General features: G+C 48.4%; 96 protein-coding genes and 1 tRNA gene (2 of these 97 running past the window's edge). 65 read left to right on the forward strand and 32 right to left on the reverse strand.

The window, feature by feature from the left end; translation table 11 throughout:
- The 4 genes from ACFVQB_RS11455 to ACFVQB_RS11470 form a co-directional block, all read left to right on the forward strand.
- Positions 1-545, forward strand: the 3' portion of a protein-coding gene (locus ACFVQB_RS11455; protein ID WP_379438487.1) for a class II aldolase/adducin family protein. 211 nt of this gene lie to the left of the window's left edge; 545 of the gene's 756 nt are visible here — the last part of the coding sequence; its start codon lies beyond the left edge, outside the window; it ends in the stop codon at positions 543-545.
- A 73-nt stretch (positions 546-618) separates the two neighbouring features.
- Positions 619-1,545: a cysteine synthase A gene (gene cysK, locus ACFVQB_RS11460; protein WP_379438489.1), complete on the forward strand. Its 927-nt coding sequence runs from the start codon at positions 619-621 to the stop codon at positions 1,543-1,545.
- A gap of 37 nt (positions 1,546-1,582) precedes the next feature.
- Positions 1,583-3,202 (forward strand): gamma-glutamyltransferase family protein, encoded by a 1,620-nt coding sequence (locus ACFVQB_RS11465; RefSeq protein WP_379438492.1) that lies wholly within the window; start codon positions 1,583-1,585, stop codon positions 3,200-3,202.
- A 217-nt stretch (positions 3,203-3,419) separates the two neighbouring features.
- Positions 3,420-5,399, forward strand: coding sequence for a CotH kinase family protein (locus ACFVQB_RS11470; protein WP_379438495.1), 1,980 nt, complete (start codon positions 3,420-3,422; stop codon positions 5,397-5,399).
- A 110-nt stretch (positions 5,400-5,509) separates the two neighbouring features.
- Here the strand turns inward: ACFVQB_RS11470 and ACFVQB_RS11475 are convergent, their stop codons facing one another.
- From ACFVQB_RS11475 to ACFVQB_RS11485, 3 genes are all read right to left on the reverse strand, one after another.
- A complete protein-coding gene (locus ACFVQB_RS11475; RefSeq protein WP_379438497.1) occupies positions 5,510-6,466 on the reverse strand; it encodes an ABC transporter permease subunit in 957 nt (318 codons plus the stop codon).
- Positions 6,438-7,112, reverse strand: coding sequence for an ATP-binding cassette domain-containing protein (locus ACFVQB_RS11480; protein ID WP_379438500.1), 675 nt, complete (start codon positions 7,110-7,112; stop codon positions 6,438-6,440). Before ACFVQB_RS11480 ends, ACFVQB_RS11475 begins: the two co-directional genes overlap by 29 nt.
- Before the next feature lie 71 nt (positions 7,113-7,183).
- Positions 7,184-7,705: a hypothetical protein gene (locus tag ACFVQB_RS11485; RefSeq protein WP_379438503.1), complete on the reverse strand. Its 522-nt coding sequence runs from the start codon at positions 7,703-7,705 to the stop codon at positions 7,184-7,186.
- 216 nt (positions 7,706-7,921) lie between these two features.
- Here ACFVQB_RS11485 and ACFVQB_RS11490 point away from each other — a divergent pair, with 216 nt between their 5' ends.
- The 15 genes from ACFVQB_RS11490 to ACFVQB_RS11560 all read left to right on the forward strand — a co-directional run bounded on the left by ACFVQB_RS11490 (position 7,922) and on the right by ACFVQB_RS11560 (position 31,346).
- Complete coding sequence (locus ACFVQB_RS11490) at positions 7,922-8,566, forward strand: Vat family streptogramin A O-acetyltransferase (RefSeq protein ID WP_379438506.1); 645 nt, start codon at positions 7,922-7,924, stop codon at positions 8,564-8,566.
- Between the two features lie 245 nt (positions 8,567-8,811).
- Positions 8,812-9,780, forward strand: coding sequence for a LacI family DNA-binding transcriptional regulator (locus tag ACFVQB_RS11495; RefSeq protein WP_379438509.1), 969 nt, complete (start codon positions 8,812-8,814; stop codon positions 9,778-9,780).
- 198 nt (positions 9,781-9,978) lie between these two features.
- A complete protein-coding gene (locus tag ACFVQB_RS11500; RefSeq protein ID WP_379438512.1) occupies positions 9,979-10,935 on the forward strand; it encodes an ABC transporter permease in 957 nt (318 codons plus the stop codon).
- Between the two features lie 12 nt (positions 10,936-10,947).
- Positions 10,948-11,844, forward strand: a complete 897-nt coding sequence (locus ACFVQB_RS11505; protein WP_379438514.1) for a carbohydrate ABC transporter permease — start codon at positions 10,948-10,950, stop codon at positions 11,842-11,844.
- Between the two features lie 125 nt (positions 11,845-11,969).
- Positions 11,970-13,580, forward strand: a complete 1,611-nt coding sequence (locus ACFVQB_RS11510; RefSeq protein ID WP_379438516.1) for an ABC transporter substrate-binding protein — start codon at positions 11,970-11,972, stop codon at positions 13,578-13,580.
- A gap of 105 nt (positions 13,581-13,685) precedes the next feature.
- On the forward strand, positions 13,686-15,188 hold the full coding sequence (locus ACFVQB_RS11515; RefSeq protein ID WP_379439675.1) for a glycoside hydrolase family 32 protein: 1,503 nt from the start codon (positions 13,686-13,688) through the stop codon (positions 15,186-15,188).
- 26 nt (positions 15,189-15,214) lie between these two features.
- Positions 15,215-17,464 carry a GH32 C-terminal domain-containing protein gene (locus ACFVQB_RS11520; RefSeq protein WP_379439702.1) on the forward strand — a complete coding sequence of 750 codons (2,250 nt, stop codon included), beginning with the start codon at positions 15,215-15,217 and terminating at the stop codon, positions 17,462-17,464.
- 201 nt (positions 17,465-17,665) lie between these two features.
- A complete protein-coding gene (locus ACFVQB_RS11525) occupies positions 17,666-22,147 on the forward strand; it encodes a GH32 C-terminal domain-containing protein (RefSeq protein WP_379438519.1) in 4,482 nt (1,493 codons plus the stop codon).
- A 37-nt stretch (positions 22,148-22,184) separates the two neighbouring features.
- Positions 22,185-23,849: a glycoside hydrolase family 172 protein gene (locus ACFVQB_RS11530; protein ID WP_379438522.1), complete on the forward strand. Its 1,665-nt coding sequence runs from the start codon at positions 22,185-22,187 to the stop codon at positions 23,847-23,849.
- A complete protein-coding gene (locus ACFVQB_RS11535; protein ID WP_379438525.1) occupies positions 23,846-25,270 on the forward strand; it encodes a GH32 C-terminal domain-containing protein in 1,425 nt (474 codons plus the stop codon). The genes ACFVQB_RS11530 and ACFVQB_RS11535 overlap by 4 nt, the downstream gene beginning before the upstream one ends.
- A gap of 319 nt (positions 25,271-25,589) precedes the next feature.
- Positions 25,590-27,401 carry an ABC transporter substrate-binding protein gene (locus ACFVQB_RS11540; protein ID WP_379438528.1) on the forward strand — a complete coding sequence of 604 codons (1,812 nt, stop codon included), beginning with the start codon at positions 25,590-25,592 and terminating at the stop codon, positions 27,399-27,401.
- Between the two features lie 89 nt (positions 27,402-27,490).
- Positions 27,491-28,501 (forward strand): ABC transporter permease, encoded by a 1,011-nt coding sequence (locus ACFVQB_RS11545; protein ID WP_379438531.1) that lies wholly within the window; start codon positions 27,491-27,493, stop codon positions 28,499-28,501.
- Between the two features lies 1 nt (position 28,502).
- Positions 28,503-29,339: an ABC transporter permease gene (locus ACFVQB_RS11550; protein ID WP_379438534.1), complete on the forward strand. Its 837-nt coding sequence runs from the start codon at positions 28,503-28,505 to the stop codon at positions 29,337-29,339.
- A gap of 4 nt (positions 29,340-29,343) precedes the next feature.
- Positions 29,344-30,486: an ABC transporter ATP-binding protein gene (locus tag ACFVQB_RS11555; RefSeq protein ID WP_379438537.1), complete on the forward strand. Its 1,143-nt coding sequence runs from the start codon at positions 29,344-29,346 to the stop codon at positions 30,484-30,486.
- A 59-nt stretch (positions 30,487-30,545) separates the two neighbouring features.
- Positions 30,546-31,346, forward strand: a complete 801-nt coding sequence (locus ACFVQB_RS11560) for an ABC transporter ATP-binding protein (protein ID WP_062320810.1) — start codon at positions 30,546-30,548, stop codon at positions 31,344-31,346.
- A gap of 271 nt (positions 31,347-31,617) precedes the next feature.
- Here the strand turns inward: ACFVQB_RS11560 and ACFVQB_RS11565 are convergent, their stop codons facing one another.
- Both ACFVQB_RS11565 and ACFVQB_RS11570 read right to left on the reverse strand, forming a co-directional pair.
- Positions 31,618-31,890, reverse strand: a complete 273-nt coding sequence (locus tag ACFVQB_RS11565) for an HU family DNA-binding protein (RefSeq protein ID WP_053783990.1) — start codon at positions 31,888-31,890, stop codon at positions 31,618-31,620.
- Between the two features lie 109 nt (positions 31,891-31,999).
- Positions 32,000-32,200 (reverse strand): cold-shock protein, encoded by a 201-nt coding sequence (locus ACFVQB_RS11570; protein ID WP_062320808.1) that lies wholly within the window; start codon positions 32,198-32,200, stop codon positions 32,000-32,002.
- Positions 32,201-32,370: 170 nt separating this feature from the next.
- On the opposite strand from ACFVQB_RS11570, the gene ACFVQB_RS11575 reads away from it, so the two are divergent.
- Positions 32,371-33,297: a tyrosine-type recombinase/integrase gene (locus ACFVQB_RS11575; protein ID WP_379438541.1), complete on the forward strand. Its 927-nt coding sequence runs from the start codon at positions 32,371-32,373 to the stop codon at positions 33,295-33,297.
- A 63-nt stretch (positions 33,298-33,360) separates the two neighbouring features.
- Here the strand turns inward: ACFVQB_RS11575 and ACFVQB_RS11580 are convergent, their stop codons facing one another.
- Complete coding sequence (locus ACFVQB_RS11580) at positions 33,361-33,882, reverse strand: hypothetical protein (RefSeq protein ID WP_379438544.1); 522 nt, start codon at positions 33,880-33,882, stop codon at positions 33,361-33,363.
- 217 nt (positions 33,883-34,099) lie between these two features.
- On the opposite strand from ACFVQB_RS11580, the gene ACFVQB_RS11585 reads away from it, so the two are divergent.
- The 6 genes from ACFVQB_RS11585 to mglC all read left to right on the forward strand — a co-directional run bounded on the left by ACFVQB_RS11585 (position 34,100) and on the right by mglC (position 42,492).
- The gene (locus tag ACFVQB_RS11585; RefSeq protein ID WP_379438546.1) at positions 34,100-35,719 is read left to right on the forward strand and encodes a response regulator; all 1,620 of its coding nucleotides are present in this window, start codon (positions 34,100-34,102) and stop codon (positions 35,717-35,719) included.
- Entirely contained in the window at positions 35,716-37,533 is a 1,818-nt protein-coding gene (locus ACFVQB_RS11590; protein WP_379438549.1) for a cache domain-containing sensor histidine kinase, read from the forward strand. Before ACFVQB_RS11585 ends, ACFVQB_RS11590 begins: the two co-directional genes overlap by 4 nt.
- Positions 37,520-38,698: a sugar ABC transporter substrate-binding protein gene (locus ACFVQB_RS11595; protein WP_379438552.1), complete on the forward strand. Its 1,179-nt coding sequence runs from the start codon at positions 37,520-37,522 to the stop codon at positions 38,696-38,698. The genes ACFVQB_RS11590 and ACFVQB_RS11595 overlap by 14 nt, the downstream gene beginning before the upstream one ends.
- Positions 38,699-38,819: 121 nt before the next feature.
- Positions 38,820-39,878 (forward strand): galactose ABC transporter substrate-binding protein, encoded by a 1,059-nt coding sequence (locus tag ACFVQB_RS11600; protein ID WP_379438555.1) that lies wholly within the window; start codon positions 38,820-38,822, stop codon positions 39,876-39,878.
- A 74-nt stretch (positions 39,879-39,952) separates the two neighbouring features.
- Complete coding sequence (locus ACFVQB_RS11605; protein ID WP_379438558.1) at positions 39,953-41,458, forward strand: sugar ABC transporter ATP-binding protein; 1,506 nt, start codon at positions 39,953-39,955, stop codon at positions 41,456-41,458.
- 14 nt (positions 41,459-41,472) lie between these two features.
- A complete protein-coding gene (mglC, locus tag ACFVQB_RS11610) occupies positions 41,473-42,492 on the forward strand; it encodes a galactose/methyl galactoside ABC transporter permease MglC (RefSeq protein ID WP_379438561.1) in 1,020 nt (339 codons plus the stop codon).
- A gap of 71 nt (positions 42,493-42,563) precedes the next feature.
- Here the strand turns inward: mglC and ACFVQB_RS11615 are convergent, their stop codons facing one another.
- Positions 42,564-42,899, reverse strand: a complete 336-nt coding sequence (locus ACFVQB_RS11615; protein WP_379438564.1) for a hypothetical protein — start codon at positions 42,897-42,899, stop codon at positions 42,564-42,566.
- Positions 42,900-43,158: 259 nt separating this feature from the next.
- Here ACFVQB_RS11615 and ACFVQB_RS11620 point away from each other — a divergent pair, with 259 nt between their 5' ends.
- A complete protein-coding gene (locus ACFVQB_RS11620) occupies positions 43,159-44,730 on the forward strand; it encodes an ATP-binding protein (RefSeq protein WP_379438567.1) in 1,572 nt (523 codons plus the stop codon).
- Between the two features lie 110 nt (positions 44,731-44,840).
- Here the strand turns inward: ACFVQB_RS11620 and ACFVQB_RS11625 are convergent, their stop codons facing one another.
- From ACFVQB_RS11625 to ACFVQB_RS11635, 3 genes are all read right to left on the reverse strand, one after another.
- Positions 44,841-46,673: an ABC transporter ATP-binding protein gene (locus tag ACFVQB_RS11625; RefSeq protein ID WP_379439704.1), complete on the reverse strand. Its 1,833-nt coding sequence runs from the start codon at positions 46,671-46,673 to the stop codon at positions 44,841-44,843.
- Positions 46,657-48,378, reverse strand: coding sequence for an ABC transporter ATP-binding protein (locus ACFVQB_RS11630; RefSeq protein WP_379438569.1), 1,722 nt, complete (start codon positions 48,376-48,378; stop codon positions 46,657-46,659). The genes ACFVQB_RS11625 and ACFVQB_RS11630 overlap by 17 nt, the downstream gene beginning before the upstream one ends.
- A 70-nt stretch (positions 48,379-48,448) precedes the next feature.
- Positions 48,449-48,883 carry a MarR family winged helix-turn-helix transcriptional regulator gene (locus ACFVQB_RS11635; protein ID WP_379438572.1) on the reverse strand — a complete coding sequence of 145 codons (435 nt, stop codon included), beginning with the start codon at positions 48,881-48,883 and terminating at the stop codon, positions 48,449-48,451.
- Positions 48,884-49,104: 221 nt separating this feature from the next.
- Here ACFVQB_RS11635 and ACFVQB_RS11640 point away from each other — a divergent pair, with 221 nt between their 5' ends.
- From ACFVQB_RS11640 to ACFVQB_RS11650, 3 genes are read left to right on the forward strand one after another with little or no spacing between them, the layout of a single operon-like run.
- On the forward strand, positions 49,105-50,034 hold the full coding sequence (locus ACFVQB_RS11640; protein ID WP_379438575.1) for an NUDIX hydrolase: 930 nt from the start codon (positions 49,105-49,107) through the stop codon (positions 50,032-50,034).
- Between the two features lie 18 nt (positions 50,035-50,052).
- Positions 50,053-50,550: a riboflavin biosynthesis intermediates N-glycosidase gene (locus ACFVQB_RS11645; RefSeq protein WP_379438578.1), complete on the forward strand. Its 498-nt coding sequence runs from the start codon at positions 50,053-50,055 to the stop codon at positions 50,548-50,550.
- Positions 50,531-51,469 carry a TIGR02452 family protein gene (locus tag ACFVQB_RS11650; protein ID WP_379438580.1) on the forward strand — a complete coding sequence of 313 codons (939 nt, stop codon included), beginning with the start codon at positions 50,531-50,533 and terminating at the stop codon, positions 51,467-51,469. The genes ACFVQB_RS11645 and ACFVQB_RS11650 overlap by 20 nt, the downstream gene beginning before the upstream one ends.
- 151 nt (positions 51,470-51,620) lie before the next feature.
- On the opposite strand, the gene ACFVQB_RS11655 is transcribed toward ACFVQB_RS11650, so the two are convergent.
- The 6 genes from ACFVQB_RS11655 to ACFVQB_RS11680 all read right to left on the reverse strand — a co-directional run bounded on the left by ACFVQB_RS11655 (position 51,621) and on the right by ACFVQB_RS11680 (position 58,103).
- On the reverse strand, positions 51,621-52,568 hold the full coding sequence (locus tag ACFVQB_RS11655) for an iron-hydroxamate ABC transporter substrate-binding protein (protein ID WP_379438583.1): 948 nt from the start codon (positions 52,566-52,568) through the stop codon (positions 51,621-51,623).
- A gap of 90 nt (positions 52,569-52,658) precedes the next feature.
- A complete protein-coding gene (locus tag ACFVQB_RS11660) occupies positions 52,659-53,675 on the reverse strand; it encodes a FecCD family ABC transporter permease (protein WP_379438586.1) in 1,017 nt (338 codons plus the stop codon).
- 2 nt (positions 53,676-53,677) lie between these two features.
- Positions 53,678-54,649 (reverse strand): FecCD family ABC transporter permease, encoded by a 972-nt coding sequence (locus tag ACFVQB_RS11665; RefSeq protein ID WP_379439707.1) that lies wholly within the window; start codon positions 54,647-54,649, stop codon positions 53,678-53,680.
- Positions 54,650-54,851: 202 nt separating this feature from the next.
- Positions 54,852-56,570, reverse strand: a complete 1,719-nt coding sequence (locus ACFVQB_RS11670) for a helix-turn-helix domain-containing protein (RefSeq protein WP_379438589.1) — start codon at positions 56,568-56,570, stop codon at positions 54,852-54,854.
- A gap of 33 nt (positions 56,571-56,603) precedes the next feature.
- On the reverse strand, positions 56,604-57,353 hold the full coding sequence (locus ACFVQB_RS11675; RefSeq protein WP_379438592.1) for an ABC transporter permease: 750 nt from the start codon (positions 57,351-57,353) through the stop codon (positions 56,604-56,606).
- Positions 57,354-57,362: 9 nt separating this feature from the next.
- A complete protein-coding gene (locus ACFVQB_RS11680) occupies positions 57,363-58,103 on the reverse strand; it encodes an ABC transporter ATP-binding protein (RefSeq protein WP_379438595.1) in 741 nt (246 codons plus the stop codon).
- Positions 58,104-58,374: 271 nt separating this feature from the next.
- On the opposite strand from ACFVQB_RS11680, the gene ACFVQB_RS11685 reads away from it, so the two are divergent.
- Together ACFVQB_RS11685 and ACFVQB_RS11690 are read left to right on the forward strand one after the other, a co-directional pair.
- Entirely contained in the window at positions 58,375-59,376 is a 1,002-nt protein-coding gene (locus tag ACFVQB_RS11685) for a Gfo/Idh/MocA family protein (protein ID WP_379438598.1), read from the forward strand.
- A 21-nt stretch (positions 59,377-59,397) separates the two neighbouring features.
- Positions 59,398-60,018 carry a pyroglutamyl-peptidase I gene (locus ACFVQB_RS11690; protein ID WP_379438601.1) on the forward strand — a complete coding sequence of 207 codons (621 nt, stop codon included), beginning with the start codon at positions 59,398-59,400 and terminating at the stop codon, positions 60,016-60,018.
- Positions 60,019-60,450: 432 nt separating this feature from the next.
- Here the strand turns inward: ACFVQB_RS11690 and ACFVQB_RS11695 are convergent, their stop codons facing one another.
- Together ACFVQB_RS11695 and ACFVQB_RS11700 are read right to left on the reverse strand one after the other, a co-directional pair.
- On the reverse strand, positions 60,451-61,293 hold the full coding sequence (locus tag ACFVQB_RS11695; protein WP_379438604.1) for a 1,4-dihydroxy-6-naphtoate synthase: 843 nt from the start codon (positions 61,291-61,293) through the stop codon (positions 60,451-60,453).
- The gene (locus tag ACFVQB_RS11700; RefSeq protein WP_379438606.1) at positions 61,290-62,162 is read right to left on the reverse strand and encodes a futalosine hydrolase; all 873 of its coding nucleotides are present in this window, start codon (positions 62,160-62,162) and stop codon (positions 61,290-61,292) included. Before ACFVQB_RS11700 ends, ACFVQB_RS11695 begins: the two co-directional genes overlap by 4 nt.
- 475 nt (positions 62,163-62,637) lie before the next feature.
- On the opposite strand from ACFVQB_RS11700, the gene ACFVQB_RS11705 reads away from it, so the two are divergent.
- From ACFVQB_RS11705 to ACFVQB_RS11750, 10 genes are all read left to right on the forward strand, one after another.
- Positions 62,638-63,027, forward strand: coding sequence for a GntR family transcriptional regulator (locus tag ACFVQB_RS11705; RefSeq protein WP_053783970.1), 390 nt, complete (start codon positions 62,638-62,640; stop codon positions 63,025-63,027).
- Positions 63,020-63,922, forward strand: coding sequence for an ABC transporter ATP-binding protein (locus ACFVQB_RS11710; RefSeq protein ID WP_379438609.1), 903 nt, complete (start codon positions 63,020-63,022; stop codon positions 63,920-63,922). The genes ACFVQB_RS11705 and ACFVQB_RS11710 overlap by 8 nt, the downstream gene beginning before the upstream one ends.
- Positions 63,897-65,924, forward strand: a complete 2,028-nt coding sequence (locus tag ACFVQB_RS11715; RefSeq protein WP_379438612.1) for a hypothetical protein — start codon at positions 63,897-63,899, stop codon at positions 65,922-65,924. Before ACFVQB_RS11710 ends, ACFVQB_RS11715 begins: the two co-directional genes overlap by 26 nt.
- Positions 65,925-66,369: 445 nt before the next feature.
- Positions 66,370-67,254, forward strand: coding sequence for a hypothetical protein (locus ACFVQB_RS11720; protein ID WP_379438614.1), 885 nt, complete (start codon positions 66,370-66,372; stop codon positions 67,252-67,254).
- A gap of 108 nt (positions 67,255-67,362) precedes the next feature.
- The gene (gene nikR / locus ACFVQB_RS11725) at positions 67,363-67,836 is read left to right on the forward strand and encodes a nickel-responsive transcriptional regulator NikR (protein ID WP_379438616.1); all 474 of its coding nucleotides are present in this window, start codon (positions 67,363-67,365) and stop codon (positions 67,834-67,836) included.
- A 345-nt stretch (positions 67,837-68,181) separates the two neighbouring features.
- Positions 68,182-69,825, forward strand: a complete 1,644-nt coding sequence (locus ACFVQB_RS11730) for an ABC transporter substrate-binding protein (RefSeq protein WP_379438618.1) — start codon at positions 68,182-68,184, stop codon at positions 69,823-69,825.
- A gap of 41 nt (positions 69,826-69,866) precedes the next feature.
- Positions 69,867-70,859, forward strand: coding sequence for an ABC transporter permease (locus ACFVQB_RS11735; protein ID WP_379438620.1), 993 nt, complete (start codon positions 69,867-69,869; stop codon positions 70,857-70,859).
- A complete protein-coding gene (locus tag ACFVQB_RS11740) occupies positions 70,856-71,854 on the forward strand; it encodes an ABC transporter permease (RefSeq protein WP_379438622.1) in 999 nt (332 codons plus the stop codon). Before ACFVQB_RS11735 ends, ACFVQB_RS11740 begins: the two co-directional genes overlap by 4 nt.
- Position 71,855: 1 nt before the next feature.
- Positions 71,856-72,812, forward strand: a complete 957-nt coding sequence (locus tag ACFVQB_RS11745; RefSeq protein ID WP_379438624.1) for an oligopeptide/dipeptide ABC transporter ATP-binding protein — start codon at positions 71,856-71,858, stop codon at positions 72,810-72,812.
- Positions 72,802-73,404 carry an ABC transporter ATP-binding protein gene (locus ACFVQB_RS11750; RefSeq protein WP_379438626.1) on the forward strand — a complete coding sequence of 201 codons (603 nt, stop codon included), beginning with the start codon at positions 72,802-72,804 and terminating at the stop codon, positions 73,402-73,404. Before ACFVQB_RS11745 ends, ACFVQB_RS11750 begins: the two co-directional genes overlap by 11 nt.
- Positions 73,405-73,747: 343 nt before the next feature.
- On the opposite strand, the gene ACFVQB_RS11755 is transcribed toward ACFVQB_RS11750, so the two are convergent.
- The gene (locus ACFVQB_RS11755) at positions 73,748-74,938 is read right to left on the reverse strand and encodes a MalY/PatB family protein (RefSeq protein WP_379438629.1); all 1,191 of its coding nucleotides are present in this window, start codon (positions 74,936-74,938) and stop codon (positions 73,748-73,750) included.
- A 331-nt stretch (positions 74,939-75,269) separates the two neighbouring features.
- Here ACFVQB_RS11755 and ACFVQB_RS11760 point away from each other — a divergent pair, with 331 nt between their 5' ends.
- Complete coding sequence (locus ACFVQB_RS11760; protein WP_379438632.1) at positions 75,270-75,965, forward strand: stalk domain-containing protein; 696 nt, start codon at positions 75,270-75,272, stop codon at positions 75,963-75,965.
- Between the two features lie 231 nt (positions 75,966-76,196).
- Here ACFVQB_RS11760 and ACFVQB_RS11765 read toward each other — a convergent pair whose 3' ends face one another.
- The gene (locus tag ACFVQB_RS11765; RefSeq protein ID WP_379438634.1) at positions 76,197-78,197 is read right to left on the reverse strand and encodes a S9 family peptidase; all 2,001 of its coding nucleotides are present in this window, start codon (positions 78,195-78,197) and stop codon (positions 76,197-76,199) included.
- Between the two features lie 345 nt (positions 78,198-78,542).
- On the opposite strand from ACFVQB_RS11765, the gene ACFVQB_RS11770 reads away from it, so the two are divergent.
- The 6 genes from ACFVQB_RS11770 (at position 78,543) to ACFVQB_RS11795 (ending at position 82,633) form a co-directional block, all read left to right on the forward strand.
- Positions 78,543-79,082, forward strand: coding sequence for an STM3941 family protein (locus ACFVQB_RS11770; RefSeq protein ID WP_379438637.1), 540 nt, complete (start codon positions 78,543-78,545; stop codon positions 79,080-79,082).
- A gap of 31 nt (positions 79,083-79,113) precedes the next feature.
- Positions 79,114-79,980, forward strand: coding sequence for an aldo/keto reductase (locus tag ACFVQB_RS11775; protein ID WP_379438639.1), 867 nt, complete (start codon positions 79,114-79,116; stop codon positions 79,978-79,980).
- 181 nt (positions 79,981-80,161) lie between these two features.
- The gene (locus ACFVQB_RS11780) at positions 80,162-80,572 is read left to right on the forward strand and encodes a GntR family transcriptional regulator (RefSeq protein WP_113054124.1); all 411 of its coding nucleotides are present in this window, start codon (positions 80,162-80,164) and stop codon (positions 80,570-80,572) included.
- Complete coding sequence (locus ACFVQB_RS11785; RefSeq protein WP_379438643.1) at positions 80,565-81,263, forward strand: ABC transporter ATP-binding protein; 699 nt, start codon at positions 80,565-80,567, stop codon at positions 81,261-81,263. Before ACFVQB_RS11780 ends, ACFVQB_RS11785 begins: the two co-directional genes overlap by 8 nt.
- On the forward strand, positions 81,260-82,000 hold the full coding sequence (locus ACFVQB_RS11790; RefSeq protein ID WP_379438646.1) for a hypothetical protein: 741 nt from the start codon (positions 81,260-81,262) through the stop codon (positions 81,998-82,000). Before ACFVQB_RS11785 ends, ACFVQB_RS11790 begins: the two co-directional genes overlap by 4 nt.
- A 135-nt stretch (positions 82,001-82,135) precedes the next feature.
- Positions 82,136-82,633: an LURP-one-related/scramblase family protein gene (locus tag ACFVQB_RS11795; protein WP_379438649.1), complete on the forward strand. Its 498-nt coding sequence runs from the start codon at positions 82,136-82,138 to the stop codon at positions 82,631-82,633.
- A 151-nt stretch (positions 82,634-82,784) separates the two neighbouring features.
- On the opposite strand, the gene ACFVQB_RS11800 is transcribed toward ACFVQB_RS11795, so the two are convergent.
- Positions 82,785-83,678, reverse strand: a complete 894-nt coding sequence (locus ACFVQB_RS11800) for a WYL domain-containing protein (protein WP_379438651.1) — start codon at positions 83,676-83,678, stop codon at positions 82,785-82,787.
- Positions 83,626-84,981 carry a helix-turn-helix transcriptional regulator gene (locus tag ACFVQB_RS11805; protein WP_379438653.1) on the reverse strand — a complete coding sequence of 452 codons (1,356 nt, stop codon included), beginning with the start codon at positions 84,979-84,981 and terminating at the stop codon, positions 83,626-83,628. Before ACFVQB_RS11805 ends, ACFVQB_RS11800 begins: the two co-directional genes overlap by 53 nt.
- 315 nt (positions 84,982-85,296) lie before the next feature.
- On the opposite strand from ACFVQB_RS11805, the gene ACFVQB_RS11810 reads away from it, so the two are divergent.
- The 4 genes from ACFVQB_RS11810 (at position 85,297) to ACFVQB_RS11825 (ending at position 88,379) form a co-directional block, all read left to right on the forward strand.
- Positions 85,297-85,380: transfer RNA gene (locus ACFVQB_RS11810), tRNA-Asn, on the forward strand.
- 114 nt (positions 85,381-85,494) lie between these two features.
- On the forward strand, positions 85,495-86,988 hold the full coding sequence (locus ACFVQB_RS11815) for a TROVE domain-containing protein (RefSeq protein ID WP_379438656.1): 1,494 nt from the start codon (positions 85,495-85,497) through the stop codon (positions 86,986-86,988).
- A 25-nt stretch (positions 86,989-87,013) separates the two neighbouring features.
- Positions 87,014-87,814 carry a nucleotidyltransferase domain-containing protein gene (locus tag ACFVQB_RS11820; RefSeq protein ID WP_379438658.1) on the forward strand — a complete coding sequence of 267 codons (801 nt, stop codon included), beginning with the start codon at positions 87,014-87,016 and terminating at the stop codon, positions 87,812-87,814.
- Between the two features lie 313 nt (positions 87,815-88,127).
- Complete coding sequence (locus ACFVQB_RS11825; RefSeq protein WP_063567677.1) at positions 88,128-88,379, forward strand: RNA-binding protein; 252 nt, start codon at positions 88,128-88,130, stop codon at positions 88,377-88,379.
- A 197-nt stretch (positions 88,380-88,576) separates the two neighbouring features.
- Here ACFVQB_RS11825 and ACFVQB_RS11830 read toward each other — a convergent pair whose 3' ends face one another.
- Positions 88,577-89,497, reverse strand: coding sequence for an AEC family transporter (locus tag ACFVQB_RS11830; protein ID WP_379439710.1), 921 nt, complete (start codon positions 89,495-89,497; stop codon positions 88,577-88,579).
- A gap of 121 nt (positions 89,498-89,618) precedes the next feature.
- Between ACFVQB_RS11830 and ACFVQB_RS11835 the strand changes: the two genes are divergently transcribed.
- The 3 genes from ACFVQB_RS11835 to ACFVQB_RS11845 all read left to right on the forward strand — a co-directional run bounded on the left by ACFVQB_RS11835 (position 89,619) and on the right by ACFVQB_RS11845 (position 92,529).
- Complete coding sequence (locus ACFVQB_RS11835) at positions 89,619-90,134, forward strand: mismatch-specific DNA-glycosylase (protein WP_379438661.1); 516 nt, start codon at positions 89,619-89,621, stop codon at positions 90,132-90,134.
- 231 nt (positions 90,135-90,365) lie between these two features.
- Positions 90,366-90,938 (forward strand): RNA polymerase sigma factor, encoded by a 573-nt coding sequence (locus ACFVQB_RS11840; protein ID WP_379438663.1) that lies wholly within the window; start codon positions 90,366-90,368, stop codon positions 90,936-90,938.
- Positions 90,919-92,529 carry a DUF4179 domain-containing protein gene (locus ACFVQB_RS11845; protein WP_379438666.1) on the forward strand — a complete coding sequence of 537 codons (1,611 nt, stop codon included), beginning with the start codon at positions 90,919-90,921 and terminating at the stop codon, positions 92,527-92,529. The genes ACFVQB_RS11840 and ACFVQB_RS11845 overlap by 20 nt, the downstream gene beginning before the upstream one ends.
- A 150-nt stretch (positions 92,530-92,679) precedes the next feature.
- On the opposite strand, the gene ACFVQB_RS11850 is transcribed toward ACFVQB_RS11845, so the two are convergent.
- Entirely contained in the window at positions 92,680-93,738 is a 1,059-nt protein-coding gene (locus ACFVQB_RS11850) for a LacI family DNA-binding transcriptional regulator (protein WP_379438669.1), read from the reverse strand.
- 253 nt (positions 93,739-93,991) lie between these two features.
- Between ACFVQB_RS11850 and ACFVQB_RS11855 the strand changes: the two genes are divergently transcribed.
- From ACFVQB_RS11855 to ACFVQB_RS11865, 3 genes are all read left to right on the forward strand, one after another.
- Positions 93,992-95,311: a glycoside hydrolase family 125 protein gene (locus tag ACFVQB_RS11855; RefSeq protein WP_379438672.1), complete on the forward strand. Its 1,320-nt coding sequence runs from the start codon at positions 93,992-93,994 to the stop codon at positions 95,309-95,311.
- Positions 95,312-95,428: 117 nt separating this feature from the next.
- Entirely contained in the window at positions 95,429-96,139 is a 711-nt protein-coding gene (locus ACFVQB_RS11860; RefSeq protein WP_375522226.1) for a TetR/AcrR family transcriptional regulator, read from the forward strand.
- A 24-nt stretch (positions 96,140-96,163) separates the two neighbouring features.
- Complete coding sequence (locus ACFVQB_RS11865; protein WP_379438675.1) at positions 96,164-96,451, forward strand: Dabb family protein; 288 nt, start codon at positions 96,164-96,166, stop codon at positions 96,449-96,451.
- A 267-nt stretch (positions 96,452-96,718) separates the two neighbouring features.
- Here the strand turns inward: ACFVQB_RS11865 and ACFVQB_RS11870 are convergent, their stop codons facing one another.
- Positions 96,719-97,774, reverse strand: coding sequence for a Gfo/Idh/MocA family protein (locus ACFVQB_RS11870; RefSeq protein ID WP_379438678.1), 1,056 nt, complete (start codon positions 97,772-97,774; stop codon positions 96,719-96,721).
- Positions 97,775-97,849: 75 nt separating this feature from the next.
- A complete protein-coding gene (locus ACFVQB_RS11875) occupies positions 97,850-98,737 on the reverse strand; it encodes a sugar phosphate isomerase/epimerase family protein (RefSeq protein WP_379438681.1) in 888 nt (295 codons plus the stop codon).
- A gap of 130 nt (positions 98,738-98,867) precedes the next feature.
- Between ACFVQB_RS11875 and ACFVQB_RS11880 the strand changes: the two genes are divergently transcribed.
- Positions 98,868-99,755, forward strand: coding sequence for a helix-turn-helix transcriptional regulator (locus ACFVQB_RS11880; RefSeq protein WP_379438683.1), 888 nt, complete (start codon positions 98,868-98,870; stop codon positions 99,753-99,755).
- Between the two features lie 122 nt (positions 99,756-99,877).
- Here the strand turns inward: ACFVQB_RS11880 and ACFVQB_RS11885 are convergent, their stop codons facing one another.
- A complete protein-coding gene (locus tag ACFVQB_RS11885) occupies positions 99,878-100,561 on the reverse strand; it encodes a serine/threonine protein kinase (RefSeq protein ID WP_379438685.1) in 684 nt (227 codons plus the stop codon).
- 264 nt (positions 100,562-100,825) lie between these two features.
- Here ACFVQB_RS11885 and ACFVQB_RS11890 point away from each other — a divergent pair, with 264 nt between their 5' ends.
- Positions 100,826-101,743, forward strand: a complete 918-nt coding sequence (locus ACFVQB_RS11890; protein ID WP_379438688.1) for a PD-(D/E)XK nuclease family protein — start codon at positions 100,826-100,828, stop codon at positions 101,741-101,743.
- 151 nt (positions 101,744-101,894) lie between these two features.
- On the opposite strand, the gene ald is transcribed toward ACFVQB_RS11890, so the two are convergent.
- Complete coding sequence (gene ald / locus ACFVQB_RS11895) at positions 101,895-103,028, reverse strand: alanine dehydrogenase (RefSeq protein WP_379438691.1); 1,134 nt, start codon at positions 103,026-103,028, stop codon at positions 101,895-101,897.
- A 190-nt stretch (positions 103,029-103,218) separates the two neighbouring features.
- Here ald and ACFVQB_RS11900 point away from each other — a divergent pair, with 190 nt between their 5' ends.
- Positions 103,219-104,889 carry a PucR family transcriptional regulator gene (locus ACFVQB_RS11900; RefSeq protein WP_379438694.1) on the forward strand — a complete coding sequence of 557 codons (1,671 nt, stop codon included), beginning with the start codon at positions 103,219-103,221 and terminating at the stop codon, positions 104,887-104,889.
- A gap of 53 nt (positions 104,890-104,942) precedes the next feature.
- Here ACFVQB_RS11900 and ACFVQB_RS11905 read toward each other — a convergent pair whose 3' ends face one another.
- Complete coding sequence (locus ACFVQB_RS11905; RefSeq protein ID WP_379438695.1) at positions 104,943-105,227, reverse strand: hypothetical protein; 285 nt, start codon at positions 105,225-105,227, stop codon at positions 104,943-104,945.
- A gap of 309 nt (positions 105,228-105,536) precedes the next feature.
- On the opposite strand from ACFVQB_RS11905, the gene ACFVQB_RS11910 reads away from it, so the two are divergent.
- The gene (locus ACFVQB_RS11910; protein WP_379438696.1) at positions 105,537-107,609 is read left to right on the forward strand and encodes an nSTAND1 domain-containing NTPase; all 2,073 of its coding nucleotides are present in this window, start codon (positions 105,537-105,539) and stop codon (positions 107,607-107,609) included.
- A 130-nt stretch (positions 107,610-107,739) separates the two neighbouring features.
- Here ACFVQB_RS11910 and ACFVQB_RS11915 read toward each other — a convergent pair whose 3' ends face one another.
- From ACFVQB_RS11915 to ACFVQB_RS11925, 3 genes are all read right to left on the reverse strand, one after another.
- A complete protein-coding gene (locus ACFVQB_RS11915; RefSeq protein WP_379438697.1) occupies positions 107,740-109,689 on the reverse strand; it encodes an AraC family transcriptional regulator in 1,950 nt (649 codons plus the stop codon).
- Between the two features lie 93 nt (positions 109,690-109,782).
- Positions 109,783-111,471, reverse strand: coding sequence for a sigma-54 interaction domain-containing protein (locus ACFVQB_RS11920; RefSeq protein WP_379438698.1), 1,689 nt, complete (start codon positions 111,469-111,471; stop codon positions 109,783-109,785).
- A 568-nt stretch (positions 111,472-112,039) separates the two neighbouring features.
- Entirely contained in the window at positions 112,040-112,963 is a 924-nt protein-coding gene (locus ACFVQB_RS11925) for a proline dehydrogenase family protein (RefSeq protein WP_379438699.1), read from the reverse strand.
- A gap of 239 nt (positions 112,964-113,202) precedes the next feature.
- On the opposite strand from ACFVQB_RS11925, the gene pruA reads away from it, so the two are divergent.
- Together pruA and rpoN are read left to right on the forward strand one after the other, a co-directional pair.
- Positions 113,203-114,750, forward strand: coding sequence for an L-glutamate gamma-semialdehyde dehydrogenase (gene pruA, locus ACFVQB_RS11930; RefSeq protein ID WP_379438700.1), 1,548 nt, complete (start codon positions 113,203-113,205; stop codon positions 114,748-114,750).
- Between the two features lie 121 nt (positions 114,751-114,871).
- A protein-coding gene (gene rpoN / locus ACFVQB_RS11935) for an RNA polymerase factor sigma-54 (protein WP_379438701.1) crosses the window boundary here: on the forward strand, positions 114,872-115,343 show its beginning. The gene runs 836 nt beyond the window's last position; only the first 472 of its 1,308 coding nucleotides appear in the window; the start codon lies at positions 114,872-114,874; the stop codon falls past the right edge of the window.

Raw genomic sequence — 115,343 nt, forward strand, 5'->3', positions numbered from 1 at the left:
GCCTGATCAAAGCGAGCGATCTTGTGCTGATGAACTACGAAGGCAAAATCGTGGAGGGGCACGGGCTCGTGCATCCTGGCGGGATTTTGCTTCACTTGCCGATTCTGCGGGATAATCCGCATATTGTATCGGCTGCGCATACGCATTCCATATACGGGCGAACTTGGTCCTCGTTCGGCCGGTTGCTTGATCCGCTTACGGCGGAAGCGGCCGTCTTCCATAACCGGCATGCGATATACGATAGCTTCGAGCATGGGGAAGGGGACAATCTGGCCCAAGCGGTGGGCAATAACAAGGTCCTTCTGCTCAAAAACCATGGCATTCTTTCGCTGGGCCAAACGGTAGACGAGGCAGCTTACTGGTTCATTTCCTTCGAAAAGGCGAGCCAAGGCCAACTGTTGGCCGAAGCGGCGGGCAAGCCGTTGCTGATCTCCGAATCCCACGCCGAAGCGATTGCTTTGCGTACGGATGCGCAATTCGGATGGCTGAATTTCCAGCCTTATTACCAGTCTATCATCACGGAGCAGCCGTATTTGTTGAAGTGAGCCGGCGAACGTAAGCACGGATTTCAAGATTTTATGAACCGGTCCGGACATCCCGGACGGGAACGGGGGAACCATGGTAGCCAAAAAAGTGAATCTGATTACAGACTTAATCGGCGAGACGCCAGCAGTACGTTTGAACAGGCTGGTAAGCGAGGGTGATGCCGAAGTATACGTTAAACTTGAATATTTCAATCCCAGCGGCAGTCTGAAGGACCGTGCCGCCTACAATCTGATTGCCGAAGCCGAACGAAACGGAAGGCTCAAGCCTGGGGCAACCATTATTGAGCCGACAAGCGGCAATACCGGCATCGGCCTGGCCATGAATGCGGCTGCCAAGGGATATCAGTTGATTATCACCATGCCCAGCAATGCGAACAAGGAGCGTATCCATATTCTGAAAGCTTACGGGGCGGAGGTTGTGCTAACGCCGACCAACGAACGGATGTCGGGAGCCATCCGCAAGGCACTGGAGCTGCAACGGCAGATTCCGGGCAGCTTCGTGCCGCAGCAGTTTGAGAATCCAGCCAATCCCGAAATTCATCGCACGACGACGGCGATCGAAATCATCGAACAGATGGACGGGGAACTGGACAGCTTCATTGCCACGGCCGGAACGGGAGGGACCATTACCGGTACGGGAGAGGTGCTGCGGGAGAGACTGCCGGGCATACGGATTATGGTGATCGAGCCGAAGGGCTCCCCCGTGCTGTCGGGCGGAGAGCCGGGATCGCACAAGCTGATCGGAGCCGGTCCAGGCTTCATCCCGCCAGTCATCAATCAGCAGGTGTATGACGAAATCGTCCAGGTATCCGATGAGGATGCCCTGAACATGTCCCGGCAGCTTGCCCGCTTCGAGGGCATTCTGGTCGGTCCTTCGTCGGGAGCGGCCGTATGGGCGGCTCTGCGGGAGGCACGCCGGCTGGGGGCGGGCAAAAAGGTATTGTGCATCGCGCCCGATAATGGCGAACGCTACCTCAGCTCGTTCATTTTCGGGGAATGATCCATGCTGAAGATTACAGGTAAAGGAGTGGCTGTCGGTGAATTTTGATCCCCATTATCATCCATACCCCGCCTATCGAGCGCCCGCTTATGCCAATCGGGGCATGGTGGCTACTTCCCAGCCCTTGGCCGCGCAAGCGGGACTGGATATCTTGAAGCGGGGAGGCAACGCGATCGATGCCGCCATTGCAACGGCGGCTGCGCTCACCGTGGTGGAGCCTTGCTCCAACGGGATTGGCGGCGACGCTTTTGCCATCGTGTGGAGTGATGGAAACCTCTATGGGCTGAATGCCAGCGGTCCTGCGCCTCGCGACATATCCATCGACAAGGTGAAGGAAGCGGGGCATGAACGGATGCCGACGTACGGTCCACTTACGGTAACCGTACCCGGGGCACCGGCGGCCTGGGCGGAGCTTTTGTCCCGCTTTGGTCGGTTGTCCCTGGAGGACGTGCTGGCGCCCGCGATTGGCTACGCCGAGGAGGGCTTCCCCGTATCACCGACCGCGGCGCTACATTGGGGACGTGCCTGCGAGCTGTATAACACCGCGTTCAAGGATGAAATGTATGCTGCATGGTTCGACACGTTCGCCCCGTCGGGAGGGCGGGCGCCAAGAGCAGGCGAATTGTGGCGCTCGCCGGACCATGCACGCACGCTTCGGCAGATTGCCTCGTCCGGAAGCAAAGAGTTCTACTGCGGGGAATTGGCCGGGCGCATTGCGAATTTCGTGCGGGGCAATGGAGGTTACCTGAGCACGGAGGATTTGGCCGCGTTTGCGCCGGAATGGGTACAGCCCATTCAAGTCAGTTACCGAGGGTACGAAATATGGGAGCTTCCTCCCAATGGCCAGGGGCTGGTGGCGCTTCTCGCCCTCAATATTCTGAAAGGCTTTGAAGGATTGGGTTCGGGCGAGGTGGACACGTACCACAAGCAGATCGAGGCGCTCAAGCTTGCCTTTGCTGACGGAAAGCACTGCATCACTGATCCGTCGCACATGCGGGCGAACATGGAGACTTTGTTATCGGACCGGTATGCCGTCGAGCGGAGAGCGCTGATCGGCAAGGAAGCGGGCTTGCCGGAGACTGGCGAGCCCGCGCGGGGCGGAACGGTGTATCTGGCGGCAGCCGATGGCGAGGGGAACATGGTTTCGTTCATTCAGAGCAATTTCATGCAGTTCGGTTCGGGATTGGTTGTCCCGGGCACGGGCATCGCGCTGCAAAACCGGGGGTGCGGATTTTCGCTTGATCCCGCAGCCGCCAACCGGTTGGAGCCGGGCAAACGGACCTACCATACGATCATTCCGGGCTTCGTCACTCGCGGCGGGGGACGTGAGGCGATCGGCCCGTTTGGCGTGATGGGCGGATTGATGCAGCCGCAGGGGCATGTGCAGGCGATCATGAACCTGATTAACTTCGACCTTCACCCGCAGGCAGCGTTGGACGCTCCGCGCTGGCAATGGATCGGAGGCAAGAACGTAGTCGTGGAGCCGGGCTTCCCGCCTTCAGCGGCGCAGGCGCTGGCCCGACTTGGTCATGACGTTCGCTTTGCCCTGGATAGCGGTTCGTTCGGCCGGGGACAGATCGTTTGGCGCAATCCCGAATCGGGAGTACTTTGCGGTGGCACCGATTCCCGCACGGACGGGATCGTGGCAACATGGTAAGCCTGCTGCGACAACCAGCCATGGTTCTTGCATGAAGAGGTCCCAGGCTGAATCTGTAAAATGAATAGCGATCTTGCATTTCGGGTCACGAGTCGTTGACGGAAAGTTTGGTTTTATTACGTTTTCGGAACATTTAAGATTCATTAAAGGTTTGTCCTCTACCATGGTTTCATAAGCCTAAGTTGCTTAACAGAAACCAAGAAGGAGGATTCATCATTTGAATAGTTTACTACGTAAAGTTGCAGTAACGGCCTTGTCCGTGACGATGGTAACATCATCTTTTGCCCTGGTAGGAAGCCCGAACGCAGCGTTTGCCGCAGAGGATACAAGCACCAGCACAGGCGTCACGCAAGCCTATGAATCGTTGTTCCAAACGGACAACGTCATTGATGTAAATGTTACGATTGATGATGCAGACTGGAAGAGCATGCTCGAAAGCCCGCTGGATAAGGATTATAAGAAGGTAAGTGTGGAGGTGGACGGGAACAAGCTGGATAACGTCGGTTTTTCTACCAAGGGGAACCTGACACTAAAGGCAGTAGCCTCCAATGAAGATTCCGACCGTTACAGTTTCAGACTGAAGTTTGACAAATATGACAAAACGCAGACGCTTCTCGGACTGGACAAAATGGTACTGAACAACAACTACGCGGACCCATCCTACATGCGTGAAGTTTTGCATTACGAAGCATTGCGCAGCATCGGCATGGATGCACCGATGACGAACTACGTCAATCTCTATGTCAACGGTGAATTGGTTGGTTTCTATACGGGTGTTGAAGCAGTGGATGACAGCTATCTGGAGCGCAACTATGGTGAGGATTACGAAGAAGGCGTCCTCTACGATACCGACGAGAAGAGCTACCTCCAGTATGAAGAAGGCAGTGACTACAGCACGATTACGAAGGACTTGGGTACGGACAAGGATAAAACTAAGCTCAAAAACTTCATCAAGACCCTGAATGACATGCCAGAAGGTGAAAAAGGCGATATCGAGAGCGTGTTGGACGTGGATTCCGCGCTTCAATATATCGCAGGTAACATGGTCTTCGGCAACTATGACAGCTATAACGGTGACAAAGGGCATAACTACATGCTCTACAGTGATGCCGATGGCAAGTTCACCGTTGTACCGTGGGACTTTAACATGTCCTTTAATGGATACTCGGGTGGAGGCGGACGTGGAACAACAGGAACAACCACGACCAACACCAACGCAACAAACGTATCCGTGGATGAGCCAGTACTGGGCATTAGCATGGAAAATGTACCGATGATCAACAATCTGCTGGCCGTGCCTGAGTATAAGGAAAAATACTTGAGCTACGTCAATGAGTTGACGGATTATCTGGAAGGTATCCAGGACCGCATCACAGGTCTGGCTGACATCATTCGTCCATATATAGAAGCAGATCCAACGAAGTTCTACACAACAGAGCAGTTTGAATCCAACATCGCATACTCTGCCAACGCTGATGCAACAGGCGGTATGGGTGGCATGGGTGGTACACCACCAGAAGGATTCGAAGGTATGACACCGCCGGAGGGCATGGAAGGCATGACGCCTCCGGAAGGCTTTGAAGGCATGACACCTCCCGATGGTACGACACCACTGGATGGCACAACGGGAACAGGAACAACAGACGGCACAGGCAATACCCAGACACGTCCAGGCGGCAACTTTGGCGGAGGCGGTGGCATGGGCTCTATGGCAGCAGGATCGCTGACGACGTTTGCCCTGAACCGACTTGCCAATCTGCAAGAGCAGCTTGGACGCGAAGTAACGCCTTTGCCAGAGACTTCAGAAGATACAGGCACGGATAACGGAACAGGAACAACAGACAAAGCGATCACTGTAACCCTGGATGGCAAATCAGTTACGTTCCCGGATCAAGATCCATTGCAACAAAGCGGACGAGTTATGGTACCCGTGAACGCCATCCTTGAAGCTTTGGGTGCAGAAGTAACTTGGGACAAAACAGCGAAAACCGTAACCGCCGTTCTGAATGACCAGACGCTTGTGCTCCAAATCGGAAGCAGCACGGCTACAGTGAATGGTGAAACGCTCGAAATCGATGCACCAGCCATCATCAAGAACAGTCGCACACTTGTGCCGGTACGCTTCATCTCTGAAGGACTGGGACTGACCGTGGATTGGGATCAAACGGCTGCACAAGTAACACTTACATCCAAATAAGAAATTTTCTCCGGTAGAGCAACGTTGTTCTACGAAGAACGAGAAAAGGGATTCGATGGTCAGATCGAATCCCTTTTTGCTCTGCTTTTCTACAGAAGGAATAATAAATTTTACATGTTGTACTTACTTTGCCGAGAAAAGCATACGTAGGATAACAGAATAGATAATACTAAGACAGCAATTAAAATACTAAAAGAGGTTATTTCAGAAACAGGGGTTGGTTTGAATAATTGGAATCTCCCTTTAAATTCGAAAATATCGTGAGCTACTACAGAAATAATGTTACGTATATCATATTTTCCAAGCACAGGAACTATAAAATCGTATACAAAAAATATAATGACAGGTAAAAGTGCTGATTTAAATAAAATCCCCAGTAGAAAACCGATTGATGCAAAGACAAGACTTATCATTAAACTGAATAAAAGTTGAACAATTAGGTTGTTATGATCCAGGCTAGTATTAAATCTTGCTGAAATGTCATTTGGAATTCCATTGATGATTTGTTGGTGGAACAAATATCCTGCCATGAATGAAACAAGTGTTGTCGTAACAAAAATAATTAAAACTCCTAAATATAAGGAGAGTAATTTTGAAGTGATTAATTTTGATGAAGGCATTTGAGTTGCTTTTATTCTAATCGTTTTATATTTATAATCATAAGAGGCCAGATAAATAGAATAGATTACAAAAATAATTGGAAAAAAAACAAATGTCATCCATTCTAATGTATTTGTGATAATTGACCTATTATTGAGTAATCCTATAGCATCACCTGCTTCAGCTAAACGAAAACGTACAGGATTATCCACAACTTGTTCGGAACCAGTTCCAGTGATATTTATTGGCATGTCCAGCATTTTATCAACATCCATACCTTCTTCTTTATACAAATTATAAGTTTTAACATATAGGTCATAGGAACTCGTAGCCTTTGATTTTAAGCCATATATATTGAGTAAAGAAATGAAGACAGAGATAATTACAGTGATCCATATTATGTGAGAATACCACTGATATTTCAGTTCTTTTTTTGTACTATTTAATGTAACGTTCGTAGATGTCATTCAATCCTTCCCCCTCTTGAAGTTTGAAATCTTTGATTTGGATCGCAGATTGATCATGAATTAAGATTAAATCATCAATGATGGATGTGTAATACTCGAAATGATGCCCTATTGCTACGATTGTGGTATCTATTGACAATTTTTCTAATATAATCTTGAGATCCATCAGAGTAGCATGATCTAATCCATTGGAAGCTTCATCAAGAAATAAGTATTTGGGCTTAGTTACCAAAGCTATCATTAGGCTTAATTTTTTTCTTTGTCCCAAAGAATAAGATTTAACTTTATTTTTGAGAATTTCTGGTTTAAGAAAATGTGGCATTAATATATTATGATTTTTTTCATTTATACTAGATGTTTGATTAGATAACAATTCTAAATTTTGAAGTCCTGTTAAATTGTGATAAAGGGGACTGTTATCATAAACAACCAATACCTTTTCTCTAACTTCTTCTAAAGGTTGATCATTATATTTGATTTCCCCATGGTAATTTTCGAGATTTAAAAGACATTTTAATAAAGTGCTTTTTCCAGAACCATTTGGCCCCGAAATAAATGTAATTTTATTTTCGGGAATTTGTAATTCGATATTATTGAAAACAACTTGTTTTTTATATTCTTTTGATAGTTTAGATATAGTTATCATAGTTGTCACCTCTCATAACTGAAAACAACGACCATTGTAAATGGCCGTTGTTTTCAGTTGTTATAAGTATTTTAGTAGTTAGTAGCTGTTCCATCTTTGAAAACTTTAATGTAATCAGAAAAGTCAGACTCGTAGACGTTTACATCTCCCCAAGGAGTGACTACTCCGGCTCCGATGGTTGTTTTAGAAAGATAGATATGGTAAGAAGCAGCAGAAGAACTTTGCTTAGTGATACCACCTTTTCTCACTGTATTCGGAAATACAAATCCTGAATCTTGGCTACCGCTACTCGTTGTAATCTGAGTTGCGTTTGCAGTCCAATCTACTACCGCATCGGACCAAGCTAGAAAACTACCTCTAGATAATTTTACTGAATAAGAGGAAGTAGCTGCCGCTAATGAGCTTACATTGTCTTCACTAATATTCTCCTTGTTCACCTGACTAAGTGTAGCATTGTTTGCTGCTTCAATTACTTTAAGTTGATCAGGAGTGAGGTCCTGAACACCCGAAGCGAAAATTGGAGAAACAGAGAATAATAAACTTAAAGCTAAAGCACCTGACGCAACTTTCGGTAAAATACGCGATAATTTCATTTAAAAACCTCCTATATAATTAGAATACTATTAAATATTACCAAAAAAAATTACAAAATTATACATTTATTTGTAAATAATATATTTGTTTTTACATATTTTGTTTTTTGTTGTGATGTCTTATTTTATTATATAGGGAGATAAAATTTAATTGTCTTTGCTAGCTCATATACAAGGTTGTACTTCTGGTACAATGAGGGAAAAGGAGGAACATATATGGCTCCCGATAAAACAAAACTTTTTCCTAACGATCATATTCGTACCGTTTGTTACATTCAAAATTTGCCGCCGCGCTCCAATGTGCTGATCGGTGACTATACGTATTATAGTGACAATAGTCGCCCACCCGAGCAATTTTATGACCGTATTCAGCATCATTATGATTTCCTGGGTGATCGTCTGGTGATCGGCAAGTTTTGTGCAATTGCCGAAGGTGTGACATTCATTATGAATGGTGCCAATCACCGGATGGAGGGCATGACGACGTATCCCTTTAATATTTTCGGTGGTGGTTGGGAGAGAGTAACCCCTACACTGGATCAACTGCCTTTTAAGGGAGACACTGTATTGGGGAACGACGTCTGGATTGGGCAAAATGTATCCATCATGCCGGGTGTCACCATTGGAGACGGTGCCATCGTTGCTTCCAATGCGACAGTCACCAAGGACATCGAGCCTTACACCATTGTGGGTGGCAATCCGGCCAGGCCAATTAAAAAGCGCTTCGACGACGAGATCATTACTTTGCTGCTGGAACTGAAATGGTGGGATCAGGATGAGGCGTGGCTGGACACGCATTTGGAACAACTGGTCTCTACATATGATCCGCATACATTGCGTGAGCTTCTGAAGAGCAAGTAGAGAACGCGTACGTGAATTGATTTGCAAAAAATGAGGCTATAGCTGGTTCCTGATGGAGCCAGCTTGTTTTATTTTGGACTCCATATGCTCATTGCACGCTAAGCCCCTGAACGCCATTCTAGAAGCTTTGGGTGCGAAAGTGTGTGAGGTATAAAATTGTTGATTTAATGTTTTCGAAAAATATTGAAACGTTTCCAATTAGGTGTTATTATGAATTCCATCAGAGAGATAGGCGGGGGGGTTAGATGTCAAGTATTAAAGATGTAGCCAGCTTAGCTGGTGTAGCTGTGGGAACCGTGTCCCGTGTTATTAACAATTCGGGCGCCGTTAAACCCGCAACACGCAGAAAAGTCGAGAAGGCCATACAAGAGTTGAATTATATCCCTAATGAGATTGCCCGAAACTTCAAAATGCGGAAGTCCAAGATGGTAGCCCTGCTGCTCCCGAGTATCTGGCATCCTTTTTTTTCCGAGCTGGCTTATTACATTGAAGATGAGCTGGATCGGGAAGGTTTCAAGCTCATGCTGTGCAATAGCGGTGGCAAACCTGAAAAGGAATTATATTATCTTGATATGCTCCAGCAAAACAAAGTGGCGGGTATTGTCGGCATTACGTACAACGATATCGAAAATTACGTCAGCAATGACATTCCGATTGTCAGTATCGACAGACACTTCAACAAGAAAATCACATGTGTTACGTCGGACAATTATGAAGGAGGGCGTCTGGCGTTAAGGGAACTTGTCAAAGCAGGAGCCAAAAAACCGGCTTTTATGGGGAGTGTCACTTCTGTTTTCAGTGAAACCATGAATCGGAGAGAAGGTTTCATTCAGGAAGCCAGAACCATGGGGGTTGACTACGTTGTATACGAGAAGCCAGACCCGGTTTTGGACGATGATGCCTATTATGGTGAGTTTCTAAAAGAGCATGGGGATGTGGATGGTATTTTTGCCATTACGGATATGTTCGCCGCCAAATATATAGAAAGAGCCGGCAGGCAGGGCATTAGCGTTCCGGAGGATGTAAAGGTCATCGGATATGATGGCATTCAGGATCATCCTTATTTCCATCCAATATTGTCAACGATCAGACAACCTGTAGAGGAGATGGCACGTACGACGATCAGGCTGCTCTACAAAAAGATCGATGGGGAAACATTGGACCGGGAAGTTTATCGTCTTCCAGTCATATTTAGACAAGGTGAAACGACTTGATGGTTCCTGAGAACAAAAGGCTTCACCCCTTTAATTAGTTTAGAAAAACATCAGAAGCACGGCCGCTTCACCAGTGGATTAGCCGTGTGACGTTTTTCTCATGTTAAATTGGAAACGTTTCAATTATTATGAGAGCGCTTCATATAAATTGGAAACGTTTCAATAACATAAAATAAAAATTTTACGAAGAAAGGGAGTATGACGGTGATTTCACGAGATTCCGGGGGAGAACAAACCCTGATCAAAGAAAATCGTAAAACTTGGAGTCGAATTAAACGCAACTATGAACTGTACCTGTTCCTGCTGCCGATCATTCTGGTTTACCTCCTGTTCAAGTACTACCCGATGTACGGAGTACAAATTGCATTTAAGGATTTTTCACCAAGCCAGGGAATTTGGGGCAGCGAATGGGTGGGTTTCCGGCATTTTATTGATTTTTTCAATTCTTATAACTTCTGGACGATCATGAAAAATACGCTAACACTCAGTTTTCTATCGCTTGTGTTCAGCTTCCCGGCTCCAATTATTATCGCGATCATGCTGAATCAGATGCTGGGCAAAGGATACAAGAAATTTATCCAGACCGTCATTTATGCGCCGCACTTTATTTCTACCGTTGTGCTCGTCGGTATGCTCCATGTTTTTTTATCGCCAAACAGCGGGATCGTGAACCACATCATTACCTGGTTCGGTGGAGAACCCATTCTATTCATGGCTGACGAAGGCTGGTTTCGTCCTTTGTACATTTTGTCAGGGGTATGGCAAGAGACCGGTTTCGCTACAATTATTTACCTGGCTGCCCTTGCCGGGGTTAATCCCGAACTGCATGAAGCCGCAATTGTGGATGGAGCAAGTAAATGGAAGCGTGTATGGTACGTTGACATTCCGTCCATCTTGCCGACCATTGTCATCCTGCTCATTCTCGCACTCGGGAACGTCATGAGCATTGGTTTCGAGAAAGCATTTCTAATGCAAAGTGACCTGAACTATGCCACCTCCAATATTATTCCAACCTATGTATATGAATTGGGGATTCAGAAGGCGCAGTACAGCTTTTCTACCGCGGTCGGACTGTTTAACTCTGTCATCAATATCATCCTGATTGTCATCGTCAATCGGATCGCCAAAAAATTAACGGAAACCAGTTTGTGGTAGGGGGGATTCACTGTGAACCAATTTTTGAAGAGAAAAACCAGAGGAGACGCATGGTTTGACGCTATCAACTATTTCTTCTTGACCGTAGTTATGCTGCTTGTTTTATTTCCGCTGTATTTTGTGTTGATTGCTTCATTCAGTGATCCCAATCTAATTTATTCTGGGGAAGTATGGTTATTACCAAAGGGATTCACGCTCGACGGCTATGAACGAATATTCAATGACTCCTCCATATGGATCGGGTATGCCAACTCCATATTATACGCTGGCGTAGGAACCTTGATCGGAGTAGCGGTTACCGTATTTGCAGCTTATCCGTTAGCACGGAAGGATCTGGTTGGAAGGTCGGTCATCATGTGGTTTTTGCTGATCACCATGTTTTTTAGCGGCGGGTTGATTCCGACGTATTTGTTAATCAAGGATCTTCACATGCTGAATACGATCTGGGCGCTTGTAATCCCGGGTGCTGGTGGCATAATGAACGTCATTATCGTAAGGACCTTCTTTCAGTCCTCCATCCCGGATGAAATGAGGGAAGCAGCGTCGATCGACGGTTGTTCCAACACCAGATTTTTCTGGAGTATTGTGTTGCCTTTATCCAAGTCCATTTTAGCTGTCATGGTGCTGTATCATGTCGTCGGCTTCTGGAATGGTTTCTTTGACGCTTTGATCTATTTGAACGACGAAAGCAAATATCCGCTTCAACTGGTGCTTCGCAATATTCTCGTCCAGAACCAAGTAAACTCCGGCATGATGGTGGATGTCGAATCCTACGCAGCGAAGATGCGCGTAACGGAACTGATTAAATATGGAGTCATCATGGTATCCAGTCTGCCGCTGCTGATTTTGTATCCTTTCCTGCAAAAGTACTTTGTCAAAGGCGTAATGATCGGCTCGATCAAGGGATGATGTTGTCATGGTACTTGAAAGGGGGGATGTGCAGCAGAATCGATATATCTGCATCCAGACCACTATAGAGTAAGACAAGGTAAGATATTCAACTTGTGGAATGATCTTGAGGGAGGTTATGCACGATGAAATCTGTATTCAAAAGAGCGGGAATTCTTATGATTGCTGGAGCTTTTGCGCTGAGTGGATGTTCAGGAGATTCCAAGAATCAGTCGGAAAATTCCGCTGCGAGTTTTAACAAAACGGGTCTTCCGATTGTGAATGAACCGGTATCGTTAAAGATGGTATCCCCGAAAGCTGCTTTGGCACCGGAGTATTCTCAAATGGAAATTTTCAAGAAGCTGGAAGAGCAAACCAACGTTAAGATCGAGTGGGAGAACATTCCGGATACCGACTTTACCGAGAAGAAAAATTTGTTGCTGGCCAGTGGAGATTTGCCTGACGCTTTTTATGGAGCCGGATTTTCGGATTACGAGCTGGTTAATTACGGCACAGACGGAACGATCCTTCCATTGGAGGATTTAATCGATCAATATGCGCCTAACCTGAAAGCGCTTTTAGAACGCAGGCCTGACATCAAATCCTCGATCACGGCACCGGATGGGCATATTTACGGACTGCCTTCTTGGGAAGAGAACAATCTTGGAACGAACCCCTTCTTTCACGTTATCAATAAAAAATGGCTCGACAAGCTGGGGCTGAAAATGCCACAGACACTGGATGAATATACGGAAGCATTAGTTGCCTTTAAAACACAGGATCCAAACGGTAACGGCAAGGCCGACGAAATTCCGCTGAGCTTTATGCATATGCAGTGGTGTATGGACATTGCTGGGATATTCGGAGCATTCGGACTTCCAGATAACATGGAACATCGGGTCGTCCGGGACGGAAAAGTGATCTTTACTGCTACGCAGCCTGAATATAAGGAAGCGTTGAAATATTTTAATGAAAAATGGTATAAGCAGGGCTTGATTGATCCTGAATCGTTCACCCAGGATGCTGCTCAGTATCTGGCCAAAGGGAAAACAACAATCGAAACGCTCGGCTCCTATATCTGGTGGGAAGTCGATGAGGTGGTCGGAACGGAGCGAAGCAAGGATTATGCTTTGCTGTCCCCGCTCAAAGGACCGGACGGGGATCAATCGATCGGTCGCGGCAACGGTGGCGGTCCAGGACGCGGTGCTTTCGTGATTACTAAAGAGAACCAGAATCCGGAAATCACAATCCGTTGGATCGACCAGCAGTATGAACCGTACATGGCTGCTCAAATCCACTGGGGTCCGCTGGATGTCGTATTCAAGAAGGACGAAAATGGGAAATTCGTGAACCTGCCGATTCCTGAGGGCACTTCCGCGGGCGAATTCCGTCAAAAAGTGGCTCCAGGCGCAGGCGGCCCTGGCGTCATTACCATCGAAGATTTGGGAAAAGTAGTTGATCTGGAGCCTAGAGCCCAGCAGCGCGTTAAAGACTTGGAGAAATATTACGATCCCTATATGGAAGAGGAAAACTACCCGAGTATCTTCTTTGAGCCGGAGGAGCTGGACAAAATCAATCGAATTGAGCCCGAATTGATTAAATATGTAAATACCCAGCGAGGAAAATTCATTGTTGATGGCGGCGTGGATGAGCAGTGGGACAGCTATGTGAAGAACCTGGATAAGATGGGATTGAACGAATTGATGGAGATCTATCAAAATGGGCTGGATCGTTATAACGCAAGTTTAAACAAATAATTAATCAAATCGATGATCATGGAATTAACAAGACGGGAAGGGGCTCTTCAATCTATGCCGAAGACTGAGGAAATTAATAAGATAATGGAGTCAAATAAACAGCTTATGGATGAGAGATTTAGACCGGGATATCATTTTTCGCCTCCATCCCATTGGATGAACGATCCGAACGGATTAGTCTATTACGAGGGAGAATATCATCTGTTTTATCAACATCATCCCTATAGTAATAAATGGGGGCCGATGCACTGGGGCCATGCCGTAAGCCATGATCTGATTCATTGGCAGCATGAACCTATCGCTCTGTTCCCAGACGAGCATGGAGCCATTTTTTCTGGTTGCTGTGTGGTTGACTTTAATAACAGCAGCGGATTGTTCGCGGGTACCCATGGATTGATTGCGATCTTTACCCATGCGGATACTTGTCCAGAGACCGGGCAGCCGCGTCAGCGGCAAAGCTTGGCTTACAGCAGCGATAAAGGAAGAACCTGGCATAAATATGAGGGGAATCCGGTTCTTGCCGAACCTGATCTGGTAGATTTCCGGGACCCGAAAGTGTTCTGGCATGCACAAAGTGAGCGGTGGGTTATGACCATTGTAGCGGGAGATCATGCTCGGTTTTATGGATCGGAAAATTTGCGTGAATGGACATTAACAGGGGAATTCGGGCAAGAAGAAGGCTCGCATGACGGCGTTTGGGAATGCCCGGATCTCTTTAAATTGCCAATCGATGAAAGTGGGCGTTCCAAATGGGTACTTATCATTAGCATTGGGGATAACCCTGCCTTTCCGGAAGGATCACGCACGCAATATTTTATCGGAGAGTTCGACGGAAATACATTCATCAACGACAATTCGGCTGATCATATCATGTGGTTGGATCACGGTCGGGACAACTATGCAGGGGTCACCTGGGCGGATATGCATGAACAAGACGGACGACGCGTGATCATCGGTTGGATGAGCAACTGGAAATATGCCAACGAGACTCCAACCGGAGACTGGAGAGGCGTAATGACTCTGCCTCGCGCCCTGTCACTGACCAGTCGTGACGAGGGCATCGTGCTAACCCAAATGCCTGTCCGGGAAATAGAACAGCTGCGGAAAGAGTCGATAAGCTGGTCTGATGTCACGGTTACGCAGGAGGTCCCGTTTATAATAAAGACAAAGGATGATCTACTGGAAATTGAAGCGGACATCGATATTCGAACTGCGGGCGAGGTTCATATCAAAATGCAATCGTCCGGGCAGAGTGAGACAATCATCGGCTATGACCCTGTGCGCCAATGGCTATTCATCGACCGTTTCAAATCGGGCATGACTGACTTTCATCCATCATTTGCATGCCAGCATGGGGTCATGCTGGTTCCGGAAAATGAGAAAATCAAGCTGCATATTTGGCTGGATCGCAATGCGGTTGAAGTGTATGCGAATCAGGGCCTGGTTGTTCTGACGGATCAAATTTTTCCGGATGCAACGATGAATAGGATTTCAATAGGAACGAATTCAGGGCAGGTTGTATTGAGCTCGCTTCATATCCATGCTCTTCAGTCCATTCATATCCCCAATGGCACCACAGAGCAGACATTAGGGAGGGATGAAGCGTGAGTCAAACATCAGACAGTCAGCGGCTGATGATGTATTGGGCCTTTGATGAGGGAACCGGAGCCAGCGCTGTGGAGAGCATATCTCAAGTACAGGATGATATTCAGTACGTATTTAATCAAGCCGAGTTTACGGAATCCTGCGATCCGCAGTGGAGACAGGGAGTTATGGGGGGCGGGCTCCTCTTCGATGGTTACTCGACTTATATTGCCCATTCGGTCAATGAGGGGGAACCGAACGGCAAGCAAAAGTATCGATCAGCGCTAAGTATTGGAGTATGGGTAGCACCGCGCTCTTATGAATGGGGCTCTGAAGGCAAGTTGTCTGCCATTGTGAACCACCACAACATGGATCGCAAGCAGGGGTATCTGCTTGGGATGTACCGTCATGGCTCCTGGTCCTTTCAAGTCGGGCTGGAAGGAGGGGACTGGAAGGAAGTTTGGTCGCCGGACGGTCAGGAACTGCCCAAGAATGAATGGTCTTACGTGAATGCAGTATTCGATGGGACCCAAGGAGAAATGAAGCTGTATTTAAACGGCAGGGAAATCGCTTCGGCTGATCTGCCCCCCGGTTCTCGCCTGGACGAGGCGGTGGACACGGAGTTGCTCATCGGCAAAAACAATCACAGCAGCCTGCTGGCGGAAGTATTCAGCCTTCACATGTTTAGCGGTATCCTCGATGAACTCAAGGTTTATAATCGAGCCCTGAGCGAGGAAGAGGTGGTCGCTTCCTATCGACACGTGTTGGAAACCGTCTATGGAGGAGCCCATCCGACATTAACGTATGATGAGATCAAGCTGGATCGGACGCCACTGCTGCCGGATCGGCATAGACCGCAGTATCATGTCAGCCCGCCGGCTCATTGGATGAACGAGCCTCATGCGCCGATCTATTTTGACGGGAATTATCATTTATTCTATCAGCATAACCCCCTTGGGCCGTTTTTTCATCAGATCCACTGGGGACATTGGGTAAGTAAGGATCTGGTGCATTGGCGTGATCTTCCTGTGGCATTAGCCCCTGAAAATGATCAGCTCGCACCGGACGGGATCTGGTCGGGAAGCGCGACATATGATGCAGACGGCCTGCCTGTCTTATTCTTTACGGCGGGCAATGACAATGCTTCGCCCAATCAGAGCGTGGCGCTTGCCCGAAGTAACTATTCCCGGGATGGAGATCCGGATTTGGTTCACTGGGTCAAACATGCGGAGCCGTTGATCGTGCAGAAGAAGGGCATGGGCGTATTCGGAGATTTCCGGGATCCATTCGTGTGGAAGGACGATGACGAATGGTTTGCCTTGGTCGGGTCCGGAATCGAAGGCGAAGGTGGAGCAGCGCTCGCATTTGCATCACAGGATATGCTGAATTGGACGTACAAAGGGTCATTGTTTAAAGCGGATATTCAGAAATTCCCTTATCTTGGACCCATCTGGGAGCTTCCTGTGCTTCTTCCCCTTGGTAGCGACAAGCAGGGAGTGAACAAGCATCTTCTATTGGTGAGTCCAGTGGGACAGGGAGCGGATGTCGAGGTATTCTATTGGACCGGGAAGCTTGACAAACAAAATCTATCATTCATTCCCGATCAAGAGGAGCCGCAATTGATTGACGTCGGTGATTTCCATTTTACCGGTCCGAGCGGAATGGTTGATCCGAAGACCGGCCGAAAGATTGTGTTTACGATAGCGCAAGGTGACAGGACGTCCGAGCTGGAATATCAATCGGGCTGGGCTCATAATGGCGGCTTGCCGTTAAGCGTGTATTTGAGGGATGACGGACGGCTGGGAATTGAGCCGATTGAAGAGCTCCAATCCTTGCGTGGCGCCAAGCGGTTATCGCTCCGGGACAAATCATTGGCTGAGGCTAATATGCTACTGAGGGATGTACAAGGAGACATGCTTGAGATTCAACTGGAGATGGAGCCTGGCAGTGCCAAACAACTCGGCATCAAGGTCCGGTGTACGCCGGATAACGAAGAAGAAACCCTGCTGTATTATGACTGGAATCAATCGATGCTCTTGGTCGATCGAACGAAAACGACGCTTCATCCGGGAGAAAAGTGCCGAGGGATCCAGGGTGGTAAGCTTGAGCTGTTAGGGGAGAATTTAAAGCTTCATATTTATTTGGACCGCTCCATGGTCGAAGCCTATGCAAACGGATTGAAAAGTCTGACGACCAGGGTGTATCCAAGCCGTAAAGATGCTTTGGGGATTGAGATCTGGGGAGATGGGGAATTGTTGGTTAAATCGCTGGATATATGGGAGATGAAATCCATTTGGTAAAAAGAGCGCTTAGGCGCTCCTTACCCTTTGGATAAAGGAGCAAAGCTCAAAAAATTTGTACTCTTCAGTTTGGAAGCGCTTCACATATACATTTATCTTTTCTCTCCTTCCTTCATGACTATTCATCCTTGTTACAGGGGGAGCATGTCGAAATGCGGTATCGATGTTTTCTAAATATGAAATCATGGAGGAGGATCTTGAATGAGGAATGTAATAACAAGGAAAACCTGGATCTCCAAAATGGTCATATGGGTAATGGTTCTCCAGCTTGTTGCTCCTGGAATATCGGCTGCAGCCGAAGTTGGAGTGAATGCTCGGGAGGCGTTAACTCCTAAGGCTGATGAGGGGTTGTCAGTTACGGATACAGTCTATCAAATCCAGAATCCAAGCTTCGAAACCGGGGATATGTCAGGCTGGACGGTTGTCAGAGGTCAAGCATTCGGTCAGGACAGCGTATCGGACGAAACCACTTGGTGGGCGGAACAAATCCCGTACAATCAGGAAGGGAACTATCATCTAAACGGCTGGAAGCATGACGAGGCTGCAACCGGCGTTCTCCGTTCCAGCACCTTCGAGCTGGGTGGCAGCGGCTGGATCAGCTTCAAGCTTGGCGGTGCGAAAAATCCAAACAAGGCATATGTAAATATCGTGGAAGCCAAGACGGGGCAAGTCATTGCCCGGTATGGCAATAGCGCCTTCGCTGACGTTGGCTTCCCAAATCCCGACCAGGGCTTGCGGCTTGCGAATATGGAGCAATATAAGGCGGATCTTTCCGAATATTTAGGCAAGGAGCTGTATGTGGAGATCGTTGATAATGCAACCTCGGATTGGGGCGTGATCTTTGCGGATGCCTTCTTCATGTACCATGAATCCGAGCCGGCTGAAGGCATTACCGCCACGGATATCAAGCCGGATTTCAAACGCTATCAAATCGAAAATCCCAGCTTTGAAACCGGGAATTTAACAGGCTGGACGGTTGTAGAAGGCGAGGCGTTTGGTCCGAACAGCGTATCGGACGAAACAACCTATTGGGTCGAACAAATCCCGTATAACCAGGAAGGCACTTATCATTTAAACGGATTGAAGTATAACGAGACTGCGACAGGTAAGCTTCGTTCCAGCACCTTCGAGCTGGGCGGAACAGGCTGGATTACCTTCAGACTGGGCGGAGGCAAGCATACGGATCAAGTGTACGTGAACATCATCAATGTGGATACGGGAGACTTAATTGCCAGGTACGGCAACACCGAATTTAGCGAGTCCGGGTTCCCGGATCCGGCACAGGGCTTGAGACTCGCGAATATGGAGCAGTATAAAGCCGATCTCTCCAAGTATATCGGCAAGAAGCTGTATGTGGAGATCGTCGATAATGGGTACGCGGATTGGGGAGTAATCTTTGCGGACGCCTTCCACACCTTCAATGAACTCGTACCGGAAGAAGGAGTTATGGCAGATAACATTATGCCGACTGAAATCCAGAATCCCAGCTTTGAAACCGGAAATTTAGAGAGCTGGACCGTTGAAGGCAACGCTTATCAAGTGAACAATGAAGCTCAAGCGGGTAAAGAAGGTAACTTTTTTGCCAAATCCTCCTTGGAAGGACAGGGCTCGATTACCTCTAGCACCTTCACGCTTCAGGGAACCGGGACCATTAACTTCATTGTTTTGGACATCGTCAATCCGCAGAATGCCTACGTCGCATTATATGATGCCAGTACTGATACGTTGCTTGAGAAGACCGGGGATGTCAGTGCGAATGAGAAGATTTCCTGGGAAATGCAGCAGTACTATAACAAGCGGCTTTATATCAAGGTTATCGATCAATCCAATCAAGCTCGTATTTCCGTTGATGCTTTTCAAGCTCATGGTACGGGTACCATTTTCCGCATGAGTCTTGATGAAGGCGCAGGAAAAAAGGTGCTTGAGGAAGTAAGCAATATTGAACACGATGTGAACTATGTTTTTAACAACGCCAGATACATGGACTCCAAGGAACCGAGATGGACTCCGCGCGGAGTAAAAGGCGGCGCCCTGCTGTTCGATGGATACTCAAATGATATCGAGGTCAATGCAAAGAATGCCGTTCCTGTAAGTGATGCGTTGACGCTTGAAGCTTGGGTCGCGCCGCGCAGCTACGAATGGGGAGATGGAAACAAGCTGTCTGCAATCGTGAACCAGTCCGATCAGGATAAGGCAGAAGGCTTCGCACTTGGCATGTACCGGCACGGCACATGGTCCCTACAGGTCGGGATTGGCGGCCAGTGGATTCAGGTATGGGTAAAAGATCATCCACTCGAAAAGTACAAATGGAATTACGTTGCGGCCACGTTCGACAAAAAGGACGGAATGATTAAGTTGTATCTGAACGGTCAGGAAGTGGCTTCTGAGGCGACCTCTGTCAACGTTCCGATCACACCCTCTACCGAAAACCTGATTATTGGTAAACATAATAAACCGGTAGAGTTGGCAGGGTTGTTTTCTTACAATATGTTCTCTGGACTCATTGATGAAGTGAAGCTGCAAAACAAAGCCCTCACTGATCAGGAGATCCTTGCTGAGTATGAGAATGTGAAGTCGCTTCACGGCGGTTCGGTCCCGGAAATTCCGAATGGCGATATTGATGAGGACCCCAGTGTGTTTGACGGTGATCAGCACCGTCCTCAGTATCATGCGATGCCACCGCAAAACTGGATGAATGAAGCGCATGCACCGATTTATTATAACGGCAAATACCATTTATTTTATCAACATAACCCGCAAGGTCCATACTGGCATCAAATCCACTGGGGACATTGGGTGAGTGACGATATGGTACATTGGGGAAATGTGAGGCCTGCTCTTGCCCCCGAAGCAGGCACCCTTGATCCGGACGGCGCATGGTCAGGCAGTGCAGCGTATGATCGAGACGGCAATCCTGTTCTGTTCTATACTGCCGGCAATGACTCCCTGTCGCCGAATCAAAGAACAGGGCTGGCGACTCCGGCAGATTTGTCCGACCCCAATCTGGAACAATGGGTGAAATATCCTGATCCGGTGACGGAGCAGAACGGGAACGGCATCCATAACGAGTTCCGCGATCCGTTCGTCTGGTACGACGAAGAGGTAGATAAGTGGTATCAGTTAGTGACCTCCGGTCTTGAAGACTTCAGCAGCGGCACAGCTTTGGTGTATGTGTCCGACGATATGTACAACTGGGAGTATAAGGGGCCTTTATACGTTAGTGACAGAAGCCTCTATCCGGAGCTCGGTACGGTATGGGAACTGCCAGTATTGCTGCCGTTAGGCAAGGATAGCACGGGCAAGCAAAAGTATATTTTCATGGTTAATCCGCATGAGAAACCGGAGCAAGTGCCTCCAGCAAACGATGTGCAAAGAGATGTTGAGGTCTTTTACTGGATAGGCACCTGGGACCGGGATCACTTCAAATTTATTCCCGACCAGGAGGCACCCTCCAAAATGGATGTGGGCGATGGCTATTTAACCGCAGAGAGCGGTATGGTCACACCTGACGGAAGAACGGTCGTTTACTCCATGGTGCAAAATGTAAGAACGCCGCAAGCCGAATACCAAGCCGGATGGGCGCATAATTTGGCATTGCCAGTTTCACTGAGCCTGGATGAGCATGATCAATTGCGTATTGAACCGATTCAAGAATTGCAGAGTCTCCGAGGAGATAAGGTGGTTGATTTCTCGGACAAAAATTTGGCTGCCGCCAATCAATTGATCCGGAATGTCAAAGGCGACATGCTGGAGGTTGTGATGGAAGTTGATCCGGGCGAAGCCCAGAAATTTGGGCTCAAGGTGCGGCGCTCCGATAATGGCCAGGAAGAAACGCTGATTTACTATGACAAGACAAACGGGACCTTTAATGTAGATCGGACAAAAAGCAGCATTGATCCGGATGTACGCGTGGATGGCATTCAAGGCGGATACGTGGATTTGGACGGAGAGAACCTGAAGCTCCATATTTTCCTTGACCGTTCGGTTGTTGAAGCCTTTGCCAATTACAAAAAAAAGCTGACAACCCGCGTCTATGTAGGCAGATATGACTCCTTGGGCATGCAGGTGTGGGCCGACAACGATATTACAGTCAAGTCGATGGAAGTATGGGAGATGAACGCTTTAACGGGTGAACCGGCTGCTCCGGTCGATGTGCCTGACAACTGGGACAACTCCGTGTATACCGATATTACGGAGCTGCCTAACCATGATTTTGCTACAGGAGATTTGACAGGCTGGATTACGGAAGGAGACGCTTTCCAGGATGTCCATGTAACCGATGCCCAGTTTTTCTGGGATACGATTTATTTCAATCCGTCGCATAAAATTCCGGGCGGCCATCACTTATGGGGCTTTAATGAAGAAGCCGGGGGTGACAGCTTGACGGGAACGCTAAAAACACAAAACTTCGTCCTTGGCGGGAATGGCAAAATCAACTTCCTTATCAGCGGCGGCCGTGATATAGATAAGCTCTATGTTGCGCTGGTTCGGGCGTCAGACGGCAAAACGTTATTTAAAGAGACAGCAACCAATTATGAGGAGTATCAACGGAAGATTTGGGATGCGTCGGAGTATATCGGCCAGGAGCTTTACATTAAGGTGGTTGATCAATCCACAGGCGGCTTTGGACATATTAACGTTGATGATTTTAATGTACCGGTTAAGGTGCAGAATCCGACTTGAAAAGATTAACAAATAACTGGTAAGAGGAGAGCCTGACATGAATCGAACGGAGCAGCAGTTCCATACCTATCAAGACCTCGTGAAGCGATTATATGATCTTGAATCGCTAGCGGTACCGCCGCAGGCTGGAGAAAAATCGGGGTGCTTCTCAAGTTTTGACCGAAACTCTATTTATAATGCCGAGACGGGCTTATACGAGAATTGGGGAGCCAATGATGATGGAGGAGGCTTCATTCGTAAGGAAGGAGAAAGCATCGTCGCCATGGAACTTGACGGTCCCGGCGTGATCTGGAGATTCTGGTCTGCACTTCCTGAGGACGGGCATATCCGGATTTATATTGATCACGCCGACACCCCCGTGATCGATCAGCCCTTCCGGGATTATTTCGATAAATTCAACCAGGAAGGACCCCCATCCAATTTTCCGAATCTGTTGCCTACATTATCCCGGGGAAGAAACAGTTTCATCCCAATTCCCTTCCAAAAACATTGCAAGGTGTTGCTGGATAAAGGTTGGGGAGCCTATTATCACATAACGTATACCTCGTTCCCTTCCGAAGTCCAACTGCCCTCTTTTGACGGCAGTATCGACAAGGAGAGTGCCATAGCACTGGCCGAAGCAGACCGGTTTTTACAGCAAAGGGGAACGTACTCTTTTATGAAAAAGGAAGGGTCCTCCGCCGAGAGCGTTACGGTATCCGTACCGGCAGGCGGCAAAGCGGTGCTTTTGGATAAACAGGGGGCTGGCGCTATCTCCATGTTCCGGATTAGGACAGACCTTGGACGAAAGAGCGAGGAACAGCAGCAGATCTTGACCAGGCAGTTGGTCATCTCGATGAGATGGGACAATGAAGAAGCTCCTTCCGTATGGGCTCCACTGGGTGATTTTTTTGGAAGCGCACCCGGGATCAAGCCGTACCGAGCCATGCCTCTGGGCATGAATGAACATGAAATGTACAGTTATTGGTACATGCCGTTCTCGGAAGGCGCCAGGATCGAAATTGAAAATGATGGAGTCGAACCGTGCGAGATAGCGGCTGATATCCGGTATACTCCCTTAACGACATCTCATACGGACGATCTCCTACGTTTTCATGCAAAATGGCACCGGGATGATTATCTGGATCTGGATACGGGCCGATTCAAGGAAGGCGGGGATCGTTGGCCGGATTGGCCTCTGCTGCTGACGAAAGGCCGGGGAAGGTTCTGCGGCGTTCATCTGCATGTGTATAATACCTGGGAGAAACCAGATGAGGTAGCCGAAACATGGTGGTACGGGCGATGGGATCGAAAAACGATTGATTGGTGGTGGGGAGAAGGAGACGAGAAATTTTTCGTGGATGGCGAATCCTTTCCGTCTACGTTCGGAACGGGTAGCGAGGACTATATTGGCTATGCCTGGGCGGCCGAGCCGCCATTCCCGATGTTTGACAGTGCTTTCGCCAGTCAGCCGTTTATCGAGTTGGATGCAAACGGACATACCTCGGTTAACCGATTTCATATTTGTGACAACGTTCCCTTCATGGACTCCTTCGAAGGATTTATTGAGAAATATAAAGGGAATCAATGGGGCCCAAATAATCAATGTTTGTATGCCGCCACTGTTTATTGGTATCAGGAACGAGGCACAAGCGATGCGTACATGCCTGTTCCGGTGAATGAGCGCTTAGCTACTTTAACCATTAGGAGGGATGAAGGATGAGGGAGTTTTTCTACCGGCCGGCTAACGCCTGGGTCGGAGACGTTATTCCATATTATGAAGACGGGGAGTTTAAGTTATTTTATCTTCACGGATGGAGGGATAACTATCGTGAGGGCCTTGACCACGGCTGGCATCTTGTCGGAACGAAGGATTTCGTGAATTATCGGGAAGAAGGAGCTTGCAAGATCGAAGGCGGCACCGGTCATATACTGAAAGTGGACGGTATCTATCATATGTTCTACTGCATATTTCCAGAAGGCAAGCAGCTGGTATGTCATGCGATCAGCAGAGACTTCAAGACTTGGGAAGCGATCCCTGAGGATAGCTTTGCGGCTGATGACCGCATCTATGAACTGTCTGATTGGCGTGACCCCTTCGTATTCTGGAATGAGGAGGAAGGTCAATACTGGATGCTGCTCGCAGCGATGGCGAAAGGGCCAACCAATCGAAAAGGATGTACCGCACTGCTGTCATCCAAGGATCTTCAAGCTTGGGAGTACCGCGAGCCCCTGTACGCGCCGAATCTGCACGTAGGGGCTCACGAATGCCCCGATTTGTTTCGGATCGGGGAGTGGTGGTATTTGATCTACTCCTCTTATACCGGGCGATTTGCGACCTTTTACCGGATGAGCCGTTCCCTGGATGGCCCATGGATTACCCCAAAGGAGGATACTTTCGACGGACGGGCTTTCTATGCGGCCAAATCCGTGGATGACGGGCAGAAACGCTACCTGTTCGGTTGGAATCCAACGAAAAATGACGATTTATTCGGCTGGAATCCGCCGAAATCCCTTGGCAAGGATTACGATACTTGGGACTGGGGCGGGAATCTGATCGTGCATGAAATCGTTCAGCGTCCCGATGGCAACCTCAGCGTAAAGGTACCTGAAACGGTCGATGCTGCATTTACGGATGGGTTTCCTATACATTTCAATGGAATTGCAGGAGATTGGATCCATTTGGATAGCTCGCTTTCCTGCGAGTCTCCGTATGGGTTTGCCGGCTGCACGAGCCAGGAGGATTTGCCTGATCAATGCAAGATATCTGCACACGTCTCATTTTCCGGGGAAACGCAAGGTGTTGGGTTCATGTTACGAACAGAAGACATTTTGGATGCAGCCTATTATCTCACATTGGAACCGCAACGAAACCGTATTACCTTCCGGGGGGCGATAATGCAGTCGGAAGAGGGCGGGAAAACGTTCCCTTATGAGGTTGAACTGGAACGTCCCGTTCAGCTTGTTCCCAATCATCCTTATGAAATCAAAGTGTTTATTGACGGAACGATCTGCGAAATGTATGTAGATGATCAAATTGCAATGAGCGCCAGAATGTATGATATTCATCGAGGGAAGCTTGGCTTGTTCGTTAGCCAAGGTAGTGCCCAATTCAACAGTGTAAAAATCACAATCAGAGAATAGGATTCCCGGTGGTATAGACCGATAAATTGGTCGACGAGATATTTCAAAGTCTAGCTGATGAACGTTCAATATAGAAAAACGGGGCTGTCCCAGCCATTTTTATGACTTATGGGACAGCCCTGTCTTGTATGCAGTATTTGGAAAATATCGATATTAGTAACCAGCTCACCCACGCGGTGCTGGTTATTTGGGATGTCCCCATAAATATTTGTCTCAACATTGAGAAAAGAGATGGAATGTTTGGTATGAGATAAGTCATAGAATAACTTTAAGTAAGCGCTTCCAATAACATCAATATGAATTCACGGAGGGGTTCAGAATGCGATTTAAGAGAGCTGCCACACCGCTCGTCGCTCTGTTCATGTCGGTCACATTGTTTGCCGGATGCCAAAGTGTTCAGCCACCATCAGTAAGTGAACCACAAGGGACGGTGGATACGCCGACCACGACAACTCAGAACGAACCTGCACCACAGACCAACAAGGAGACACCACGTAATGAGACCTTGTATATCAACGGGCTGCAATGGGGACCACCAACCAACTTCAATCTGTTGAGCGGAAATCCCGCATTTCCTGTGAATTACGGCAACTCCAGGGAACTGGTGTACGAGACGCTGTTCATGGTGAATCAGCTGGACGGCGGTCTTGAACCTCTCCTGGGCAAGTCGTATGAATGGACGGATGAAACCACCCTGCGCATCGAGTTGAATGCGGATGCGAAGTGGAGCGACGGAACGGCTTTTACGGCAGATGATGTTGTGTATACCTATGAACTGGGCAAAAAATACGATATCAACTGGAGCAGCTTCTGGACCTACATCAGTGAAGTGAAAGCGGATGGAGCGCAGGCCGTGGAAATTAAGCTGAACCCTGATAACCCTAACAAGCTGACCGTACTGGACAGCATTGAACTGATTCCGATGCTTCCGAAGCATATCTGGGAAGAGATCGAGAAGAAGAACAATAATGATCTGACCGCAATCCGCAAAGAGGTTAATGACAATCCGGTGGGCACCGGAGCATATAAACTTCACTTTTACAACGACCAGAAAATTACGATTGTCCGTGACGATAACTACTGGGGACAGAAATTGTTCGGCAAGCTGCCTTCACCGAAGTACATCACCCATGTGATCTACAAGGATAATGCCGCAGGTGATCTGGCGTTTAAGAGTGGGCAAGTGGACGTCTCCCAGCAGTTTATCCCTCAGGTATGGAAGATGTGGGAAGGCGGGGCGGCCGTCAAAACGTATCTGAAGGATGCGCCGTATTATCTGCCTGGTTCCATGCCAAGCATTTTCTTCAATCTGTCCAAAGCCGGACTTGATAATGCTGACGTTCGCCGTGCAATAGCCATGAGCATCAACTATGAAAAAATCTCGGAGCTGGCCATGAGCGGATATTCCGCACCAATGCAGCCGTCCCTGACCTTGAACTCGGACGCCGAGTCCAAATATATTGACCAAGATGCCATCAAGTCGTTGCAATGGACGATGGATATTGAAGGAGCCAACGCCCTGCTCGACAAGATTGGAGCGAAGAAAGGCAAAGATGGCATCCGTGTTCTTAACGGTACACGCCTTGGACCTTTCGAGGTTGAATGTCCTTACGGCTGGTCTGACTGGAACGCTGCCCTGGAGATCGTAGCGCAGAGCGCCAAGGCCATAGGGATTGAGATTCGCACCAAATTCCCGGAATCTCCGGTATGGACCAATGATCTGCAAACTGGCAAATTCGATATCATCATGAACACACCTGCGGGCGGGGTCAGCCCAAGTCAGCCGTGGAATCGTGCGATGACGATCATGTACTCCAAAGGGGTTGCCCCAATGGGTGAGATGGCGTTCTGGAACTGGGGACGTTACCAGAATGACCGCGCAGACGCCATTATTGAAGAGATTCCATCCGTGTCTGACGAGGCAAAGCTGAAGTCACTGTACACCGAACTGAATACCATCTGGCTGAAAGATATCCCTTCCATTCCGCTGATGTACAGACCATGGGTGTTTGACACCGTGAATGAATCGGTCTGGAAAGGCTTCCCGACCGAAGGAGATGGCACCAACATTCCGCCGCAAATCTCGATGGACGGAGCGGGTATCAAGGCATTGTATCAGATCCACAATTAAGGAACTCATATTGAATCAGGACACGATGAAGTGACACGCCACTTCAGACATAAGGCCCTTATCCGCTAAACTCGGGGGTGCTAAATCCTATGAATGCCTATTCCAGATATGTCGCCAAAAAAATATTCTGGTACGGCCTGACCCTGGTCATCGCCATCGGACTGAATTTTATTTTGCCAAGACTGATTGAAGGTAACCCGGTGAGCATGATCGCTTCCAAAATGACGTCAGGGATGACCGACTCGGATTCCATCAAGCGGGTGTATGAGACGTTTACGGTTGAATTCGGCATTGATCAGCCGCTATGGACCCAATTCGGCATCTATTTGAAAAATCTGTTCACAGGCAATCTGGGCACGTCCTTTGGACTGTATCCGAAGCCTGTGACGGACATTCTGGCCTCCGCCGTCCCATGGACGGTGGGGCTTCAACTTCCGGCCATCCTGGTCGGCTGGATCATTGGTAATTTGCTCGGCGCCATTGCGGCGTACCGGAAGGGTGTTTTTGATAAAGTGCTGTTTCCGGTAGCGTTGTTTATCAATTCCATTCCTTTTTTTACTCTGGCTATTATTATGCTGTATGTCTTTGCGTTATCACTGAAATGGTTCCCGCTATCGGGGGGATATGACTTCCAGATGGTACCGCAGCTGAGCTTCGACTTCATCATGTCCGTGGTTCGCCACCATACCTTGCCATTCCTCTCCATTGTGCTCGTGACCATTGGTGGTCAGGCCATTGGTATGCGGGAGATGTCCATCTATGAGCTCAATTCAGACTATGTGTTATACAGTAAACTGCTGGGTATTCGCGACGGCCGAATTGCGCGTTATGTGTTCCGTAACGCCATGCTGCCGCAAATTACGGGACTTGCGCTCTCCATCGGTACGATGGTTGGCGGATCACTCATCTGTGAGATTGTCTTCAGTTATCCGGGCATCGGCACATGGCTGTTCACGGCCATAAGGCAACTGGATTACCCACTAATCTCGGGGTGTACGCTGTTAATTGCCATTGCTGTATTGCTTGCGAACTTTACCATTGATGTCATCTACGGTTTCATTGACCCGCGCATCAAGGCCGCTCAAATGGAGGAACAGTGATATGAAGCATTCGATCTCTATTTTGCTGAAGTCACCCAAATTCATGATCGGTGCGGTGACTTTTGTCGGCATGCTGCTCTTGGTTACGATCTACCCGCTCATTAATCGCAGTGATCCCCTGGAGATGATTGCGATGGCATTCCAGCCACCTGGTGATGGATTGCTGTTAGGATCGGACAATTTTGGACGGGACATCTTTCTTGAATTGATGTATGGCATCCAGACATCCATACGTGTGGGGCTGATTGCAGGTGTGTTTGCGACCGCTATCGGTTTGGTTATGGGCCTGGTGTCGGGATATATCGGGGGAATGCTGGATAACTTTCTGACAGCAATCACCAACATATTCATCGTTATTCCTTCATTTATTATTCTGATCTTGATCTCCGTTAGCATTGATTCACGCAGTTCCCTGGTGACGGCGATCATTATTGGTATAACCAGCTGGCCCTGGACGGCCCGGGCTGTGCGAGCCCAGACGACATCTCTGCGCAGTCGGGACCATGTGCATATTGCGAAAATTTCGGGACACAGTACGCCGCGTATCATTATCCATGAGATTTTGCCGTATATCGCGTCTTATGTGGTGATGGCCTTTGTGCTCCAGACGGCATCGGGCATTCTGTCCGAAGCCTCCATCTCCATGCTGGGACTGGGGCCGTATAATACGATCTCGCTCGGCATTCTGATGAACTGGGCACTGGTGTTTGAAGCGCCAGTAGCAGGGGCGTGGTGGGCCTTCATTCCTGCGGCGCTGGCAATTGCCGTCATTACCTTCTCGCTTTATCTAATGAATACGGGCATGGACGAAATTTTCAATCCGAAAATAAGGAGCTAAGACCATGAACCAACCTATACTTCAGGTCAGCGGTCTCAAAACCTATTACCGTACCCGGCTCAAGGAGAACGTCTTTGCCGTCGATGGGGTGGAGTTCGGGCTGAAAGAGGGGCAGACGCTGGGCATTGCAGGTGAATCGGGCTGTGGCAAATCGACGCTGGCGCTCAGCCTGATGGGCTTTTATTTCCCGCCGCTTCATTATGGCAGTGGTTCGATCCGGATTAATGGCACCGATATTATGCAGCTGAACAAAGAGCAGCTTCGTTCCCGCATTCTGGGCAAAGAAATTGCTTATATTCCGCAGGCCGCCATGAATGCGCTGAACCCAACGCTGCGGATTATCAGGTTTATTGAAGACATCATGAAGGAGCATCGTCCCCAGATGAAACGGACGGAGGTGCGGAAAATGGCTGCGGAGCGCTTCCAATCCCTGAATCTGTCGCCGGATGTGCTGGATATGTATCCCAATGAATTGTCCGGCGGCATGAAGCAGCGAACGGTCATCGCCATCTCAACGATTCTGAATCCCAACGTGCTCATAGCGGATGAACCTACTTCAGCTCTGGACGTAACTTCTCAGAAGGCAGTCATCCGTCTGTTGAAGGATTTGTTGAAGCGCAAAGTAATCAAATCACTGGTGTTCATCACGCATGAGCTGCCGCTGTTGTACCATGTCACGGACGAAATTATGGTGATGTATGCCGGGGAGATCGTGGAACGAGGCACGGCAGAGCAGATGATTTTCAATCCGCTGCATCCGTACACCCGTAAACTGATGGGCTCCATCATTGTGCCGGAAGAGGGCATGAAGGAGCACAAACTGGCTGCCATTCCCGGTGCACCACCGAATCTGAAGAATGTGCCGGAAGGCTGCCGCTTTGCAGAGCGCTGTACACTGGTTACCGACGAGTGCCGCCAGGGCAAAATCGAGAACATTCATGTCGATGGGCGCATATATCGCTGTCTCCTGACACCGGAGATGCTGGAGCAGATCAGGGAGCAGGAACAGGAGCAGGACGGTCAAGTAGAGCAGGAGAGCATGAACGAAGAGTCCCTGGAGAGGGAACAAACTCAGGAGGAGAAAGGCTCAAATAAAGATGAAGTCCGGGATATTCGAACTGCCACAGACGATACTGCAGACCAATGAAATGATTCTTTCTGGGCGTAATGGGCTCGGATCAAGGCTCCCTGAAAGGAGTGAGGTGTATGGCGATGGGCAAGGTGCTGATCAGCGGCCGCCATCTGACCAAGGTGTACGGTACAGGCAATCGCAAAAAGGCAGCGGTGGACGATGTGAGCTTTGATTTTCATGAAGGGGAGATTATCTCCATTGTCGGAGAGAGTGGCAGTGGCAAGACGACGCTTGCGAAAATGATCATGGGCTTGCTCAAGGAAACGGGTGGAGCGATCGAATACGATGGCAAGCCCAGACAACTGAAGCGGTATCGTGAGCGTAAAGCCTATTGGAAGGATATCCAGGCCATTTTCCAGGACCCGTTCTCTTCGTTTAACGTATTTCACCGGGTGGAAAAGCTGCTGGTGGACTGTATCAAACTTCAGGGGCTGAAGCTGAACAAGGACGAGGAATATGCCAAAATGAAGGAAGCCTGTTCCTTCGTCAACCTGAAGTTCGAAGAGTTATACAACAAATATCCGTTTGAGCTGTCCGGTGGACAGATGCAACGGCTCATGATTGCCCGCATTTTCATGCTGCATCCTAAGGTGTTGATCGCCGATGAACCGACGTCCATGGTGGACGCGTGCTCGCGTTCAACGATTCTGGATATGCTGCTCAAGCTGCGCGACGAGAACCGAATGACCATTGTGTTTATTACGCACGACGTGGGTCTGGCTTATTATGTGAGCGACACGATCTGTATTATGGAGCATGGACGAATGGTGGAGGCAGGGAGAGCGGAGGAGGTCATTCACCATGCGGAGCATCCCTATACCAAGCAATTAATCAATGACGTACCCAAAATTCATTCTCCCTGGGTGCTCGATTGACACAAATCAAGCCCTGGACCGTGTTGAGCGGAACAGGGCTTCTTATTGTCCAAGATGAAAGGTTCGTTTTAGCGAGTGGGTGGTTGTGGCGTCTGTGCAGACTCTGTTGATGGGGGTGTTGAATGGGTGTGATCTTCCGCGTTATTCTGGTATGTCTGCTTGCCGGAATAAAAGTTAATGATGTCATCAACCGTAGAAAACACGACATTTACATCAAAATGTTCGTTGTGTGTTTGAATAAAAACCTCTTTTCCAATCCTGTTGTTGCTGTTTAGTTTAAAGCTTCTTTCATGGTTAATCCTGCTGTGAATACGGGAACCTTACCTGCTGGCAGTTGAATTTCCTTACCCGTTCTACGGCTTTTGCCCATACGTGCTTCACGATTACGCACTTCAAATTTGCCGAATCCGACCAGTTGAACCTCTTTGCCTTCTTTCAATGCTTCCAAAATCGAATCCAGCACAACCGTTACGGCCTTTTCAGCGTTCTTTTTGGAAAATCCGCCGTTTTTGGCTACTTCTGTGATCAATTGTTCTTTGTCCATTTGTCATACCTCGCTTTTCGTTTTTGGATGAAAGACGCTCTCTGAATTTATGCAAAATGCTCATGTAATAAAACAAAAAGCTGCCTTGTACAAGGCAGCTTTAATATAATTAAACTTTAGTAACGTTCTCAGCCTGTGGACCACGGTTACCTTGAGTTACTTCAAATTGGACGCGTTGTCCTTCATCCAATGTTTTGAAACCGTCGCCTTGAATTGCACTGAAATGAACGAATACGTCTGTTCCTTCTTCAGTTTCGATAAAGCCAAATCCTTTGTCCGCGTTAAACCATTTCACTGTACCTGTTTGCATGTAGTTCCTCCAAAAAATAAGTTTTTAAACGACCATTTTGAAAAGGCTAATTTAGAAATCAACGCTAATCAGGTATATTCAAACCCACAGACTTGATGTCCGCTAATGTATCGATTAATATGATAATACCATGTCCGCTAATATAAGTCAAGATTTGGAGGTTTTTTCTAATGGATAAGATATCTGGTACTTCCGTACAAGGGGAAATGGTTGTTCAGGAATTCATACATATGCTTACGATTCAGGGAGAATTGACTCCCAAAACCTTGAAAGAATATGCGAGTGATTTGAAGCATTTTACCGAATGGTGTAAGGGGAACGATTCTCGGAGTGAAGAGCTCACATTTCGTATCGAAGACGTGCATACATCGACATTGGTCCGTTACCGGGAGGATTCACAAAAGGTGATGCAATTGAAGCCATCTACCATTAATCGCAGACTGATTACATTGAAGCGTTTTTTCAAGTGGGCCGCATCGGAATCCAGGATCAACAGTGATCCTTCCAAACCTTTGAAATTCATTCCGGAAGACAAGGTTAGCCCACGCCGAATGACCACCGAGGAAGAACGATCATTCATATCTGCGGTCGAGAACGGCAACTCGCTTCGGGATCAGACCATTCTTACGCTCATGTTTCATACCGGTATGCGAACGATGGAGATATGCAATCTCGCTCCCGGTGATATTGAATTGGGCAAACGAAGCGGGCAGCTCACCGTACGGGCCGATAAACGAAACGGTCAACGGAAAATTCCACTGAACATGACATGTATTGCTTTGTTAAAAATGTACATGGCTGGCCTCGCGCCGGGTAGTCCTTACCTGTTTCCTTCCGAGAAAACCAGTGATCGCTTAACGGAGAGGGCGCTGCGCCATTTGATCAAAAAGGTGATGACTACAGCCGGTCTGGAGGGGCTAAGTTCCCATGATCTGCGTCATCGGTTCGGATACGCTATGGCCGAGCATACACCACTACATCGCTTGGCAGAAATGATGGGACATATCAATCCGGATACGACGATGATTTATGTGAAGGGGTTAAATGCCAATCTATCTTCATCAGCAGAAGAGAATGGAGAAACGGAACCGCATTAAAGTATATGAAGAACTCTTTATGAGGAATTAAGAATGGATATAGGATCAATGCCCTGACCCACTTCAAGTGGATGAGGGCTGTTTGGTTATCCAAGAATGACTGACATCCCATTCGGGTTTGTTGTTTGCATTGATTTGCGATTCTAATGTAATAATGGCATAGGTTCCATCATGCTTTTCCCAATAAAGTATTGCCTTTGTATGATCGGGATGTAAAAGCAAGGCAGGCATGATATCCCTGTTTTCCAGCATGGTTCTTCGTTCGTTACTATAATAGGCAGTGATGAAGGAAGAGTGCTCTTGATGGGGGAGGGTGTTTAATGAATCCTCCAAGCTGTAAAACAGTTTCCATTCAGTTATATTCTCATTTTCACTATTCGCATTCAGCGTGTTACGTATCGCCTCTATTCCTCTGCTCCATGATTTTGTTAACTTCTCCTGAAGTTCTTGAGGTTGCTTCTCCCAGCGTGAAGACTCGGTGGATGCTTCAAATCGATCGGTCCGAATCGTCTCCGTGATTGCACCGCTGCAGATTAATATTGCGGCAATACCGGTCGTTATCATTCCAGATTTCAAGTAATTCATCAGTTAATAGACTCCTATCCTATTTCATAATTAACCCCTTTCAATAATTTACCATATATTTGGTTTGTGAGCGCTCATTATATCAATCTTATCACCTTAAAAGTAAGCGGTTACATAATTAAATTTATATTGTATATTATGATGGCAACCTTGGATCATCTCGACATATACATTATTGCTTGGGCTTAAGGCCCGTTAAATAAAGGAGGAATCTGACGTGTACCGGGTATTGCTGGTGGATGATGAAGAGGATGTACGCGAAGGGTTGGTTGTAGAGGTAGATTGGGAAGCACTCGATCTGCGCATTGTCGGTCTGGCGGAGAATGGCCGGGAGGCACTGGAGATGGCAGAGCGTGTGGAGCCGGATATTGTGGTAACGGATATCAGCATGCCATTTATGGATGGACTTGAACTTGCCAAAAGGTTGCGGGAGCGAAATCCGCTTGTGAAAGTGGTGATTTTGACTGGATATGATGAATTCGACTACGCCCGGCAAGCGGTCTCGCTGAGTGTGGATGAATATTTACTGAAGCCTTTCTCGGCGGGACACCTGACAGAACTGCTTACAAGGTTGCGTGCGCAGATGGCAGATGAAGTGGCCGAGCGAGAGGATGTTCAACAGCTGCGCGACCATTATTATACAAGTCTGCCCCTGTTACAGGCGGATCTGATGGCAACTTTGCTGCATCGGCAAAAATCACCGGAATATATCCATGGCAAAGCAAAGCAATGCGGACTGGATCTGCACGGTGAACGCTATGGTGTATCCGTATTGACTCTGCACATGGACGGAGATCAATCCGAGGATGCGGAGTTGAAACAGTTCGCTGCGCTGAACATTGCTGCAGAGGTATGGACGGAACACGGGGCCGGACATGCTTTTATGCACCAGGAGACGATTGTACTGCTCTATGTAGATCGGTGGGGTGGAGAAGATGGGGAGAAACGACAGCAGCAGGCATTGGAAAATGTAATGCGCAGCATTAATCACTATCTGCGCATTCCTGCCACTGTTGGATCGGGCTCGATCGTGAACACACTGGCAGGTGTGAAGCATGCCTATGAGGATGCACTACTGGCACTGGATTATCGGCTTGTACCGGGGACCGATTCGCTCATTTATATTGCAGATGTGGAGCGGCAGACGGCGGGCAAACTGCGTTTTGACGAGTTGAAGCAGCAGACACTGACTCGTTGTCTAAAGGCGGGCACGCAGGCGGAGCTGGAGGACGCACTTGAGATCATTTTCCGGGAAATTACGGTGGAGCATGGGCGAAGTGACATTCAACTGTATCTGATTGAAGTTTTAACAAACGTTTGGAAGGCGGCGCAGGCATCGGGCGAGGCCATGGAGGACATTTTTGGGGCAGGGTTTCAGTTGTATGCCGATTTGTTTCGTTTGGCAGGATTGTCCGAAGCACAAGGTAAGGTGCGGGAGGTTTGTCTGCTCGTTCAACATCGCATTGCCAGCGGAAGGCAGCATGTATACAAGGATATTGTGGAACAGGCATTATCGTTTACCAAAGAACACTACGCCGATCCGGATCTGTCCATTCAGAAAGTATGCGGGCATCTGCATATCAGCCCGGGTTATTTTTGCGGCATTTTCAAAAAAGAAGTACAGCTTACCTTCCTGCAATATCTGATGCAGATGCGGATGGAGGCGGCCAAGGAGTTACTTCGATCCACGGAGATGAAGTCTTTTGAAATTGCAGGGCAGGTAGGCTTCGCGGAACCGAATTATTTCAGTTTTTGCTTCAAAAAACATATCGGCATCTCGCCCAAAGAATATCGCAAACAGACTGCACTAACAGCTAGTGAAGGCTCAAGCAGATGAGAACGTCTGCCGGATGGCTAAGATCCCTTTGGCTCAAGCTGCGGTCCAGGCTACGTTCATCCAGAGTCAGCAGTATCCGCTTTATTATTACGTGGTCCTTCTCTGTCTTCATTGTATTGGTGCTAACCATCATGGCGATGCTGCTGCATGACAAATTCACGCAGGCCGCGGAGCGAAGTGCGGAGCTGACGACGAGACAGATCGTGGATCAGGTCAGTTACAATCTGGAAGATTATGTACGCAGCATGTCGCATCTGTATCGAGCCATCGAAGAACATATGCTGCGTGATGGTACGTGGGAAGGGGATCAGGTAGATAAACAGCTCGACACGCTGCTCAGCAGCCGCGAAGATATCATCTCCATTACTTTGCTGGATTCTACAGGGCATTTGCTCAAGAATAGACCTTCAGCCGAATTAAAACCGAGTGCCCATGTGACACAGCAAGGGTGGTTTCAATCTGCTCTCCGAGTGCCGGATCACCTTAGTTTCTCACTGCCTCATATCCAAAACATGTACACAGGCCCATACAAATGGGTCGTTTCCATGAGCAAAGGCATTACCGTACGCCAAAATGGTCAGGATCGGCAGGTCATTCTGCTGGTGGATATCAACTTCAAACAAATGGACGAACTGAGCCGCCGGGTCAGCCTGGGGCAGCGGGGATACGTCTACATTATCGACGAAAGTGCTGGCAATATCGTCTACCATCCGCAGCAGCAATTGATGTACATGGGGCTCAAAAGTGAAAATATTGAACAGGCTCTGGTTGCAACCGGCAGTTATGAAGATGAAGCGGATGGGCAGAAAAGGTTGAATACGGTCAAGTCTGTCGCCAATATCGGATGGAAAATCGTGGGTGTGGCTTATCTGGATGAGATTATGACAACCCGCCAGGAGGTCAATGGATATTTGATTCGGGTGCTTCTGGTTGTGCTGGTACTGGTTATCCTCGTCTCGCTGTTTCTCTCTTCCAGTCTGACACGTCCGATCCGGCGTATGGAACGAAAGATGAAGGCCGTGGAGCGAGGGGATTTTAACGTGGAGTTACCCATTGAAGGGCCGCTGGAAGTGGAACGTTTATCCCGTCGTTTTAACCTAATGGTCTATAAAATCCGTACCTTGATGAGCGAAATCATTCATGAACAGGAACAGAAGCGTCGTCTCGAACTGGAAGCTTTGCAGGCTCAGATCAATCCACATTTCCTGTACAACACGTTGAATTCAGTCGTGCGTATGGTGGGTATGAGCCGGAATGAGGAAGTCATTACGATGATTACTTCGTTATCCCGATTGTTTCGCATCAGTCTCAGTCAAGGCAAAACGATTATTACGGTCAGGGAAGAACTGGAGCACGCCCACCATTATCTGACGATTCAGCAGATGAGGTTTAAGCGAAAATTCAATTTTAGCATGAATGCGGATGAGGATACGCTGGACTGCTTGACACTTAAGCTGGTGCTTCAGCCACTCATTGAAAATGCGATCGTGCACGGCATTGAGTATCACATGGACGAGGGTTGTATTGAGATTCGTGTATACCAGGAGGATGACAAGCTGGTATTTCGTATTACGGATAATGGGGTCGGCATGACGGAAGAGCAGATGTCGAAACTTCTAATGGGTAGTCCTATCGTGAAAAGTGGTGCAGGATCAGGTGTAGCTGTACGCAATGTGCATGATCGGATTCAGCTCTATTATGGTGAAGCTTACGGTCTTGAATTTGATAGTGAGCTGGAAGAAGGCACAACCGTCTGGATTCGGATTCCGATCCAATGGGAACGAGAGGAGGACGATGATCATGAAGACGAATAAGATCAATAGAACGGAATGGGTCGGTCATATGGCTATGAAAATAAAAATCCGCTCTCGCGTGAAATTCCTACGGATGAGAGTCTTTATCCTTCGTTATGTAGGCATGACAGCAGCAACTTGCTGCCTGTTGTTATGTATGGCGTGTGGTATGTCGAACGCTGATCCGGCGGGATTGCCGCCGCGTATTGCACTGATTACGCCAGCGGGAACAGGAGAACTCGCAGAAGCGATACGCCTTGGGGCAGAAGCGGCTGCCAAAGAAGCGGGGGCGGAGCTGATTACGGTGGAGGCTTTTCCCTCCGAGGGATTAACTTACGCGCCATCTAACCCTGACTTCACAGCAGGACAAGGAAAGGTCAAGCAAGAGCATTTGCAAAATGGGACTTATCCACTGAGCGAGCGTGAACAAGCCCAGGTGGATGCAGTATCGCTGGCACTAGAGCAGGGAGCAACGGCCCTGTTGATCGATCCCTTGAGTGAGAAAGCACTAAGTGACATCATCCAGAAGGCACAGACTAAGGATGTCAACGGAGTGGTTATCCCCGTAATTTTACTGAATGACGAGTTTCCTGTAAAAGGGATAACAAGTGTTATCTCGATGGATAACGTTGACGCTGGAAGGCAGGCGGGTCAGGCCATGGCTGTACTTCTGGGAGGACGAGGTAGCGTAGCTTTGCTTGGTCCTGATCCTGTAAATCCTGTGCTGATTAACCGGGAGCAAGGGGTAGTGGAATCACTGGCTCAGTATCCAGATATTACTGTGAAGACCCAATCCGTATGCAGCACCCGGGATGGTTGCTGGCAGGCGGCGAAGCAGCTGCTTGACCAGCAGCAGGTGGACGGATTGATCGCCCTTCAGGAACCTGCTTCTCTGGGGGCAGCGGATGAACTGAATCGGCGTACGTCCGAGAACAGGGGAAACAAGGTGAAGATTGTGGGATTCGGCAGTGAACAGCAGCAGTTAGAGCAGTTACAGGAAGGCAGAATTCAGCACTTGATTGTACAAAACGGATTTAGCGCAGGTTATCTTGGTGTAAATCAGGCTGTTGCACGGCTGAACAATCAACAGGTACAGGCCAGGGTAACGCTGGAAACGAAGCTGGTCAGTACGGACAATATGTTTTGGATGGATAATCAGAAGCTGTTGTTTCCTTTTGTACAGTGAAGGCTCAATTGAGGAAGATTTCGATAAAACAGAGGAAGATATTGTATTCGAATTTATTGTAAACCCTTTCATAATAAAGACATCGGTAAAGCCGAATGAACTTGGGGGAGGTCATTAGGATATGAAGAAAACGTGGATGACATTGTTGCTTACAGCTTGTATGGTTGCGGCGGCAGGATGCAGCAGTGGCGGAGACAGTGCAGGTGGAAGTACAGGGACAGACACAGGAGGTCAGGCGGCGGGAACGGAAACACCGAAGATTGGCGTGGCGATCTATAAGTTTGATGACACGTTCATGACGGGTGTACGGAATTCGATGACCGCAGCAGCGGAAGGTAAAGCCACACTCGATATCGTGGATAGCCAGAACGCACAGCCGACCCAGAATGAGAAAGTCGATCTGTTTGTATCCAAGAAGTACAACGCAATGGCCGTGAATCCGGTTGACCGGACCGCAGCAGGTGTCATTATTGATAAAGCCAAAGCGGCCAGCATTCCGGTGGTCTTTCTGAACCGTGAGCCGGTTGCCGAGGACATGAACAAGTGGGATAAAGTGTATTACGTTGGAGCCAAGGCGGAAGAGTCCGGCACGATCTCCGGTCAGCTCATTGTGGACTACTGGAAGGCTCACCCGGAAGCAGATAAAAACGGGGACGGCAAGCTGCAATACGTCATGCTGAAAGGCGAGCCGGGCCACCAGGATGCTGAGCTGCGGACCAAATATTCCGTACAGGCAATTCAGGATGCCGGTATTGAAGTGGAAGCGCTGGCGGAAGACACGGCGATGTGGGATCGGGTCAAAGGCCAGGAGAAAATGCAGGCGTTCCTTGCCTCCCACGGAGACAAAATTGAAGCGGTATTGGCTAACAATGATGACATGGCACTCGGAGCCATTGAAGCGTTAAAAGCAGCCGGATACTTCAAGGACGGCAAAACGATGCCGGTTGTCGGTGTGGATGCAACTGCTCCGGCCATTCAGGCCCTTCAGGACGGAACGATGCTGGGCACGGTGTTGAATGATGCCAAGAACCAGGGCGCAGCAACGGTTGCACTGGCTTCCGTACTCGCGAAGGGAGAGACTCCAACGAAGGAAAACACGGGTTATGACATTACGGATGGCAAATACGTCTGGATTGCATACAAAAAAATTACGAAAGACAACATTGCCGACGCCCAATAACAGCAGCAAACAGGGACGTCCGTCATGAGATGGCGTCCTTTTTTTGCCGGGTTTACGGAAGGGGAGGATGAAAGATGGAATCACCTTACCTGCTGGAGATGGACGGAATATCCAAAGCATTTCCGGGTGTGCAGGCACTGAGTCAAGTCACATTGAAGGTGAAGCCGGGTACGGTTCATGCACTGATGGGAGAGAACGGAGCGGGCAAATCCACGCTAATGAAATGTCTATTCGGCATGTATCGCCCGGACGAAGGGACGATTCGGATTGACGGCAATGAGGTGGACATTCCGAGTTCGAAAGCGGCGCTTCAGCATGGCATATCGATGATTCATCAGGAACTGAATCCGGTGCCACACCGTCCGGTGATGGAGAACATCTGGCTGGGACGGTTTCCAATGTGGGGGTTGTTGGTGGATGAGAAACGAATGTATGCCGATACACTGGCCCTGTTCAAGGACCTGAATCTGGACATTGATCCGAAGGCTCAGGCAGGAACCTTATCCGTTTCCAAAATACAGTCGATGGAAATTGCCAAAGCGGTCTCTTTTCAATCCAAAGTCATCGTAATGGATGAACCAACGTCCTCGCTCACGGGCAAGGAAGTGGACCAGCTCTTCGCCATTATTAATCAGCTTCGCAGTCGCGGGGTATCTATTATCTACATCTCGCACAAGATGGAGGAAATTCTGACGATCTCGGATGAGGTCACGATTATGCGGGATGGTTTTGTAGTCGGTACCTGGGATGCTGCCGATTTAACGACCGACCTGATTATTACCCGCATGGTTGGACGTGATCTGGATGAGCGGTTCCCGGAACGAACGAACGTACCTGGAGAAGTGATTTTGAAGGCAGAAGGCTTAACCTCCAGCCAGCCGAATTCGTTCCGTGATGTGACGTTTGAATTGAAGAAAGGTGAAGTGCTTGGAATCGGCGGCCTTGTTGGGGCACAGCGGACGGAATTAATTGAGTCATTGTTCGGCTTACGCGGACTTGCTTCAGGGACGATCTCAATTCATGGACGCAAGGTAAAGATCAAGTCACCTGCCGCAGCAAAGCGTCATAACATTGCCCTGCTAACCGAGGAGCGGAGAGTCACGGGAATTTTTCCAGTGTTGTCTGTATATGAAAATACCATTATTGCGAGCCTCGGACGTTACCGGAATCGGATTGGTCTGTTAGATGAGAAGAAAGGCCGAGATGAGGCACGGGAGCAAACTCAGAAGTTTAGAACTAAAACGCCTTCAGTTAACACGCTAATTCGAAACCTATCTGGTGGTAATCAACAGAAGGTACTCCTGGCTAGATGGTTGTTGACTGACCCGGAAATTCTACTGCTTGATGAACCGACGCGTGGGATTGATGTAGGTGCCAAATTTGAAATCTATACCATTATTACGGAACTGGCCCGTCAGGGCAAAAGCATTATTATGATCAGCTCGGAGATGCCCGAACTGCTGGGGATGTCGGATCGAATTATGGTCATGAGCGAAGGACGGCTTACCGGAATCGTGGACGGAGCCGAGGCAACGGAGCAGGATATTATGAGGCTTGCCGCACAGCAGCGGATGGCTTAGTCAGGAGGGAACACATGAATACACAAGTTATCAATCAGGTGAAGCAGTATGTGGCGCAGCGCGCGATCTTTATTGTGCTGATCCTGCTCGTCATTGGCATTGCCATTGCCGATCCGCACTTTCTTGCTTTCTCTACACTTCGGGATATATTACAACAGTCCTCCACACGGGCCATTATTGCGCTGGGTGCGGCGTTTATTCTGGTAACGGGCGGGGTCGATTTGTCGGCAGGACGGGTCGTTGGTCTAACGGCTGTTGTATCGGCATCCATGCTGCAAATTGACGAATATGCCAATCGGTTCTTTCCCGATCTGCCACATTTATGGGTGTGGGCGCCCATGGTCGTCGGGATTATTGCCGGACTGGCAGTAGGACTGGTGAATGGCATCATTGTAGCCAAATTGCATGTTCCACCCTTTATCGCGACACTGGGCACAATGGTTGCGGTATATGGTTTGAACTCGATTTATTTTGATACGGAGCCCAACCAGTCACAACCCATTGGTGGACTGAGACCTGATTTTACCGTTATTGGGTCTGGTTACATTGATCTTGGCGGCGGTTATTCGATTCCGTATATCGTATTGATTGCTGTAGCGGTTGCGCTGATCTGCTGGGTCGTCTTCAACAAGACCCGCCTCGGGAAGAACATGTATGCCATTGGTGGCAACATTCAGGCTGCTCATGTGTCCGGCATTCATGTGGCACGCAACCTGATTGCGTTGTATGCCATTGCAGGTGCACTGTATGGACTGGGCGGTGTGCTGGAAGCCGCACGTACGGGCGGGGCAACGAACAATTACGGTAATATGTATGAGCTGGATGCTATTGCGGCCTGTGTAGTGGGTGGCGTCTCCACTGCGGGTGGTATTGGTACGGTGCCCGGAGTTATGGCAGGGGTACTGATCTTTGGAGTCATCAACTATGGTCTGACTTTTATCGGTGTAAGTCCTTATTGGCAGCTGATTATTAAAGGGTTGATTATTGTGGCTGCGGTGGCATTTGATATCCGCAAGTATATGGCGAAAAAATAGAAGTGTAGTAATGAAGCATAAAGCCAGCTTCCCGAAATGACAGGGGCTGGCTTTATGCTTGTTTTTCTCTTTTAATGGAATATAACCCATATTAAACCGTAAAGTGGAAAGATCATGACGCTAAAGATCAGCATGAAACCACCGACCTTGTAGGCCACCTTTGTACCATAGTGCGTTTGATATTTACGTGCGATCAAAACGGAAGATAACCAAAAGATTATAGCTACTATGAAGGGGATGTTAAGTCCTTGGTCTCCATTACTATAAATAGGCAAGTTCAGTAGATTAAACAAATGGTGGCTGATCTTTACCTTTTCTGTGCCCCAGGGAAAATTAAAGGCCAACCCCATTGCAAGCACTAGCAGAGAAAGTGTCCCGATGCCCAAAGGTTTTCTTTGTTGTATCATGCTTATCCCTCCATAACCAAGGTTTTATTCTAAATAAATCCATTAATGTATTGTAACACAGTACTGAGAAATGTGATGTAAGATTGTTTCGCAATATGCATTTACCTATAAACCATTTGTCCTATTCTAATTATAAATTTATACATTCATGTGAATTTGACGAGCCTCCAAATATCGACAACATCAGCTAATCATAACCTATATAATACATGTGAATAGGATCTGGATGTGAGAATTATGTCAAAGGGGGCGAGGCTGTTTGCTGAGTTACACGATGAAAATGGTTATTTTCCCGCTAGGATGTCTGCTTGTTATGCTGTCCTCTTATTTTCTAGGGCTTACTCCCCATCTCGCGTTAATGATATGTGCTGGTGCGTTATTTGTAGCAAGTATATACAAGGAAAAACAGTATCCGGGATTGCGTAACATCCATTGGATTTTTCTGGGCATATTCCATTATTTCAGTGAACTGAACTGGTGTAATATGTTGTATTACCTGCTCATCATGTCGATGATACAGGATAAACAACGTGTTACGCAGACGTTACCTATTTCAATGTTGATTGTGTTTGAATATACCGTAATTAGGCTTTCGTATGTGAAGATAGATACATATAATTTGCTGGTGTCCCTGTTTGACATGTTAACAGCAATTGTCATCATCTTTTTGTATCATACCTTGATTAACAGCGAAGCAGAGAAGCGCAGGCTTCGGGAGAAAAATCATTTTCTTACTCTTCACGACCCGCTAACCGGATTGCTAAACTACGAGGGATATATGAACGTACTGAAGGAAACGGCGGACGAGCAGCGATCATTTTTGCTTATTATCATGAACATTCAGAATTTCAACGGGTTTGACAAAGAGGTCGAAGACAACTGGAGTCATGTAATCAAAGCGACAGGCGAGAGTGTTTCGAAACAGTTTGCAGATGCATATGGCGTATCTCGGTATGCGGGGGATCGGTATGCTGTCGTTTTGCCTGAAGTACAAAATATCGAAGAACGCATGACATCCCTGCTGTCAGGGGAGTTGCGAGGGTTGCAGGTGAACTATAGTATTTCTCTATATCCGGGGATGTCCGAGACGTTGCAACATTTCATTACGGTGGCGGAGGACAGGTTGTTTCAGCAGCAGCGCAGCAAATGGTTAAAAAACGGAGAGGAGGTCTTCCGTTCCGAAAGACTCCGGGCTGTTGGTGAACTGGCCGCGGGTATGGCTCATGAAATTCGGAACCCCCTGACAGCCATTCGAGGATTCCTGCAGCTTTCACGGGGACAGGCCTTCAATATCGCACCATGGTATGAGGTCATTATGGGAGAGATCACACGAGTAACAGAGCTGACGGCTGAGTTTTTACAATTTTCCAAGCCGCATGCCAATCACATGAAACCTGAACGAGTGGAGCACTGCCTTGAACGAGTCATGTCGTTAACCGAATCGGATGCAGCTTCACGGGGGCATCGGATTACATTGAAAATGACTGGTGAGCCAGTTGTGGTCAATATGGATCGGGACAAGATCGTACAGGTTCTGATTAATCTGATCCGTAATGCTTTTGAAGCGATGGCAGACCCTGGTGAAGTGCATATTGATCTGTTACATGATGGAGAAAAGGCGCTTATCTCGATTACCGATACGGGCAGCGGCATTCCGGAGAATTCGCTGACAACGATCTTTAATCCATTTTATACAACCAAGGAAGAAGGTACAGGGCTTGGACTGGCACTCTGTCAGAAAATCGCTCAGGACCATCATGGCAAAATCACCGTTCATAGTGAAATGGGGATTGGCTCTACGTTCACCCTTCATTTACCTATGGGGGCATAATTCCAACAAACAAAAACGCCGCATTCAGGTTCCTGAAAAACCCGTTTGCGGCGTTTTTGTTTGTGGTTCTGTGTTTCAATCATTCAATCAATTAATAAACCCGGCCCCAATCAGGTAAGCTGACCCTGATGCAACTGATAGTAGAAACCTTGCTGCTGCATCAACTCGTCATGGCTGCCTCGTTCGGCGATCTTGCCGTCATCAATAACCAGAATCTGATCAGCCTCACGAATCGTACTCAGCCTGTGGGCAATGACGAAGCTGGTGCGATTCTTCATCAAGGTGCGCATCGCTTCCTGAATTTGCATTTCAGTGCGTGTATCAATGCTGCTGGTCGCTTCATCCAGAATAAGAATCGCGGGATCAGCAAGAATAGCACGAGCGATGGTTAACAGTTGTCGCTGTCCCTGACTCAGATTGCTACCACCGGAAATGATCGGGGTATCGTAACCCTGCGATAATTTGCGGATGAAGGAGTGGGCATTTGCCAACTTCGCCGCTTGCTGGATCTGTTCGTCCGTTGCATCCGGTTTGCCGTAGGCAATATTGTCACGAATGGTGCCAGAGAAAAGATAGGCATCCTGTAACACAATGCCAAGCTCGCGCCTTAGCTGGTCCTTCTCCAGTTCGGAGATGTCACAGCCATCAATGGTAATCCGTCCGCCTGTAATCTCGTAAAAACGCGGTAGCAGGTTGATGATGGTTGTTTTACCCGCTCCAGTCGGTCCGACCAGTGCAATCATCTCGCCCGGCTTGGCGGTGAAGCTGACCTTTTTCAGAATTTCTCTCTCAGGGTTATACCCAAAGGATACATCCTCAAATACAACTTTACCCTGAATCTGTTCCAGTTGTTTTTTCTGTTCTTCTACGTATTCACTTGGTGTATCAATAATGTGGAATACGCGTTCAGCACCTGCAATAGCTGCCTGAATCAGGTTGTACTGGTTCGCCAGATCATTGATGGGCCGCTCAATCTGGCGGGAGTAAGCAAGGAAACTCACAATCAGCCCGATGGACGTCAGATCATGATAAGCCATCCATCCACCTACCGCTGCCAGTATGGCAAAGCCAATATTGTTCATGACATTCATCGTTGGCCCGACCAGACCGGATACGCTTTGAGCCTGGGTACTGGACGTGCGAAGCTTCTCGTTCAGGTTCTGAAAATGGTTGTGTGCCTGCTCCTGACGGTTATAGGCGGCGACTACCTTTTGTCCGGCAATGGTTTCCTGAGCGTAGCCATTAAGCTCACCAAGTAACTTTTGCTGGGCAGTAAAATGTTTGCGTGTTCTTGAAGCGATCAGCCGAGTGGCGATCGTAATCAGGGGAACCGTCACCAGACTGAGCAGTGTCAGACGGACATCCAGGGCTAGCATAATCGACAGGGAGCCAACCAGCAAAATGGCACTGGACATCAGTTGGGTTACACTTTGATTCAACGTCGTGGACACGTTATCGATATCATTGGTAGCCCGGCTCATCAGATCACCGCTCTGATTTTTGTCAAAAAAGCTGATCGGCAGCTGTTGCAGCCGTGAAAACAGAGCATGGCGCAAATCCTTCACAGTCAGTTGGGACACACCGATCATGACATAGGATTGAGCCCACATCATGAACGAGCCGAGGACGTATACGGTCAGCAATAACATGCAGTCTTTCAGCAGACCATCCGTAATTTTGGGAACGATATGTTCATTGACTGCACGGCCGAGCAGATAAGGTCCTGCCAGATTAAGTAACGTTCCAAGAGCCGTCAGTACCAGAGCCGTGATAACCCCTTTGCGATGACGTCCCATGTATGACCACACTCGAATGATGGCGTGCCGGGCGTTCTTGGCTCTTACTTTGGGAACCGGACCTCGGCCGGGTGGCCCAGGTCTTCCGATCGGCGGAATAACAGTCTGATGGATGGAGGAAGAAGCGTTTTTAGCCAAATTGAACATTCTCCTTCCGTTGCTGCGAATAATAGATGGATTGGTAGTGTGACGAATGGGCCATGAGATGCTCATGTGTACCACTTGCCACGATCTCTCCTTCATCAAGCACGTAAATACAGTCTGCATCCTTCACGGAAGATATCCGTTGTGCAATCAGGAAAGTGGTGCTGTTTTTCATTAGTGAATGCAGCGCCCTCTGAATGCTTGCTTCGGTACGCAGATCGACGGCACTGGTGCTGTCGTCCAGAATCAGAACCTCCGGTTGCATGAGCAGGGCACGGGCAATAGATATCCTCTGTTTCTGCCCACCCGAGAGATTGACCCCGCGCTGACCCAGCTCCGTGTCGTATCCATCTTTTAGATTCATAATAAAATCATCAGCTGCGGCAGCTTGAGCAGCGGCACGCAGTTCAGCTTCCGTTGCATCAGGTCTGCCGAAGCAGATGTTATCCCGAATGCTGCCACTGAACAGGATGGATTCCTGTAATACGATGGACACACGGCTGCGAAGGTCCTGGAGATCCCAGTTACGCACGTTCACTCCATTCACTAGCACTTCACCCTGAGAGGCATCATACAAGCGGGGGATGAGCTGTACAAGTGATGTTTTGCCCGATCCTGTAGAGCCGAGCAGAGCCACTTTTTCTTCCGGCCGAGCCGTCAGTGTAATTCCGGAGAGGGTATGTTCTCCATCATAGCGGAAATAGACGTCCCTGAATTCCACCTGGCCTGCTCCTCTATGAGATACATCATCTCCCGATTGGATATCAGGCTGGGTGTGAAGCACCTCGTTGATGCGTGTTGCAGACACTTTGGCGCGGGAGAAGCTCATCATCATCATGCCGATTGAAGTGAGCGACGAGAGTACAACGGTTACGTAGTTGATAAAAGCAATCAAATCCCCGGCGGCAATATCGCCTCCCACCACCTGAAAGCCTCCAAACCACAGTACTGCTACAATGGTTGCATTCAGCATCAGGCTTAATACCGGTGTATTCAGCGATACGATGCGCCATGCTTTCACTGCCGTATGGGTATAATCTTCATTGGCTTGCTGGAAACGCTTCTTCTCCTGACGTGCACGTGCAAAAGCTTTGACAACACGAATGCCGGCAAGATTCTCCTGAAGAACCGCGTTCACCTTATCGAGCTTGTTCTGAACGCTGGCGAACAGTGGATAGGAAGCGGATATCAGGATGTATAAGATGATAAACAGAATCGGCACGGACAAAATGAGAATGAGCGCCAGTTTGACACTGATCGTAAACGCCATAATAATACTGCCAATAATCAGCATCGGCGATCGGATAAACATACGCAGAAGCATCTGTACAAAGGTCTGCATCTGGGTAATATCACTCGTCAGGCGAGTGATGAGCGAGCCCTCCTGGAAGGTATCCAGATTACGGAACGAGAACTTCTGGATATGATCAAACAATTCCTGGCGCAGATCAGTGCCGTATCCAACGGCAGCTTTACTTGAAAACAGCGTACATCCTGCACCGCCAACCCATCCGATTAATGCAAAAAGAAGCATAAACAAACCTGTAGTCACGATGTGGGACAGGTTCCCTGCAAGAACACCATCATCCACAATGCTGGACATCAGCTTAGGTTGAAGCAGATCCATGGCAACCTCAAGGACCATGAGCAGTGGAGCAAGAATAGCCGCTGACTTATAAGGGGTAAGGAATCGTTTTAACGTCCACAATGGGAAAAATCACCTCATTCGATATGAAATTATCATGTTGCTAATATTCATACAGACAGAAGAACCTCACTTAATATTCTCGCAGATTCTGAACCATGCGCTGGGCGAGCGCTGACATCAGCTGCGATTCCTCGGGTGTAAAATCTTTCTGGGCTTGGCGATCAAGCTCTTGGAACACTTCTCTCAGTTCCTTAAGCGCATCACGGCCCTGATCGGTCAGGTAGACACGTAGACTACGCAGATCATTCGGGTCGGCTTCACGTCGTATAAACCCGGAGCTTTCCATACGTTTCAGCATTACCGTTACCGTTGCAGGGGCGCGGCGAAGCTGTTCGGCCAGATGTTTCTGGGTCTGACCATCTTCCCGTTCAAGCTGGAACAGCAACGGCGGTTGCCCAGGATATAACTCAGGGTGGTTGATAAGCTTCTCATGAACCTTGTAACGCTGTAGCTTGACGAGTTCTGATAACTGGCCCATTAACCGTTCATTTCGATCTGATTTCATAAGCGCTTCCATCCTTTTAATTAGTCGACTAACTAAATGATAAGTTTCATTTGACATATCGTCAAGTGATTTTTGACATCCGGAGGAAGCATATGTGAGCTTGCATAATGAAATTTTTACGAGGAGATGGTAAATATTGACGCAGGCCATAAGGGTATGTTAGATTGTTATTATCTTATTGTTAATAACAAAATGTTAATAACAGAATGGGGTCTTTTGAAATGACACATGCAGGTAATTCTGATCAAAATCCATCAGATCATCAGAATCACGTGAATATAAGTGAACAACAGTTTCTTGAAACCTATGACGCAGGCGATTACGAATGCCCTTCCGTAACGGTGGACATGTTGGTATTTACGATACGAAGTGAAGCGCAGGAGAACTATCGCAAGCTTGCGGAACCTGAGCTCCAGTTGCTGCTGATCCGTCGGGGCGGTCATCCCTATATGGGGCAGTGGGCTCTTCCGGGTGGGTTTGTCTCCATGCAGGAATCGCTGGAAGATGCGGCTAGACGGGAACTGTTCACCGAAACCGGACTGGATGATATTTATCTGGAGCAGCTGTATACGTGGGGCGATGTGCATCGTGATCCACGTACACGTGTAATCAGCTGTTCCTACATGGCGCTGGTGGACAGCAGTGAACTGCGACTTCAGGCTGGCGATGATGCGAGCGAAGCGGACTGGTTCCGGATGGAGCAGCGGCTTCTGGAGGAGAAACGCCATATCCATGAGCGTGGACGCGTGACGGAGCGCAGGGTGCAGTTGATTTTGACCAATGGAACAGAGGAATTGTCGGCTGTCATTGAGACGAAGGAAACGTTGGAAGGCAGAGTTCGCAGCAGCAATTTTACGGTGAATGAGGTTCAAGGAATTGCGTTTGATCATGCGAAGATTATTCATTACGCGCTGGAACGTCTGCGGGCTAAGGTGGAGTATACGGATATTGCTTTTAATCTGATGCCGGAGACATTCACACTAACTGCTCTCCAGAAAGTATACGAGACCATCAGTGGCAAAAAACTGCTGGCTGCCGCTTTCCGGCGCAAAATCGCCGATTGGGTCATTGAAACGGGAGAGTATACAGGGAATGCCGGACATCGTCCATCCCGTTTATACAGACTGAACCCGGAAAGATTGGCCCCATAAAGTTAGGAGGGAATATCAATGGAGAAGTTTACATTTTTCTGGCGCACAGCGTCTCCGTTCTCACAGTGGCACCCGGCGGATTTTACCGTGAATGGCGTTCACTACACCAGTTCGGAGCAATATATGATGCACCAGAAAGCACTGCTGTTCGGCGATCAGATCATTGCAGACAAGATCCTGAGAGCAAGCTCCGCTTCTGTACAAAAAAAACTGGGCAGACAGGTCGCAGGATTCGACCAAACGGTATGGGAAGCGGAGTGCAAACGCATTGTCTATGAAGGCAACGAAGCCAAATTCACCCAAAACGAACAACTGCTGACCACGCTGCTCGCCACCCGCGGAACGACCCTAGTGGAGGCAAGCCCGGATGACCGCATCTGGGGGGTTGGACTGGCGGAAGAAGACCCGCGCATTCGCAATAGAAGAACGTGGCGGGGAACCAACTGGCTGGGTGAGATCCTCACCCGTCTTAGAGAAAATATAGGAAGTGATAAAGATGAACGACCAACAACATAAGAACGATATTCAGAACAACAATCGCAGTAAAACAACAGGCTTCAATAGCACGAATCAACGTTCCAAACGATCCCAAATCGCCCATCAAACGCTGGCCATTCTGGAAGAAGGAGAATATGTGAACGGGGATGATCGCAGGGTTCAGATTGGTACGGATTTACAGCGAGCGATTCGAGATTCGGTATTATACCGCCCGATGGAGCTTATCGCTCTTCGAGAAAAGCGAAGTAAAGAAATGGTTCAGTTACAACCTTCCGCTGAAGCTTCAGCCGTTCGCATCGAGGTGACGGGCGAGACCACACTCGCAGCGGCTTCACGTCTTTCTGTGGATGAAGGAAGGGAAGATGTCGTTTGCCTGAACTTTGCATCAGCGAAAAACCCCGGCGGCGGCTTCCTGGGAGGCAGTCAGGCACAGGAGGAAAGCTTGGCCCGGGCTACGGGACTGTACCCATGTATCGCCCAAATGGGCGAAATGTATGATTACAATCGCAAGCAGAGATCTTGTATGTACTCGGATTACATGATCTATTCGCCTGCTGTTCCGGTGATCCGTGATGACGAGGATCGGCTGCTCGATAAATATAATCTGTCGGCATTTATTACAGCGCCTGCTGTAAATGCGGGAGTGGTGAGAGAGCGGAAAGATGCCGATGATCAGCAGATTGAGTCCGTCATGAAAGGGCGCATTCGCTATATTCTGGACGTGGCCGCGCTGCATGGACATCGAACCATTGTACTAGGTGCATATGGTTGCGGAGTATTTAAAAATGATCCGGCGAACGTAGCGAAGTATTTCCATGATGTGTTGGTGGGAGAGAACTTCAGGCATTCCTTTGAACGAATCGTATTTGCCGTATTGGACCGGACAGCAGGACAGAAAACGTACAAGGCATTTGAGGATCGTTTGGCGGGAGAGTGATACCATGCCGTCGGTGGACTTACCTACAGCGATACAAGTTTGAATATAAAAAAACCTCTGCTTTGAGTGGATGGAGAGAGCGTGTTAGCTGTTCCTATCTACAAAGAGAGGTTTTTTGGTGTTTACTTATATGTTGTGTTTAAGGATCATTTTATTTCTTAGAAAACATTTCTTTGGCTTCATCCATGGCCATTTTATTGCCGATTGAAGAATAGTCCAGCCAAGGTTGAGCACCGATTGGGTAGACATGGTCTGCTTTGACAGCCTTCAGTCCTTGCCAGATCGGATTGTTTTGCAGTTCTTTGAACATGTTCTGGGCTTCATCATCCGAGTTCACAACAACGAAGATCGCATCTGCATCAAAGTCTGGCAGCACTTCACGTGAAACAACTTGATAGGGTTTGGACGAATCGAATTCCTCAATGCCTTTAGCTGGAGTTAACCCCAGATCTTCATACAAAATCGGGCCCATTGGACGGCGTGTACTGAACACACGCAATTCTTTGGCGGTAACACGGATAGCCATTACGGTGCCGTCACCGATTGTATCGTGGATCAGGGATTTCACTTCTTCCGTTTCAGTCGCATAATCCTGAATGTATTGCTCTGCTTCTTTCTCGCGGTTGACCAGTTTACCAATGTCCTTCAGGTGGTCGCGCCAAGTGCCATCATCCAGATTGAAGACGTGTACAGGGGCGATTTTCTCAAATTTGGCAATATCATCACCGGAGAATTCTTCGTCCAGGTAGATGACATCCGGTTTCAGGGCAAGCAAGGCTTCCATGTCCGGGTCCTTGACGGGACCGAGCGGTGTTGTATTTTGAAGACGGTCAGCAACATGGGACAGGAAGGCTTTGGCTTCCCCCCCGATCACCGAACCAACCGGTGTAATGCCGAGAGACAGCAGGTCATTGGTCAGATGGATCGACATGGATGCGATGCGTTGTTCTCCGGAAGCGGAATTGGTGTCCTGTGTAGTGTTCGATGTGTCCGTAGTAGAACCTTCCGAAGCGGAGGATGAATTATTGGCGTTCCCGCAGGCTGCGAGTACAAGCACTAGACAGATGCTCATGAAGAGCATAGGGTTTTTCTTTAACATGGGTAATCTCAATCTCCTTGAACATCTCATGGATGTCGTTTTTAAGTTGGGTATAACGGTGAAATTATTCGAATTGTTCCGATAAGGCCATTACTTGGTTCGCACCAGCAGGTATAAAAAGTAAGGTGCGCCTATCGCCGCGACCACAACGCCTGCCGGAATGGAATTAGGCTGAAAGATCGTTCGCCCAACCGTATCAGCGGCAACCAGGATCACCATGCCGATGAGTCCGGCGGCTGGGATCAGATGGCGATGCATCGGGCCAACCAGTCTGCGGGCCAGATGTGGCGCCGCCAGACCAATGAATCCGATCCCGCCAGCCATAGACACACTGACGGCAGACAAGGCCACCGTGCACAATAGCAAGATAACACGTTGGGATCTGACGGGTGTACCAATACTGGTTGCGGCAGCATCTCCCAGATTAAAGGCATCCAGCGTTTTGGATCGGCTCCATATGTACGAGATGCACAGCACAATCCATGGAAGCAACGCCTGGACATGAACCCAATCTCTGCCCCAGACGCTGCCAGCAAGCCAGCGAGCGGCGAAGGAATAGGTATCTTCATCCAAACGCAGTGATAGATAGAGCGTCAGAGCATGGAAACCGGCTGCTACGGCAATGCCCACCAGAATAAGCTTAATGGGGGATACTCCATTATGTCGGTCATAGGATAACAGCATGATAATCAGCGCCGCGGCGACACTGCCTGCAAAAGCAAACAATGGAATCAGCAAGGCCACCGAGCCGTTCATGGAATGGGAGAAGCTTACAAATACCATCAATCCAAAAGCCGCTCCTGCATGCAATCCGAGGATGCCCGGATCGGCCAATGGATTGCGTGTAATGCCTTGCAGTGCAGCACCGGCGACACCGAGTCCTGCTCCGGCGAGTACAGTAACCAGGATGCGTGGCAGTCGATAGTCGAACAAAACAATCTGATCATCCGGCGTACCATAGCCAAGCAGGGTGTGAAGCACGGATATTGGTGACAGGCGAATTGTTCCCGAGTTGAGGCTGATAACGATAACGGCACAGGCGATACAGAGCAGCGTAACGCTGACCGCTATGGAACGTTTGCTTCGTGAAGGTGCATTGGTGTTCATCGCTATAGGGCCCTCCGTTCTTTACGGGCCAGATAGAGGAAGAAGGGTACACCGACAAAGGCGACCATAATGCCTACTGCCAGTTCCTGAGGCGGGTTCACAATGCGTGATCCCAGATCGGCGAGCACCAGCAAGACGGCTCCGAGCAGCGAGGACATCGGAATGATGAGTCGATAATCCACGCCAACCCATTTGCGAGAAATGTGTGGAATGACCAGTCCAACAAAGCCGATCGAGCCTACAGCAGAAACGGATACGCCAGCCAGCACAACAACCGCCGTCAAGGCAAACAGCCTGGTCCAGCGGAGATTGATTCCGAGATTAATCGCAACTTCTTCTCCAAGCGACATGAGGGAGATCCGGCGGGCCATGGGCAAAGTGAGCACGAGAGTAACCAGCAGAACAGGCAGAATCAATTTCAGATGCCGCCATTCAATCCCTCCGAAACCACCCGCATACCAGAAGGCCAAATCCTGACTTAAGTCAAAGTATATGGCGACACCGGTGCTGAGCGAACTTAGCATGGCTGCAATAACAGCACCCGCAACGGTAAGCCTGATGGACGTTAGACCTCCGGGTGCCGCCATACCCAGCAGGAAAATAAGCAGAGTGCCGAGCACAGCCCCTGCAAATGACAGGAACATAATCCAGCCATAAGGCAATCCCGGCCAGAAGGCAAAGCTGAGCGCTACGACAAAGGTAGCGCCTGCATTGATCCCCAGAATGCCGGTGTCTGCCAGCGGATTACGTGTGATTCCCTGCATGAGCGCTCCGGCCACAGCAAAGGCGGCACCAATGACAGCCGCAGCAATGACACGTGGCAGCCGTAGCTCGTGAATAATCTGATGTGGTGTCAAAGCCGGGTTGTACTGAAATATGGCAGTCCATACGGTCTCCAGTGTTAGCCCCTTGGCACCAAGAGAAATGGCGACAAACATACTAAGCAGCAGTGCGGCAATGGCCGCCAAAAACATCAGGCCGACCGTCACTGCGGATTTTCGTGATTTGGACGGACGTTGTGACAGTCCCGGATGTTGAATGCGGGTCACTCCTTTGGTACCAACAACGCATTGCTGTTGTTATTGATTATCATTATCAATTAGTGAACATTATAAAATCTTAATTCAGGCCCGTACATGGCATAAATTAAGATTATAGAGATGGACATTTTTTAGATTACAGAAATGCAGCTTTGTTCGTCAACATAGAGAGCGCTTCATCGAGCTGGATGTTGATGGAATATGGAGCGTATACCACCCATGAATTCCAGTCTATGACATGAATACGTCCAGCTTTTACCGCAGGGTAGTTTTTCCACAACGGATCAGCAGTAATCTGCTGTAACATAACGGCACGTTCATGCATGGACGTAACCGCAATCAGGAGCACATCCGCTTCCAATCCATCCCATTCTCCAGGAGTGAAAGACATCCAGTTGAATCCCACACCGACAGGTTTGCCCGCGAGTTCCCTCTGAATTCGATCAGGAGCAGCCAGTTGCAGGCTGCGGTAAAATACATGACCGAAGTTGCGATTGCTGTACATACGCGGTCCTTTTGCAGTTAAGGTACAGACAGCGACGGTGACCTGACCTGCTGTCTCCTTGACCTTTTTTCGAGCCCGTTCTGCTTTGCGCTCATGCCGATCCAGCCAATCCTTCGCAGCTTGATTACGATCCACGATAGAGGCAATTCTCTGCAAATGACCGAACACGTCTGTCTGATTCCAAGGGATGGTGATGATTGGAGCGACATCTCCGATATGCTCCATCGCTTTAGCGGCTGCGTTGTCCTTGGTCAAAATCAAGTCGGGATTCACATCAAGGAATGCCTGGCGTCCCTGTTCCCAGGGTTCATAGGCATGGAACGGCAGCGTCAACGATTTGGGAACATGGGGCAGATGGCCCTGGATCTGAGCCGCACATGGTGTGATGCCAAGTGTCATCAGGTGATCGGTGTATGGATAGGAGAGTGAGACGATATTTCGATGTACCTGCTTGGCATAGGAAGTTGGCGCATAACCGGCATGGTTCCTGAACCGGCGGCTGAAATAGAATTCGTCCCGATAGCCTACCTGACGGGCGATATCACGAATACGCAGTTCTGAAGTCATGAGCAGTTCCTTGGCCCGATTCATTCGTAAATGAGTGATATATTCGATTGGATTTTTCTGCATCCGGCTCTTGAACAGCTGTGAATAATACGACGGATGCATGCCGGCCAGTTCGGCCAGCTTCTCGAGCTTGATTTCGTTCATATAGTTTTCCCGCATGTACTGCAAGGTTGATCTGAGCCACTGTTCAGGCTCGTCCTGTCCTTCCGCATCCGCCTGATCTTCCTGCGGCCAGAGCGTATGAAGCAGATCGGTCAGAAGCAGCTGTACTTTCAGGCTGGTCTGTGAAGCTTCGGTTGTTAATTGTGCAGCAATTCGCTGTATCCCATAGTAAGGGCCCTGAATCCATCCTGTTACAGGTGAACCAAGCTCTCGCTCATATATTCGCCGTTCTTCCGTTTTCTCAGCAACCCGAAACAGATCGAAATGAATGATATACAGTTCAATCTCATTGTTAGTATCAGAGTAAAGCTCCAGGGAAGTTCCCGGAGTACACAGGAAGGCGGATTTGCGGGTGACGAGGGATTCGATACCGTTCGCCACCAGCTTGCCCGTGAATTTGTGCATGTACACAAAGGTATGGTGAGGGAGCTCGGTCTGACTCCATTGCCAATGCGTATTCCCGGTAACCAGCTCTGCCTGACACAGTTCGAGCAACGCATCGTTCAGAAAAGCATCCATTTCCGTTCGTGTCATGGATTCATCAGCGTGTTTCGGCTGATCTGGTTGGGTCAACATGTGGGTGGCATGCCGGTTATTATTGGTGCTGGGATGGGTTAACATCGTGTGACCTCCTTTCCTGGCGGGGTTGATGTGTTATAGCGAGCGCAGCCGCATATCCGATGTGAACCACTGTCGGTACGTCATCAGGCTGAGCAGGATGCTGGTAATGGCGGCTGAGCTTGTAAAAGCAAACACGATCAGAATCTGGTAACGAACGGCCTCAACCGGATCGGCACCCGCAATAATCATGCCTGTCATCATGCCAGGAAGCTGTACGAGTCCTACCGTTTTCATGCCATCAATCGTGGGGATCATGCTGGATTTTACGGAACGTTTCAATACGTCCTGAAAAGCACGTCTTGGCGTTGCGCCCAGTGCAAGCAGGGATTCAATCTCACCTTTGGAGGATTCGACTTCGCGTTTCATCTGATTCAGGAACAGTCCGGACACCACCATGGCATTACCGATGGTCATCCCACTCAATGGAATAATGTATTGGGGAGTAGGCTCTACAATACCCAGTCCTAACAACAGCCCCATCATGAGCAGCTCCGTTACTGTAATTGCAGCCGCAATATAAAAGGAAATCCAGCGAAGTCCTTTTCCGCGTTTGCCGGCATTAATGGAGGCTACTGTAATCATGAATCCGACAATGGCAATGATGAGAGCGGGGTGGTCCGAGTTGAAAATAAATTGAAGTACATAGCCGACAAGCAGCAGCTGTACAGCGGAACGAACAGTGCCTATGGCGATATCCTTTTCCAGATCAAGCTTCTGCCAGACAGAGATGAGCATGGTGAACATCACAAATATAATGGTAAAACTCAGAGCGATGAGTGACATGATTTCTCCTTATTCTGCCGCAGGGGCATGGTGCATAATGAATTGTCTGGCCAGGTCAGTAGCCGGATTGTCAAAAAAATGAGCTGTCGGCTGGCGCTCCAGCAGTGTCTGATTACCCATAAACCAGGTGGTTGTACTGAATGATTGTGCCTGTTCCTGATCATGGGTAACCCAGATGAGGGAAGTGCCTTCCTGCTGGCTCCAGCGGGTCAATTGCTCTTCCACCAGGCGGGCGTTGGTCCGATCCAGGGAAGCAGTCACTTCATCCAGCAGCAAGACTTCAGGACGAAGCATCATGGAACGGATCAGGGCTATGCGCTGTTTCTCCCCACCAGAGAGGTCGATGGCACGCTTATGAATATCAAGATTCTCCAATCCCATCCCCGCAAGAAGGCGTCGGGCGAGGTCCTGATCATAAGGTTGTCGATGAAGCAGGTGCACCGTTTTCAGATTGTCTTCCACACTGCCTGCCAGCATGACAGCCTGTTGTGCGACATAAGTCATGCGCATGCGCCAGATACGAGGGTCTGAATCCCGATAAGAAATTCCTTTCCAGATCAGGTCTCCTTCATCAGGAATATCCAGCAGGGCAAGAATGCGAAGCAATGTGCTTTTCCCTTGGCCGGATGCTCCGAGTATCGCAATACGCTCTCCCTGATCAACAACCGCGTTCACATGTTCAAATAAAATATGCTGCTCGGTTAAACCGATACGTTTCACTAGTTTATCAATGGTTAAAAGTATGGACAAAGTCGGGTCGTCCTTTCATCCGTGATCTGCAATCATCTTAGCAAAAATACGAAAAAAATTGAAATGAGAGTGAATCTCATTTGGAACTTTGAACTTAGTTCATTGAATATAGGCATGAAATTTAGTTCATTGAATATAAAGCGTTGAAATGTGTAAGATGAAACCGGTCTGACGCAAGCGATTATTTTTGGTAAAATAAAGAAGACTCCGTGTTGGCCTAATCAAGATCGTGATCTTTTTAAAATATGTTGATATCAGGGGAGGCTTTAATATGACGAAAGTTGTTGGACGGGACAAAGTGAATTGGGGCATTATGGGCACAGGATGGATTGCATCCCAGTTCGCGCGGGATTTGGAGCATGCCGGGAACGCCGTAAAAGCGGCGGTGGGTTCACGAACTGCGGGTAGTGCAGAGAAGTTTGCAGCTGAATACGGTTTTGAACGCGCTTACGGTTCATATGATGAAATGCTGCAGGACCCTGAAGTGGATATTATTTATGTGGCAACACCGCATCCGTTACATAAGGAAAATGTACTTGCCTGTCTGGAAGCGGGCAAAGCGGTACTCTGTGAGAAACCGTTTACGATGAATGCCCGTCAGCTGGAGCAACTGGTGGAGAAGGCGCGTGAGCGCAAGCTTTTTCTCATGGAAGGCATGTGGACACGCTTTCTGCCGCCGATCACCCAGGCCAGAGCATGGATTGCAGAAGGAAGAATCGGCGAGGTTCGTCTGGTCAAAGCAGATTTTGGTTTCCGTGTAGGCTGGGAGCCGGAAGGCAGGTTGCTTAATCCCGAGCTGGGTGGGGGTGCTTTGCTGGATGCGGGTGTGTATCCGATCTCCTTTGCGTCCATGATTTTTGGCGAGCAGCCTCAGCATGTGTGGAGTACGGCGAACATTGGGCAGACAGGCGTGGATGAACAGTTCTCTGTACTGTTGTCTTATTCCGAAGGTCGTTCTGCATCGCTGAATGGGGCCATTCGTCTTAACTTGAGTAACGAGGCGGTCATATATGGCACAGAGGGGTTCATTCGTTTACCGTTTTTCCTGGCAGGCAAAGAAGCCGATCTGCACGTAAACGGTCAGGACGAACCCGAGAAGTTTACTGATGACCGGACTTGTATTGGATACGCGTTTGAAGCGGAGGAAGCAGGGCGCTGCATTCTGGAAGGACGCACGGAGAGCAGAACGATCCAACTGGACGAATCACTGGAAATTATGAAGTTGATGGACACGATTCGTGGGCAGTGGGGCCTGCGGTACAAATCCGAGTAAATAGACAGGAGTGGAAAAGCAATGGTGAAAATTCTGATCTCCGGATTTGAACCTTTTGGCGGGGATGCGGTGAATCCGACGGGAGAGCTGATGGAGGCGCTTGCACATGAAGTGATGGAGGGAGCGGAGCTGAAGACAGTGCTGCTGCCTGTGCACTTCGATGAATGTGCGGATCTGCTGATTGCAGAGATGGAATCCTGGCGACCGGATGTTGTCATCGCCTGTGGGCTGGCCAAAGGCAGGACGGCCATTACGCCTGAACGGATTGCCATTAATGTCAAAGACATTCCTCCCGGCTCTTATGCAGACAACCAGGGCCAGCATCCTGTGGACGAGCTCATAGTGGAAGGCAGCCCGGACGGTCTGTTCTCCACATTGCCGATTCGTGCGATGGTGAATAACATGGGGGCAGCAGGCCTCCCGGCGGCGGTGTCCAATACCGCAGGCACGTATATTTGCAATAATACGATGTACCGGGTGCTGGATCATATTCGATTGAATCAGCTTCCGATTCGTGCCGGTTTTGTACATTTTCCAGCTTCAACGGAGATGGCTGTGCTTCAGCCTTCCGTGCCGTCACTTCCTATCCCCATGATGCTGAATGCTTTGCGGGTTATGATTCGCACTGTCGTGGCGGAGTAATGGAGTTCAGACCATTGTAAGAAGAACGATGATTTTAAAGTGGATGGATGATTGGTCAGATCCGCTGAGTTGTTAGATCTGATACGTGGTGAGATCAACATGCTGAGTGTTTGGATCATCATCGTGTATAGGTTCGGTTTGTTGTTGAAATAAATTAAAAAGGGCAGTCCTATTGTCATGAAGATGACTTTATAGGACTGCCCTTCGTATGATCTAACGAATCCCAGAAGCGTTATTTCGCTAAGATTTATCGGAATAACGTGACTGAAGTTCGTTAGTATTGCCATTCCGCTCATTTCTTCTTAATAAGGTGTTACCGATTCGTTAGCGCCTGGGTCAAGCAGGTCATAGCACGCGGTGGTGCGCAACGGTAAAATGGGAAACGAAATTGGGTCATATCCTCATGAATGTGTTGTATTCATTTTTGGCGAATTAGATCCGCAATAAATCCAGATCAAACTCGGGAACAAGTCCTTCTTTCATCGCTCGTCCAAGCAACGCTGTAATTGCACCATACCCGTCATCGCCCAGGTTGGCGCTGAATTCGTTAACGTACAGGCCGATATGCTGCGCAGTTACATCAGGGTCCATCTCTTGTGCATGTTCCATGACGTATGCTTTGGACTCATCCGGATGCGCCCAAGCGTATTCTACCGAGGCACGTGCCCAACCTGCAAGAGCGTGAGCATCCAGGTTACGACGGGCGATGATTGCTCCAAGCGGGATTGGCAGGCCTGTGTCACTTTCCCACCAGTTACCGAGATCTGTCATAAGCTTGAGATCGTAGTTCTGATACGTGAAGCGTGCTTCATGGATAACCAAGCCGGCATCGATCTTGCCGTCCCGTACAGCAGGCATAATCTGGTCGAATGGCATAACGACAATCTCGCCTACCCCACCGGGAACATTTTGAGCTGCCCAGAGGCGGAATAACAGGTAGGCTGTCGAACGTTCGCTCGGCACGGCAATTCGCCGTCCTGAGAGATAGGCGGGATCGGTTGTGCCGTTAGCGGTCAGAACCAGTGGACCACATCCTCTGCCAAGTGCACCGCCCGCAGGCAAAAGCGCATATTCATTCAGCACATAAGGCAGTGCTGCATAAGAAATTTTCATGACCTCAGGCGTATCTGGTCCATCCGGATTAGCCGCAAGACCGTTGGTAATATCGATGTCTGCGTAACGGACTTCAAGCTCAGGTGCACCTGGAATCAGTCCATGCACCCATGCGTGAAAGATAAATGTATCGTTGGGACAAGGGGAAAATGCAATTTTCATGATGTAAGTACCTCCCGTAAAATGGAACTTGCAGCCTGGAGCGCATCCAGGGCGTCCTTGATGCGCCAGGAGTCGCGGTCGCGTGGACCGACCGCGTTGGATATAGCCCGCAGTTCGAGTGCTGGCACGCCGAACTGCTGGGCTGCGGTTGCCACGCCGAAGCCTTCCATGCCTTCGGCGGCGGCATCCGGCACGCGGCGCAGCAGCTCCGCGGCCGTCTCGGCCGTTCCGGTCGCCGTGGATACGGTGACCGCCGTGCCTCCGCTGACAGCGAGCCCTGCCCGCTGCAGCTCATGGCGCAGGCGCGCGGCAAGCACTGCGTCCGCCGCCACGCGGGACGAGCCGAAGCCGAGCTCGTCCACGCTGAGGAAGCCGTCTGGCGTCTGCGAGCCCAGATCGGCGGCAACCATGGCGTCGGCCACCACGAGGGAGCCGACGTCCGCCCGGCCGGGGAACCCGCCGCCGATGCCGGCACTGACCACCAGCGTGTACGCTGGGGTCAGTCCGGTCCCGGCAAGGGGGCCCGGCCTTGAGGATGCGGCAGATGCCTGTGCCGCATCGGGTTCGCTTGGCGCGGCGGAGCCTTGCGCCAGCGCAGGTGCGCCAGCCGCTGCTGAGGCAAAGGCCAGCGCGGCAGCGGTTCCTGCTGCGGCCGAGGCAGGGCCTACGCCCGCAGCGATCACATCAAAATGCGCAGCTTGGTCACCCAGGCCGCGCAGTACAGCCTCTTTTTCCGCATCAACAGCGGTTACGATTAATACACGCTGTGTCGAAGCTGTGGATGTCGAGTTTGTTTCTACGCTACTTGCTATGCTTGTAGTTGCTGGGCGATTACGTTCTATAGAATCATTCTGTTTCTGTTCATTCATCCCGGATTCTCCCTTATGAGGTTATAAAAGCCATCTATAAAATATGTACGCATAGGCCAGACGGTGGGACAACTGTACAGACAACGAGCGAAGCGAGCAAGTGTACCAGTGAACGTGCACAACGTTCTTCTCCATCATAACGGAAGGGGAAAGATCAGAACAAGCTTTGAACGTATTTAGCCGGATAAGCGATTTAACGAACAGTAGCAACCCGCCCGAACCAGACTGAACCCCGAAATTACGCCTTTTATATAACAGACTAATCTATTTCTATCTGTCTATATGTCAATTTAATCATATATATAAACCTAACGCGAATTATATAAGAAGTCAAAGTAAATGGTTGACAATCTGTATTAACTGTATTAATAATAGTAGTGCAGTTAATACACCTTAGTGTTGGATACATACACTTCAATATACAGTCATCATTCATCAATAGGGTATTACAACTTTTATAGAGAGGAGGTGCGGGATGTTCGAATTGGATGTACGCAGCCGTAAGGCGATCTATGAGCAACTAGTGGACAAAATCAAAGAAATGATCGTGTACGGTGTTCTCCAACCCGATGAGCAGCTTCCTTCCGTTCGCACACTGTCCGGGCAGCTCACGGTTAATCCGAATACGATTCAGAAGGCGTACCGGGAACTTGAACGTGAAGGCTATATCTATTCATTGCAGGGAAAAGGGAGCTTCGTATCATCGTCCGTGGAACATCCGAATGCAGCCATGAGAGATGAAATTAGAGCCGCTCTGGTGAAGCTGATTGCGGAAGCTTCATATTCCGGTTTGAGCAAAGCCGATATGACGCTTTTATTTGAGGAAGCGATGGCCCGTATAGAGAAGGGGGAGCCTCATGATTGAGCTGAATCAGGTCATTAAGGCATTTGAACAGGAAAAAGCCGTTGATGGCGTCACGATGCAAGTACATAAGGGATCGATCTACGGTTTACTCGGTTCCAACGGGGCAGGCAAAACGTCGCTGCTCAAAATACTGGCAGGCATCTATCGTCAGGATAGCGGAACGGTTCGCATCGAAGGACAAGAAATTTATGAAAATATGGACCTCAAAGGACGTACCATTTTTATGGCAGATGCGCCATACTTTTTCCCGCAATCGTCCATCCATCAGATGGCTGCCTTCTATCGTTCGGTATATCCGCGCTGGAATGAGGAACGCTTCGTACAGCTCGGCAGTGTTTTTAAACTGGATGTCAAACGTAAACTGCATCGCATGTCCAAAGGTATGCGCCGTCAGGCAGCCGTTTGGCTTGGGCTCAGCTGTATGCCTGAAGTGCTGCTCATGGATGAGCCGATTGATGGGCTTGATCCGGTCATGAGGCAGCAGATCAAGAATCTGCTGTTCCAGGAAGCAGCGGAGCGTCAGGTGACGATTCTGATCTCGTCTCACAATTTGCGCGAGATTGAAGACCTGTGTGACCATGTTGCCATTATGCACAAAGGCCGGATTATCGTAGAGAAAGACCTGGATGATCTGAAGGCTGATACACATAAAATTCAGGTTGCTTTCCGCCATCCTGATCATGCCACGGCAATGGATGAGCAGGTGAATATTTTGCATGAGGAGAAGCGGGGAAGTGTATCCCTGTTTATTGTGAAAGGTAATCGCGAGGCTGTGACGGAACGATTCCGTGCATTTGATCCCTATCTGCTGGATGTGCTGCCGCTGACGTTGGAAGAAATATTTATCTATGAAATGGAGGATGCAGGATATGATATTCAACCGATTGTTCTGTAACCGGGGCATCCTGTTCCAAAATTTCAGGCAGCATGGATGGATTGGCATCTTGTACTTGATTACGCTTCTGTTTTCGCTACCGCTCTATATCGGTACAGAGTACCGGGAAGTACCAAAGCAGATTACGAGTTTGTTCCAGGCGAATGGGGAAGTACAAATTCTGTTTGCCATTACGTTCCCGGTAGCTGCGGGGATTTTTCTGTTCCGGTATGTGCAATCCGGTGCACCTTCGGATCTGTTCCACAGTTTGCCGCTGCGTCGCAAACATCTGTTAACCGTTAATTTGTTGACAGGATTTATTATGATACTGCTTCCGATCTGGATAACGACTGCCATTACAGGCTGGATTTGGGCCGTTTTGGATCAACCCGCATTTATATTCGGAGGTAGTTCAATCTGGATGTGGGGCCTCAGTATGAGCATTTACTCGCTGTTTATGTTCATGCTGACTGTGGTGGTAGGCATGTGCATTGGACAGTCCGTGTTGCAGGGACTCACCGTGTACGCACTCCTACTGTTGCCTGTTGTTGTATGGTTCATTTTTTCCTTGCATCTTCAACATTACCTGCTTGGATATCCGTACGATGATGTTGGGCGAAATGCAGAAAAAATATCTTTAGTTCTTCGTATGGGTTCGATTAGTGGAGCTCCTGTGATCGGTTGGGAACTCATTATTTATTCCATATTGACATTGTTGTTCATCCTGTTGTCTTACGTATTCTATGCGAAGAGACAGGTGGAATCTGCTACCCAAGCGGTGACGTTTACGCTTGTTAAACCCATATTCCGATTTGGTTTAATGTTTACGCTGGTTTTAATTGGCGGAGCCTACTTCACCATTATTGCTCCAAGAGGATCATCGGGGTGGGGAATCTTCGGATATATCCTCGGTGGAGTTGTTGGTTATATTGTTGCCGAGATGATTATTCGCAAGACGTGGCTGATCTGGAGCAGCAAGCTCCTGCCCAAGTTTGCTTTATATGGTATCGTGGCCGGATTGATTTTGTACGTTCCTGTTGCCAGTTGGAATGGATATGCTGCACGAGTGCCTGAGTTGAACAAGGTTAACAGTATCAAGCTTGGTGGAGAGAGATACACTTATACTAACGGTGTCTCATTGAAAATGGATGATGGTCCTTTCTATTCAAGTGATTCTGAATATATGAAAGCCGTTATTGCTCTTCATCAGAAGATCGTGGATTCTGATTTGTCTTTGCTGGATGATCCCATCAATCCAGGCATGCGTAATGACGAGTATGTGTTTATTAATTACAAGCTGGATAACGGCAAGGTGATAAAACGCAAATACTACATTCCCGAAGCTGAGTTCCGTCAGGAATTGATGACTTTGAAACAGACTCAGGACTACAAAAGAGTTGCATATGATACGTATAAGCTGGAAGAGGACGCGCTGAGTATTGGAATTCGCTCAACCATTAGTCCATATCTGAAGGTATATATCAGTAATCCGCAGCAAGTTCGTGAGTTCAAGGAATTGCTGAGGCAGGACATTATGGACCAGACATACGAGGAGCAACGTTCCCCGTGGCAGTCTTTTGCATTTGCGGAAATGAATCAGGATTCTTCATCGAATGATCCTTTTCAGCCTAAAGAGATGTGGAATTTTGAGATCAAACCAAGCTATGATCGGGTATTGGATTGGCTGAAAGAAAACAAATTATACGAACAACTGGAATTTTCAGTAGATGAGGTGGCTTCCGCGCAGTTTGTGAAGCAAGAGGTCAACAGTCCCGGGAATTCTCAGTTGCTCTATCCTCAGTCGGAGTATGTGGACGGGAATGCTACTGGCAATAAACAGATCGCAACCAAAAATAAAAAAATTATCAGCCAATTACTCAAGCGTCAACGGTCCGGTTATCAAACAGAGAGAGATACCATCTATCAGATCAAATTGAATGTTACCCAAGGGGAGAATATTTACATGATCCTGAAAGAAGAAGACCTGACAGATGAGATGAAAGCCATCCTGGTCGGACAGTAAAATAATCTGCAAGCGGGAAGGGTTCTCCCGGTAAACATGCTGATTTCTCTATCTGACTTGACCAGAATACAAGTATGGAATATATTAGAAAAAGGTAATGATTCGATTCGATATGATGATCATTTCGGCGAATCCCATATGGAACAGCTTATGAGGGAAGCACCCGTAAGAGCAGGCAATATGCCTGACTTGCGGGTGCTTTTTTTGTCTTTTTGCCAGTGTGTTCATCAGGGATCGTAATCGATTCACCGCACAGAACATCCAGCAGGTTCTAACTATCAATTCACATGGAAAGGAGCAGAAGAGAATGCAAACTGGAATTTTGGAGGATAATGCAAGTCATCAGGTGGGTCATTGTTCATGTTCAGTGCAAGCGAGGCAAAGTCGCTTAAATGAGGGGAATGATGACAAGCAAAAGATTATGAACCAATCCCATATGAGGAGCATGAGAAATCATAGTTTCATGAGCAACCGATACACGGCACGCCCTAACCTTCGCGCTAACGTATGGACGCGTATGAGCCTGGGACTCATCATCATTTTTAGTATGAGTGTGATTTATTATTCCTCCGCTGCTGAAGCAGCGGGCCCTGAGCTTGGTGTAACAGCCCAGAAGGCGTGGGAAACCGTGCTGAGCAAGGCCGATTCGCAGACCAAGTTGTCTCTGCAACGAGCGTACGAGAACGTTGGAAACTGGACGACGCAGGAACAGACTTGGGAACAAAAGACAAAGACCATTCATGCCGCCAATACCAAGGATCTGGAACAATTACGTGTAAGTATAAGGCAAATCGATGATGCAAAGATCGCAGGTCTAACCGAAAAGGTAAAACAAACCGAGGCCCGGTATGAGTCTTTGTTTGCCTTGTACAGTTCAGTGAATAGGCAGCTCGATGCCGCCAAAGCGATCAAAAACAAGGAATGGAGTGCGGCTATTCGCACCCAAGCGGATACGTTGAAACCAGTTGTTCAGCTTGCCCGAGAAGACATTCGTTTCAAGAAAAAGGAGCTTGCCGAAGCCCGCAAACGAAAGAGCACAGAAGTGAAACGGTTGCGTACTCTACTGGCTGGAGCCGATCCGGTGAAGAAGCAGATTCAAACGGGCAAAAAACAGGCGAGCCTGTCGAGAGAGCGATATTCAAACGCGTTACAGCAGTTCAAACAGAGTGCAAAGCTAGGCCAGTCATCACGTGTATTAAGCTCGTTGAACTCCTTAGCCGCAGCGGCAGAGAAATGGGCAGGCTCCAAACAGCATCTCTATACACTGGAACAGAAGGTAAGTGCTACCTACGCCAAAGTCAGACAGGAACTGACCAAGAGACCTAAATAAAAGCGAGTTACATTATCCTTTTTGCCACTACCGAGAAACAACAGTATAGTCGATGAGAAGACAGGACTGTGGTACACTCGAAGCAAACGAGGTGGCAGGAGGATATGAATGGCAGACAAAGAAGATTTGACCCGGTTCGGTGTGGCATTTCCCACGCCTCTGATCGAACAGTTTGACAGCTATATCGAAGAGCAGGGATACAAAAACCGTTCGGAAGCTTTCCGTGATTTGGTCCGTAAAACATTGCTGGAGCCTTCTGCATTGCATTCCGAGCAGGATGTAGCTGGAACGATTGTGATGGTGTATGACCACCATATTAGTGATCTCCCTATTCGGTTAATGGAGCTGCAGCACGAGGCACATCACGACATCATCTCCAATATGCATGTACACCTGAACCATGATCAGTGTCTGGAGGTGATTGCGGTGCGGGGCAACTTAGGACGTTTGCGTCATCTGCATCAGCAGATCCAGGTTCAAAAAGGAGTACTGTATGCAGAGCTGTCCGTAACGTATGTGAATGAGCTCAACAAAATGGCAAGCCACCACAGTCGTCACAATCATGATCACAGTCAAAATTAATAAAGTCATCACCATCATCCTGATTCTTCAACGGATTAACTTTAACATTTTAATAACCAATCCATTGGCTTTAACTGGCCTTGCTCGTAGCCTGAATTTAGAACAACAGATTATTGGTCCAATACCGATAATCTGTTGTTTTTTTATTTTGTTATAATACCTCACTTCAAACAGTGGATCATCTACCGTTCCCTCTGTTGATCTCGTTTAAATTCCCTTTAAATGAAAATAAATGGATTTTGAAGTCAAGTTTGTTGACACAACAAAACTGATTTGTGCTACAATTTTCAAAAAAAGTAACACGGAATTGGGTTGAATAGAAAAAATTTAGGGGGAACAACGTAGATGCGCGGATTTTCATGGGGGAAACGATCGGTTAGAACGGGATTAGGCATTTTACTTATATGTACAGTTGGGCTGTCGGGATGTACACAGGGTACATCCTCAACAATAGAGAGCGTTCATCAGGCGGCTTCTATTCCCAAAGACGAATTGGTGCTGGCCGTTGGCGCGGAACCGGAAGGCGGATTTGATCCCACTACGGGGTGGGGACAGTACGGTTCGCCGCTCTTTCAGAGCACTTTGCTGAAAAGGGATGCCAAGCTTCAACTGGTCAATGAACTGGCGACAGATCATTCCGTCAGTGAAGATGGGCTGACTTGGACCGTCACACTCCGGGATGATGTAAAGTTCTCCGATGGTGAGCCACTGACAGCCGAAGATGTCAGGTTTACGTTTGAGACGGCTGCCAAGAGCGGTTCTGTCATCGATTTGACCAATATGGCGGATGTGGAAGCCCCGGATGCGACAACTGTCGTCTTTACATTAAAGTCGCCTCAGTCCACGTTTATCAGTCTTCTGACTACACTCGGTATTGTGCCTGAGCACGCCTATGGTCCTGATTATGCCGAGCATCCGGTTGGATCTGGTCCATACAAGCTGGTGCAGTGGGATAAGGGCCAGCAGGCGATCGTCGAGGCGAACGAACAATATTACGGGAAAAAGTCCACATTCCATAAACTGACGTTCCTCTATCTGGATGAAGATGCAGCCTTTGCGGCGGCGAAGGCCGGTACAGTCGATATCGCGGCTATCCCGGCGGCATTCAGTAAGCAGCAGGTAAGCAGCATGAAGCTGGAATCGGTAAAAACAGTTGATAACCGGGGCATCATGTTCCCGATGCAGCCCTTAGGCGCTAAGTCTGGTGACGGCCTGCCGGCAGGCAATGATGTTACCTCCGACATCTCCATTCGCAAGGCGGTGAATGTTGCGATTGATCGGACTGCTTTGGTAGAAGGAGTACTGGAGGGGCATGGTCGTCCAGCTTACTCGGTCAGTGATGATCTGCCTTGGAGCAATCCGGGTTCTATATTTGCAGATGCGAATCCGGATGAAGCGAAGCAGATTCTGGCTGATGGCGGCTGGGGGGATACAGATGGTGACGGAATTGTGGAGAAGAACGGCACAAAGGCCGAGTTCAATCTGCTTTATTTTGCAGGGGATCTAACGAGACAATCTCTGGCACTGGCTGCTGCGGATATGGTAGCCCAGGCAGGGATCAAGGTCAATGTAGAGGGAAAGAGCCGGGAAGAAACGAAAAAGCTGGCCTACACCAATGCCGTATTATTCGGCTGGGGAAGTCATGATCCGCTTGAAACCTACAATCTCTACAGCAGTACTCATAAAGGCGAAGGATATTACAACACGGGATTGTACAGTAATCCAACCGTGGACCACTGGATGCAACAGGCTCTGCAAGCGACAACGGAAGAAGAGGCACTGCCCTTCTGGCAGAAAGCGGAGTGGGATGGATCGACAGGATTCAGTTACCAGGGCGATGCGCCATGGGCATGGCTGGTGAACATTGATCATCTGTATCTGGTGAAGAATGGTCTAAATATCGGTGAACAGCAGATTCATCCACATGGTCATGGGTGGCCGGTGACATCCAACCTGGAAGAATGGTCCTGGGATGAAGATTCGAAATAGACACTCTGCGGTAGCTTTAGCCTGAATTGGGGAGAGATTGGATGGACAGGATGGGATGGGCCAGATTTGTCGGATTTAAATTGCTGCGGCTTTTATCTTTGCTGGCAGGAGTCAGCGTGGTGTCTTTTATATTAATGCAGTTCTCTCCAGTGGACCCGGTGGAGGCCTACATTGGTGGAGATATGATCAGGGTGAGCGCAGAGCAACGCAGTCTTATTGAAGAACGTTGGGGGCTCAATGATTCACCCGTAGAACGACTATTTACTTGGGGACAGGCACTAGTTAAGGGCGATCTGGGAACATCGATGATCTATAGGCAGCCGGTTGCGGACATCATCCAGGAACGATTCATGAATTCTGTCGCTCTTATGGCGGTGGCATGGGTGTTATCCGGTCTGATTGGATTCGGTCTGGGTGTCGTTGCTGCTATGAGACGGGATTCGCGGTTGGATCGTCTGATCTGTTGGTACTGTTACACACTGGCTTCCACGCCGGTATTCTGGATCGCGCTGTTACTACTCATGGTATTCGGTGTATGGCTTGGCTGGCTGCCAATTGGACTTGGTGTACCTGCGGGCATGGCAGCAGATCAAGTGACATGGGGAGATCGGGCCATACACATGATTCTGCCTGCGCTGACGTTGAGTCTGACGGGCGTAGCCGCTATTGCCTTACATACCCGGCAAAAGCTCGTGGATGTGCTGGACTCGGATTATATTCTTTTTGCGAGGGCACGAGGTGAGCGAGGTGTTCAACTGTTTCGTCGTCATGGGTTCAGGCATGTGGTACTGCCAGCTTTGACGCTGCAATTTGTTTCATTTAGTGAATTGTTCGGTGGGGCTGTGTTGGCGGAGCAAGTATTTTCCTATCCCGGACTAGGGCAAGCCACGGTTCAGGCGGGATTGCGCGGTGATGTGCCGCTGCTGCTGGGACTTGTTTTGTGCAGTGCGATATTTGTGTTTACAGGCAATATGATTGCCGACATTCTTTATCGTATCATTGATCCGCGCATGAAGGAGGAGACGATAGGATGAAACAGACAATGGAACGTCCATCCCGGCCTGCGCCTCAGACAGCACAGCATCTGAAAGTTAACTCTGCCAAAAGTGAGGCGGGGAACAAGAGAAATTGGAGGTCAGTACATCCACGTATTCACGGTGGAAAAGATAATTCAAGTGGCAGCAATCCTCGTTACCTTAATCCTCCTTTCCGCAATCCACGTAAATGGGCGCTCATCTGGGGCAGCCTGGGCGTAATCTGGATTGCCATCGTGTGGCTGACTGGCAGACTGCTTCCCGCAGAATCGACGCTGACCTCCTTGATGGATCGGAATCTGGCTCCGGCCTGGGCACATCCTTTTGGTACGGATTGGCTTGGGAGAGATATGTTTATGCGCACATTAAAAGGATTGGCAACAAGCATTCAGGTAGGGTTACTCGCGGCTTGCGGCGGTGGACTTATCGCGCTGTTGCTGGGTCTTGCTGCTGCTTCAGGGAAGGCGGCGGACCGGGTCATTTCATGGATCATTGACCTCTTCCTGAGTGTTCCTCACTTGGTATCGCTGGTGATGTTGGCCTTTGTGTTCGGTGGAGGTTTACCTGGGGTGGCGTTAGCCATTGCCCTGACCCATTGGCCGAATCTGGCCCGGATTGTACGGGCAGAGATGATTCAGCTGAGATCAGCAGAGTATATTCACATCTCACGCAGATTGGGTCAATCTCGATTACGTATTGCTGTGCAGCATATGATGCCCCATCTGATCCCACAGCTGTTCGTGGGAGTGCTGCTGATCTTCCCTCATGCGATTCTGCATGAGGCAGCGATTACGTTTCTGGGGCTGGGGCTGTCGCCGCAGCAGCCAGCCATTGGAATTATTTTATCGGAGTCGATGAGGTATTTGTCGGCAGGTATGTGGTGGCTGGCCTTTTTCCCAGGACTCGCATTGTTGTTGATCGTTCGTGCGTTTGATGTGCTGGGTGGTAGTCTGAAGACTTTAACGGGAACCGGCAGTTCAAGGGAGGTAGGGTAACATGGCTCTTCTAGAAGTGGAGGGAGTATCGGTTTCGTTCCGGCGTGCTCGGGGATGGTTTGGGCACGAGGAGACCCATGTTATACAGAATCTGAGCCTGTCTGTCAATGAAGGGGAGATTGTCGCCGTCGTAGGGGCAAGTGGATCAGGCAAAAGTGTGCTGGCGCAGGCAATCATGGGCATTCTTCCTGTCAATGCGACGATAGAAGGTCGGATTAGCTATGCAGACGAACCCTTGACCATGAACCGGCAGCTTCATCTGCGTGGAGATGAACTGGTGTATATTCCGCAATCAGTCAGTTATTTGGACCCGTTGTTGAAGGTAGGCAGGCAAGTTCAACCCGTAAGTCAAAATTCAGGAGGTACGCACGGATCGAAGCATCGATCCACGATGCAGAAGGCAGAGCAGGAACTGACGGGACGTTATGGATTGCCTCAGGGCACGTCGGGCAAATATCCGTTTGAGTTGTCAGGTGGTATGGCTCGGCGGGTGTTGATGGCAACGGCGACCTCCGGTGCTCCGAAACTCATTATTGCAGATGAGCCTACACCTGGCATCCATCCCGAAGTGCTGGCTGAAACGATGAAGCATTTTCGTCAACTGGCCAATGAAGGCGTCGGCATCCTTTGGATTACCCATGATATTACGACTGCCTTGACGGCAGCAGATCGCATATCCGTCTTTTACGCAGGCTCCAATGTAGAGACGGCGCAGGCTTGTGATTTTACAGGTAAGGGCGAACGGTTACGACATCCATACACGAAGGCGCTCTGGAACGCGTTGCCGCAAAATGAATTTCAACCTCTTTCTGGTACCCAGCCTGTAGCAGGCCGGCAACGGGTAGAAGGATGCTCATTTGCACCACGCTGCATCGGAGCGACCGCGGCTTGCACGAACGAACGTCCTGAGATGCGCAAGGTCCGAGGCGGGGAAGTGAGGTGTATTCATGCCACTTGAGGCTAGAAAGACAGGTTATCGTTATGGTAAAGACGCTTGGATATTTCAGAATATAAATATGAAAATACAGCAGGGGGAGGTCGTTGGCTTGTGGGGGCCCAGTGGCTGTGGAAAAACAAGTCTTGGGCGTATCCTTGCAGGGTATGTGGAGCCGCTGGCAGGTCAAGTGCTGCTGGATGGGAAGCCGCTTCCCAAAGCCGGAGTCTGTCCGGTTCAACTTGTATTCCAGCATCCGGAGAAAGCAGTGAATCCACGCTGGCGGATGCGTCGTGTGCTGAAGGAAGCGGCGATTGAGGATCAGGAGCTGCTCAATGACTTGGGTATCCAGACGAATTGGCTGGATCGCAGGCCCGGTGAGTTGTCAGGCGGAGAATTGCAACGATTCTGCGTTGCACGCGCTCTCGGCACAGCAACTCGTTACGTAATTGCGGATGAGATGACCACCATGCTGGATGCGATCACACAGGCACAGATCTGGCATACGGTGATGAATATTTCGCGTCAGCGCAGCCTGGGACTGCTGATCATCAGCCATGATCGGGAGTTACTGGACAGGTTATGCGATCGGATTGTGCAGATGCCAACTTCATAGCTTACGGGGCATAAACAGTTTTCCAATATAAAAGGGGTGTCCGGGTAGTCCATTATGAACATTAATCATGGATATGACTACAGGGACAGCCCCTTTTGCGATTTTAACGAACTCAATGCTTTAACGAACCGAGCGCGTGCTATTAGACAAATTTCTACAGTTTCGGTGCTGGAAGGAATGTAGACACCTTATATGCCCGTAATGCCTGTATTTTCACCGATTTTTGCTATGCAATGTTAATAAAGTGGCTGAAGTTCGTTAGTCTTCTCATCTCAAGTTAAACTTCGGAATAAGGTGTAACCGATTCGTTAGTGTCTTTAATTTACTTTAACGTCCATTCAACTTAATTGTCTGACAGCCTGCCCACCAGCGCAGACAATCTGCGCATGGCTTCTTCCACCGTTGAACGTGGGCAGGCGACATTGATGCGCATGAATCCTGTACCTTCCGCTCCGAAGATACTTCCATCATTGAAGGCGAGTCCCGCTTCCTTGAGCAGCATCGTACACAGTTGCGCATGCGGTATATTCAGCTTCCGGAAATCCATCCACAGCAGGTAAGTTGCTTCTGGAAGCCGGATTCCGATTTGCCGCATATGCTCCGCGACGTACTCCTGCACGTATTCCATATTTCCGCGGATATAATCAAGACAGTCATCCAGCCATTCTTCAGCCTCGTTGTAAGCCGCTTCGGCTGCCACTGCTCCCAACGTGCTGATGTTGGCAAGTCCCATTGTTTTGACGCCCTGCATGAATGATTCCCGCAGCTTGGCATTTGGAATGATGATATTGGAGGTGCAGAGACCTGGAATGTTGAACGTTTTGCTTGGTGCTGTGCAAATGATGCTGAGATCAGCGACAGCTTCGGAAATAAGAGCAAGCGGTGTATGGGCACCGCGTTGGTGGACCAGATCGGCATGAATCTCATCCGAAACGATGAGTACATTGTATTGCACGCAGAGTGCAGCAAGGTTTTGAAGTTCTTCATGAGTCCATACCCGTCCAACCGGGTTGTGAGGACTGCACAGAATTAGCATTTTGACCCGACCCTTCTTCAGGCAGGATTCCAGATGCTCCAAATCCATGGAGTAATGTCCATCGTTCTCCACCAATGGATTGGTCATCAGTTCTCTGCCCTGACCACGTACCACATCATAGAAGGGAGCATATACCGGCGTCTGAATCACTACCGCATCACCCGGTTCGGTGAACCGTTGTACAGCAATGCTGAGTGCTGGCACAATACCTGGGGTGAATACAACCCATTCATCGTTAATGCTCCAGTTGTGACGTCGCTCCATCCATCCCGTTAGGGCTGCGTGATACGCATCTGTTCGCACCGTATAGCCAAAAATACCGTGTTCCATTCGAGTCTTCAACGCTTGAATGACCGACGGCGGAGCAGCGAAATCCATATCAGCAACCCACATGGGGAGCGCATCTGCAACGCCAAAGATTTCTTCAAGCGCGTCCCATTTCTCTGATCCGGTGGTGAGCCGGTTAATCGGCTCGTCAAATGTACTATGATTGTTCATTGCATAAATCCCCCTTGAAATCCGTTCCTTCGACTACAATCGACAGATTATTATCTAATAAATTCGGTGATTTCGCAACTTGTAACCAGCAGATGAATTCCATTTTGTATGAGGCTACATCAAGGACTTTGTTCATGTAATAACAATGATTCGAGTGTGCGTAAAGCAAAATAATGAAACGACTAATTTTGTGCGCCGCTGGTCCTGTTTTCCTCTTAAATCATGTACAAGCTCTCGCCAGATGGTATTATGATCCCAACCTTTGGTTTAACAACGAAGCAGCAACCGTACATATATTTTCGATAATAAAAACAATCAGGAGGGATTTTGGATGAAAAATAAAAAGTGGATGTTAACCGCTGGTGTCTTCGGTATGGTGCTAACGGGATCAGCAGGGGCATATGCAGGAACGCAATTGGAAACCATCAAGGCTTATTTAAACCATGGGTTAGGCATTGAAGTGAACGGGCAGAAGTTCACACCGACAGGTGACCAGGGCAAGAAGCTCGCCCCCATTACATATCAAGGCAGTACTTATCTGCCGGTTCGTTCCATTGCAGATGCGTTGAACACGGAAGTAACGTATGATTCGAAAACCAATAAAGTAAGCATCGGTTCCAAAAGCTCCTCCAGTGGGTCCAGTTCCATAAGCAACAGCGATTCGACTTCAACAACATCAACAGATAAAAACAAACAGGCTGAGAGTGTGAAGGCCAAGTATTTACCAGTTGATTTCCCTTTACCAACGGATGCCAAGACAATTAGCCTGATTGAGTCTAGTGTAGACGGCGGCAAGAACAAAATCGTCTTTACATATACAACAAAAGAAACGCTGCTCGCGGTAGGGACATCCTACAAAGACTATTACCAGAACAAAGACTTTACTGAATACGCGCAAGACGTAAAGGTGGATGGATTCGGCATTGCTGGCCGTGAAGAAGGCAAATTCGCCGTATCCATTACAGGTTCCACTTCTACAAGTAACAAGGATGTTAACGAAGTGACCATTGTGTGGGGAGAAGAGTAAGGGAGCAGTAACAAGTACTCATAGCCATGATTTCATAAAATAAACCAAGGTATACTGACGCAGTAATTGTCCCATTTCCAAACGTCCAAACAGTAAAAACCACCAAAGAGGGTCATGAGTATGACCGCTTCTACTGGTGGTTTTGTTGATCCTGGATACTTCTCGATCAAGCGAACATGAGAAGAAGGAAGAAGTTATTTTTATTTCATATCACATGATCTTAAGATGGCGTTACAGGTGCTCATTGAACCATCCGGCAATATGCTCCAGACGACGTACTCTTAAGTGCGGGTGACCTCCGCGGGACAACTCGTGATTGGCTCCCGGGAAACGAACGAACCGAGTGGTCTGTTTGCGTCGTTTCAAGGCAACATACAGTTGTTCAGCCTGTTCAATTGGACAACGCAGATCCTGCTCACCATGCAAAATCAGCAGTGGAGTATTGACGTTACCCACGTATGCAAGCGGGGAGTGTTTCCATAACTTCTCGGTGTCATCCCAGGCATTACCGCCAATCTGGTCCTCCGTGAAAAAGAATCCAATATCACTGACCCCGTAGAACGAGAGCCAGTTAGAGATGGAACGCTGAGTGACGGCTGCCTTGAAACGGTCGGTATGTCCAACGATCCAGTTGGTCATAAAGCCACCATAGCTGCCGCCAGTGACGCCAAGTCGGGACTCGTCGATAAACGGGTATCGGGACAACGCATAATCGATGGCTTCCATCAGATCACGATAATCCCCTCCGCCATAGTCACCTCGGCAGGCATTCACGAATTGCTGCCCGTATCCGAGCCCACCTCGTGGATTGATATATACAACAGCGTATCCCTGTGCTGCGAGAATCTGGAACTCATGCATAAACGTAAACCCATACATCATATGTGGACCGCCATGAATCTCAAGGATGGTTGGGACTTTGACTCCTTCCACCATGCCAGCCGGTTTCAGCATCCAGCCTTGCAGTCGCAGGCCGTCAGAGGAATCGAACCAGAAGGTTTCTGGTGTGCTAAGTTGAATTTCTTCATCCAGTTGAGGATTGCTATGGGTCAATTGTATAGGCTCGGCCCCAACTTCATCAGGTTGAGTATACAGAAAGAGATCACCAGGACTAAGTACGTCTGCTACGGCAGCCACGATCTGTCCATTTTCCAGCTCAGCAAATTGATAGAACTCTTTCTCAACTGGCAAGATGTATTCGGCATGACTGCCGTCCCGTGCAAATCGGGCAATCCGGACACTGCCTTCAATAGTAGCAAGACAGAGAATGGATGAACCATCACGACTGAATACCGGACCCGTATTGGTTAAGTGTGAGCGCATATCACCAACGAGGCTGTGATTGATCTGTACATCCCAATCCTTGCTCAGACATACGGGTTTGCCGCCTGAAATCGGAAGGGTGTAGAGCTTGACCAACGTAGCATTTTCATAGGAGCGGTCGCTGGCAAGCAATGCAAGGGATTGTCCATCAGGAGCGTACGTCAGCCGGCCGAAAGAGTATCCTTCCGGGGTCAACTGCTGCACGTCAGATCCGTCAGACTTGGCACGATACACATGGTTCGTCAGAGTGTAATCGTTATGTTGCTCGCCCTCTTCCGGAAACTGAGCGATCCAGGCAATAGACTCTCCGTCCGGCGACCACGCATAGTCCCCAACGTCATAATGACCTGTAGTTACAGGGATCGCCTCTCCGCCTTCGATTGGAACACGGAAGAGATGGGTTCGTCTACCATTCCACAGTCCACCGCTGTCAGATTTCATTCGAATTCGATCCACGACAAGTTCTTGCAGCAGTTTTTTATCTATGTCTTCAGTTTCATCTTCGTCTTTTTCACTCATGTCCACAGATGATTTAACAAGTAAAGTGAGCCCATCCGGTGACCAGAGCAGAGAGCTGACGCCATGCTTCAAATAACTGATTTGCTGTGCTTCTCCACCATCTGAGGCGATCAGCCACACTTGTGTTTTGCCCTCATGCTCTCGTAAAAAAGCAAGCTGTGAGCCATCCGGCGACCAAGCAGGAGCGTGATCCTTATCTCCGGATGTGAAAGGTCTGTCCTTCTGGTTCTCCAGGTTAAGGAGTCTCAGGTGAGAAGAATAACCGTCTCGTGCTTCATTTGTTTTACGGCTTACATATACCAGTTGTCCACCCTGAGGAGACGGAGTTGGATCATTAACCCATGTAATCTGAAAAAGATCTTCCGATGTTATGCCGCGCAGACTATTCATTGTTTGTCCTCCCACCACGATTTCAGAATGTTTTAATTTCCTAACCTTTCCATTTATATTAACGGAAAGCATGAGGCAGGACAACACGATTCTGAACGGACGTACTCCTATTTCTTAACAATATCACCTGTGACGAAAAGGAATTATTGGAAGTATGACGAATCCTAATGTTGAATAGTCATGAAATGGACGAAATGCTGTCTGAAAATGATGTTTAATGTCAGTTGAATCTGTTTAATGAACAATGCTATTTAAGTATATTTGGTAATCCAGCTTATTTAATGAGCTGTACCCCGTTTATATAGATCATTCTTGTCTCAGTCACCATGAAGGAGGAGCATCATTTTGTCCACATCCTATGATCAACAGCACCTGGAATACCCTAGCCGGAAACGAATGGCATGGCTTACAGTGGGGGCGGCACTTTTTGTAGCAGCCGGATTTTTTTTGATGTTTGATGATTCTTCAGCCAAGGGATCCACCATTTCTTCCGTTATAGGTTTGTTCTCCATTTTGTTTTTTGGGCTATGTCTCTGCTACAGCCTGGTGAAGATGATTAAGAAGGAACCTTCCTTTGTTGTCGATGAGCATGGGTTTGCGGATTCATCTTCTTACACATCGGGAGGGCTAATTGCCTGGAAAGATGTTGAGAATATTTTTATGTATGAATTCATGGGACAGCAGATGATTGGGGTTAAATTGTGGGACGAGAAAGCCTTTCTGGATCGTCAGAATGGGATGAAGCGCAAATTAATGACGGTAAACAGCAGCCTGGTCGATGCTACGGTAAGCATTGCCCAGAACAGCCTCACGTTACCACTAGATCAGTTGTATATCATGATGGTGGAGCGTTGGAAGCGATCGAATGAAGGGGCGAATAAATAACGAGGAACATTGTCAGATTGGAGGAGTACAGATGAAACAAGGAAATCAGACGCGTACGATCCAGCTACCCGATGGGACATCATTGCCTGCAATCGGACAGGGAACATGGTACATGGGTGAGAAGCAATCCAGTCGGAGAGAGGAAGTTCAGGCACTGCGTTATGGTATTGAACGTGGAATGACAGTGATAGATACGGCAGAGATGTACGCAGAAGGCGGGGCAGAAGAGGTCACTGGTGAGGCGATAGCAGACTGTAGGGATGACGTATTCCTGGTATCCAAAGTGTATCCCCATCATGCGGATCGGAAGCAGATGATCACCGCTTGTGAGCGCAGCCTTTCGCGTCTGGGTACAGACCGCTTGGATCTGTATTTGCTGCACTGGCGTGGAGGTGTGCCGTTGGAAGAGACTGTCGAAGCCATGGAACGGTTGAAACTATCAGGCAAAATTCTGCGCTGGGGTGTCTCGAATCTGGACACAGAGGACATGCAGGAGCTATGGAACATTCCAGCTGGTCAGCATTGTGCAGTGAATCAAGTGCTGTATCATGCAGCTTCTCGTGGTATAGAATACGAGCTTCTTCCCTGGTTGAGGGAACGCCGTATTCCTGTGATGGCATATTGTCCACTGGCCCAAGGTGGCAGGCTTCGTAAAGAATTGCTGGAGCATTCAGTCATCTGTGAGATTGCCAAGAATCGAGGAGTCAGTCCCTCGCAAATTGCGTTATCCTGGGTTATCAGGGATGGAGACATACTGGCGATTCCGAAAGCTGTACAGCTGAATCATGTTGCCGAGAATGCTGCGGCGATGGACATTATTTTGACCCAAGATGAGATTGTAAGGTTGAATGAGGTATTCCCTGCACCTAAGGGTAAAATGCCTTTGGATATTGTATAGAAAAAACGTCTTGTCATACCGATTACATCATACAATGAACGTTGTTGGAAGAATCAAGAGCAGATCTGCGGATCTGCTCTTTTTTGCATTAAGAGACAATTTAAATAAATGGGCTTTACAACAACAAATCACTAGTGTACTATGTAACTAACACACAGATACAGAGAGGAGCGAGGACATTGTGAGCATCGAATTTGACAACAACTTGCCAATCTACCTGCAGATTATGCAGTACATCAAAAGACAGATTGTGACCGGAACACTTAAGGCAGGCGATAAAATTCCTTCGGTTCGTGAGCTCGCGGCCGAATTACAGATCAATCCCAATACAGTACAGCGAACATTTCAGGAGTTGGAGCGGGAAGAAGTGGTTGAAACCAAGCGAGGTCTGGGCCGATACGTGACAAGTGAGGAGTCGAAAATTATGACGATCAAAAAAGAGATGGCTGGTGAATTGCTGGAGCGTTTTCTTACAGGAATGCAGGAGCTGGGCATCGAAGAACAGGATATTGTAAATATCGTGGCGGATGCCGTTGCAGAAGGAAAGCAATCATCGCATCGTGATGGAAGAGGAGGAACAGTGAATGAGTAATATTCTTGAGCTGAACCATGTGAGCAAAACGTATGGCGGCAAGAAAGCACTACATGACATCACGCTTGATATCGCACCAGGCCGAATTGTAGGTCTGCTGGGCAGTAACGGCAGCGGTAAAAGCACTTTGATGAAACTGGTTGCAGGGCTTCTGCACCCCAGCAGTGGAGATGTTCGTGTCACGGGAAAAGCGGTTGGCTTGGAAACGAAGTCACTGGTATCCTTTATGCCGGACCGCCCGTTGACCGAGAATTGGATGAAGGTAAGGGACGCGATTGCGTATTACCGCGATTTCTACGCTGATTTTGATCAAGAGAAAGCAAGAGAGATACTTGATTTCATGAAGCTTGGAGAGGGAGAAAAGGTAAGACATTTGTCGAAAGGTATGAATGAACGACTGCAATTAACACTGGCTCTTTCCCGTAAAGCTCGTCTCTATCTGCTCGATGAACCGATTGGCGGGGTAGACCCGGTTGCCCGGGGCAAAATTTTGGATGCAATTGTGAAGTTCTATGATGAAGACAGCAGTCTGATCATCTCTACACATCTCGTAACGGATATTGAACGAATTTTTGATGAAGTGATCTTCATCCGTGAAGGTGAATTGGTGATGCGGGAAGAAGTGGAGACACTGCGTCTCAAGTACGGTAAAAGTGTGGATGAAATGTTCAAGGAGGTCTATGCGGAATGATGACACTGCTGAAGTATGACTTTAGAAGGAATTGGAATACATTGTTGGCTGGCCTGGCCGTATTGATTATCGTTCAAATTGGGCTGGCATTGTTTTTTTCTGAAGTAACAGGGAGTCTTATAGGTGTGATTGCATATGTCGGAGCAGGTGTGGCCATTTATGTGAAAATGATCAAGACATACAGAGCCAATATCCGTTCGTTCAACCGCCGTCTTGTGCCGGTAACAGGGCTGTCTCACGTCTTGTCTCCGATCATATTCGGAACACTTTGCGGGCTGGGTTTACTGGCGGTAGCCACCATTCACTACTTTATTTACAGTGCAACACACACAGGGATTAACTTTACCAGCTACATTAACGATTCGGGTATTCATCTTTCGGAGATTGTTTCGTTGCTGTTGTTTTTCTGGTGGGTAGCTTTGTTCTGTATCATAATCATCTTCCTCTCCATTTCGATTGGAGGCAGCTTCCGTTTTAAAACAGGACCGTGGATTAGTATCGTCGCATTTTTCGTACTAATCAATCTCATTAGCTGGTTGGAGAATATCATCTTCTCGGGTCGATTTAACCCGGATGAATTATTTCAGGTAACGGAAAAAAGTACAGGGCTCTCCATTATGTCCAATCGAATCATTTGGTCAGATGGAACGTGGGCGAGTGTCATCTTTGAAATCATCGTGGCTGTGATTTTGGTTGGCGTTGCCGTATATCTGAATAATAGAAAAGTCGAAGTCTAAGTTAAGATTCTGTCAGCTGAAGTTTAGCTGGCAGATTTTTTTATTTGAAGCAATTCCCAGTTCTTATACGTAAATAGGGATATATGTCGTTTTGCAATAAGGGAGAAGGTTTATTTCTTGTAAGGGAGGGATTCCATGGAACTTTATTTCAGAGATAATTTCTTTAATGCGGGGTACACCGAGATTATTAACCATAAACAGGAACAGGCAGGTCATCTCGATTTGAAAAGTGCCTTTGGTTCATCGCTTGATGTATTCGATAACTCGGGACTCATTTGCAGTGGTAAATTCCGCATGTTAAGTAACCGTTGGGATGTGACTTCAGCCGATGGAAGGGAGCGGGGTGTGTTACGGACGAGAATAAGCTTTTTCAGTAAAAAGTATGAGTACGATGCAGGACCGCGTGGTGTGTATGATGTCTCCGCTCCGGCGTTTTCACAGGAATATGATATCACCGGGATGGGCGGCAAAATCGTGGCAAGCTTCAGGCGTACAAGTGGCTGGTTCGGTTCAGGCGCATTTGTGTTAGACAACCAATCAGAACATCTGGATACGTATGAATTGATTGCGGTTGTGATGGGTGTGCATGCGATTAATAAAAGAAGGAATTCGGCTGCCGGTAGTGGCGCTTAGACAGAAAATATGAACAAAGAGGCTGTCCCTTAGGTCGTTAACATAACGGGGGACAGCCCTTGTTGTATTATTTTATTCTAATGAAACGAACACACGCTATTCGTCCCCATTTGCATAAGTCGGACGTTTAACGAATCACAACTAACATGAGCTATGCAGAATCACTGCCTTCCGTCTTTACAATAGGTTCCTCGCCGTGGTGGCTGCGCACTCCTCCAGAAGTCCTTTCAGGCTGTACTTCAGGCTCGGTTTCCGCATAGCGTGCCAATACTTTGGCGGCTGTCTCGGACATTCGCTCCCGAAGTGCAGCATTGTCTGCAATCCGTACCCGTTTGCCCAGAAAACGCATTTTGGACAACACATAATCCATCTCATTCCGCGGAATGGTCAGTTCAATGCGGTACATCTGTTGTGCTTCCACAAATTCGACCTGCTTCTCGAAGCAGGAGAAGGCATACAGAATTCGCGACAATTCCTGATTGAACTCTGGCAGCACTTCGATTGTCACGGTCGTCTTCCGTTTCTCCGTTAAAATCGCGATTTTGCCAGCGTATTGCGAAGCGGTCTCCGGTTGAAGCGGTTGAGGTTCAACGGCAATGATGCTGTGCAGCTTGGTTGACATCAGTTTGCTGTAGAGTGGAGCATACCAGAGCACGTACCATTCTTTTTTGACCATGGAATACTCGAGCTTGTAGGGAAATCCAAACTGATCCTGGCTGATTCGTCCATTGCGTACACGCCCTGTCAAACGAAACCCTTGATGATGCAAAATCATCTGCCGTAAAGGTTTGAGCAGCGGGTGAAAGACACTGTTTTCTTCACTTTTGGCTTTTTCGGTCAGGTAATCCTGAAGGTCCAGATCCTGCTCTGAATCCAGCATGTCATGCATTTTGTGCAACGTATCAGGGTGCAGCGCTTCTGGTGCGGCAGGGTGATTCAGCATCATGCGCAGCCAGGCTCGTTCCTGGGATGTCCAGGTGAACAGTCCGGTTTCATTCAATCTCGTCATCATCTGGTAGTTGAACATCTTCTCGAACAAATTCATAATATTGCGCAATCTCCTTCCATTCCTTAATCATCTCCTGACGCAGCCTCTGTGGAGCGATCACCTCGCAGCTTGAGCCAAAGCTCCGAAGCCACGGCTTAATCTCGGTGGTACCATTGACCTGAATTTCATACAGAAAGGTATGTTCCGTTTCGGGCGTAATCGTTCCCCATTGGCCTTGCAAACGAACCCGATCCAGAATGAAGTTACGCTGGTTGTCCTGAGGATGGAAGAATCGGGCTTGAACCGTCACGGTGTTCCCCGTATCCACCAACCAGCTGAAGCGGCTGATCTCGGCCCACTGTTGTTTCAATTCGAGCATATATTGTTCTTCAATTGAATCCTGTTCCTCGAGCTGTGTAATGCCTTCCATGCGGAATTTTACAAAGCCTCGGCGTCCCTGATATCCAATAACATACCAGCGGCCATACTGATGGTCATAGACAACTTCAAGCGGTACGATCCGGTTGGATCGTCCGCCTGCTTCCCGTTCAAAACGTGGATTCGTATTCTGTGAACTGTAGCTGGACGGTTTTTTGGGTGAATAATACAGAAACTGTACATGTTTTCGCTGACGAATCGCACTAAGCAGAGTGAACAGATGTGCTTCGTCCAGAATGCGTGAATAATAGTGGTACTTGTATATAAATGGCTCGGTGGCTTCTTCCTGCGGATAGCTTGCGGCAATGGCTTTTTTGAGACTGTCGCGCAATAAATATCCCTGTACGGACGGAACCTGGGTGTTTGCCATAATATCCACAAAATCATACAGCTCCAGCTGTTCTTCCACGGTTAGCCCCGTAAGTACGTCCTGCTGCAAAAGGTAACGATAAGGCCTGCCGCCGGGTTCCTTGCGGATCACCCCGACTTCTTCCAGATACTTCAGATCTGAGCGGATTGTCTTTTCGTCAGGCAGCGCCAGTTCCTCCGGAAGTTCAGCGCAGCAGGCATCCAGCAATTCCATAGCGGTTAAAGCCTGATCTTGCAGGGTATGCAAAAGAACGGAAAGTCGTTGAACTTCAGTCTCTTTCATCGACTTGGCGCGAAAGAGGAAGAGCAGCATAGGCTCAGCAGACTCCCCATACTGGAAGCGTACGAGATCCGCCATTTCTTTGTTTTGTTCGGAGCCTGAGCGTTGGTCCGCGACGGTCTGCATAATTTCTTTTAATCTGCGCTGTGTTTTATCAAAAGTATGTACGGATATGCCGAGCCGTTCGGCATACTGTTTACGGTTGTACGCACCACTTGTCAGAGACAACATGCGCAGAAATTGAATTTCTTTGTCAAAGCTTTCTTTAGCCATGAGCATTCACTCCTTGGTGGCCTGGAGTCAGGCGGGTATAGTGGATGACTATGTTGGCAGAATAATTCTGCGTTATATAGAAACATTTGGGATCTTCCCATTTACTATTATCCCTTCATTGTATCAGGATGAGTGGCTGGTTTCATTTTAAACTTATGGAGGTCGAATCAATTTCATAATACCTTTAGCTGCTTCAATCGTTACAAAACGATAATTTAATGAGTTATGAAATTGATTCGTCGCCATACTTTCGCCATGTTCCCGTGCAAATGTGTGAGGCATAATAAGGTTGTGAAGCGGGGCAGCAACAAGCTCGGCGGATCAAGGTTCCGAGGCGCCAGGGAGGGTTACTTCGACTGTTAATCGACCAGGTCGTTGGTTCGAATCCAATCGCCGCCGTTCATGGCGGTGTAGCTCAGCGGTAGAGCGGGTATTATACCTTCCCACCTTTTTCCTCGGAACATTTTATTATGGAACCCCAGTAAATAGACTCACACCGGGAGGTCATGAGTGATGAGCAGAGCGAAACAATTATTTAATCAACCTCAGCCAACTACACGTAATCATGAAGGCTATGGCGCCTATGAGCGATTGGTGGAGGAACAATATATACAGATGTTAATGACCAATACATTGAACAATACGTTTTATGCAGATACACAGCAACTGATGGATGATGCGATGGTCAGTCATCAGGAGATGGCTGAGGTCGATGCAGGGTTTATGGCGCGGGCGCTGGTCTATGCTCGTAATGAAGGGTTGATGCGGTTACAGCCTCTATACGGGCTGGCACTCTTGTCCAAGGTGAACCCGGATCAGTTTGCGAAGGTATTCTCCAAGGTTGTACAGACACCGGCTGACTTGGCCGATTTTCTGACGATTCTAAGAGGAACGGGTCGGGGACAGGGCGGGCGAGTGGTGAAGCGTCAGGTGAGTCAATTTTTGAACGGTATTACTGAATATTGGGCAATCAAATACAACGGGCGCGGACGTGGATACAGTCTGGGCGATATGATCGCTACAGCACACCCCAAGCCGACAGATATGAAGCAACAAGCCTTGTTCCGTTATTTGCGAGGACATGAGGTGGATCTTACGGACCTGCCGCAGTTGCAGGCGCTAGAAAAACTGAAGGCTACCCCCAACCCGGCAAGTCGGATGCATCTGATCGAAAAAGGCAAACTGCCGTATTCGGTGGTCACATCGATCATGCAGCCGACACGTACGGTATGGGAGGCGTTGATGTCCCAGATGCCGACCTTTGCCTTGTTACGTCATCTGAATGCGATGGATCGGGCGGGAGTTTTTGAAAAATCGAAAAATATCGATTACGTAACGGGCCGTCTTACGGATGCAGAATCCCTGAGTAAGTCGCGCATCTTGCCTTTCCGCTTCGCCAGTGCGTATGAAATGATCGCAAGAGAAGAGCTGCGCTCTGCTTTGCGGGAAGCGGTGGAGCTATCGATTGGCAACCTGCCATCGCTGCTGGGAAGAACCGCCATTTTCCTGGATCGCTCCGGTTCCATGCAAGGGGATTATTTGCGGATCGGTTCGGTGCTGGCACTGGCACTTTATAAACAAACACGAGGCAACTCGCTGTTCTGGTTATTCGACCACATGGTTGAGGATGCTCGTCCCAAGATGGATGAAAGCATCCTTTCCCAAGCTCATCGGATTCGCGCACAAGGTGGAACCGACACGGGACGGCCTGTCCGAGAGCTTCGGGATATTGGAGAAAAAGTGGATCAGATCATTATGATCACCGATGAACAGCAGAACGAAGGCAGTCCATTATATGTTGAGCTTGAACGTTATCGCCGGATGATGAATCCGGACCTGAAAGCATTTATCGTGGATATTGCACCTTATCAGCAGGCAATGGTACCGCCACGGGATGGCAAAACCTTTTATATCTATGGCTGGAGTGAAACGGTATTGACGTATATTGCTGAGACTATAGCGGGATATGATACACTTGCGAACCGAGTGAGAGAGATAGAGATTTAAATTGGAAAATGTGGGGGCAACGGAGATGACTCATGTTCATGAAGAAACGAGAGATACGATTAGAGAGCAGCTGAAACAGATTGAACAGGAGGAGCAGGTACGGATCATCTATGCCTGTGAATCGGGCAGCCGGGCATGGGGTTTCCCTTCACAGGACAGCGATTATGATGTTCGTTTTCTGTATGTGAGACCGCTGGAATGGTACTTGTCCATTGAGGATAAAAGGGATGTTATCGAACGCCCGATCAGTGATCAGCTTGATATAAATGGTTGGGATTTACGTAAAGCCTTGAAGCTGTTTCGCAAGTCGAATCCACCACTGCTGGAGTGGCTGCAATCCCCGATTCAGTATGACGAGCCGTACAGCGTGGCAGAGCATATTCGTGCACTGTCGCCTTTGACCTTCTCACCAAAGTCCTGTATGTACCATTATCTGAACATGGCGAAGGGAAACTTTCGGGATTATTTGCAGGGTGAACAGGTGAAGATCAAAAAGTACTTCTATGTGCTGCGCCCACTGCTCGCCTGTGGCTGGATCGAACGTTATGATGCGATGCCGCCGATGGCATTCGAAGAGCTGGTTCAAGAGCTTGTTCCTCAGAGCACGCCGCTCTATACGGAAATCCATGAACTGCTGCGCCGGAAAAAGGCAGGCGAGGAACTCGACCTGGAACCGCAACTACCTGCGATACAGGCTTTTTTGGCAGAGAAGATCGAGCATTTTGAACAACTGGCCTCCCAACTGCAGAATGAACAGATTATTCAATATGAAGAATTGGACCGGATTTTCCGTTTTGCACTGCAAGAGGTCTGGGCGACAACCTGACGATTAAAGTTCGAGTTCGTGCGTATTTGCACATCAGGGGTCTGAACCGGTGGACCCACGTTTGTAACAGAATCGGTGAAGTATGAGACTTCTGATTCCTTTGGATGCAAGGTAATAGGGCAGGTTTGGTATATCCAAGCCTGTTTTTGTTATTTTTCGTCAAAATGTTTCATTCAAGATAATTAAAATTAGGAGTTTTAACGTTAATATAAATAACTAAAGCCCTATATGTTTCCAATCCATTCTGGGTAATAATTAATAGTAAGCAAGTGGTCATTGGAATCTCACAACGTAACGATAGGGGGTAACCTGCATGGCGTCAATGATTCTGCTGGTGAAACAGACGGAAGACGATGAAAAGGTTATTTATCGATTCGGACCGAATGAGCGGAAGATGGGACTCATTGAAATGAATAAGGTCAAGGAAAGTGTGAAAGAGCTGGAGCCTGTTCAGGTGGAGGGTGTCAGTCCAAGTTTTTATTTTAATCGGGCCGCACAGCGATTGGTTCGATGTTTGTTCAGAGAAGGTGGCAAGTTCCCTGAACGGACGACATGTGAATCTTAGTTTTCTTAGGGCTGGTCAATCATATAATGGACTTGATCAGATCGAATATGCAGGTAACAAAAGAAGTTCAAGCTCATCCGGAGACGGCTGTGTTTGGACTTTTTTGGTTGTGCCGGCTTTGTGCTGACTTCTCCTCAGACCAAATAAAGCCCACAGCTCCGTTGAGGAGAGTGGACTAGTTATTTTTGCGTATGAGGTCAGAACCTCTTCGCAAACGAAATCAGTGCGGTAATCGTAATGATGTTAAGCAACGTTGAGATCAGAACCGTCTGGGCAGCAAAGTCTGGCTCGTTATCGTACTCCTCGGCCAGAATGGACGCATTGACTCCGGTAGGCATACCGGATGCGATAATAAGGGCCTGAGCGGCGATACCTTGCAAACCGAGCAGTAGCACAATGGAAATCCCGATGGCCGGGCCAATCAGCAAACGCAGAAATGTGCTAATATACACATCAAGACGATACAGGCGGATTGGATATTTTACAATTTGGGCGCCGAGTGTCAAGAGTGCTACAGCGACCATACTTTGCTGCGCGTAAGTCAGCGGCATGGACAGGAAAGTGGGCAGTGGAATATTCCCCATATGAAACAAAATGCCGAGCAACAACGCATAAGGAACGGGCATTTTTAGAAATCCAATGATCACCGCACGGTAATTGCCCTTGAGCTTCGCACCCTGAATGGACAGCACACCATAAGTGAAAGTCAGCAATGCCTGTAAAGACATGACCAGTGCCTGGATGGAAGAGGCCAGTGGATCGCCACGGAATACCAGGGAGTTGATGGGCAGACCATAATTGCCTGCGTTGTCCAGCATGATGCTGTTGTTGAAGGCGGCCTTCATGCCTTTGTTCATGCGAAGCGAGCGTGCAAACACAGACCCCACAATATAGAGAATAATTACATATAAGGCGTAAAAAAGCGTGACAGTTCCGAGCAATTCCCCCGACATATCGGAGTGATACATGCTCATAAAGACGGCTGCGGGGGTAATACAATAGAAATTGATTTTGGCGAGGGTGTACAAGTCCAACTTGAACACCTTTTGCATCCAGGACCCGACGGCAATCAGAAGAAAGACGGGCAGGACGACTTCAAGCATGATGTCTGCAATCATCAGTTCAGCTTCCTTTTTCATGAAAATTTCAGTCCGATTTCGAAAATACTTCAACCATTATATCATTTTATACACAGATGAAAGATGTAAATGACTAAAAAAGATAAGGGGGCTTTTTATTATGATTCCAGATCATCTGGATTATGGTTTATCGATATTATTTATCGGATTCAATCCCAGCATCACGTCTGGAGAGACGGGTCATCATTATGCTTATAAAGGAAACCGTTTCTGGCGCATTCTTGAACGCTCTGGATTGACCCCTCGTTTATATGATGCACAAGAAGATGGGGAGCTGCTGAAGCTCGGGTATGGATTTACGAATATTGTAGCCCGGCCAACAAGAGGCATGGAGGATATTACAAAGAAAGAATATGCAGAGGGACGGCAAATTTTACGGCAAAAGCTGGAGGAATACCGACCGGACATCGCCTGTTTTGTCGGGAAAGGGGTATACACCCAGTACAGCCAGCGTGCCAAAGCGGAGTGGGGGTTCCAGGACGACCCGGTTGTCAAGGAAATTCACGAGTTTGTAGCCCCGTCATCCAGCGGACTCGTGCGTATGTCAATGGATGAGATCGTGGCGATCTATTCACAGCTTGCCGATTTTGTATCGGAGAAGAACAGGGCAGATTGAGAGATAAGCGGCTGCGACGGAATGAGTGATTCAGGATGCCAGAAAATTCACCACGAAACCTGTAGAGAATGTGCAGTAACAATAACAATATATTGGTATGCAGAGTTCGCCCATTCGGCTTTTACCGAGTGACGCGAATTCTTTTTTTTGGATAAAGTGAGAGGTTTCGGGAGCGGCTTCCGTCTATATAGTACAGAACCATGCATGGAAGCTGTAGAGAAGGGGGATTACATGACTCAACAGATACCAGAGGAGGAGCTCATTCAGCGTATTATCGCGGGGGACAAACAGCTATTTGCTGTGCTCGTGGATCGATATAAAAATAAAGTATTCGGCATTTTGCGCGGAATGGGTGCGAGTCATCAGGATGCACAGGATCTCGCTCAGGATACGTTTCTCCGGATTTACCGCTATCTTCCGACACGAAGGGAAGGAAGCAGTTTCTCGTCATGGGTATACACCATTGCTGTGAATCGGATGCGGGATTTTATGCGGCAACAGAAACCTGTGATGACCGCTGTTCATACGGGTTTGGAACAAACCAATGGTGAAACGCCAGAGAAACATGTGCTGCATAAGGAGATGCAGCGTGAAATATATCGCCAGATGGACCAACTGCCAGAATCGTATCGGCTTGTGCTGCTGCTTAAATATACGAATGAGCTGAGCTACGAAGAGATTGCAGATATCACGGACATGAGTGCCGCACAAGTGCGTAATGCACTTTATCGAGGGAAGAAAACGTTGAAGAAACAAATGGAGCGCAAAGGAGGTTTATCGACGTATGAAGCCTATTCCAAATGATGAGGATCGATTGTGGGAACAGCATTTGTTCCGTGAAGAACCGGATGCGGACTTTACGCTTGAGGTGATGCGGAAACTGGAAGGGGTGTCCATGGAAAACGCAGAAGACGGGAATCCGTTTACGAAAAAGGCCCCCAAATCCCATTGGATGCGCCGTACGGGAATCGCAGCGGCGGCAGTTGTGATTCTTGTGGGAGGGGCATGGTTTGCTTTTGATCACACAGCAAAATCCAAACAACCCACGGTAAATGCCGTAAATCAGCGGCTTCCCGACATACCTGTACCAGAAGAGATAAGATCTGGTTATCTGACGGACGATTACAAACGTCTGAAACCACTTGATCTTGTAATTAACCCGAATATTCAAATTGTAGATCAGGGGTATACGCTTAAGATTAGCGATGTCCTAGTGGATCGTTCACAAATTATTATTATAACAGAACAAAGCAACCCTGAAGGCAGCACGATACCGGTTGTTTATCCGGAGGCGGGAAGAATTCATGTTACAGATGAAAAAGGGAACAGAGTTGCTTCCATGGTGGTAGATACGAGGCTTAGCAGTTGGAATTATCAAAGGTTTGTATTCCAGCTGAATGATGATATTCCAGATCACGTATTTGTGCGGGGAGAATTAAGTTATTTAAAAATCCCTGATTATTATAATGTTAATACTGGAGAAATTACAGCAAGTAATACAACGGTGGATTGGAGCTTCCAATTCAACATCGATATGACCAAAGCCAAATTAATGGCTGTTGAGGCTCCCATGAACAACACCTACACCACTCCAGAGGGCTTAAAACTGGATATGACACAGCTTGTACGTACACCAAATGGAACCCGCCTTGATATGAACATCAGTTTGGATGATCAACTGCGTGCCAAAGTCGGAGAGAATTGGGCGGATGATATGGACTTGATGTATCACATCGAAATTCCTGAAACGAATGAGTATCGAATATTCAACGGGAGTAGACCCAATGGCCGCCAAGCCAAATTCCGGCTCCGAGATATGAGTGGATTAATGGATGGTGGTCCATTGAAGTTATCGGAGACATGGGACCCTGCTTTTGTTACGGTGGATGCGAAGAAGATTCATTTTGTCCTGGAAGGCTACACCATCCCGGTGAGGGAAGAGAAGTCGGTAGAAGTGAATCTGGACAAAAGACGGAAGGACACCAATTTTTATACATTTGTAGAATTTGAACAGCTTGGCGATAAGATACTATTTGATGATTTTGATTATAAGCCTGTTCCGGAATCATCTAATCTTCAGAAGAGTAATGTGAATAAAGGATATTCACTTGTTCTTAATGGAACAGGGACGTTCCGAAATGCTTTCGTGGGTGATAGCTGGGTGGCAGTAGATTCGGAAGGAACAGAATACCCTGTTGAAGTGGTTGGTTATCCAGACCAGCCCAATAGTAACGGTGAATACGTTGCCGATAAACTGAAATTGATCATCCGTGGTTTTTACAAAGAAGATGGAACGAAATTCACCTTAAAAAGAACGGTAGTTAACCGAGAGTACCGTGGTGTGAATTGGGAAGTGGATCTTCCGTCGTACACAAGCCTTCCTTGGCAAAAATAACAGTCAAGAAGAGTATTCTCTGCCAAGAACGGAACGGAGCTTGGTATGAATGAGTAGATAGGGAAGAAAGGCCCCGCATAATAACATGCGGGCCTTTTTGGTATTCAAAAGTTAAGTTGTACTGACGCTAAGGAGCTTACCCACATTGAGTTACGCCGATTCCCGTGGAATAAGGGATGTGGATAACATAACCGTTTCCTTCGGTGTACCTGGGCGTTCAATCCTGCGCTGCAAAGCTTCGATCGCACGCTGACCGAGTTCCTCTTTGCACAGGTTGACAGTGGTCAGAGGCGGGGACGATGTAGCGGCGGCATGCACATTGTCGATACCGATGACAAGGCAATCCCCGGGTGTGGAGAAACCCATTTCCTGCAACTTATTCATCCACTGCAAGGCGATATCATCATTGACGCCAATCCACGCATCGGGTCGTTCGTCAGCGGGCATGTTTTTGATTGTAGCAGCCAATTGATTGATCCATTCCCCATTCTCATAAGGAATATTCCATTCTCTGAACGTGGTCATACGACTGCTGTCTGCGTGAAAATGGTTCAAAGCCAGTTCGATGCCGATCTTCCGCTGTGCAAAGCTGGCCGCCCGGCCATCATCCGTAATCAGACCAATGCGGCGGCATTGCATCGACATTAAATATCTTGCTACAGTAATGCCTGCTTCCAGGTTATCATGGCTGATGGTATCACAGTTCAACAGAGGCTCCTGATGATCCACGAGCACAATGGGACGACCTGTCTGAGCCAGTCGTTGCAAGACCGCATGGGGGAAAGCGCCCATGGCGATGACCCCGGCACACCTTTCCCAGTCCAAGTGGGGAGCAATTGCCCGTTCTGGAGGCGTGTGTTCATCAGCGACTCCCAGAGAGGGAGATACAATGGCATGATGCCATCCTCTTTCATTACAGGCAGAGATCATGCCGGAGAGGACGCGCTGCCAGTAGTGGGGTTCCCCCCGGTTGAGCTGATTCATGCAGATAAGGGCAAACGGCGGCTCAGATTGATCTTCATTGATTCCGGTAGGCACAGTGCTGCTCCCTGGGGTGCCCTGGCGATATCCCAGGGCACGAGCTAACTCAAGCACACGGGCACGAGTCGCTTCACTGACGCCTGTCTTGCCGCTGAGTGCGCGGGAGACGGCATATTTGGATAATCCAAGCTGGTCAGCCAGCGACTGGATGGATACTTTACGTGACATTTCATTACTCCTTCATATGTAAACAATTTGCTTCAATCCAACGAGCCAGTTCAATTTACATATACAAGATAGGATCGAATTTATTTTTTCGATGACCCGTCCGTTATGAATTGACGATCACCTTCCGGCAAAGTACACTTACAAATAATAATGTTATTATAAATTATCATAACGAAAATAACAACTGATTGAAATCTGCGAATGGAACCATGAAAACATTTTGGAAAACTTCATCTCAAAGGAGACGACATCCATGGAACAGTTCAGATTACCGAAAATCCCCATGCCTCATCTGGAATTACCGCAAGCTGTGCAGAACATTCTCACCGAGGCCGAGGAACGGCTGCAACATAGACCCAGATTGCTGGCACAGTTCCGTAACTGTTTCCCCAACACACTGGAAACGACGACAAAGTTGTTGGATGATGGGACAACCTTTGTTATTACAGGAGATATCCCGGCAATGTGGCTGCGTGATTCAGTGGAGCAGGTGATGCACTACGTTCCGCTCGCGAAGGAAGACGAACAGTTGCAACGGATCATTGGGGGGCTGATCAAACGGCATACGTTCTATGCGGACATCGATATCTATGCCAATGCGTTCAACGAAACGGCTAATGGATGGCACTGGGATGCGAATGATGAGACGCAGATGTCGCCTTGGGTGTGGGAACGCAAGTTTGAACTGGATTCACTCTGTTTCTCCATGCGGCTTGCCTATGCATATTGGCGGGAGACGGAATTGACGGATATATTTGATGAGCGTTTCAAGAAGGTGATGCAGAGCGTAGTAAGTCTGTGGAAAACGGAGCAGCGCCATGGTGAGCAGTCCCCATATCGATTCATGCGCCGGAATTGCCCAGCCCATGATACACTCCGCAACGAAGGATTGGGGATGCCAGTAAACTATACCGGGATGATCTGGTCCGGTTTCCGCCCCAGTGATGATGCATGTGATTTTCATTATAATATTCCGGCGAATATGTTTGCAGTGGTGACTTTACGCCAAATGGGGGAGATTGCAAGGTGGGTTTTCAGGGATGAGAAGCTCGTCAGCGAGATGGCTCATCTGGAAGAAGAAATACGACATGGTATTTCCTTATACGGTACTTACCGTCACCCTGAGTATGGGCAGATCTATGCCTATGAGACGGATGGTTACGGCAACTTTTGCCTAATGGATGATGCAGGTACGCCGGGACTTATGTCGATTCCGTATTTGGAGTATGCTTCCACCGAGGACATCGTGTACCAGAATACACGCCGCTTTATTTTAAGCAAGGAAAACCCGTTCTATTATGAAGGACAAGTAGCCAAAGGCATCGGCAGCCCTCATACTCCGCCCGGATACATTTGGCACATGGCGCTGTCCATGCAGGGCCTGACCGCAGACAACGACAAGGAAATGCTGGAGATGATTGAGCTGCTGGAGAATACGGATGCAGGTACCGGGTATATGCATGAAGGTTTTCATTCCGATGATCCGAATACGTTCACTAGGCCGTGGTTTGCCTGGTCGAACAGCCTATTCTCGCAGCTTGTGTATAAAGCAATGAAAAAAGGAATTCTATAAAAGGATATAGATGAAATAATATCGGCAGTTGACTAATATATGTTAATTGTATATCATCGATATATGAAATGAGCTTCTTTTCTTTACTTCTTATCAAGAATAGGGGTGATTAAGCTAATGCGAAATGAACGGCCCAACGAGACGCGTACAAGAATTCTGAAATCTACAGCCCAGTTGCTGGCCGCTTCACCAGCCGGTGACATTTCAAACCGCGAGGTATGCGAAGCCGCAGGAGTAAAAGCACCGACGCTGTATCATTACTTTGACGATAAAGAGGCTTTATTACATGCTGTGGTTAAGGAGGCATTTGATCAGTACCTCGCTCAAAAAAGAAAGATTGAACATACAGGTGACCTCATTGCCGACTTTAAAAAGTTATGGGATATGCATATCACTTTTGGACTGGATAATCCGGCGCTGTATGATCTGATGTACTGTCGGGCATCCACACACACGGTGTCACCAGCCGCCGCTACCGCCCGCTCGGAGGTAATGGAGTTCATGCGTCATATTGAAGATGTCGGCCGGCTGCGGTTACCGATCAACGTATCAACCGATCTTTTAGAGTCGGTCGCGACAGGGCTAACGTTTCATCTCATCCGCTCGAACAGCAACATTCACCATCCTCTGGTCTCCATTACCCGCGACATGCTGATCTCGATCTTAATTGGGCTCGCCCCCTCATACGATGATCAGTTGGTCTCACCACAAATCGTAGAGGCCGCTTCTACTTTACGGCATGAATTATCCAAAGTCCAAATTTCTGCTCTAAGAGCTTCCGAAACTGCACTGCTTAAGGAATGGCTTGACATATTGTCTGGCAATTAGAGCTCACTTACTGGAGGGTATATTATGATTACACATGTTTTTGTAACTAAGCTTAAGAACCGCAATGAAGAAACAATAAACAACGTAAAAAACAAGCTGCTGGGAATGAAGGGCAAAATTGAACATCTGAAGGATTTATCGGTTGGGGTGGACTTTACTCACACTCAAATCTCTTATGATATAGCGATGGTGGCACAATTTAATTCAAAAGAGGATTTTAATGCTTATCTTGCACATCCTGCACATCTTGAAGTTGCTAAATATATTTTTGGAGTTCAAGAGAAGGTGGTAACCGTGAACTACGAAATATAATATAGATGATATTCTACAGAATAGATGAAATAAATCATGTTACACTCGGGCACTCCGATTGCAGTACCATCTTTCGATCGCTGTTATCCCCGGATTTTTTTGTGATAAAGGCGAGTGTTCCGCTTCTCCAGATTGGTTCTGCACTCTCCGTTCTCGTGTAAAAATTAATTTCACTTTATATTGGAAGCAGCAATGTTTAACAACCAAGCCCAAACTGCAGAAGATTCGCAGTTTGGGCTTGGTTGTTATGAAATGAAGAACTCAACACTATACAGTCTTCAGCAGATCCGCAATGTACACCTTTTGACCTGTACGTGCGCTTTCCAGGGATGCGAGTACCATGGCCATACTGAACTGGTTGTCACTGCAATCGGTCTCAGGCAGGTGCCCGGATTTCAGCGCTGCGAACATGTCTTCGAGGCAGCCGTGATGTCCCGTTTTCTCCATGACAGGCTGTTGCCCTTCAATCCGCTCACACGGTTGGAAAAAGGACGGTTTGCCTTCCGCATCCAGATGCTGCGCCGAGACAACTTCAGCATAAATGTCATCATGTCCGTCCCAGATGGCGGTTCCTTTTTCTCCGGTTACGCGCCAGGATGCTTCCCATGAAGTAGGCACACCTTCTGTGCACCAGGACCCGCGATAGTTAAACACGGAGCCATCGGACATTTCGAAGATACATAACGCCATGGCATTTCCTTTATACCATGACCCCGGAGGATTGAATTCGTGGCAGTACACTGAGACCGGATTGGCACCGAGAATATATCGTGCCTGGTCGAAGGTGTGAATCGCCATATCCAGCAGCAGTGGACTATCCATCAGGTCACGGAATCCTCCAAAATGGGGTCCAAGGAAGAAATCTGCCCCTGCAAAACCGACCTGACCAATCGTTCCGTCGGAAATCAACTGCCGATACGCGCGAATGCGCGGATCGAAACGACGATTTTGCATCACAGCCTGAATATTGCCCGTACGGCGTGCAGTCTGAACAATATCTTCACAGTCAGAGAAGGATTCCGCCAGAGGTTTTTCGCCAAATACATGACATCCTTGTTGTAACGCCGTCATGGCAATGCCGTGATGGCTCGCTGGAATGGTGACATCAAATACGATATTGGCATCAGTTGCTCGAATGGCCTCACTGATATCCGTAAACGTTGGACAGGAAAGGCCGTGCCGTGCAGCGAGTGCGGCGGCAGTCTGTTCATACAGATCGACAAGCCCTACAATTTCCGTGTCCGGTCTTTGCATGGCGTAATCAACCCAGGTATTGGACATGGACCCACAGCCTGCCACAACTACCCGATAAGGATGACTCATCCTATCATCTCCTTATGTTTTTCATTTTCTATGCTTGTGCAATGGACATCATGTAACACAATCTTAATCCCATTTTTATACCGGATTGGGAACAAAGTCTCCACCACGACATTGTTTCAAATATCTTAGTGCGTGCACCTGTCCGGTCATTTCGAGTTCATCTTTGTAGACAGGATCATGCCAGCCTTCAATATCGATCGTTCCCTGATACCCGTTTTGGCGCAGAATCGTAATGATGTCGGACCAGTTGGTATCCCCGAAGCCGGGCGTACGGTGCCAGACAAATTCACGTGGGCCGTGCACGCCATATTCTTTGACGATGTCCCAGGCAATGGTGGCATCTTTGCCATGCACATGGAACACTTTAGATGCCCACTTGCGCAGCTGAGGAATCGGGTCGATCAGGCTGGACATTTGATGGCACGGCTCCCATTCCAATCCGATGTTTTCATCGGGAACCGCATCGAACATCATCTCCCAGGCCGTTGGATTATGTGCGATGTTCCAGTCGCCCGTCTGCCATGTACCACCCATATCACAGTTTTCAAAAGCAATGCGTACACCCCGGTCTGCTGCCCGGCGTGCCAGTTCTCCAAACACTTCCTTGAACCGTGGAATCGATTGGTCAATTGGTTGATCGGTCAGTCGTCCGGTGAACCCGGAGACGATATCCGCTCCGAAGAGCTGGGCATGGTCAATCACCCGTTCCCAACTGGCCAATGTATCGGCATTATCCCCGGCTCCAGTGAGCGGATTACCAAACACACTTACTGCAGAGATGACAATTCCCTGTTCGTCCACGATTTCACGGACACGTTTGGCTGTTTCGGCGAGGTCCAGATCACCAGTCGTTTGCCAGAAGGTCAGATTGAAGGATTCGAAGCCATGTTTCATGATCTGTGGAATGACGCGGACTGCGTCGTGTCCACCTACGAGGGTGCCTATGCGTAACGGATTATTCATGGTTGTATTTCACTCCAATATTGGCTTATAGTACTTCGTGACACACTCATTATAGCCGTGCATCTGCCGGATGGCTCTATACAATCTTGTGCAATATTAGTCTGATCTTGTGGGGAAGGGAGGAGACAGCGTGCTGGATCTGAAAGCGCTTCACGAAAATACCCGCATTGACCATAAATCTCATCCATTTCAGCTGTTCCAGAATCGCTGTTGGGGAATGAAAACAGAAGAATGCATTCTGTACTTGCACTGGCATGAACACTTTGAACTGATTTTTATGCGGAAGGGCAGTGCCCTGTTTCATATCGACAGCAGGCCCTATGTGGCTCAAGCAGGTGAGGTCATTATCATTCCTGGAGGGGCGCTGCATGTCGGTTATGCTCTGGAGGAAGGGGATAGCCACTATGATTCGGTTGTGCTCAACAGTGCATTATTTCATGATTTTACCCATGATCCCGTTCACTTGAAATATGTTGCGCCATATCTGGAAGGCAAGGTAAGATTCCCGGTAAAACCGGCGGAGCACGACACAGCTTGTCAAGGTTATTACTCCCTGTTGGATGAAGCCATCGAGGAGATGGCCTCACAGCCGCTGGCCTACCAACTGGTTGTGAAGTCCAAGCTACATGCCTTGTTCACTCTGCTTGCCCGAACATTTATGCCACACCAACTTCCTGATAGAACAACGGGATCGTATTTTCCCAATCGGGAACGATTCAAACATTTGATTGAGCAGATTGAAGCGGAGCCGACAGGGAAAATGTCTGTTACCGAGGCAGCCGGCCAGGTGGGGCTGAATACGTATCATTTTTGCAAAATGTTCAAAAAACTGACTGGCCGCACTTTTGTGGAATATGTGAACGGGTGCCGAATGACGAAAGCCGAACAGCTGCTGCAGGAGAGCAGCCTGACCATTACCGAGATCGCTGCCCAGGTTGGCTGTGATAACGCCAACTATTTTACGAAGCTGTATAAACAATACAAGGGGATGACACCCTCGCAAGGGCGGTTAAAATAGGAAAACCTTGCCTCAATATGGTACAAACAAAAATCCGGATCACCGCCAGAGATGCGCGAGTAATCCGGATTATTTTATGAATATCAGATATCAGAACGTATTTGATCTGTTTATGAAGATGCTTATTTCATGAATTTGGAGAATAATCGATTAGCTTTTTTTGAGAGGTCGTCCAACTTGATATTGGCCTGATCCAGTTGATTGTATCCCCATTTGATCGTTTGCAGCATGCGTGGGGATATGGGCGTACCTTTGATCCGTGGATAAATGTTGTGATAGGCCCAGACGAGATGTTCCCAGCGATTATCGTTGCCGTCCTGAATATACTCCGATACGTCGATGACTTTCCCGCGTCCATTCTGGAGAATTACATTTTTCAGGTGAATGTCCCGTGGGTTTAGGCCACGGTTACGTACTGCCTCACGCGCTTCGTCCACATCAAGCATGACCTGCTCGGGGACCGGGATTCCTTTTTCCAGACATTCGAGCAAGGTATCTCCCGCTTCAAAACTGATCACAAGAATATTCCGTCCGCTGCCGTAATAGGTGGGGAAATAGGGCAGGCCTTTGAGCTGCTCATATACCTGTTTTTCATTTTCCAGTTTGTCCAGGGCATGATCTGAGTACATCTTGAAGGCATACTGCGGCAAGCCGTCATACGTAAATACCGCCGCATCCGTTCCTGTGCCAATACAATGGAGTCCTTCTACATGGCCAATGATGTTCACGAGCTCATTCCGGTCGCTTCCGATGACTTGGATTTGTTGTAATGCTTCTTCCGCCTGGAACCAATCCGGTCGATTCATGGGTGGTGCCTCCTTTTAGGATATGCCTGTACAATTCATCTGTCTAACTGCAAAATCCTGTACTCTTTTAGTATAGTATGCGTTCTGCTCTGTAATTTCATCTTTTGGTGATGTTACTATATAAACGTTACGCATTGAATCGGAAACGGTTGCGGTTAGAAGAAAATAACGGAAGAGTGCTTGCGGCGTTTTTGCCCTTTCCTATATACTGTGAGCATTAAGGGATCTCATGCAGATCCGGCATACAGAAAGGCAGAATATCTTATGGCACAATACCCGCAGTGGTCTTATTCGCAGTCGCGGGCGAGTATGTTCGATGAGTGCCTGCGCAAATATTATTATCATTATTATGGAGCCCATAACGGCTGGAAGGCAGAGTCGGCTGACGAGATGCAGGTACGTCTGTATCGGTTGAAGCAGCTCAGTAATCTATACCTCGTATTCGGTGACCTCGCGCATCGGATGTGTGAATCGGCGGTACGCAGCAGGGAAGAAGGCAAGGATAAACCTCGTGAACACTTTCTGGAACTGACGATGCGAAAGCTGCTGAATCAGGCGTATGTGGAATCAATGGATCAGGATCAGTGGCGGCTTGACCCGAAGAACCGGGTGATGTTGTCCGAGATGTATTACGGGGATGACACGTTGAATGACCGGATTGCCACGATCAAAGAACGGGCCTCGGCCTGTGTCAGCAATCTGTACCAGACGCTCACATGGGAGGACCTGTCCCGTGCGAGTACGAATATTCTGGAGATCGAGAAATGGGATACCATGATGCTGCACGATACGCGTGTGTATGTGAAGATGGACTTGTTATATCGTCGCAGCAACGGCAACATCGTCATTGTGGACTGGAAAACGGGCAAGGAGGATGACTTCTCGGATCAGTTGATGCTGTACGCATCCTATGTGAGGGAGCATTACCGGGTTCCGCTGGAGCAGATTGAGCTGCGGGTGGAGTACCTGTTAACCGGGACACACCGAGAGTTTACGGCAACGGAAGAGGATATTCTGAAGGTGGAGGAGAACGTGGGGCGGTATATTGCGGAGATGCGCTCCTGTGTGGATGATGAGTATTACAACCGTCCCAAGGACGTTTCGTATTTCACGCCAATGCCTTCGCACCGTGCTTGCCGGGACTGTAATTTCCGCGAGGTGTGCAGTGAACGAGTAGTATAGATCCACATTAATTCTGAACTAATCATCTTTTTCTTTTACATGTAAAAATAAAACAAGAAGCGCCAGCCTGGACAGGATCTGCCCGGACTGGCGCTTCTATTACGTTCCACAGGCCGGCGACAAGGCGCCAGGTGGAACGGTCATATCCAGATTACTGGACTGCGGCGGTATTCTCCAGCGCCTGTCCTGCGGGAACATAGGCATGCCCGAGATCCCGGGCAACCGCCTCATACGTGATATGTCCATTCAGCACGTTCACCGCGCTGCGAATGGACGAACTGCCGCGGATGGCGGCGGCTGCACCGTGGTTCGCCAGCTGCAGCGCATAAGGCATGGTGGCGTTGGTCAGCGCCACCGTAGACGTGCGCGGCACCGCGCCTGGCATGTTCGCTACCGCGTAATGCACCACACCATGCTTCACATAGGTCGGTTCATCATGAGTGGTGATATGATCAATGGTCTCCACAATTCCGCCCTGATCAATCGCCACATCCACAATGACCGAACCGGGTGCCATGGTGGTAACCATTTGCTCGCTGACAAGGGTGGGCGCTTTGGCGCCTGGAATCAGCACCGCACAGATCAGCAGGTCGGCAGCCGCAACAGCCGACGCAATATTGGATGGACTGGACACCAGCGTATGAATCTGATTACCCAAAATATCATCCAGCTGGCGCAGACGATTCAGATTCAAATCGAGGATGGTCACATCCGCACCCAGACCAATCGCGATTTTGGCGGCATTCGTGCCCACCGTCCCGCCACCAATTACGACGACCTTGCCACGGCTTACGCCGGGTACGCCGGATAACAGAATGCCTTTGCCACCTTCCGTTTTCTCCAGCAGCTGCGCTCCAATCTGAGCCGACATTCGTCCGGCAACTTCACTCATCGGGGTAAGCAGAGGCAGCGTACCGTTGACCTCCAGTGTCTCATACGCAATGGCAGTTACCCGGCTTTCAATCAATGCCTTTGCCAGTGCGGGTTCCGCTGCGAGGTGCAAGTAGGTGAAGAGAATCAAGCCAGGACGAAAATAGGCATATTCACTGGCAAGGGGTTCTTTGACCTTGATGATCATATCTGCCTCTGCCCATACGGGTGCAGCTGTATCCCGAAGATCTGCTCCGGCCGATTGATATTCGCTGTCTGTGAATCCACTGCCGAGTCCTGAGCCACGTTCTATCATTACCTGATGTCCGGCTCTGACAAAATCAGCAGCTCCGGCTGGGGTCATTGCTACACGGTTTTCATTGTTTTTGATTTCTTTCGGAATTCCGATTCTCATCGCCATGCACCTCGTCCATTTAATGGTTGTTAGCTTATACTACAAGTTTATGACCTGGATCATGGTTTTGCACCTTACCTCATGTCTATGTTTTGAAGAATTGAATCAACATAATGTCGAGAAAAGACTATTCAGGACATTTGTCCATCGCTTATAATGTAAGAAAAAATGACACTATGAGGGATCGATATTGAGAAATGACCGCGTGTTTACGATAAAGGATATTCTGGCTCGTCCCGTCTTTGCCAAAGCCCGGCTTGCTGCGGGGGAAGATGGAACATCACGTCAGGTCGGATGGGTTCATGTGTTGGAGATTACCAAAGTTTCTCCATTTGTAAGCCCCCATGATCTTATTTTATCCACCGGACTATGGCTTCAATCGGAAGAAGGGCGTGAAGAATATCTGCTCCAGTTAATTCGGAGCGAGGCTGCGGGGCTCTGCGTGGAGTTTGGCACGAGCATTCATGGCATTCCCGAAGAGTTGATTGAACTGGCTGACAGGCATCAATTCCCGCTTATCGTGTTTGAGCAACCGGTCCGTTTTGTTGAGATCACGCAAGATATCCACGCTTTGCTTATTAATCATCAGCACCAGCTGCTGAAGAGCCTAGAAACCTATTCCCGCCAGCTTCAGCAGCGAACATTACAGAGTACAGACATGTCGGCTGTGCTGAACCTTCTGCATGAATACGCAGCCAAACCGGTTGTGTATATTTCATCCATGGAACCGGGCAGTTTTGTGCCGGAGCTGCCTTCGGAGACACAGCAAGCGATCTACACATGGTACGAACAGGAGGTTGAGCATCTGGATCTCAATGATTCAGACACCGAGTTATGGTTCCACTTGGATGAGGAACAGGCGTTACTGTGTCTCCCTGTTGTATGTTTTGGTCAGGTTTTTTCCGCTGTCGGCATGGTTGTACATCCTTCAGCACCCGTCGAGTATCTCAAACTGTTGCTCGATTATACAGCGAAGGCAGCGGCGGCACTAACTCTGCGCTCTCAGTTTCTGGAGGAGAAGATGGTACGCAACCAGAATGAGCTGATCCAGGATCTGATGAACGGTAACATTCTTCATGAGGAGCAGGCGCAGACCCGAATGGGCCTCCGTCTGCTGGTGAAGGGACAGTACTGGTTTGCAGGCGGGGTAATTGAGATGGAGCACCGTCTGAAAGGCATCGGCCGTGAACGAATGGAAACCAACCATCAGGATATTCTGGTTCTGCTGCGTTCCTTGCTCAAAAAGAACAATCTGGCCAGCCTCATCATGCTGAAAAATAATCAGGTATATGTATGCTGTGCGAAGGAAGAGAGCAAGGCATCCACACGAAATCAACTGGTAAAATCACTTGAAGGCATTATTGGTGATGTAAAGAGATTTGCGAGTCGCAACCTGAAGCAGGTTACGATTCATGCCGGATTTGGCAAGGTGCGTAACCGTTTAACAGGCATGCCGGACAGTCTGCGGGAAGCGTATCAGGTCATTGAAGTTTCACGATCCGTAGATCGGCTGGAACATATTCATTTTTACGAACGTATGGGTATATATCAAATGCTAAAAGCATTGCCCCAATCGTTTCTGCAGCCTTTTGTAAATGACCATCTGGGCGTTCTAATTGAATATGATCGGACACATCATCTAAGGCTGGTGGATACCTTGGATGCCTTTCTGCAAAACTTCGGTTCCAAACGGGATGCTGCTGCTCAATTGTTCATACATCGGCAAACCTTGTACAATAGATTGGAGAAGTTAGAAGAATTGATGGGACCTGATTTTATGGATCAGGAAAGAAGAATCTGCCTGGAGATGGCGCTGCTTGCTCATGCCATGATCGAGGAGGAACAGGATTTTCCGTCTTGATGTATCAGGCTGGAAGACAGTCAGACTGTGCATTATTGAAAGACATGCACAGTCTAGCAATTTTTACTGATGCGACGAGCGTGTCGTAATGCTCTCGGTAATACGGTGGTGCCAGAATCCGGACGGCGGCCGCGAAACAGTTTGGGTTGGCCTGAGGAAGGTGCAAGGGATAACGAGGTGGGGGCGGCCAAGCGATATGGCGAAGAGCTGCGCTCCGGAAGAGTTCCCGTCTCCATCTTTTTGGATGAAACAACGGTTTGACGCAACCATTCATCAAGTCGTTCACGGTTGATTCCTAGTTGTCCGCTCAGATTACAGATATCGAGGTTTTTTCTCACACAAATCCGCCTTTCCTGGAATATCGGGCTGTATAGGTTTTGAAAGGGAAGCATGAAGTTCGAAATGGGTAGATGCCCACTTGATTGGTGTGCTCGATTAGCGGAATGGCGAATATGTTGAACAGCGGCATGAAAGATGTATGTACCCTGTGTTAAACGTTTGCATACAGCTGTTTTGTATATTTTACTATAATTTGGCTTTTATCTAGATTTTATCACTCCACATGTAACTGTGCGTCTCAATATAGTCTCAACTTGTGAGAAAATAAGGTATATGGAAAGTACCAGTATCTAGTACGGAGGACACAGATGGAAAACAGTAGTGAGGTTCAATACGACAGCCACTATGGTCATGGAAAACGTTTCGTGGGTCGAGCCAAGGAACTGATGATGTTGGACCGATGGCTCAGCAATCCGGAAGCACCTTTAACCATTTTTTCAGTTACGGGTATGGGAGGGATCGGTAAATCATCCTTGCTGTCCGAGATGTTGTCCGTTGCTCGAAATCAGGGGGCAACTGCCATATGGATGGATGGTAGATCCTGCGGCTCTACACCGTCGGTCTTTTTGGAGTATCTCTCCTCTACATTGGGACTTGAGACAATGGGGAGTGATGGTAACCCGCGGCCGTTGAGCCTATTGAGTGAGACTTCAGTAAAAAGGCGCCTGGTCCTTGCTGTGGATAATTATGAAGAGCTGGCTCTTCTGGAAAGTTGGTTTATGGAAGTCTTCGTATCCAAGCTCCCGTTATTTGGTGTGCTTATTATTCTAGCCTCAAGACCTGAGCCTGCTTCAGCATGGCGGACACATCCAAGGTTGCGACAGCGCCTCGTGCAGATGCCTCTTCAACATTTTACGGGTGAAGAAGTGTCCGAATATATTGCGGTGGCAGGATCATTGAACAGGAGTATGGCGGGGACAATTGCGCGTATGACGGATGGACATCCGCTGGGGCTGGCGCTTGCTGTGGAGGCTGCGGATCAGCGAAGGAATGTACCCATTTCCGATTGGAACGAATTGTCACAAATGATTAGTGCCAGGCTGCTGCTTGAATTGACGCTGCCCCGCCTGCACCCGATGGTCGAGGTATTAACGCTGCTGGAAACAGCGAATCAGGAATTGTTGGCTTCCGTGCTGCAAACAGAGGTGACGCTTGAGGAATATAACGTCCTGAGGCGTATGTCGTTCATCCGTTCAGGCCCCAATGGTCTGGCGCTGCATGATATGGCCAGATTACATCTGCTTCGCGATTTCCGCCAACGTGAGCCCCAGCGTGTGCAAGCCATGCGTGTGCGAATTGCAAGGCTACTGAAGCCGCTCCATGAACAAGCTGGTCCGCATGAGAGGCGCCAGATTACGAGGAAAATGCTACTTTTGTGTCAGGAATCCATGCTCCAGCACCGGAAGTATGCTGATGTATCGGCGGATTCACTGTTTTCTCCCATGGAAGTGATGCGAGCAGAAGACTTGCCGGCGTTGCACAGATTGCTCCAACAGTGGTGTGAATATAGTGTAGAGCCCTGGCAGGCGTCGTCTTATCCTGCTTTTTTAGACGAACTTGCACAACGTTATCCTGAGGGGATTGTATTGATGCGTGACAAGGAGGGCGATCCGATCGCGATGTTCATTACGGTGCTCGTGCATAGGGAGAGCAGCGGGATGTTGACCAACTATTTTCCGGCCGAAATGCAGGAATGCTTCACACCGGAAGAGCTGGATTGCGATCCGGACCAGACGGATACTCACTTTGCGGTACTCGCTGCGGCAAGGGATGATGTGCCAGGTTACAAACGTGAAGAACTTGTGGGTTATATGTCGCTGGATCGGTTGTCACTACTAGGAGAAGGGGCCAGGGTCATATTGATCGCAACCAATCCGTATCTGAAGCTGTTTTTGCAGAGCATTGGTTTTCGAAGTAAAAGAGCACGTACTCGTTTATGTGACCTGTATGAAGATCAGGCATATGTGCTGGATCTGGATTTGCGTAGTGGTCAATTCGGTGACTGGGTGATGTCCCTTTTGGGTCCGGATATAAAGAGCAGCGGGTTACAACAGGGGACATCTGGTGGTGTGAGTCGGGAACCCTGGTCCGAACAGGAGGTGCGCAAAATGCTGACTCATCTGCACTCTCCCGGAGAATTGCATGAGTACGCAGCGCGAGTGAACGGCATGACGGATGGAATTCATCTACAGACGCACATACTGGATTTGCTGGAGGGTCGTATTCATGGTATCTCCCAGCAGGATCAGCTGCTGTTATATGCGGCCTATTGGACACATGCTGGCAATCCAACTGCCGCAGCACAGGCATGCTCGATGAGCCGGGCGACATTCTATCGGCATCTGCGAGCCGCTTTGGTTCGACTGGCAAGAGTGCTATAGCGAGACAGAAAAAACACACAGTAACCGGCCAACCGAGCCAGTCCTGCGTGTTTTTTTGATGGAGTCAATACTAATCAGATGACTATGAGATCCAGGGTCCATGAAGCGATTGGTTAGTGGAATTTAAGCATTAACGCTTCGTTTCCACTAACCAATTGGCCAGCTCTTCCGTTTGGGTGAGAATGGCAATAGGGTCCCAATACCAGGAGCGATCGGCACCCCAGATATACACATGATCAGTTTTGACGGCGTCCAATCCTCCCCAGATGGGGTCGGCTTTTAGATCTTCCATCGTCTGGTTATCTGTCGTCAGAACGATATAATCCCCTGCATATTTAGGCAAAACTTCAGTGGAAAGACTTGCCCAGCCTGGATCGGTTAATTCAGCGATTACCTCAGCTGGAGGTTTGAAACCAAGCACATTGTATATTACTGGTCCGCCCTTGCCATAGTTGGCGCCAACGGTTGAAATATCTTTCCCCATATATTCCAGAATGGAGAATGTGCTGTCGGCAGGGATAACCTGGAGCACTCGTTCTTTCGCTGCGGCTGTACGGCGGTCATAATCAGCAAGCCATGCCTTTGCTTCCTCTTGCTTACCCAGTAGCTCGCCGAAATAGCTGACTTCTTCATGCACGGTTTTGAATGAGGCATAGGGTACGATTACGGTCGGGGCAATTTTAGTTAGCTGCTCATTCATTTCAGCGTACATATCATCCATAATAATCAGATCCGGCTCCATGGCAGCAATCTTCTCCAAGTTGCCGTTGCCATCTCCCAGATCCTCCACGTCTTTCAACGCATCATGCAGGTAAGGGTTCGCAATGTGGTGACTTGATGTTCCGACAGGAGTTACACCCAGAGCGATCAGGCTGCCCAGGTATTCACCCGCTACAATTCGGTTGGGCTGCAATGGTACTTCAATATCTCCTGTAACCGTGGATACGGTTTTGGTCTGCGGCTGCTCGGCAGTTGTAGTTCCCGCAGCTTGTCCTTGCTTGGTACTGGTCGGAGTTGTCGCATTCCCTGCTGCTCCTGAGGAGCTGTTACCTGTAGCCTCTGTCCCGCAAGCGCTGATCAACAGCATAAAGCTAAGCAATAATACCGCCGTAATTGGTGGTCTTGATCCTCTGTACATGTTCAATTCGTCCTCTCCATCCCCAACTCGTTGATAATCATTATCATCTACAACAGTATAGCTGAGGGTTTTTGGAGGGCCAATGGATAATCTCATGGTTGTGGAGGGACTATCTTCTAGTTGGGTCCCTCTATGCTCTGCTCTGAAATGAGAGGGGGAGACGCCTTTGTACTTTTTGAACAGCCTACCCAGATAGTAGGGGTCCTGATAACCGACGCTGGATGCAATCTCTTTTAACGTGGCATCCGTCTCCAGCAGCAGCGCTGCCGTTTTATCAATTCGTACTTTAATAAGGTAATCAATCGGGCTGAGTCCGGTCCGGCTTTTAAAATAAGAGGAGAGATGCGGAACGCTGTAATTCAGATTTTCTGATAGTAATTCCAGCGTAATGGCTTCGGCGTATCGAGACTGAATAATCGTGATAATTTGCGCAGCCAGATCGCGTTTCTGAGAACGTGTACCTTGAGTTTGCATCTGATTCAACACTTCAGTGATGAATTGAAAAAGCAGGGTCTTGGCACGCAAATGTCCCAGCACTTCGGTCTTGCTCCATTCCTTATGCATGTCCGTCAAACAGCGGTAAAGTATAACGGGTTCCGCAGGGATCAGGCTGTAGGTAGCGTGGAAAGGGCGCAGACGTTCAGCAAGTGCTGCAAGTTCGCTATGAGCTGGCAGTGAAAGTTTTGCTTTATAATAAACGCAATAATATTCGAACCCTTCTTGTCCGGCTTCCACGTTCAGAATGCTTCCTTTACCCGCATGGAATATCTGAAAACGTCGTGTATTGTGTGATGTCTCATCGAGTACAATCTGAGCACTTCCGCGGACAGACATGATAAAGACACTGGCTGGCAAGACATAAGATCGCAAAGTCTGACCAGCCTGGACTACCACGCGGCGGATATCAAATATGTTGAAGGAAGCGTGATTCCACAACATCATGTGATTCTGTATCTCCATGTGCTACAACCAACCTTCTTCATCGAGGCTTAACCATTCTATGTAACATTCATTATAACGACAAGAAGAGGCTGGTCATAGACCGAGCCTCTTCATGCGGTTATAGAGCGTTGCTCTGGATATGCCGAGCTGCCGGGCGAGCGTTCTTTTGTTGCCCCCGGCGGCTTTCAGATATTGCAGCAGGAGTTCCGACTCATAGGCGTCCACCTGCTCCTGATAGGATAGGGTGGAAGTAGAATCCTCTTGTTCTCCTCCATGTGTTGAAACAGATGTGCCCGTGCTGCCGGGAAAAGGAGACGAGCCCGATTCCAGGCCAGACTGTGAATGAAGCTGTACCGTCTCGTGCAAAATGGATTGTGCCTGATCCATGGATGGAATGAAGGTGTCGGGCAGATATTCGGGCTTGACCTCGCCATCCGTGGTGAGAATGGTGATTCGCTCAATCACATTTCTTAATTCCCGTACATTACCCGGCCAGTCATACTGGAATAACAGCTTGAACACCTCTGGAGGAACCAGTTCAATATGACGATTATAGAGCAAGGAAAACTCTTGCAGGAAGGTCTGTGTCAACTCGTAAATATCTTCCTTGCGCATACGCAGGGGAGGAATGACGAGATTAATGACATTCAGTCGATAGTAGAGATCTTCCCGGAACTCATTGCGGGCAATCATGCCCAGCAGATTCTGGTTGGTTGCGGCGATAATCCGGCAGCCTGCCTGTTTAATGCGTGTTCCACCGACAGGGAAGTAACTTTTCTCCTGCAATACACGCAATAGCTTCACCTGAAGCTCAAGCGGCATTTCACCTATTTCATCCAAAAAGAGCGTGCCGCCTTCGGCCAGTTCGATTTTCCCTTTTTTTCCTTTGGGATCAGCCCCAGAAAATGCTCCCTTCTCGTAGCCAAATAACTCACTCTCAAATAATGAACCAGGTATAGCTCCACAGTTAATGGCGATAAACGGCGCCGTCTGCGGTTCACGCAGGTCGTGAATGGCTTTGGCGAATAGCTCCTTACCCGTTCCACTTTCTCCAAGAATGAGCACGGTAGCTGAGGTGGTACTGATCTTGCGAATAGTCTCCAGACACTGGTTGATTACTGGACTGCTACCCTTGATTCTGGCAAACGGATCGGAATCCGGGCGCAGACGGGCAACGGCTTTCTCCAGATGCTGGACTTTGGATGTCATATGTAATAACTCTTGATGCAGACGAATTTCGGTTGTTATATCCACTTCGGCGGCAACCGCGCCTACAATACGTCCATCGAGTTGCACCGGCCGTGCATTAATCAGGGCGAATAGATCGGGCCTTGGCTGGTGCTGCTTTCGATATACGCTTTCCCCTGTATATAACGTTTTGAGCGATTGAAGGCGATCCGGGGGAAAGAAATCGGCTGCCGGTTTCCCAATGATATCTCCTTTTTTAATGGAAAAAACATGCTCTGCACCCGATGTCCAGTAGGTCACCTTTGCTTCTTCATTAATCAATGTCAGAGCTGAGCCTGCCGTCTCCAGTGTTGTCTCAAAATAAGCTTCCATAAGCCGATGGGCATGCATCATTTCTTGCAGAACATCGGATACAGCGATATAACCCAATAGAGGTCCATCATCCTGAATTAACAGATAAGGACTTGTGTTGAATAGCGGTAATGCCTCTGTCAACTCTGTAGAGGAAGGGATGATGGTCATGGAGAGACCTGAATCCAGGATACTCATATCTGTACGTAATAAGGTCATCAAATCTGGAAGTAAATGTTTCATCGGTATCACCTCAGCTAGAGCATAACTTTCGGAAACTACACCTGTTCCACGAGTTACTAACAAGTGGTCTGCAAATGAAATGATTGGGGGAATGATGTTTACCCATATTATAGCCTTCCAAATGAAGTATGTATATATTTTTTGACATGAAGCATACATGTTGTCGGTGTAGAAGGGAGAAGTATCAATTATTTATTTTTATTATGCGCTTTCATTTTTTCGGTTTAGGAATAATTGCTAATTTATATGGTGTGATCCGTTTTTTGAGTAAGTTATGAGTTATTAAAACTGACATTGCAGACGCCCGTTGCCTGGTAGGTTCCAAACAATTAGGCTCGGAATGAGCGAAGTTCACGCAAGAACACAAAAGGATAGTGTCCAGAAAAGTATACATTTTAAATTGGGGATGCTCATTTTTTAGACATTAAGAGGTGAGTCGGAGAGAAGAAAAGCTGGATGCTCTGGGATGCTATGCAGTACAGAAAAAACCATGTGCCCTGAAAGAAAGTGGCAGCATGGTTTTTTGTTCTTATCGTTGTGTTTTAGATCATTGAATCCAGCCGGGGAATTATCTGAACATGTTTTTGACCACCATCCAGAGATTTGCTGGTTTCTCGGCCAGACGGCGTGTGTAGTACGGGTACCACATGGTTCCATAGGGCACGTAACAACGAATGCGGTATCCTTCTCTGGCCAGGCGTTCCTGTTCGCCCATACGCAAGCCGTACAACATTTGAAATTCAAACGCATCCGGGGAAATTCCCCGATCCTTCGCGTATTGCTTGGTCCAGGAAATAATGTGGTCATCATGTGAAGCAACCGCAGTGTATACACCCTGATCGAGATGATTGCGAATCATCGTTTTGAATTGATCAATGACTTCTGAAGTGTTCTGATAAGCTACGGATGCAGGTTCCTTGTAAGCACCTTTGACCAGACGCAGCCGGATTCCTTCCCGAATCATATCACGTGTATCTTCCACGGTTCGATGCAAGTAAGCTTGAAGTACCGTACCTGTATTATCCAGCCCCTCCGAGTGTAAACGGCGTACAATATCCAAAGTCGCTTGGGTAAACGGGCTATCCTCCATATCGATCCGCACAAACAGATGATGCAGCTTCGCTTGGGTGGCAACGGCACGTATATTTCGATAACCTTCCTCAGGGTCCAGCGCGAGTCCCATTTGAGTTGGTTTTAGCGAGACATTGGAGTCGGCACCCTGACGGGCAATGCCTTCAACCAGACGTATATACTCATCCCGGTACAATGCGGCTTCTCTTAAATGGGTAATACCCTCGCCCAGATGATCCAATGTAGCCATAATGCCTTTGTTGTTGAGTACCCGAATCTCTTCGAGAGCTTCTTCCAGTGTGTTGCCTGCGATAAACTTGCCAGCCAGCTTTTTGCCGTATTTGATGGAGAGATTCTCCACAGCTTTATTACCTGCGACAGTCAGCAGCGTTTTACGGTACATTTCCGTTCCGATACTCATCGGGGTTCCTCCTTATGGATCATGTTTCTTTATAACAAAGTTATCAAGCAAAAATCATGCCAAGGTTGTTCTGCATAAAGAAACCGGTCGGTAATTTTTTTAAAATTATTTTTTTTAGAAAATTCATTTTTCAACCGGAGTTGGCACGGATCTTGCTACATATATTGGGTGATGAGTAAAATGCATGGCAACTCAGGCAACCAACCAGCGAACCCCCACATCTGAAGGAGGAATCATTCATGAATATCCCTTTTGTTAACGAACCATTCACATCCTTTGCAGTCCCGGCCAACCGGGAAGCTTTTGAGAACGCGTTGCGCAAGGTGGAGGCTGAACTCGGCCAGGAATACTCTATTATTATCGGGGGGCAAAAAATAACGAGCAGCCGCACATTATCCTCCGTAAATCCTGCCTACAAAAAACAGATCGTCGGGACGATCTATCAGGCGGATCAAGAGCTTGCCGAGCAGGCAATCCAAACGGCTGCGAAAACATTCCGCACCTGGAAGCATACGGACCCGAATGAACGTGCCCGTTATTTGTACAAAGCAGCGGCGCTCATGCGACGTCGTAAGCATGAATTCTCCGCATGGATGGTGTACGAAGCAGGCAAAACATGGCCAGAAGCGGATGCGGACACAGCCGAAGCTATTGATTTTATGGAGTTTTATGCCCGTGAGATGCAGCGTCTGAGTGAACCACAGCCGCTCACACGAATTGCAGGTGAAGATAATGAATTGAGTTATATTCCGCTTGGTGTGGGGATTGTGATTCCACCGTGGAACTTCCCGCTCGCGATTATGGCGGGCATGACTTCTGCTGCATTGGTATCCGGCAACACAGTTGTATTGAAGCCAGCCAGTTCAACTCCGGTTATTGCCGCCAAATTCATGGAGCTGCTTGCAGAAGTGGGTGTGCCGGATGGCGTAGTGAACTATTTGCCAGGACCGGGCAGTGAGGTTGGCGATTATCTGGTGGACCATGCGCTCACCCGCTTTGTCAGCTTCACAGGCTCCAGAGATGTCGGTCTGCGGATTAATGAACGTGCAGCACGCACTGCGCCGGGGCAGAAATGGATTAAACGGGTGATTGCTGAAATGGGTGGCAAGGATTCAATTGTTGTAGATAGCGACAGTGATCTGGAATTGGCTGCGGAATCGATCACGGCTTCCGCGTTCGGTTTCTCGGGACAGAAGTGCTCCGCGTGTTCCCGCGCCATTATTCATAAAGATGTATATGACGAGGTATTGCAAAAAGTGATTGAACGAACCAAGCAACTGAGCATTGGCAGTCCGCTTGAAGTCGGAAGTCAGGTAGGTCCTGTTATTGATGACAAGGCGTATGCCAAGATCACAGAATATATTGAAATAGGCAAGGGTGAAGGACGCCTTGTGCTCGGTGGTGGTACAGGGAACGAGGCAGGTTATTTCATTGAACCGACCATTATTGCCGATGTGGACCCGCAAGCACGGATTTCACAGGAAGAGATTTTTGGACCGGTGCTGGCCTTTATCAAGGCAGAATCCTTCGGGGATGCACTGGATATTGCCAATAATACCGATTATGGACTGACAGGTGCGGTGATCTCTCGCAATCGCGAACATCTGGAACAAGCCAGACGGGAATTTTTTGCGGGGAATTTATACTTTAACCGTAAATGCACAGGTGCACTGGTGGGTACACATCCATTTGGTGGATTTAACATGTCGGGAACGGATTCCAAGGCAGGGGGAAGAGACTACTTGCTGCTGTTCACCCAAGCGAAGCTGGTATCGGAGAAATATTAGTTGAAAAATGGGGTTTGGGCCCGCTGACAATCGCTTGGTTTTTATGCTATCATTTCCTGAAAATAGTCTTTGTTCGTCAGTATACTGGAGTAGCTTGAGCAGCACTTAAGGGGGGAGACGGATGTTAGGAATTCAGTTGGTGCAGGAGGGGCGTATTCGATTATCCATTACGCCGGAGATGAAGCAATCCATTCATCTGCTGACCTTATCGGGTCAGGAATTGGCTCGTTATTTGCAGGAAGCCGCGGATGAAAATCCGGTGCTTGAGCTTGAAGAAACCTCTGCCCTGCGCACCCGTCTTCCCCGACGATTGAATCAGGAGAGGTTCTCCTTTTATGATCCGCTGTTACAGATAAAAGGGGCCGAACCTACACTTGAACTTCTGTTGATATCTCAGCTTCGGTTGCAAAATCTTCCGCCTGCAATGGAGACAACAGCTGTATATTTGGCTGGCTGTGTCAACGATGATGGCTATCTGACAATGGAATTGACTGAGGTTGTATCGGCAAGAGGTGTATCGATGCAGGAAGCTGAAGCGGCCCTGGACATTCTCCAATCATTGGACCCGGCAGGTGTGGGAGCACGCAACTTGC

Source organism: Paenibacillus sp. NPDC057886 (assembly GCF_042796655.1).
In the GTDB taxonomy this organism is placed as follows: Bacteria; Bacillota; Bacilli; order Paenibacillales; family Paenibacillaceae; genus Paenibacillus.

What these genes read in the sequence shown, in the direction of transcription:
- ACFVQB_RS11875 (WP_379438681.1), bottom strand. Translation starts at nt 98,737, where the DNA reads ATGAATAATCCGTTACGCATAGGCACCCTCGTAGGTGGACACGACGCA.
- ACFVQB_RS11700 (WP_379438606.1), bottom strand. Translation starts at nt 62,162, where the DNA reads ATGAATGAACAGAAACAGAATGATTCTATAGAACGTAATCGCCCAGCA.
- ACFVQB_RS11575 (WP_379438541.1), top strand. Translation starts at nt 32,371, where the DNA reads ATGGATAAGATATCTGGTACTTCCGTACAAGGGGAAATGGTTGTTCAG.
- ACFVQB_RS11710 (WP_379438609.1), top strand. Translation starts at nt 63,020, where the DNA reads ATGATTGAGCTGAATCAGGTCATTAAGGCATTTGAACAGGAAAAAGCC.
- ACFVQB_RS11555 (WP_379438537.1), top strand. Translation starts at nt 29,344, where the DNA reads ATGAACCAACCTATACTTCAGGTCAGCGGTCTCAAAACCTATTACCGT.
- ACFVQB_RS11805 (WP_379438653.1), bottom strand. Translation starts at nt 84,981, where the DNA reads ATGGCTAAAGAAAGCTTTGACAAAGAAATTCAATTTCTGCGCATGTTG.
- ACFVQB_RS11510 (WP_379438516.1), top strand. Translation starts at nt 11,970, where the DNA reads ATGAAATCTGTATTCAAAAGAGCGGGAATTCTTATGATTGCTGGAGCT.
- ACFVQB_RS11830 (WP_379439710.1), bottom strand. Translation starts at nt 89,497, where the DNA reads ATGATTGCAGACATCATGCTTGAAGTCGTCCTGCCCGTCTTTCTTCTG.
- ACFVQB_RS11750 (WP_379438626.1), top strand. Translation starts at nt 72,802, where the DNA reads ATGCCACTTGAGGCTAGAAAGACAGGTTATCGTTATGGTAAAGACGCT.
- ACFVQB_RS11650 (WP_379438580.1), top strand. Translation starts at nt 50,531, where the DNA reads ATGAACGACCAACAACATAAGAACGATATTCAGAACAACAATCGCAGT.
- ACFVQB_RS11705 (WP_053783970.1), top strand. Translation starts at nt 62,638, where the DNA reads ATGTTCGAATTGGATGTACGCAGCCGTAAGGCGATCTATGAGCAACTA.
- ACFVQB_RS11790 (WP_379438646.1), top strand. Translation starts at nt 81,260, where the DNA reads ATGATGACACTGCTGAAGTATGACTTTAGAAGGAATTGGAATACATTG.
- ACFVQB_RS11765 (WP_379438634.1), bottom strand. Translation starts at nt 78,197, where the DNA reads ATGAATAGTCTGCGCGGCATAACATCGGAAGATCTTTTTCAGATTACA.
- ACFVQB_RS11540 (WP_379438528.1), top strand. Translation starts at nt 25,590, where the DNA reads ATGCGATTTAAGAGAGCTGCCACACCGCTCGTCGCTCTGTTCATGTCG.
- ACFVQB_RS11660 (WP_379438586.1), bottom strand. Translation starts at nt 53,675, where the DNA reads ATGAACACCAATGCACCTTCACGAAGCAAACGTTCCATAGCGGTCAGC.
- ACFVQB_RS11720 (WP_379438614.1), top strand. Translation starts at nt 66,370, where the DNA reads ATGAGAAATCATAGTTTCATGAGCAACCGATACACGGCACGCCCTAAC.
- ACFVQB_RS11885 (WP_379438685.1), bottom strand. Translation starts at nt 100,561, where the DNA reads ATGAATCGACCGGATTGGTTCCAGGCGGAAGAAGCATTACAACAAATC.
- ACFVQB_RS11800 (WP_379438651.1), bottom strand. Translation starts at nt 83,678, where the DNA reads ATGAATTTGTTCGAGAAGATGTTCAACTACCAGATGATGACGAGATTG.
- ACFVQB_RS11890 (WP_379438688.1), top strand. Translation starts at nt 100,826, where the DNA reads ATGGCACAATACCCGCAGTGGTCTTATTCGCAGTCGCGGGCGAGTATG.
- ACFVQB_RS11740 (WP_379438622.1), top strand. Translation starts at nt 70,856, where the DNA reads ATGAAACAGACAATGGAACGTCCATCCCGGCCTGCGCCTCAGACAGCA.
- ACFVQB_RS11835 (WP_379438661.1), top strand. Translation starts at nt 89,619, where the DNA reads ATGATTCCAGATCATCTGGATTATGGTTTATCGATATTATTTATCGGA.
- ACFVQB_RS11815 (WP_379438656.1), top strand. Translation starts at nt 85,495, where the DNA reads ATGAGCAGAGCGAAACAATTATTTAATCAACCTCAGCCAACTACACGT.
- ACFVQB_RS11825 (WP_063567677.1), top strand. Translation starts at nt 88,128, where the DNA reads ATGGCGTCAATGATTCTGCTGGTGAAACAGACGGAAGACGATGAAAAG.
- ACFVQB_RS11635 (WP_379438572.1), bottom strand. Translation starts at nt 48,883, where the DNA reads ATGAAATCAGATCGAAATGAACGGTTAATGGGCCAGTTATCAGAACTC.
- ACFVQB_RS11870 (WP_379438678.1), bottom strand. Translation starts at nt 97,774, where the DNA reads ATGAGTCATCCTTATCGGGTAGTTGTGGCAGGCTGTGGGTCCATGTCC.
- ACFVQB_RS11915 (WP_379438697.1), bottom strand. Translation starts at nt 109,689, where the DNA reads ATGATGTTGTGGAATCACGCTTCCTTCAACATATTTGATATCCGCCGC.
- ACFVQB_RS11475 (WP_379438497.1), bottom strand. Translation starts at nt 6,466, where the DNA reads ATGACATCTACGAACGTTACATTAAATAGTACAAAAAAAGAACTGAAA.
- ACFVQB_RS11775 (WP_379438639.1), top strand. Translation starts at nt 79,114, where the DNA reads ATGAAACAAGGAAATCAGACGCGTACGATCCAGCTACCCGATGGGACA.
- ACFVQB_RS11500 (WP_379438512.1), top strand. Translation starts at nt 9,979, where the DNA reads ATGACGGTGATTTCACGAGATTCCGGGGGAGAACAAACCCTGATCAAA.
- nikR (WP_379438616.1), top strand. Translation starts at nt 67,363, where the DNA reads ATGGCAGACAAAGAAGATTTGACCCGGTTCGGTGTGGCATTTCCCACG.
- ACFVQB_RS11570 (WP_062320808.1), bottom strand. Translation starts at nt 32,200, where the DNA reads ATGCAAACAGGTACAGTGAAATGGTTTAACGCGGACAAAGGATTTGGC.
- ACFVQB_RS11745 (WP_379438624.1), top strand. Translation starts at nt 71,856, where the DNA reads ATGGCTCTTCTAGAAGTGGAGGGAGTATCGGTTTCGTTCCGGCGTGCT.
- ACFVQB_RS11715 (WP_379438612.1), top strand. Translation starts at nt 63,897, where the DNA reads ATGATATTCAACCGATTGTTCTGTAACCGGGGCATCCTGTTCCAAAAT.
- ACFVQB_RS11735 (WP_379438620.1), top strand. Translation starts at nt 69,867, where the DNA reads ATGGACAGGATGGGATGGGCCAGATTTGTCGGATTTAAATTGCTGCGG.
- ACFVQB_RS11755 (WP_379438629.1), bottom strand. Translation starts at nt 74,938, where the DNA reads ATGAACAATCATAGTACATTTGACGAGCCGATTAACCGGCTCACCACC.
- ACFVQB_RS11645 (WP_379438578.1), top strand. Translation starts at nt 50,053, where the DNA reads ATGGAGAAGTTTACATTTTTCTGGCGCACAGCGTCTCCGTTCTCACAG.
- ACFVQB_RS11685 (WP_379438598.1), top strand. Translation starts at nt 58,375, where the DNA reads ATGACGAAAGTTGTTGGACGGGACAAAGTGAATTGGGGCATTATGGGC.
- ACFVQB_RS11785 (WP_379438643.1), top strand. Translation starts at nt 80,565, where the DNA reads ATGAGTAATATTCTTGAGCTGAACCATGTGAGCAAAACGTATGGCGGC.
- ACFVQB_RS11865 (WP_379438675.1), top strand. Translation starts at nt 96,164, where the DNA reads ATGATTACACATGTTTTTGTAACTAAGCTTAAGAACCGCAATGAAGAA.
- ACFVQB_RS11560 (WP_062320810.1), top strand. Translation starts at nt 30,546, where the DNA reads ATGGCGATGGGCAAGGTGCTGATCAGCGGCCGCCATCTGACCAAGGTG.
- ACFVQB_RS11545 (WP_379438531.1), top strand. Translation starts at nt 27,491, where the DNA reads ATGAATGCCTATTCCAGATATGTCGCCAAAAAAATATTCTGGTACGGC.
- pruA (WP_379438700.1), top strand. Translation starts at nt 113,203, where the DNA reads ATGAATATCCCTTTTGTTAACGAACCATTCACATCCTTTGCAGTCCCG.
- ACFVQB_RS11640 (WP_379438575.1), top strand. Translation starts at nt 49,105, where the DNA reads ATGACACATGCAGGTAATTCTGATCAAAATCCATCAGATCATCAGAAT.
- ACFVQB_RS11920 (WP_379438698.1), bottom strand. Translation starts at nt 111,471, where the DNA reads ATGAAACATTTACTTCCAGATTTGATGACCTTATTACGTACAGATATG.
- ACFVQB_RS11910 (WP_379438696.1), top strand. Translation starts at nt 105,537, where the DNA reads ATGGAAAACAGTAGTGAGGTTCAATACGACAGCCACTATGGTCATGGA.
- ACFVQB_RS11730 (WP_379438618.1), top strand. Translation starts at nt 68,182, where the DNA reads ATGCGCGGATTTTCATGGGGGAAACGATCGGTTAGAACGGGATTAGGC.
- cysK (WP_379438489.1), top strand. Translation starts at nt 619, where the DNA reads ATGGTAGCCAAAAAAGTGAATCTGATTACAGACTTAATCGGCGAGACG.
- ACFVQB_RS11925 (WP_379438699.1), bottom strand. Translation starts at nt 112,963, where the DNA reads ATGAGTATCGGAACGGAAATGTACCGTAAAACGCTGCTGACTGTCGCA.
- ACFVQB_RS11795 (WP_379438649.1), top strand. Translation starts at nt 82,136, where the DNA reads ATGGAACTTTATTTCAGAGATAATTTCTTTAATGCGGGGTACACCGAG.
- ACFVQB_RS11625 (WP_379439704.1), bottom strand. Translation starts at nt 46,673, where the DNA reads ATGTTCAATTTGGCTAAAAACGCTTCTTCCTCCATCCATCAGACTGTT.
- ACFVQB_RS11655 (WP_379438583.1), bottom strand. Translation starts at nt 52,568, where the DNA reads ATGTTAAAGAAAAACCCTATGCTCTTCATGAGCATCTGTCTAGTGCTT.
- ACFVQB_RS11675 (WP_379438592.1), bottom strand. Translation starts at nt 57,353, where the DNA reads ATGTCACTCATCGCTCTGAGTTTTACCATTATATTTGTGATGTTCACC.
- ACFVQB_RS11600 (WP_379438555.1), top strand. Translation starts at nt 38,820, where the DNA reads ATGAAGAAAACGTGGATGACATTGTTGCTTACAGCTTGTATGGTTGCG.
- ACFVQB_RS11845 (WP_379438666.1), top strand. Translation starts at nt 90,919, where the DNA reads ATGAAGCCTATTCCAAATGATGAGGATCGATTGTGGGAACAGCATTTG.
- ACFVQB_RS11580 (WP_379438544.1), bottom strand. Translation starts at nt 33,882, where the DNA reads ATGAATTACTTGAAATCTGGAATGATAACGACCGGTATTGCCGCAATA.
- ACFVQB_RS11590 (WP_379438549.1), top strand. Translation starts at nt 35,716, where the DNA reads ATGAGAACGTCTGCCGGATGGCTAAGATCCCTTTGGCTCAAGCTGCGG.
- ACFVQB_RS11530 (WP_379438522.1), top strand. Translation starts at nt 22,185, where the DNA reads ATGAATCGAACGGAGCAGCAGTTCCATACCTATCAAGACCTCGTGAAG.
- mglC (WP_379438561.1), top strand. Translation starts at nt 41,473, where the DNA reads ATGAATACACAAGTTATCAATCAGGTGAAGCAGTATGTGGCGCAGCGC.
- ACFVQB_RS11690 (WP_379438601.1), top strand. Translation starts at nt 59,398, where the DNA reads ATGGTGAAAATTCTGATCTCCGGATTTGAACCTTTTGGCGGGGATGCG.
- ACFVQB_RS11820 (WP_379438658.1), top strand. Translation starts at nt 87,014, where the DNA reads ATGACTCATGTTCATGAAGAAACGAGAGATACGATTAGAGAGCAGCTG.
- ACFVQB_RS11495 (WP_379438509.1), top strand. Translation starts at nt 8,812, where the DNA reads ATGTCAAGTATTAAAGATGTAGCCAGCTTAGCTGGTGTAGCTGTGGGA.
- ACFVQB_RS11595 (WP_379438552.1), top strand. Translation starts at nt 37,520, where the DNA reads ATGAAGACGAATAAGATCAATAGAACGGAATGGGTCGGTCATATGGCT.
- ACFVQB_RS11605 (WP_379438558.1), top strand. Translation starts at nt 39,953, where the DNA reads ATGGAATCACCTTACCTGCTGGAGATGGACGGAATATCCAAAGCATTT.
- ACFVQB_RS11665 (WP_379439707.1), bottom strand. Translation starts at nt 54,649, where the DNA reads ATGTTTTTGGCGGCCATTGCCGCACTGCTGCTTAGTATGTTTGTCGCC.
- ACFVQB_RS11760 (WP_379438632.1), top strand. Translation starts at nt 75,270, where the DNA reads ATGAAAAATAAAAAGTGGATGTTAACCGCTGGTGTCTTCGGTATGGTG.
- ACFVQB_RS11565 (WP_053783990.1), bottom strand. Translation starts at nt 31,890, where the DNA reads ATGGACAAAGAACAATTGATCACAGAAGTAGCCAAAAACGGCGGATTT.
- ald (WP_379438691.1), bottom strand. Translation starts at nt 103,028, where the DNA reads ATGAGAATCGGAATTCCGAAAGAAATCAAAAACAATGAAAACCGTGTA.
- ACFVQB_RS11490 (WP_379438506.1), top strand. Translation starts at nt 7,922, where the DNA reads ATGGCTCCCGATAAAACAAAACTTTTTCCTAACGATCATATTCGTACC.
- ACFVQB_RS11670 (WP_379438589.1), bottom strand. Translation starts at nt 56,570, where the DNA reads ATGTTAACCCATCCCAGCACCAATAATAACCGGCATGCCACCCACATG.
- ACFVQB_RS11850 (WP_379438669.1), bottom strand. Translation starts at nt 93,738, where the DNA reads ATGTCACGTAAAGTATCCATCCAGTCGCTGGCTGACCAGCTTGGATTA.
- ACFVQB_RS11860 (WP_375522226.1), top strand. Translation starts at nt 95,429, where the DNA reads ATGCGAAATGAACGGCCCAACGAGACGCGTACAAGAATTCTGAAATCT.
- ACFVQB_RS11525 (WP_379438519.1), top strand. Translation starts at nt 17,666, where the DNA reads ATGAGGAATGTAATAACAAGGAAAACCTGGATCTCCAAAATGGTCATA.
- ACFVQB_RS11480 (WP_379438500.1), bottom strand. Translation starts at nt 7,112, where the DNA reads ATGATAACTATATCTAAACTATCAAAAGAATATAAAAAACAAGTTGTT.
- ACFVQB_RS11855 (WP_379438672.1), top strand. Translation starts at nt 93,992, where the DNA reads ATGGAACAGTTCAGATTACCGAAAATCCCCATGCCTCATCTGGAATTA.
- ACFVQB_RS11535 (WP_379438525.1), top strand. Translation starts at nt 23,846, where the DNA reads ATGAGGGAGTTTTTCTACCGGCCGGCTAACGCCTGGGTCGGAGACGTT.
- ACFVQB_RS11515 (WP_379439675.1), top strand. Translation starts at nt 13,686, where the DNA reads ATGGATGAGAGATTTAGACCGGGATATCATTTTTCGCCTCCATCCCAT.
- ACFVQB_RS11550 (WP_379438534.1), top strand. Translation starts at nt 28,503, where the DNA reads ATGAAGCATTCGATCTCTATTTTGCTGAAGTCACCCAAATTCATGATC.
- ACFVQB_RS11485 (WP_379438503.1), bottom strand. Translation starts at nt 7,705, where the DNA reads ATGAAATTATCGCGTATTTTACCGAAAGTTGCGTCAGGTGCTTTAGCT.
- ACFVQB_RS11840 (WP_379438663.1), top strand. Translation starts at nt 90,366, where the DNA reads ATGACTCAACAGATACCAGAGGAGGAGCTCATTCAGCGTATTATCGCG.
- ACFVQB_RS11695 (WP_379438604.1), bottom strand. Translation starts at nt 61,293, where the DNA reads ATGAAAATTGCATTTTCCCCTTGTCCCAACGATACATTTATCTTTCAC.
- ACFVQB_RS11520 (WP_379439702.1), top strand. Translation starts at nt 15,215, where the DNA reads ATGATGTATTGGGCCTTTGATGAGGGAACCGGAGCCAGCGCTGTGGAG.
- ACFVQB_RS11615 (WP_379438564.1), bottom strand. Translation starts at nt 42,899, where the DNA reads ATGATACAACAAAGAAAACCTTTGGGCATCGGGACACTTTCTCTGCTA.